This window comes from Bacillus sp. FJAT-27986 (assembly GCF_001685035.1).
Classification (GTDB): Bacteria; Bacillota; Bacilli; order Bacillales; family Pradoshiaceae; genus Pradoshia.
The window spans coordinates 173,015-288,357 of the sequence record NZ_MAYV01000014.1; the positions used below are offsets into that span (position 1 = coordinate 173,015).

113 protein-coding genes and 2 riboswitches (2 of these 115 running past the window's edge) are annotated in these 115,343 nt (G+C 38.4%); of the genes, 20 read left to right on the forward strand and 93 right to left on the reverse strand.

What is annotated here, in order from left to right; all coding sequences use genetic code 11:
• Together A8L44_RS09505 and A8L44_RS09510 are read left to right on the forward strand one after the other, a co-directional pair.
• Positions 1-84, forward strand: the 3' portion of a protein-coding gene (locus tag A8L44_RS09505) for a hypothetical protein (protein WP_066104803.1). 1,140 nt of this gene lie to the left of the window's left edge; 84 of the gene's 1,224 nt are visible here — the last part of the coding sequence; the start codon falls outside the window, past its left edge; the stop codon is at positions 82-84.
• Positions 85-153: 69 nt separating this feature from the next.
• A complete protein-coding gene (locus A8L44_RS09510; protein ID WP_066104806.1) occupies positions 154-357 on the forward strand; it encodes a hypothetical protein in 204 nt (67 codons plus the stop codon).
• A 65-nt stretch (positions 358-422) separates the two neighbouring features.
• Here A8L44_RS09510 and lepB read toward each other — a convergent pair whose 3' ends face one another.
• Positions 423-995, reverse strand: coding sequence for a signal peptidase I (gene lepB, locus A8L44_RS09515; protein ID WP_066104808.1), 573 nt, complete (start codon positions 993-995; stop codon positions 423-425).
• A 162-nt stretch (positions 996-1,157) separates the two neighbouring features.
• On the opposite strand from lepB, the gene A8L44_RS09520 reads away from it, so the two are divergent.
• Positions 1,158-2,807 (forward strand): glycosyl hydrolase family 28-related protein, encoded by a 1,650-nt coding sequence (locus tag A8L44_RS09520; RefSeq protein WP_066104811.1) that lies wholly within the window; start codon positions 1,158-1,160, stop codon positions 2,805-2,807.
• Between the two features lie 84 nt (positions 2,808-2,891).
• Complete coding sequence (locus tag A8L44_RS09525) at positions 2,892-3,761, forward strand: hypothetical protein (protein ID WP_066104814.1); 870 nt, start codon at positions 2,892-2,894, stop codon at positions 3,759-3,761.
• Between the two features lie 72 nt (positions 3,762-3,833).
• Here the strand turns inward: A8L44_RS09525 and A8L44_RS09530 are convergent, their stop codons facing one another.
• The gene (locus tag A8L44_RS09530; RefSeq protein WP_066104817.1) at positions 3,834-4,022 is read right to left on the reverse strand and encodes a hypothetical protein; all 189 of its coding nucleotides are present in this window, start codon (positions 4,020-4,022) and stop codon (positions 3,834-3,836) included.
• A gap of 317 nt (positions 4,023-4,339) precedes the next feature.
• On the opposite strand from A8L44_RS09530, the gene A8L44_RS09535 reads away from it, so the two are divergent.
• From A8L44_RS09535 to A8L44_RS09545, 3 genes are read left to right on the forward strand one after another with little or no spacing between them, the layout of a single operon-like run.
• Positions 4,340-5,653, forward strand: a complete 1,314-nt coding sequence (locus A8L44_RS09535; protein ID WP_066104823.1) for a TrkH family potassium uptake protein — start codon at positions 4,340-4,342, stop codon at positions 5,651-5,653.
• 16 nt (positions 5,654-5,669) lie between these two features.
• Positions 5,670-6,323 (forward strand): potassium channel family protein, encoded by a 654-nt coding sequence (locus tag A8L44_RS09540; protein ID WP_066104829.1) that lies wholly within the window; start codon positions 5,670-5,672, stop codon positions 6,321-6,323.
• Positions 6,324-6,335: 12 nt separating this feature from the next.
• Complete coding sequence (locus A8L44_RS09545) at positions 6,336-7,058, forward strand: MOSC domain-containing protein (RefSeq protein ID WP_066104834.1); 723 nt, start codon at positions 6,336-6,338, stop codon at positions 7,056-7,058.
• Between the two features lie 360 nt (positions 7,059-7,418).
• On the opposite strand, the gene A8L44_RS09550 is transcribed toward A8L44_RS09545, so the two are convergent.
• From A8L44_RS09550 to mce, 7 genes are all read right to left on the reverse strand, one after another.
• On the reverse strand, positions 7,419-8,180 hold the full coding sequence (locus A8L44_RS09550; protein ID WP_066104838.1) for a glucose 1-dehydrogenase: 762 nt from the start codon (positions 8,178-8,180) through the stop codon (positions 7,419-7,421).
• Between the two features lie 1,624 nt (positions 8,181-9,804).
• On the reverse strand, positions 9,805-11,532 hold the full coding sequence (gene abc-f / locus A8L44_RS09560; protein ID WP_066104846.1) for a ribosomal protection-like ABC-F family protein: 1,728 nt from the start codon (positions 11,530-11,532) through the stop codon (positions 9,805-9,807).
• 421 nt (positions 11,533-11,953) lie between these two features.
• Complete coding sequence (gene gndA / locus A8L44_RS09565; protein WP_066104849.1) at positions 11,954-13,369, reverse strand: NADP-dependent phosphogluconate dehydrogenase; 1,416 nt, start codon at positions 13,367-13,369, stop codon at positions 11,954-11,956.
• Positions 13,370-13,456: 87 nt separating this feature from the next.
• A complete protein-coding gene (locus A8L44_RS09570) occupies positions 13,457-14,728 on the reverse strand; it encodes a DNA polymerase IV (RefSeq protein ID WP_066104852.1) in 1,272 nt (423 codons plus the stop codon).
• A 106-nt stretch (positions 14,729-14,834) separates the two neighbouring features.
• A complete protein-coding gene (locus A8L44_RS09575) occupies positions 14,835-15,962 on the reverse strand; it encodes a M20/M25/M40 family metallo-hydrolase (RefSeq protein ID WP_066104855.1) in 1,128 nt (375 codons plus the stop codon).
• Between the two features lie 272 nt (positions 15,963-16,234).
• Positions 16,235-17,776, reverse strand: a complete 1,542-nt coding sequence (locus tag A8L44_RS09580; RefSeq protein WP_373925498.1) for an acyl-CoA carboxylase subunit beta — start codon at positions 17,774-17,776, stop codon at positions 16,235-16,237.
• A gap of 10 nt (positions 17,777-17,786) precedes the next feature.
• Positions 17,787-18,200, reverse strand: coding sequence for a methylmalonyl-CoA epimerase (gene mce / locus A8L44_RS09585; RefSeq protein WP_066104864.1), 414 nt, complete (start codon positions 18,198-18,200; stop codon positions 17,787-17,789).
• A 157-nt stretch (positions 18,201-18,357) separates the two neighbouring features.
• On the opposite strand from mce, the gene prli42 reads away from it, so the two are divergent.
• Positions 18,358-18,453: a stressosome-associated protein Prli42 gene (gene prli42, locus A8L44_RS18725; protein ID WP_139063836.1), complete on the forward strand. Its 96-nt coding sequence runs from the start codon at positions 18,358-18,360 to the stop codon at positions 18,451-18,453.
• 24 nt (positions 18,454-18,477) lie between these two features.
• Here the strand turns inward: prli42 and A8L44_RS09590 are convergent, their stop codons facing one another.
• The 16 genes from A8L44_RS09590 to A8L44_RS09665 form a co-directional block, all read right to left on the reverse strand.
• A complete protein-coding gene (locus A8L44_RS09590) occupies positions 18,478-19,011 on the reverse strand; it encodes a L,D-transpeptidase (protein ID WP_066105640.1) in 534 nt (177 codons plus the stop codon).
• A gap of 51 nt (positions 19,012-19,062) precedes the next feature.
• Entirely contained in the window at positions 19,063-20,034 is a 972-nt protein-coding gene (locus A8L44_RS09595; RefSeq protein WP_066104868.1) for an aromatic acid exporter family protein, read from the reverse strand.
• Between the two features lie 84 nt (positions 20,035-20,118).
• Positions 20,119-20,841, reverse strand: coding sequence for an amino acid ABC transporter ATP-binding protein (locus tag A8L44_RS09600; RefSeq protein WP_066104869.1), 723 nt, complete (start codon positions 20,839-20,841; stop codon positions 20,119-20,121).
• Positions 20,841-21,494, reverse strand: coding sequence for an amino acid ABC transporter permease (locus tag A8L44_RS09605; protein ID WP_066104872.1), 654 nt, complete (start codon positions 21,492-21,494; stop codon positions 20,841-20,843). The genes A8L44_RS09600 and A8L44_RS09605 overlap by 1 nt, the downstream gene beginning before the upstream one ends.
• Before the next feature lie 66 nt (positions 21,495-21,560).
• The gene (locus A8L44_RS09610; RefSeq protein WP_066104877.1) at positions 21,561-22,346 is read right to left on the reverse strand and encodes a transporter substrate-binding domain-containing protein; all 786 of its coding nucleotides are present in this window, start codon (positions 22,344-22,346) and stop codon (positions 21,561-21,563) included.
• A 342-nt stretch (positions 22,347-22,688) separates the two neighbouring features.
• Positions 22,689-23,126, reverse strand: a complete 438-nt coding sequence (locus tag A8L44_RS09615) for a BrxA/BrxB family bacilliredoxin (protein WP_066104881.1) — start codon at positions 23,124-23,126, stop codon at positions 22,689-22,691.
• A 191-nt stretch (positions 23,127-23,317) separates the two neighbouring features.
• Positions 23,318-24,361: a methylmalonyl Co-A mutase-associated GTPase MeaB gene (gene meaB / locus A8L44_RS09620; RefSeq protein ID WP_066104884.1), complete on the reverse strand. Its 1,044-nt coding sequence runs from the start codon at positions 24,359-24,361 to the stop codon at positions 23,318-23,320.
• Entirely contained in the window at positions 24,348-26,528 is a 2,181-nt protein-coding gene (gene scpA, locus A8L44_RS09625) for a methylmalonyl-CoA mutase (protein WP_066104887.1), read from the reverse strand. The genes meaB and scpA overlap by 14 nt, the downstream gene beginning before the upstream one ends.
• Complete coding sequence (locus tag A8L44_RS09630) at positions 26,525-28,354, reverse strand: methylmalonyl-CoA mutase family protein (RefSeq protein WP_066104890.1); 1,830 nt, start codon at positions 28,352-28,354, stop codon at positions 26,525-26,527. Before A8L44_RS09630 ends, scpA begins: the two co-directional genes overlap by 4 nt.
• A 142-nt stretch (positions 28,355-28,496) precedes the next feature.
• Positions 28,497-28,952 carry an SAM-dependent methyltransferase gene (locus A8L44_RS09635; protein WP_066104892.1) on the reverse strand — a complete coding sequence of 152 codons (456 nt, stop codon included), beginning with the start codon at positions 28,950-28,952 and terminating at the stop codon, positions 28,497-28,499.
• Between the two features lie 233 nt (positions 28,953-29,185).
• A complete protein-coding gene (locus A8L44_RS09640; protein WP_066104895.1) occupies positions 29,186-30,469 on the reverse strand; it encodes a dihydrolipoamide acetyltransferase family protein in 1,284 nt (427 codons plus the stop codon).
• A 28-nt stretch (positions 30,470-30,497) separates the two neighbouring features.
• Positions 30,498-31,481, reverse strand: coding sequence for an alpha-ketoacid dehydrogenase subunit beta (locus tag A8L44_RS09645; protein ID WP_066104899.1), 984 nt, complete (start codon positions 31,479-31,481; stop codon positions 30,498-30,500).
• Positions 31,482-31,484: 3 nt separating this feature from the next.
• Complete coding sequence (locus A8L44_RS09650) at positions 31,485-32,489, reverse strand: thiamine pyrophosphate-dependent dehydrogenase E1 component subunit alpha (protein WP_066104902.1); 1,005 nt, start codon at positions 32,487-32,489, stop codon at positions 31,485-31,487.
• A 34-nt stretch (positions 32,490-32,523) separates the two neighbouring features.
• Positions 32,524-33,945, reverse strand: coding sequence for a dihydrolipoyl dehydrogenase (lpdA, locus tag A8L44_RS09655; RefSeq protein WP_066104904.1), 1,422 nt, complete (start codon positions 33,943-33,945; stop codon positions 32,524-32,526).
• Between the two features lie 208 nt (positions 33,946-34,153).
• The gene (bcd, locus tag A8L44_RS09660; RefSeq protein WP_066104907.1) at positions 34,154-35,251 is read right to left on the reverse strand and encodes a branched-chain amino acid dehydrogenase; all 1,098 of its coding nucleotides are present in this window, start codon (positions 35,249-35,251) and stop codon (positions 34,154-34,156) included.
• A gap of 330 nt (positions 35,252-35,581) precedes the next feature.
• The gene (locus A8L44_RS09665) at positions 35,582-37,645 is read right to left on the reverse strand and encodes a sigma-54 interaction domain-containing protein (protein ID WP_066104908.1); all 2,064 of its coding nucleotides are present in this window, start codon (positions 37,643-37,645) and stop codon (positions 35,582-35,584) included.
• Positions 37,646-37,793: 148 nt separating this feature from the next.
• Here A8L44_RS09665 and A8L44_RS09670 point away from each other — a divergent pair, with 148 nt between their 5' ends.
• A complete protein-coding gene (locus tag A8L44_RS09670; protein WP_066104911.1) occupies positions 37,794-38,042 on the forward strand; it encodes a DUF2627 domain-containing protein in 249 nt (82 codons plus the stop codon).
• Positions 38,043-38,374: 332 nt separating this feature from the next.
• On the opposite strand, the gene A8L44_RS09675 is transcribed toward A8L44_RS09670, so the two are convergent.
• The 30 genes from A8L44_RS09675 to A8L44_RS09825 all read right to left on the reverse strand — a co-directional run bounded on the left by A8L44_RS09675 (position 38,375) and on the right by A8L44_RS09825 (position 65,071).
• Complete coding sequence (locus tag A8L44_RS09675; protein ID WP_066104914.1) at positions 38,375-38,677, reverse strand: hypothetical protein; 303 nt, start codon at positions 38,675-38,677, stop codon at positions 38,375-38,377.
• Positions 38,677-38,907 (reverse strand): helix-turn-helix transcriptional regulator, encoded by a 231-nt coding sequence (locus tag A8L44_RS09680; RefSeq protein ID WP_139063837.1) that lies wholly within the window; start codon positions 38,905-38,907, stop codon positions 38,677-38,679. The genes A8L44_RS09675 and A8L44_RS09680 overlap by 1 nt, the downstream gene beginning before the upstream one ends.
• A gap of 655 nt (positions 38,908-39,562) precedes the next feature.
• Positions 39,563-40,288 carry a glycerophosphodiester phosphodiesterase gene (locus tag A8L44_RS09690; protein ID WP_066104917.1) on the reverse strand — a complete coding sequence of 242 codons (726 nt, stop codon included), beginning with the start codon at positions 40,286-40,288 and terminating at the stop codon, positions 39,563-39,565.
• Between the two features lie 453 nt (positions 40,289-40,741).
• Entirely contained in the window at positions 40,742-41,533 is a 792-nt protein-coding gene (gene spo0A / locus A8L44_RS09695) for a sporulation transcription factor Spo0A (protein WP_066104919.1), read from the reverse strand.
• Positions 41,534-41,792: 259 nt separating this feature from the next.
• Positions 41,793-43,079 (reverse strand): SpoIVB peptidase, encoded by a 1,287-nt coding sequence (gene spoIVB / locus A8L44_RS09700; RefSeq protein ID WP_066104920.1) that lies wholly within the window; start codon positions 43,077-43,079, stop codon positions 41,793-41,795.
• 182 nt (positions 43,080-43,261) lie between these two features.
• Complete coding sequence (gene recN / locus A8L44_RS09705; protein WP_066104921.1) at positions 43,262-44,974, reverse strand: DNA repair protein RecN; 1,713 nt, start codon at positions 44,972-44,974, stop codon at positions 43,262-43,264.
• A gap of 17 nt (positions 44,975-44,991) precedes the next feature.
• A complete protein-coding gene (gene ahrC / locus A8L44_RS09710) occupies positions 44,992-45,441 on the reverse strand; it encodes a transcriptional regulator AhrC/ArgR (protein WP_066104923.1) in 450 nt (149 codons plus the stop codon).
• 144 nt (positions 45,442-45,585) lie between these two features.
• Entirely contained in the window at positions 45,586-46,422 is an 837-nt protein-coding gene (locus A8L44_RS09715; protein ID WP_066104926.1) for a TlyA family RNA methyltransferase, read from the reverse strand.
• A gap of 2 nt (positions 46,423-46,424) precedes the next feature.
• Positions 46,425-48,320, reverse strand: coding sequence for a 1-deoxy-D-xylulose-5-phosphate synthase (dxs, locus tag A8L44_RS09720; protein WP_066104929.1), 1,896 nt, complete (start codon positions 48,318-48,320; stop codon positions 46,425-46,427).
• A 5-nt stretch (positions 48,321-48,325) separates the two neighbouring features.
• On the reverse strand, positions 48,326-48,940 hold the full coding sequence (locus A8L44_RS09725) for a hypothetical protein (protein ID WP_066104932.1): 615 nt from the start codon (positions 48,938-48,940) through the stop codon (positions 48,326-48,328).
• Positions 48,941-49,659: 719 nt separating this feature from the next.
• Entirely contained in the window at positions 49,660-50,547 is an 888-nt protein-coding gene (locus tag A8L44_RS09730) for a polyprenyl synthetase family protein (protein WP_066104933.1), read from the reverse strand.
• A 1-nt stretch (position 50,548) separates the two neighbouring features.
• Positions 50,549-50,785 carry an exodeoxyribonuclease VII small subunit gene (xseB, locus tag A8L44_RS09735; protein WP_066104937.1) on the reverse strand — a complete coding sequence of 79 codons (237 nt, stop codon included), beginning with the start codon at positions 50,783-50,785 and terminating at the stop codon, positions 50,549-50,551.
• A gap of 1 nt (position 50,786) precedes the next feature.
• Entirely contained in the window at positions 50,787-52,130 is a 1,344-nt protein-coding gene (gene xseA / locus A8L44_RS09740; RefSeq protein WP_066104940.1) for an exodeoxyribonuclease VII large subunit, read from the reverse strand.
• A 109-nt stretch (positions 52,131-52,239) separates the two neighbouring features.
• Complete coding sequence (gene folD, locus A8L44_RS09745; RefSeq protein WP_066104942.1) at positions 52,240-53,088, reverse strand: bifunctional methylenetetrahydrofolate dehydrogenase/methenyltetrahydrofolate cyclohydrolase FolD; 849 nt, start codon at positions 53,086-53,088, stop codon at positions 52,240-52,242.
• Positions 53,089-53,127: 39 nt separating this feature from the next.
• Positions 53,128-53,514, reverse strand: coding sequence for a transcription antitermination factor NusB (nusB, locus tag A8L44_RS09750; protein ID WP_066104944.1), 387 nt, complete (start codon positions 53,512-53,514; stop codon positions 53,128-53,130).
• A 372-nt stretch (positions 53,515-53,886) separates the two neighbouring features.
• A complete protein-coding gene (locus A8L44_RS09755; protein WP_066104947.1) occupies positions 53,887-54,294 on the reverse strand; it encodes an Asp23/Gls24 family envelope stress response protein in 408 nt (135 codons plus the stop codon).
• A gap of 29 nt (positions 54,295-54,323) precedes the next feature.
• Positions 54,324-55,676, reverse strand: coding sequence for an acetyl-CoA carboxylase biotin carboxylase subunit (gene accC / locus A8L44_RS09760; RefSeq protein WP_066104950.1), 1,353 nt, complete (start codon positions 55,674-55,676; stop codon positions 54,324-54,326).
• A gap of 13 nt (positions 55,677-55,689) precedes the next feature.
• Entirely contained in the window at positions 55,690-56,181 is a 492-nt protein-coding gene (gene accB, locus A8L44_RS09765) for an acetyl-CoA carboxylase biotin carboxyl carrier protein (protein ID WP_066104953.1), read from the reverse strand.
• A 754-nt stretch (positions 56,182-56,935) separates the two neighbouring features.
• On the reverse strand, positions 56,936-57,493 hold the full coding sequence (locus A8L44_RS09770) for a SpoIIIAH-like family protein (RefSeq protein WP_066104956.1): 558 nt from the start codon (positions 57,491-57,493) through the stop codon (positions 56,936-56,938).
• Positions 57,494-57,513: 20 nt separating this feature from the next.
• Complete coding sequence (spoIIIAG, locus tag A8L44_RS09775; protein ID WP_066104959.1) at positions 57,514-58,173, reverse strand: stage III sporulation protein AG; 660 nt, start codon at positions 58,171-58,173, stop codon at positions 57,514-57,516.
• Entirely contained in the window at positions 58,170-58,796 is a 627-nt protein-coding gene (gene spoIIIAF, locus A8L44_RS09780; RefSeq protein WP_066104961.1) for a stage III sporulation protein AF, read from the reverse strand. Before spoIIIAF ends, spoIIIAG begins: the two co-directional genes overlap by 4 nt.
• Before the next feature lie 12 nt (positions 58,797-58,808).
• Positions 58,809-60,005 (reverse strand): stage III sporulation protein AE, encoded by a 1,197-nt coding sequence (gene spoIIIAE / locus A8L44_RS09785; protein ID WP_066104964.1) that lies wholly within the window; start codon positions 60,003-60,005, stop codon positions 58,809-58,811.
• 37 nt (positions 60,006-60,042) lie between these two features.
• Complete coding sequence (gene spoIIIAD, locus A8L44_RS09790) at positions 60,043-60,426, reverse strand: stage III sporulation protein AD (RefSeq protein ID WP_066104967.1); 384 nt, start codon at positions 60,424-60,426, stop codon at positions 60,043-60,045.
• Positions 60,427-60,452: 26 nt separating this feature from the next.
• On the reverse strand, positions 60,453-60,656 hold the full coding sequence (gene spoIIIAC, locus A8L44_RS09795; protein ID WP_049670184.1) for a stage III sporulation protein AC: 204 nt from the start codon (positions 60,654-60,656) through the stop codon (positions 60,453-60,455).
• Positions 60,657-60,677: 21 nt separating this feature from the next.
• A complete protein-coding gene (spoIIIAB, locus tag A8L44_RS09800) occupies positions 60,678-61,193 on the reverse strand; it encodes a stage III sporulation protein SpoIIIAB (RefSeq protein WP_066104970.1) in 516 nt (171 codons plus the stop codon).
• On the reverse strand, positions 61,190-62,113 hold the full coding sequence (gene spoIIIAA / locus A8L44_RS09805; RefSeq protein ID WP_066104973.1) for a stage III sporulation protein AA: 924 nt from the start codon (positions 62,111-62,113) through the stop codon (positions 61,190-61,192). The genes spoIIIAB and spoIIIAA overlap by 4 nt, the downstream gene beginning before the upstream one ends.
• Before the next feature lie 279 nt (positions 62,114-62,392).
• Complete coding sequence (efp, locus tag A8L44_RS09810; RefSeq protein WP_066104976.1) at positions 62,393-62,950, reverse strand: elongation factor P; 558 nt, start codon at positions 62,948-62,950, stop codon at positions 62,393-62,395.
• A gap of 21 nt (positions 62,951-62,971) precedes the next feature.
• Positions 62,972-64,033: a M24 family metallopeptidase gene (locus A8L44_RS09815; protein WP_066104978.1), complete on the reverse strand. Its 1,062-nt coding sequence runs from the start codon at positions 64,031-64,033 to the stop codon at positions 62,972-62,974.
• 22 nt (positions 64,034-64,055) lie between these two features.
• The gene (aroQ, locus tag A8L44_RS09820; RefSeq protein ID WP_066104979.1) at positions 64,056-64,490 is read right to left on the reverse strand and encodes a type II 3-dehydroquinate dehydratase; all 435 of its coding nucleotides are present in this window, start codon (positions 64,488-64,490) and stop codon (positions 64,056-64,058) included.
• A gap of 68 nt (positions 64,491-64,558) precedes the next feature.
• Positions 64,559-65,071 (reverse strand): YqhR family membrane protein, encoded by a 513-nt coding sequence (locus A8L44_RS09825; RefSeq protein WP_066104981.1) that lies wholly within the window; start codon positions 65,069-65,071, stop codon positions 64,559-64,561.
• Between the two features lie 132 nt (positions 65,072-65,203).
• Between A8L44_RS09825 and A8L44_RS09830 the strand changes: the two genes are divergently transcribed.
• Together A8L44_RS09830 and A8L44_RS09835 are read left to right on the forward strand one after the other, a co-directional pair.
• Positions 65,204-66,151 carry a DUF1385 domain-containing protein gene (locus tag A8L44_RS09830; RefSeq protein ID WP_066104984.1) on the forward strand — a complete coding sequence of 316 codons (948 nt, stop codon included), beginning with the start codon at positions 65,204-65,206 and terminating at the stop codon, positions 66,149-66,151.
• 86 nt (positions 66,152-66,237) lie between these two features.
• Entirely contained in the window at positions 66,238-66,630 is a 393-nt protein-coding gene (locus A8L44_RS09835) for an SA1362 family protein (RefSeq protein WP_077248061.1), read from the forward strand.
• A 159-nt stretch (positions 66,631-66,789) separates the two neighbouring features.
• Here A8L44_RS09835 and A8L44_RS09840 read toward each other — a convergent pair whose 3' ends face one another.
• From A8L44_RS09840 to A8L44_RS09885, 9 genes are all read right to left on the reverse strand, one after another.
• Complete coding sequence (locus A8L44_RS09840) at positions 66,790-67,398, reverse strand: hypothetical protein (RefSeq protein WP_066104987.1); 609 nt, start codon at positions 67,396-67,398, stop codon at positions 66,790-66,792.
• Complete coding sequence (locus tag A8L44_RS09845) at positions 67,398-68,015, reverse strand: phosphate starvation-inducible protein PhoH (protein WP_066104990.1); 618 nt, start codon at positions 68,013-68,015, stop codon at positions 67,398-67,400. Before A8L44_RS09845 ends, A8L44_RS09840 begins: the two co-directional genes overlap by 1 nt.
• 790 nt (positions 68,016-68,805) lie before the next feature.
• Entirely contained in the window at positions 68,806-69,594 is a 789-nt protein-coding gene (locus A8L44_RS09855; RefSeq protein ID WP_066104997.1) for an ABC transporter ATP-binding protein, read from the reverse strand.
• Complete coding sequence (locus tag A8L44_RS09860) at positions 69,595-71,088, reverse strand: ATP-binding cassette domain-containing protein (protein ID WP_066105000.1); 1,494 nt, start codon at positions 71,086-71,088, stop codon at positions 69,595-69,597.
• The gene (locus A8L44_RS09865) at positions 71,069-72,055 is read right to left on the reverse strand and encodes an ABC transporter permease (protein ID WP_066105646.1); all 987 of its coding nucleotides are present in this window, start codon (positions 72,053-72,055) and stop codon (positions 71,069-71,071) included. Before A8L44_RS09865 ends, A8L44_RS09860 begins: the two co-directional genes overlap by 20 nt.
• Positions 72,048-73,631, reverse strand: a complete 1,584-nt coding sequence (locus tag A8L44_RS09870) for an ABC transporter substrate-binding protein (protein WP_066105003.1) — start codon at positions 73,629-73,631, stop codon at positions 72,048-72,050. The genes A8L44_RS09865 and A8L44_RS09870 overlap by 8 nt, the downstream gene beginning before the upstream one ends.
• Positions 73,632-73,932: 301 nt before the next feature.
• Complete coding sequence (locus A8L44_RS09875) at positions 73,933-74,829, reverse strand: patatin-like phospholipase family protein (protein ID WP_066105006.1); 897 nt, start codon at positions 74,827-74,829, stop codon at positions 73,933-73,935.
• A 61-nt stretch (positions 74,830-74,890) separates the two neighbouring features.
• Positions 74,891-75,919, reverse strand: coding sequence for a spore photoproduct lyase (gene splB, locus A8L44_RS09880; protein WP_066105011.1), 1,029 nt, complete (start codon positions 75,917-75,919; stop codon positions 74,891-74,893).
• A 96-nt stretch (positions 75,920-76,015) separates the two neighbouring features.
• Positions 76,016-78,568, reverse strand: a complete 2,553-nt coding sequence (locus A8L44_RS09885) for a vitamin B12-dependent ribonucleotide reductase (RefSeq protein WP_066105649.1) — start codon at positions 78,566-78,568, stop codon at positions 76,016-76,018.
• A 579-nt stretch (positions 78,569-79,147) separates the two neighbouring features.
• On the opposite strand from A8L44_RS09885, the gene A8L44_RS09890 reads away from it, so the two are divergent.
• Entirely contained in the window at positions 79,148-79,531 is a 384-nt protein-coding gene (locus A8L44_RS09890) for a rhodanese-like domain-containing protein (protein ID WP_225983605.1), read from the forward strand.
• 57 nt (positions 79,532-79,588) lie between these two features.
• On the opposite strand, the gene A8L44_RS09895 is transcribed toward A8L44_RS09890, so the two are convergent.
• A complete protein-coding gene (locus A8L44_RS09895; protein ID WP_066105014.1) occupies positions 79,589-80,191 on the reverse strand; it encodes a DUF1836 domain-containing protein in 603 nt (200 codons plus the stop codon).
• A gap of 82 nt (positions 80,192-80,273) precedes the next feature.
• Entirely contained in the window at positions 80,274-80,951 is a 678-nt protein-coding gene (locus A8L44_RS09900) for an NAD(P)H-binding protein (protein WP_066105017.1), read from the reverse strand.
• Positions 80,952-81,071: 120 nt separating this feature from the next.
• Between A8L44_RS09900 and A8L44_RS18540 the strand changes: the two genes are divergently transcribed.
• Positions 81,072-81,197, forward strand: a complete 126-nt coding sequence (locus A8L44_RS18540; RefSeq protein WP_077248062.1) for a DUF4023 domain-containing protein — start codon at positions 81,072-81,074, stop codon at positions 81,195-81,197.
• 646 nt (positions 81,198-81,843) lie between these two features.
• On the opposite strand, the gene A8L44_RS09910 is transcribed toward A8L44_RS18540, so the two are convergent.
• The 3 genes from A8L44_RS09910 to A8L44_RS09920 all read right to left on the reverse strand — a co-directional run bounded on the left by A8L44_RS09910 (position 81,844) and on the right by A8L44_RS09920 (position 87,288).
• Complete coding sequence (locus A8L44_RS09910) at positions 81,844-83,034, reverse strand: DNA/RNA non-specific endonuclease (protein WP_077248087.1); 1,191 nt, start codon at positions 83,032-83,034, stop codon at positions 81,844-81,846.
• 1,051 nt (positions 83,035-84,085) lie between these two features.
• Complete coding sequence (locus A8L44_RS09915; RefSeq protein ID WP_066105022.1) at positions 84,086-85,096, reverse strand: NAD-dependent epimerase/dehydratase family protein; 1,011 nt, start codon at positions 85,094-85,096, stop codon at positions 84,086-84,088.
• Between the two features lie 155 nt (positions 85,097-85,251).
• Positions 85,252-87,288: a Na+/H+ antiporter gene (locus A8L44_RS09920; RefSeq protein ID WP_066105025.1), complete on the reverse strand. Its 2,037-nt coding sequence runs from the start codon at positions 87,286-87,288 to the stop codon at positions 85,252-85,254.
• Between the two features lie 315 nt (positions 87,289-87,603).
• Between A8L44_RS09920 and A8L44_RS09925 the strand changes: the two genes are divergently transcribed.
• Positions 87,604-88,203: a kinase gene (locus A8L44_RS09925; RefSeq protein ID WP_066105028.1), complete on the forward strand. Its 600-nt coding sequence runs from the start codon at positions 87,604-87,606 to the stop codon at positions 88,201-88,203.
• A gap of 78 nt (positions 88,204-88,281) precedes the next feature.
• Here A8L44_RS09925 and A8L44_RS09930 read toward each other — a convergent pair whose 3' ends face one another.
• The 5 genes from A8L44_RS09930 to gcvT form a co-directional block, all read right to left on the reverse strand.
• Positions 88,282-89,724 (reverse strand): DEAD/DEAH box helicase, encoded by a 1,443-nt coding sequence (locus A8L44_RS09930; protein ID WP_066105031.1) that lies wholly within the window; start codon positions 89,722-89,724, stop codon positions 88,282-88,284.
• Between the two features lie 113 nt (positions 89,725-89,837).
• Positions 89,838-90,332, reverse strand: a complete 495-nt coding sequence (locus A8L44_RS09935) for a GNAT family N-acetyltransferase (RefSeq protein ID WP_066105660.1) — start codon at positions 90,330-90,332, stop codon at positions 89,838-89,840.
• A gap of 121 nt (positions 90,333-90,453) precedes the next feature.
• Positions 90,454-91,911, reverse strand: coding sequence for an aminomethyl-transferring glycine dehydrogenase subunit GcvPB (gcvPB, locus tag A8L44_RS09940; RefSeq protein WP_066105034.1), 1,458 nt, complete (start codon positions 91,909-91,911; stop codon positions 90,454-90,456).
• Entirely contained in the window at positions 91,904-93,250 is a 1,347-nt protein-coding gene (gene gcvPA / locus A8L44_RS09945; RefSeq protein WP_066105037.1) for an aminomethyl-transferring glycine dehydrogenase subunit GcvPA, read from the reverse strand. Before gcvPA ends, gcvPB begins: the two co-directional genes overlap by 8 nt.
• A complete protein-coding gene (gcvT, locus tag A8L44_RS09950) occupies positions 93,247-94,365 on the reverse strand; it encodes a glycine cleavage system aminomethyltransferase GcvT (protein WP_066105042.1) in 1,119 nt (372 codons plus the stop codon). The genes gcvPA and gcvT overlap by 4 nt, the downstream gene beginning before the upstream one ends.
• Before the next feature lie 171 nt (positions 94,366-94,536).
• Positions 94,537-94,628: riboswitch (glycine riboswitch) on the reverse strand.
• A gap of 3 nt (positions 94,629-94,631) precedes the next feature.
• Positions 94,632-94,722: riboswitch (glycine riboswitch) on the reverse strand.
• A 463-nt stretch (positions 94,723-95,185) separates the two neighbouring features.
• On the opposite strand from gcvT, the gene A8L44_RS09955 reads away from it, so the two are divergent.
• Both A8L44_RS09955 and A8L44_RS09960 read left to right on the forward strand, forming a co-directional pair.
• Positions 95,186-96,817 carry a DEAD/DEAH box helicase gene (locus A8L44_RS09955; RefSeq protein ID WP_066105663.1) on the forward strand — a complete coding sequence of 544 codons (1,632 nt, stop codon included), beginning with the start codon at positions 95,186-95,188 and terminating at the stop codon, positions 96,815-96,817.
• Positions 96,795-97,589, forward strand: coding sequence for a YqhG family protein (locus A8L44_RS09960; protein WP_066105044.1), 795 nt, complete (start codon positions 96,795-96,797; stop codon positions 97,587-97,589). Before A8L44_RS09955 ends, A8L44_RS09960 begins: the two co-directional genes overlap by 23 nt.
• Positions 97,590-97,734: 145 nt before the next feature.
• Here A8L44_RS09960 and A8L44_RS09965 read toward each other — a convergent pair whose 3' ends face one another.
• The 9 genes from A8L44_RS09965 to comGA all read right to left on the reverse strand — a co-directional run bounded on the left by A8L44_RS09965 (position 97,735) and on the right by comGA (position 102,470).
• The gene (locus A8L44_RS09965) at positions 97,735-97,914 is read right to left on the reverse strand and encodes a YqzE family protein (protein WP_066105047.1); all 180 of its coding nucleotides are present in this window, start codon (positions 97,912-97,914) and stop codon (positions 97,735-97,737) included.
• Between the two features lie 68 nt (positions 97,915-97,982).
• Entirely contained in the window at positions 97,983-98,486 is a 504-nt protein-coding gene (locus tag A8L44_RS09970) for a shikimate kinase (RefSeq protein WP_066105050.1), read from the reverse strand.
• A gap of 17 nt (positions 98,487-98,503) precedes the next feature.
• Positions 98,504-98,917 (reverse strand): competence type IV pilus minor pilin ComGG, encoded by a 414-nt coding sequence (comGG, locus tag A8L44_RS09975; protein WP_066105051.1) that lies wholly within the window; start codon positions 98,915-98,917, stop codon positions 98,504-98,506.
• Positions 98,874-99,362 carry a competence type IV pilus minor pilin ComGF gene (comGF, locus tag A8L44_RS09980; protein WP_077248063.1) on the reverse strand — a complete coding sequence of 163 codons (489 nt, stop codon included), beginning with the start codon at positions 99,360-99,362 and terminating at the stop codon, positions 98,874-98,876. The genes comGG and comGF overlap by 44 nt, the downstream gene beginning before the upstream one ends.
• Positions 99,298-99,591 carry a hypothetical protein gene (locus tag A8L44_RS18950; RefSeq protein WP_066105056.1) on the reverse strand — a complete coding sequence of 98 codons (294 nt, stop codon included), beginning with the start codon at positions 99,589-99,591 and terminating at the stop codon, positions 99,298-99,300. The genes comGF and A8L44_RS18950 overlap by 65 nt, the downstream gene beginning before the upstream one ends.
• A 19-nt stretch (positions 99,592-99,610) precedes the next feature.
• Positions 99,611-100,054, reverse strand: coding sequence for a competence type IV pilus minor pilin ComGD (gene comGD / locus A8L44_RS09990; protein WP_066105059.1), 444 nt, complete (start codon positions 100,052-100,054; stop codon positions 99,611-99,613).
• Positions 100,055-100,056: 2 nt separating this feature from the next.
• Positions 100,057-100,365 (reverse strand): competence type IV pilus major pilin ComGC, encoded by a 309-nt coding sequence (comGC, locus tag A8L44_RS09995; protein WP_066105062.1) that lies wholly within the window; start codon positions 100,363-100,365, stop codon positions 100,057-100,059.
• Between the two features lie 13 nt (positions 100,366-100,378).
• Entirely contained in the window at positions 100,379-101,419 is a 1,041-nt protein-coding gene (gene comGB, locus A8L44_RS10000) for a competence type IV pilus assembly protein ComGB (RefSeq protein ID WP_066105064.1), read from the reverse strand.
• Positions 101,409-102,470 carry a competence type IV pilus ATPase ComGA gene (comGA, locus tag A8L44_RS10005; protein ID WP_066105067.1) on the reverse strand — a complete coding sequence of 354 codons (1,062 nt, stop codon included), beginning with the start codon at positions 102,468-102,470 and terminating at the stop codon, positions 101,409-101,411. Before comGA ends, comGB begins: the two co-directional genes overlap by 11 nt.
• A gap of 341 nt (positions 102,471-102,811) precedes the next feature.
• Between comGA and A8L44_RS10010 the strand changes: the two genes are divergently transcribed.
• Both A8L44_RS10010 and A8L44_RS10015 read left to right on the forward strand, forming a co-directional pair.
• Positions 102,812-103,519, forward strand: a complete 708-nt coding sequence (locus tag A8L44_RS10010) for a helix-turn-helix transcriptional regulator (protein WP_066105070.1) — start codon at positions 102,812-102,814, stop codon at positions 103,517-103,519.
• Positions 103,520-103,620: 101 nt separating this feature from the next.
• Complete coding sequence (locus A8L44_RS10015) at positions 103,621-103,863, forward strand: DUF2626 domain-containing protein (protein ID WP_066105073.1); 243 nt, start codon at positions 103,621-103,623, stop codon at positions 103,861-103,863.
• A 32-nt stretch (positions 103,864-103,895) separates the two neighbouring features.
• On the opposite strand, the gene A8L44_RS10020 is transcribed toward A8L44_RS10015, so the two are convergent.
• The gene (locus A8L44_RS10020; protein WP_066105076.1) at positions 103,896-105,017 is read right to left on the reverse strand and encodes a class I SAM-dependent methyltransferase; all 1,122 of its coding nucleotides are present in this window, start codon (positions 105,015-105,017) and stop codon (positions 103,896-103,898) included.
• Between the two features lie 119 nt (positions 105,018-105,136).
• Entirely contained in the window at positions 105,137-105,769 is a 633-nt protein-coding gene (locus A8L44_RS10025; RefSeq protein WP_066105078.1) for an MBL fold metallo-hydrolase, read from the reverse strand.
• Positions 105,770-105,989: 220 nt separating this feature from the next.
• Between A8L44_RS10025 and A8L44_RS10030 the strand changes: the two genes are divergently transcribed.
• The gene (locus tag A8L44_RS10030) at positions 105,990-106,163 is read left to right on the forward strand and encodes a DUF2759 domain-containing protein (protein WP_066105081.1); all 174 of its coding nucleotides are present in this window, start codon (positions 105,990-105,992) and stop codon (positions 106,161-106,163) included.
• A 79-nt stretch (positions 106,164-106,242) separates the two neighbouring features.
• Here the strand turns inward: A8L44_RS10030 and A8L44_RS10035 are convergent, their stop codons facing one another.
• From A8L44_RS10035 to A8L44_RS10050, 4 genes are all read right to left on the reverse strand, one after another.
• Positions 106,243-107,409 (reverse strand): M14 family metallopeptidase, encoded by a 1,167-nt coding sequence (locus A8L44_RS10035; protein WP_066105084.1) that lies wholly within the window; start codon positions 107,407-107,409, stop codon positions 106,243-106,245.
• Between the two features lie 631 nt (positions 107,410-108,040).
• Positions 108,041-109,087, reverse strand: coding sequence for a DUF2332 domain-containing protein (locus A8L44_RS10040; protein WP_066105087.1), 1,047 nt, complete (start codon positions 109,085-109,087; stop codon positions 108,041-108,043).
• Between the two features lie 454 nt (positions 109,088-109,541).
• Positions 109,542-110,516, reverse strand: a complete 975-nt coding sequence (locus A8L44_RS10045) for an ROK family glucokinase (RefSeq protein ID WP_066105090.1) — start codon at positions 110,514-110,516, stop codon at positions 109,542-109,544.
• Positions 110,517-110,522: 6 nt separating this feature from the next.
• Entirely contained in the window at positions 110,523-110,750 is a 228-nt protein-coding gene (locus A8L44_RS10050) for a YqgQ family protein (RefSeq protein WP_066105666.1), read from the reverse strand.
• A gap of 223 nt (positions 110,751-110,973) precedes the next feature.
• On the opposite strand from A8L44_RS10050, the gene A8L44_RS10055 reads away from it, so the two are divergent.
• Positions 110,974-111,849 carry a hypothetical protein gene (locus A8L44_RS10055; protein WP_066105093.1) on the forward strand — a complete coding sequence of 292 codons (876 nt, stop codon included), beginning with the start codon at positions 110,974-110,976 and terminating at the stop codon, positions 111,847-111,849.
• A 10-nt stretch (positions 111,850-111,859) separates the two neighbouring features.
• Here the strand turns inward: A8L44_RS10055 and A8L44_RS10060 are convergent, their stop codons facing one another.
• From A8L44_RS10060 to A8L44_RS10070, 4 genes are all read right to left on the reverse strand, one after another.
• Complete coding sequence (locus A8L44_RS10060) at positions 111,860-113,395, reverse strand: rhomboid family intramembrane serine protease (RefSeq protein ID WP_066105098.1); 1,536 nt, start codon at positions 113,393-113,395, stop codon at positions 111,860-111,862.
• A gap of 84 nt (positions 113,396-113,479) precedes the next feature.
• Positions 113,480-113,635 (reverse strand): hypothetical protein, encoded by a 156-nt coding sequence (locus A8L44_RS18955; protein ID WP_175354273.1) that lies wholly within the window; start codon positions 113,633-113,635, stop codon positions 113,480-113,482.
• Positions 113,636-113,694: 59 nt separating this feature from the next.
• The gene (locus tag A8L44_RS10065; RefSeq protein WP_066105102.1) at positions 113,695-114,651 is read right to left on the reverse strand and encodes an L-lactate dehydrogenase; all 957 of its coding nucleotides are present in this window, start codon (positions 114,649-114,651) and stop codon (positions 113,695-113,697) included.
• 50 nt (positions 114,652-114,701) lie between these two features.
• Positions 114,702-115,343 carry the 3' portion of a DUF92 domain-containing protein gene (locus A8L44_RS10070; RefSeq protein ID WP_077248066.1) on the reverse strand. It continues 147 nt past the right edge of the window, so only the last 642 of its 789 coding nucleotides appear in the window; its start codon lies beyond the right edge, outside the window — the gene reads right to left on this strand; the stop codon is at positions 114,702-114,704.

The window sequence follows — 115,343 nt, forward strand, 5'->3', positions numbered from 1 at the left end:
TTCGAAGGAACGATTGAGACAAAAAGCAACGATCAAAAGATAGACTATATGGATCTATATTTATATCAGATTATTGGTCTATAATGTAAAAATTGTTTTGTTAACTTCAAAAAGGGAATACAATAACCAAATGATGATTTGGAGGAATTCCCCATGTACTATGTTTATTTTGAAACGGAGCCAAGGCTTTTGCATGAAGGTACTAAATACAACGTGGAGGTTCCGACCAGAGAGTTGCAGGATCAAATAGCCAATGAACTTGAGAAATATGGAGAGGTTTTCAATATACAAAAACTCGATGCTCCTGTGGATCAATTCCCGGTGCTGACAAAAGAAACCTATAAACGCAATATTTAAAAACGGAAAGGTGAATGGCTCGAGAGCCATTCACCTTTTCCACACCATGTGGAGATGCAATTTTATCAATCTGTTTTACGTGCGTGTTCAAATGGGAGAATGACATATTCACATGTACCGACTATATCATCTTCATCTATGTAGCCCAATCCATTACGGCTATCCCTGCTGTTCAACCGATTATCTCCCATCACAAAATAATGATCATTAGGAACTTTCAATGGATCAAAGTCACCTGTTTTATTCATTTTCAGTAAATCAACTTCTCCTTGTTCATCAGGCAGATATGGCTCATCTTTTTGCTTGCCGTTTATATAAAGCGAGTCATTCTTATATTCAACCTTTTCTCCAGGTAACCCTATAATCCGCTTTATATAGTATTTATCTTTTCCATCATCTCGAATGACTACTATATCCTGACGATCAACTGAACCGCTATACGCCGCTAACTTATTGACCAAGACTTTTTCATTATTATAAAGTGTTGGTTCCATTGAGGCTCCTTCAACTATAAAAAAGGAAATGATAAATGTTTTTACAAGATAAGCTAAGACGATTGCAAATGCGATAGAGATAATCCAACTTCCTACTTCAGTTTTAAATAACTTCCTCAATCGCAGTCTCCTTCTTTCAAGCATGATTCCTCTAGTTGTTTCTACATATGATTCTTATATTTTATACCCATATAATATGCTAAGATACCTACAAACGATATTACATTTTCATTACGATTAATTTACATCTAGTAAGGGAATACAATAACATCCATTTTTCATTCACGTGAGGAGTGAAACTCCAGTATGTTGTACTTATCGAAAAATCATGATCCAAATAAAAATGAAATTCTCTTATCTAGATGGCTTCCCTCAAACCAAACTCCAGCAAGTCTGGTAAAAGAGACGTTTTCATTGCTTAATGAAAAATTAAATAAGTTTTCCCCTCTTTCCATGCCTAATCGGAAGCCACTAAGGGATTTAAAATATGCATTTCCCCGTCTCTTATTGACAACAAACAGACAGCCTGAGCTAAAAAATCCAGCTGATTTCACAATCTTGAACGGTCACCCTTTTCCAGCATGGAAAAAGAAATTAGATGAAGAGTATCAGCATTTAAATCAAAAGATCCAGGAACAGATCAATGTAACCGACTATGGTGCTGTTGGTGATGGGATAACAGACAATACTAAAGCGTTTGAGGCTGCTCTTGGTAAAGGTAAGCGAATGGTTTATATTCCGGAAGGTGTTTTTATTGTTAAGGGACTAAAGCTCCCCTCCTACACATGTCTGATAGGAGAAGGTAAAGATAAAACGGTTCTTAAATTAGCCAATGAAACACCAAAGAAAGCTATTCTTATTACAAACTCTAGTCCAATCCGTGGTAATCATCATATTCTCGTACAGGGGATGACACTTGACTGGAATGTAGAAAGGCTTCCACAGAGCGATCGAACTAGTTCCGGTAATAACCGTTCGAGCTGTTTAACATATGCTCATGTTACTTATGGATGGGTGAAGGATGTTGTAGCCCGTAATGCAGGTTTACACTGTTTTGATGTTTCAGCTGCCTACTATACATATTTGGGCGATGGCACACGTTCGAGATGGCCGAGCCAATATATATGGTTAGATCATCTTTCTGGCTATGGATTTGGAGATGATGGAATAACAACACATCATAGCAGCCATATTCTGATTACAAACAGCCATATGTGTGATCCAAGCGGCAGAGCTCACATGAAGGGATTCTCCAATTCAAATGGGTTTGAGGTAGATGACGGATCTGACGATGTTTGGCTGATTAATAATTCTTCAACCAGGTGCTTTGGAGGGGTTGAAATAAAGGCGCATGGTACTGCATCAGCTGCTTCCAATGTTCATATTATCGGACATATATCTATCCATGATAATCGTTCCTATAACTTTCGGCACATAGGCCACCATCTCGAATCAGAGCCACAGTCTAAATCTGCCTTTAATATAACAGCGACGAATATCGTTGCAATTGCACCCATTTTCACAGATCTTTATGAAGGCTCGACTCCAAGGTGTCTAGTCGTATCAGCCTATCAAAATGTGGTTATTAACCATTTCACTCTGCTCGGAGATTCGAATTATGATTATCAAAGGAATCCAATGGTTTCCATTCAATATAAATCTCGTCATATCACACTGGCAAATATAACAATAGAAAATTTCCAAACTGCGGGTACGGATATAAAAATAGTTGGCGGCAGGCAGCATACCGATGACATTCGTTTAAGTACTATTTCCATAAAAAACTCAGCTCCAACTGCCATCGATATTGGTAAAGGTGTAGCAAAAGCAACTATATCAAATGTACAGGCTGAATCAAAGATTGGAGATATCGCAATTAAAAATGCCAACCATAAAGTCAAGCTGAATAATATTCATACGGTTGGATATAAGACACCCATTTTAAAAATGGATTAAAACTTAATTACCTATTCTATTTCTCCACCTCTTCGCATATACATTTATGGTCTTTCCTGTAAAATGTGAAGAGGTGACTATTTCGTGAGTCGGATTGCAGAAGTCCTCAAACAGTTCCTTTCATCAATCAAAGACCTAATAAACGATATACTGACTTTTATTTATTATAGCGGGCTGCTCTTCATCATCGGCTGGACACTATATCAATTGTTATGGGGTGATGTGAAACCGCTTCCTATTTCAACTGCTGTTCCTCCTACATGGTGGACGGAATATGTAATTAAACCACTGATTTCCTCCACCTTTCTGCTTACCATATTGAAGGGAATCTTCTTATTATCAGTCTGGATCATTTTATTTTTAATTATTCCTAGTACAACGAGGCAGCTCAAACGTTTCAAGCTATTTCAAATGGAATTTGAGGTGGAGGATAAAGAAACGGCTGCAGTTGCCTTTATAGAATTGCAAAGCTCAAAAGCAACCCTTCTGTCAGCCATGTATTCAGATGCAAGCATCGGAAAGTTGTTCACATTCCTTGATGAAGAAACGATGGAGGTGAATTATTTTTCCGCACTTGATTACTTTTTGGAGGACTTTAAAATCAGTTATAAACAACGATATAATATTGCCTTTGAATGCGAAACCAAGGATTTACATCAGCTTATCGGAGTCGAACGGGAATATGCCATACTTTCAAAAGAAACCGGCGATCCAGAAGTGTTAAACTGGGAGGCTCCCCTTGTGAAAATAAAGAAAAACAGACTTGTTTTCCATTTCAACTATCGCGGAACTGATAAGGTGACCATATTGTCCAGCTACTCTTCTCAATTTGATGTTATTGATAAACAAAATATCTTATTTTTACATTATGCCCTAATGTATCAAGCTGAAAATATTGAGTATGCACTTATGGTTGAAAAAGAAGAATGGCCCTTTGCCAAAACCCCTAATTAAAGGGGTTTTATTTGTTTACAAAAAAAATGCCCTTATTCATATAGTAATAAGGTCAAAGTTTAATACAGATGCTCATATAAAATGTCTATTATTTTGGAACTGTTGTGAATACTTCTTTAGCATATCCTGAACCACTTTGTTATTGGATGCCAGTTCTGTTGGATCTTTTGCACTTAGCTTCCCCACTTGCTTTTGGCTAAAGGGCTTAGCAAATTTCTCGCCTTTTTTATAACGCTCATATAAATTTTGGATATTGTCCATAATGGTTCCCCTCCCATTAAGTCCTCACTTATTTATATTCAGTTCTTTAGAAAAATCGCCATCTATTTGTCTAGTTAACTAGTATTTTTTTTTTACGGGTTGATTTTCTGTCATAAACGTAATCCTATAAGTTTATTTTACTGTTTTAAATTCGTATAAATTGTGATAGGATAAAAAACTGTTTAGTGAACACGAAAAAATGTTATTTGGTGTTTTATTATGAGATATAGTACGATGATATTGGCTTTTACAGCAAACGGGTTATATTATGAATCAATACACTAACTTTACAAAGAAGAAATGGAGATTAAATAAATATGCAGCAGAGCAAATCTTCAATCCACTCATTCCGGCAAATATTCTTCCTATACATAGGTTTTATCATTTTATTTGCCTTTTTGTTATGGATACCCCAGTCCAATTCCATCGGGTTTTCTATAATGGATTCTCTATTTCTGTCCACAAGCGCCTTAAGCGTAACAGGACTTACTACAATAGACGTAGGAACAGAATTAACCAGGGTGGGACAATCCATCTTAATGGTGGAAATGCAGCTTGGCGGAATCGGGATTGTTGTATTAATCAGTTACCTGTTTGTCGTGATGGACAAGAAGATTACGGTATCAAGTATGCTTCTTTTATCTAAGGACCAAAACCAGTCAAAACTAAGTTCCATTACATCTCTTGGAATTTCGGTTTTAGTCATTGCCTTATTAGTAGAAACGATTTGTTTCTTTATATTATTAGGGGAGATACGACCCCGATATGATGATTTTTGGGATGCGGCATTCGTGTCTGCCTTTCATGCAGTAGCAAGCTTCACTAATTCCGGATTTGATTTATTCGGTGATAGCCTGATTTCATTTAAACATAATCATCTTTTCCTAATAACAACGGCTATAACAATCTTCTTAGGAAGTCTTGGCTATCCGACATTGGTAGAGTACTTCTTATCTTTTAGAAGGAAGAAAAGTTTGTTTACAAAGATTAATATAAGACTTCATTTTCTCCTACTATTTATCGGTATGGCTATATTTTTCTTTTTGGAAACAAATAATACGTTTAGCGGACTTTCCATTTGGGAAAAACTATCGAATTCATTGTTTTTTTCGGCGACAGCAAGAAATGGTGGGCTTTCAACGATTGATGTCTCACAAGTAACAATCACTACCTTTTTATGTTTGACCCTATTTATGTTTATAGGGGGAGCTTCCTCCAGTACAGGAGGCGGTATACGATTGACCACCTTTGCAGTACTATTATCAAAGGTATTATCTGTAGCGAAATCACAAAAAGAGGTTGTTATCTATAAAAAAACCATTGCTCAGGAAGCAGTTGATAAATCCTTTATGGTTTTCTTTACTTTTATGGCATTGTTTTTTGGTTCTACGATTTTATTAACCATGTTACAAACGCAGCCATTGGAGCCATTGATGTTTGAGGTGTTATCTGCCCTGACAAATACAGGCTTATCATTTGGAATTACATCTGAATTAACACCTGTTTCAAAATCCATTTTAATCATGCTGATGATTATCGGCCGAATAGGTGTATTCAGTTTCATTTATACTATTTTTAAAGTAGAAAAAGTTAAAACAAGATATTTAAAAGAAGACTTAGCAGTAGGCTAAAAAGGGGACATTTTTCATGAAATCATATCTAGTCATTGGAGCAGGAAGATTTGGTACTGGCATCGTAAAAGAATTATACAAACAACATTGTGAAGTAATCGTTACAGATCGCAGTGAAAAAAATCTCGAGTCCTTAGATGAATATTCGACTCATGCGATTGTCGGTGACTTTCGTGATCCGCTTGTACTCGATGAACTGAAAATCGATCAATTCAATGCGGTCTTTGTTGCAATTGGCTCTGATGCCTTTTCGGCCATTTTAATTACAAAAAAACTGAAAGAAAGAAAAGCAAAAAAAATCATCGCCAAGGCTAACAATCGAGAAATCGGGGAAATTTTAAAAAGCCTTGGTGCCGATCGTATTATCCTTCCAGAGGAAGAAGCTGGTCGGAAAGTGGCACGTCAGGAATTATTAACAGGTGTCATTGAATATATTGAAATCACGAAGGATATTTCTGCAATTGAAATGCAAGTACCTGAAACGATGCATGGAAAGTCATTGAACGAATTGAATTTTTCAAGAAAATTCGATATTACGGTGTCCTTAGTCCTTCGTAATGGACAGCCAATATTATCGCATTTTGCGGATCTCAAATTACAAGAAGGAGACGACTTTTTACTGATTGGTTCAAATACCAGTATCGAGAAGTTCAAAAAGAAATATAAATAAAGGCGGGTTGCTATGTTAATCGGGCACGTGAAAGCAATTATGCGCCACCCTGTTAAATCCTTTACAGGTGAACATGTTCAGGAATCTAATGTAATGCCCTATGGTCTTTATGGGGATCGCAGTCATGCTTATATAGACAATAGCCGTACAAATAAATTTCTGACCATCACTCAGGCTCCAATCATGGCAAGTTACCAAGCATCCTTTATGGGTCCTGACAGCTTGGATACCTATCCACCCATCGAAGTAGTCACGCCATCAGGAAAAAGAGTAACGTGGAATCACCCTGGATTGATTAAGGACCTAGAAACGGCAGCAAACAGGAGTATTACTCCTGTACAATTCACCCCGAATGATGTGCCACTAGGCGCAATTGAGGTGGAACATTTATTGCTCGTAACAGATGCTTCTCTTCTAGAATTAAAAAAGCAGTATGGAAGTCTGATAGACTATAAACGGTTTCGCCCTAACTTGGTCCTCGATCTAACTGAAAAGCAACCATATATAGAAGATACCTGGTTCGGAAGACGTCTTTTGATTGGTGAATCGGTTGAAATACAAGTTAACCGACATTGTGAAAGATGCATGATTATTACCATTAATCCCGAAAACAGCGAAAAGGATCCTTCTCTATTAAAATTTATTAATAGAACTCGTCAGAATTGTTTCGGTGTATATGCCTCCGTTCTTAAAACCGGAAAAATCCGGATAGGTGATGAGGTACAATTAGTTTAAGATTTCTTATTTTATGCTAGTTGTTAGTTCAAGACTCATAGTAATAAGCAAAACAAGGGAACCCATTTGGTTCCCTATTTTACTAATTTTAATGATTTCTTATTGGTAGATTCGTGTTTAGAATATCCGCAATTAATCACCAGTATCAGGAATAAAAATTCCTTAACTTTCAGGACAATTGCACTGTTTTGACTTTGCCATGAACTACTTATTAAATACACTTTTCTCCCTGTATCCCTTTCTCCCCCACTATGATCCATGTTGAATTTTAATAGAAAACCCATATAGAAATGCTAGATAGTAATAAAAAAAGAATCCAAATGGATTCCTTTTTTCAAACCTATTCATTTTTTAATCTGATTAGTAAGCAGACCATCCTGCATCCGCTGCCAATACTACACCATTAATATAGGAAGATTCATTGCTTGCCAAGAAAAGGGCAATGTCTGCAATTTCTTGTGGCTTAGCAGCACGAGGCATTAAACTAACACCACGCGTTGCATATTGTAATCCTTCCATATCCATACCATCCACTGAACTGGTTAACCCAGTCTCAACTTGGGCCGGTGCGATTCCATTGCAACGAATCCCTTGCGGGCCATAATGAGATGCAATATTTTTAGTCATGCCTGTAACTGCATGTTTAGCCGCAGTATACGTAAATCCGCCACGTCCACCAGTTAAACCGGTAATGGAGGAAAGGTTCACGATTACGCCGCTGCCCTGAGCCTGGAAGTATGGCAATACTTTACGTGTACCGCGCATTACACCGCCAACATTAATATCCATTACGCGGCTCCAAACTGCATCTTCTACATTATGAGCAGCCTGCATTTTGTCTAATACACCTGCACAGTTAACTAAAATATCTACGCGACCAAATGTGGCCACAGTTTCTTCCACCATTTTTTGAACATCTTCTTCAACTGCCACATTGACTTTTACACCCATTATCTCAACATCTTGCGCTTTAAATTCATTGACAGTAGCTTGCAATGCTTCTTCATTGAAATCGGCAATTACCAGCTTTGCCCCTTCTTCCGCATAGCGTGTCGCAATTGATTTACCAATACCATTCGCTCCACCTGTAATAATGGCTACTTGGTCTTGCAATCTTCCCATTGTTCATCCTCCTAATCGTCATTAAATTAATTGGCAGATTAATGTGTGGATCATAAATCAGGGCGATGAATTCTATAACTTGTAAGATTCCAGATTTATTAACAGTTAGAAACACAGTATTTGATATTCCTATATATTAAACCCGAAAAGTAATTTTTAAGAGATTCATCGTTCTAAAGAACAAATCAATAAGCTTACTAAAACCCTTACATTTCCTCTGCCCTATCAACTTTTTATAGCATCATGTATATCTCTACTACATTTAAACTATACATGAAACTTTTTTTAATTTCAAAAGATTCTTGATATATTATAATAATTTATACTGAATAATATTCTTTGAGTCACAAAATCCAAAATATAGCCATCTCTACATAAAAGGAAGTGGATTTTATTTCATTTTATTCTCTCTTTTTAGATGAAAATACCCAGCTGAAATTATCTAAAAAACAAGCCTCTATTTATAGATAATTATCATTCTAATAAAATAATATATTTTTCTAAAATAATGAAAGCGGATTATTCTAAGCGACAATAGGGTATTAGATAGTTGTAGTATTTTTAGTATAATCATAGGAAAGATGAGGTGTCAGGTGTCATGTATAAAGAGTTAGCGGATATTTTTTCTCTCCTTGTGGATGATATGCCAATAACGCGATGAGTACAGAAGTCTCACCGGACAAACTGGCGGACTGTGTTCTTACAATCTTAGAATACGAAGGATATACATTCCCTGCATTAGAAAAAATCTTGAGATGACACTGCATATTTCCTCTTAGGATGAATATAATTTTGAACTAGATCATCCGGTTTATGTAGCATTCTAAGGTGTACATATGTAGTTATAGAGTTTCTGAATATTAGTGTGTGGAAAATTAATTAAAAAATTGAGCCACTTAAATTTTCATGTAAAGGAGACTGCCTTATGGGTTTCTGGTCAACTGTTTTCGCAATCATAGTCGCATTGGTTCTCTTCTCAATATGCGGTTAAATAAGAGACAAAAAAAGGATCTGTTATTTTTCATTGTGCCGCTGATCCTTTTTCAAGTAAATGAATTAATTAAAGCGGACGTACAAATTCCTGTCCTCGGATATCTGCTGCGATGTCATTTCAATGACTACCTAGGAGGCATCTCCTTTGCAGCATACCTGAACTTTATTCTATCTCTAAGTAACTGGACTTCGTTTCAGCTAACAAAGATCCATCACTTCCTGGTTGCCGGTTTATTTTGTGGAATCTGTTGGGAGGTCATAACTCCTCTATTTATAAAAACGAGTACCGGTGATGCATGGGATATTATTGCGTATATCTTGGGGATGCTGACATACTGGTATTACGGCAGAAAATTGGCATCTTAAACAAATAAATAAGTACGCTGATAAATGTAAAAGAGACGACCAAGTCGTAATGACCCCAAAAAGTTAGAGTAAAAAACTAACTTTTGGGGTCGATACAAATGATCGTCTCTTTGTAGTTTCTTTTATTTTTTATGAATATCAAATTATAGCCTCATGATTAGGCACGTCTCGCAAACGATACTAAAAAAATGATGGCTTTCCAAAAAAAGACCATATTACAAGTAGTATGCAATATGGTCCGATTAACTTTAATCAAAATTTATACCTAATTTCCGGTTCTATTCAGCATAGTCTTCTGCTCAATTAATTGTTTAAACTCTTCATCCAATGCACTGTACTTAGAATCGCCGGGTGTTAATAAACTCAATTGACTTAAGACTGCAGCTAGTTTTGTCTCTACGACCATAAGTTCTTCTTCGATATTCTTATTCATTGCTTTTATTTGTCTGACTGGCTTTCGATTGTTGCTTTCAACGCGGTTAATAATCTTTTCATCAATAACCAACAGCTTGTTACACAAACGTTCAATTAAATATTGATCATGCGATATAATTAACAAGGTCCCGGCAAAGGTAGAGAGAGTCTCCTCCAATTGTTCTCTGCTCGGCAAATCAAGATGATTAGTCGGTTCATCCAGTATCAACAAATCATAGCCTTCCATCAGCATTTGAACTAGCTTGATTTTTGTACGCTGCCCCATCGATAAAGAGGAAATCGGTTCGTCTACTTGTATTGCTGTAATTCCGAGATTAGCCAAATACGTTTTCGCCCTAAATATCGAATACCTGTCATAAAGTTCAAGAGCTTCAATTGGTTTCTTATGAACCGGCAGATCACCAACATCCTGACTTAAATAGCCGATTTTCAGAGTCGGACTTTTCCATAATTCTCCCCCGCTGATTGGCTCTTGATCTAGAATCATCCGAATTAGCGTTGTTTTCCCCGCGCCATTAGGACCAACGACGCCAATTGACTCCCCATGTTTTATATAAAAATAACTGCTCTGGAAAACTGTATGATCTCTATATTGCTTTTTTAAATCTTTTGCCTCCACTATCCGTTTACCACGCTTGTCCGCTGCCTGAAAATCAAATTCAATCTTTACTTCATCAGCAGGCTTTTCTATTCTTTTTTTTGTAAGTTCTGCTTCCAGCCTTTTTTGCTTAGACTTAACCTGTATATCCATCTTCTTGGCCTTAACTCGGTAATATTCTTTTTTACCCATTAACTTTCTTTCAGAGGCTGTTCCATGTTTCGTTGAATCACGGTGTGCCTTTTCTGACCAATTTTTCAATTGATCCATTTGCGCTTCTACCCGTTTGATTTCTTTCTGTTGTTGATCATATTGATGTTTATGAATTCTTCTGTTTTCTTCTTTTTGTTTCTTATAAGCACTGTAGTTACCAGTAAACTCAAGCGCCATGCCATCCTCGATTTCGTATATACGTCTGACAGCCTGGTCCAGAAAGTATCGATCATGGGAGATGATAATTGCCGCACCTTTATAGGATGCAAGCTCCTCTACCAGCCAAAGAATCCCATCCAAGTCTAAATGATTGGTTGGTTCATCCAGAATTAATAAATCAGGTTTGGTTGACCAAATATGCGCGAGTGCAAGTTTTAGCCGTTCTCCCCCGCTTAAATGGTCCAAACGTTCTTGATTCCATAGCTGTGATCCTTCCAATCCAAGCTGACTCGTCAGCTCAAACATTCCTGCCTCAGCCCCAGACTCCATCATGGATTGAAAGATACTGGCTGAATAGTCAATTGACTGCCGCAGATATCCTATACTGACATGATCTTTCCCAAAACTAATACTCCCTTTATCCGCTTGAATTGCTCCTGTCATAATATTGGCTAATGTTGTTTTCCCTGTCCCGTTATAGCCAATCAGCCCAATTCTATCCCCAGATTCTATAATCATATTTATATTCTTTAAAATCGTTCTTTCACCATAGCTTTTTTGTATTTCCTTCAGACTTAGCATATTCATTCTCACCTCTTAAAATTGACAACTAAAAACCCCAACAGAAGCCTATTGGGGTGTGAACATCGTTTATCAACAGAGGTATACAAATATGAATACAGCTATGGCAGCTGAATCCTTTATTTATACTCTATTCAATGAAAGAACGTGTTATGGGCACACTAATCCAATTTTCAGGCTTCTGTTTTATTTAAAAACATCGCATAAAACAAGATTAGATTCTCATCGTCCCAATATCAGTCCTTTACCTTTTATTGTTTACAGTATATGCCGGCAACTTAAGTGGTGTCAAATCATTCTAAAACTATTATGACTTTTCTGTCACTTAGATATACTAAAATCTATTAACTAGTATGGATTTCATTCCCATGATTATACATAAAAAAAGCAGCTTAAAGTACAAGGTCTTTAAGCTGCTTTATTGATATTATTTAGATTCCATCCATTCAGTATGGAAAATACCTTCTTTATCTACACGCTCGTATGTGTGAGCTCCAAAGTAGTCACGTTGTGCCTGTAATAGATTTGCAGGCAATGTTTCTGCACGGTAGCTGTCATAGTAGGACAATGCTGCTGTAAAGCATGGTACCGGAATACCAGCTTGAACAGCTGCAACAATTACTTCACGCAACGCTTCCTGATAGCTTAATGCAATTTCCTTGAAATAATCGTCCAAAAGAAGATTCTTAAGGTTAGGATTGCGATCATAAGCATCTTTAATCTTTTGAAGGAATTGTGCACGAATGATGCATCCGCCCCGGAAGATCATCGCAATATCACCATACTGAAGATCCCAATTGTATTCGTCAGATGCAGCTTTCATTTGAGCAAAGCCTTGAGCATATGAACAAATTTTGCTCAAATATAAAGCTTTTCGAATTGATTCGATAAACGCTGCTTTATCTCCGGCAAATGGTTTAACCTCAGGACCTGTTAAAACTTTAGAGGCTTCCACCCGTTCTTCTTTCAATGCGGATAAGAAACGCGCAAATACAGACTCAGTAATGATTGGCAGTGGAACACCAAGATCCAGTGCACTTTGACTTGTCCACTTTCCAGTTCCTTTTTGTCCTGCTTTATCAAGGATTACATCTACCATCGGCTTACCGGTCTCATCATCTTTTTTCGTAAAGATGTCAGCAGTAATTTCGATTAGATAGCTATCAAGTTCACCTTTATTCCATTCTGAGAATACACCATGAAGTTCATCAGCATTAAGCCCTAAAATATGGCGTAATAAAGCATAGGATTCGGAAATCAATTGCATATCTCCGTATTCAATTCCATTGTGAACCATTTTCACATAATGACCAGCCCCATCCGGCCCAATATATGTACAACATGCATCATCGCCAACTTTAGCGGAAATAGCTTTTAAAATTGGAGCTACAAGCTCGTATGCTTCCTTTTGTCCTCCAGGCATAATAGAAGGGCCTTTCAGTGCTCCCTCTTCACCGCCAGATACACCAGTCCCAATAAAATGGAAGCCTTGCTTGCTTAATTCTTCATTACGGCGCTGCGTATCTTTAAAGAACGTGTTACCGCCATCAATCAGGATATCCCCTTTGTCAAGGTAAGGAGTTAATTGGGCAATAGTTGCATCTGTTGCTGCACCCGCTTTAACCATGATTAAGATTTTACGCGGCGTTTCCAATGAGTTTACAAATTCTTCGATTGAATAGGTAGGATGAACATTTCTGCCTTCTGCCTCTTTCATCATAGCATCTGTTTTTTCGGATGAACGATTATATACTGAAACGGAATATCCACGGCTTTCAATATTAAATGCTAAATTCTTACCCATAACGGCAAGACCGATTACACCGATTTGTTGTTTTTCCATCTGTAAACATTCCTTTCATTGATTTATTCGCTATATTAAATCGTATTAACTTTAGCAATTTTACACTATTTTCGCAAGTGCTACGAATTAGTTTCCCTTGTCATTCCTAGGTTTGGGCTGTTTTAAGAAGTCCTTGCTAAAACTGGTATTAGCATCCACTTTGTTGTTATCTATTTCTATCCCTTTACGGATAATTTTATCCCCAAACTTTTTGGTTAGCTTTTCCACAGCAGTATCCAATTTCACTTCTTTTTCATCCTGATCAAAAGAAAAAATGTCCAATTGCTTAATTGCTTCCTGCTGCTCAACTACTTCATTTGCTGTTACCCCCAATAGCCTGACTGGATTTCCATTCCAATGCTTTGAAAAAAGATCTCGTGCATGGCTATATAGATCTTCAGCTTTATAAATAGGATTTTGAAGGGTTTTACCTCGAGTTACTGTTTTTCGATCCTTATAACGAATCGTTATTTGAACTTTTATGGTCAGCAGTTCCTTCTTCTTTAACCGAGCAGATACTTTTTCACTCAAGCGATGAAGGACTTCAAACAATTCATGCTGGTTTGTTACATCTCTTGGTAATGTAGTTGAATTCCCGACACTTTTAAAATCATATATCGACTCCGGATCTACCACACGTCTGTCAATGCCATTGGCTCTTTCTCTTAATCGCACCCCATTAATTCCAAGCAGCTTTTTAAGCGAAACCTCATGTGCATTGGCCAAATCACCAATAGTTTCAATTTTTATTGATGATAGTTTTTCAGCTGTTTTCTGGCCCACTCCATGCATCTCTCCAACCGGCAGGTGCCAAAGTTTAGCCTGAACTTCACGCTTTCTAAGAATCGTAATTCCCATTGGTTTTTTCATATCTGAAGCCGTTTTCGCTAAAAACTTATTTGGAGCTATACCTATACTGCAAGGCAAATCCATCGTTTCCATAATCCTTTTTTGAATCGTCTGGGCTATTTCAACTGGTGATCTATCTCCGCAATAATCGGTAATATCCAAATACCCCTCATCTATCGAAACTGGTTCTACAAGCGGTGTATACATCCGCAACAAATCAAAAATACCTTGCGAGGCAGCACGGTACCGGTCAAAATTAGGTTCCATCAGGATAAGGCCGGGACAAAGCTTCTGCGCCTGCCAAATAGGCATGGTGGTTTTCACCCCGTGTTTACGCGCTGCATAGCTGCATGTCACGATAATCCCTCTTCTTTCTTTTGCATTCCCGGCAATCGCCAATGGCTTGCCTTTCAATTCAGGATTATGTGCCATTTCAACTGAGGCGTAGAAGCTATTCATATCCACATGTAAAATGACTCTTCCGCCTTTTTTTACTTGACGTTGTTCCATCTCTTTAAACCCTCTTATTCCCTTATATTCACTGTTTATCCGGCACTAAACAATTTTATGTAAAATGGCCACCGGAATAATCCAGTGGCACCTTGAACAAACACTATTATTTAGATGGACTTGCTATTTCTTCAATAATCGCAAGTACCATTTCACCAAGCTTATTAAGCTCAGCAATTGGCATTTTTTCACTTGTAGTATGGATATCCTCATATCCTACCGCAAGATTAACTGTAGGAATGCCGTGTCCAGCAATGACATTCGCATCACTGCCTCCACCGCTGTGCTGAAGTTTTGGTTCACGGCCGATTTTAACGGCTGCTTTTTTAGCAACTTCCACCACATGATCACCATGATCATATTTAAAACCAGGATACATAACCGTTACCTCTACTTCAGCAGTACCGCCCATTTCTGCAGCTGTTGATTCAAAGGCATCTTTCATTTTCGCAACCTGAGCTTCCATTTTCTCAGGGATTAGGGAGCGCGCCTCCGCTAGAATTTCTACGTGATCACAAACGATGTTTGTTTGAGTACCGCCCTCAAAGCGGCCAATATTAGCAGTAGTTTCTTCGTCAATTCGTCCAAGCGGCATTTTGGCGATGGCTTTAGCCGCAATCGTAATCGCAGAAACACCTTTTTCCGGCGCAACGCCTGCATGCGCTGTTTTACCTTTAATAACAGCCTGAACTTTAGCTTGTGTCGGTGCTGCAACAATTATGTTGCCAACAGCTTCATCACTATCCAACGCAAAACCATATGTAGCTTTAATAAGAGAACGATCTAATACCTTCGCACCGACTAAGCCGGATTCTTCACCAACTGTAATGATGAACTGGATTGTGCCGTGCTCAATATTGTTTTCTTTTAATACACGGATAACTTCCAGCATAACGGAAAGACCAGTTTTATCATCTGCCCCAAGAATAGTTGTACCATCAGTTACTACATAACCATCTTTAATGGAAGGTTTGACACCGTTACCAGGAACAACCGTATCCATATGGGATGTAAAATAAATCGTATCAACACCTTCTTTAGTGCCAGGCAGCGTACAAATTAAGTTGCCTGCTCCAAAGCCAGTAAGTTCTTTTGCATTGTCCTCGTAAACGTCTAGTCCAAGAAGACTGAATTTATCTTTTAAGATTTTTGCTATTTGTCCTTCATTTTTTGTTTCAGAATCAATTTGTACTAATTCTAAGAATTCTTGTAATAATCTCTCTTCATTAATCAATTGTCTTCCTCCTATCAGGAATAAGTTACTTTATAAGTATACCGATGTTTTTCTCATAAGAAAAGAGCAGGCGCTTGACATATGGCAGACAGTTTTTCCCTTTGCAAATAATAATTTTGGGCATTCCCTTTTTCAGGGAATGAGGTGTACGGTTAGTATCATTTAGAAATTACAAGTCTTTTAGTCAGCTGTTTAATAATCAGATAAAATTAATCTTTATTAAAAAAAATAGTTTACAAGAAAAGAGCCCTTAATAGGACTCTTCAATTTAATTAAAGCGGAATATTTCCATGTTTTTTTGACGGCCTTGATTCTTTTTTTGTTCGAAGCATCTCTAAAGCCTGTGCCAATTTAATTCGGGTTTCTCTTGGATCGATAACATCATCGACCATCCCTTGACTTGCCGCTACATATGGATTAGCAAATTTTACACGGTATTCTTCAATTTTTTGTTGGCGTACGGCTTCAGGATCAGGGCTATTGTTAATTTCTTTAGCAAAAATGATATTGGCTGCACCTTGTGGCCCCATCACAGCGATTTCAGCATTCGGCCAAGCATAGACAAGATCAGCCCCAATCGATTTACTGTTTAAGGCTACATATGCTCCCCCATATGCTTTTCTTAAAATCACCGTTAATTTTGGAACGGTTGCTTCCGAATAAGCATACAAAATTTTCGCACCATGCCGAATAATTCCTCCATGCTCCTGTTTAATTCCCGGAAAGAATCCCGTTACATCCTCAAATGTAATAATCGGGATATTAAATGAATCACAGAAACGGATAAATCTTGCCGCCTTATCAGAAGAATTGATATCGAGTCCTCCCGCCATATATTTCGGTTGATTACATACCAAACCGACTGTCTCACCTTTAATTTTCGCTAAACCAATCACTAGGTTTCGAGCAAAACTCTCTTGGATTTCAAAGAAGGAATCCTGATCGACTACTGCTTTTACAACCTTCCTAACATCATAAGGACGGATACCGTCATAAGGTACCAATTCAGCAATATCAGGGCAATAATCATTTTGCTCAGTCCATTCACTTACTGGTGGTTTTTCTTCATTATTTAAAGGCAGATAGGAAAGCAATTTCCTTACCAAACGTAATGTTTCTTCCTCAGTTTTTCCTTCAAAATGTGCATTTCCACTAATAGAATTATGCACTTTCGCTCCGCCTAAATCTTCTGAACTAATTTTTTCCCCAGTCACGGTTTCTATCACTTTTGGACCGGTGATGAACATTTGGCTTGTTTGATCCACCATAAAAACGAAATCCGTAATGGCTGGAGAATATACGGCACCACCTGCACATGGACCCATGATAACTGATATTTGCGGTACAACGCCCGAGTAGATAACATTGCGGTAAAAAACCTGGCCATATCCATCCAGCGAGGTGACACCCTCCTGAATTCTCGCTCCGCCGGAATCATTTAATCCTATTATTGGAGCTCCGTTTTTAGCAGCCAAATCCATAATGGATGATATTTTCTTGGCATGCATCTCACCCAATGCTCCGCCAAATACGGTAAAATCCTGAGAAAAAATATAAACTGGCCTTCCATCAATTTTGCCATAGCCGGTTACAACCCCATCGCCAGGCCCTTTTATTTGATCCAAACCAAAGTCTCTGTTGCGATGTTCAACAAAAGCATTCAGTTCAACAAAGCTATTATCATCCATCAAAATATCGATTCTCTCTCTAGCTGTCAATTTTCCTTTTTCGTGTTGTTTTTCAATCTTATCCCATCCGCCACCAAGCTCGATATCATTTTTTCTATCATACAGTTCGGTTATTCTTTCATACATATCCACTATTTTATTCCTCCCGTTCCGGTTTCTCTAGAACCTCTACTAAAACTCCCTGTACCGACTTAGGATGTATAAAAGCTACTTGTGTATGATGTGCTCCGGGTCTGGGTTCTTCATCAATCAATTGAATGCCATTATCCTTTATTTCTTTAATTCTTTCTTTAATATCACTCACTTCAAGCGCAATATGGTGTATGCCTTCCCCTCTTTTTGCAATAAATTTTGCAACAGCACTTGATTCATTCAAGGGCTCCAATAACTCTATTCGTGTATTACCAGTGGATAAAAAAGCTACCCTAACTCCCTGGCTCTCGACTATTTCTTCCCCTTCATTTACCATACCAAAAATCCCCTCATATAAAGGAAGCGCTTTCGAAATGGAACGAACAGCAATGCCGATATGATCAATTCCCTTTTGCATACAAATCCCCCTTTATTTTCCTATCTTAAATAATAGAGCATTCTTAAAATTCTATAAAGATATTTTGCTCAAATAGTGAATGAATTTTTTTTAGACTTGAGGAGTTTTGCTAAACATAGTAGTATCAAATAGAAGAATGTAAAAGGAGTGTAGCTCTATGTCTAAAAAGCGTACACAGAAGATAATCGTTTATATTATGATTTTTACGATGGTCGCGGTGACCTTATTATCCGGTTTGTCAGCTTTCCTATAAAAAATAAACCTCATCTTTTTCTCTTCACGGAGAGTCAGATGAGGTTTTTTCGTTTATGGCATGAAATAGTCTCGCATAAAAAGAAGCAGGCTCTGAATTATCATAGATGTACACCTTTGTACCAAGCGGAACTAATTCAAACAGTACCTGGACTTCTTGATTTTTCATCCGGATACATCCAGCAGACACCTTTTTTCCAATCGAATCCTCCTGATTCGTTCCATGAATCCCGTAATTTCTACCATTCGTTTTACGTGCATCAAACCCCATCCATCTAGAGCCGAGTGGGTTTCTTTCATCATTACCGGGAATCGACTTTCTGGAGTATTCAGGATCCTCGAATTTTGTAATAATCGTAAACAGACCCTCTGGTGTATCTTCATCATTCTTTCCAGTAGCAATCGAAAATTGATATCTTTCCTGATTATCAACATAAAATACTAGCTGATTGGTTTGTTTATTAATCACGATAAACGGATCCCCGGGAATTGGGTTGGGTCCTAAAGGCCATATTGGAGACATTACTTGCAGTAATAACCAGAGTGACATCCATTTCATAAAAAACACCCATCCTTTTTGTTTAGGATGGGCTCTGAACTGTGTTTTCATTCATTTCTTTTCTTTAGAATTTGGCAGTGGTTTCACTGTACTTTTGATTATTAGATAGTCTTTCAATTCTTTGATCAGCTGGAAAAGTGCGGCCCGTTTCTCAAAATCATCGAAGGATGTTGGAATTTCTTTCTTTTTTACTTCCTTCACTAACTTCTCAAGCATCTCGATGTATTCATTAGCGGTATTATGATGATGAACATTATCACTTAAAAATCCAATGTATTCACCAAGTTCATGACTGACCTCATCACCCGACAAATCCATCTTAGCAGCTAAAGGCAGTATTCTCTTTAAGATACTCAACTGTTTTTCACGGAGTTTAAAATAGTGATAGTACGAGGCATCATCGACTATTTTATGATTTTCTTCCTCCAAAGCTGCATAGTAAACCGCTTTTCGAATTAAATTTTCTGCATCTATAATCTCTTTACCGCTCCAGGCACTGTTCCCTGTCACCAAATAATTACTTAATTCCTTAAAAATAATACTATAGAGCTTTTCAATATCCATTCGGTATTTTTTTAGCTCCCGCTCCATGTTCGGCATATAAAAGTTAACCAGAAAGGCAACTGTAATCCCAATGACAACTAGTAAAAATTCATTAAGTAAGCTTGACAATGTAATCGAATTAGAAGCGTATAAGTGCAAAATAATTACACTGCTTGTCACAATACCGCCAGAAATATTTAATGCAACAGTTGTCGGAATAAAAAACAACAGCATTAATCCAATGACAGGAGGTGTATATCCGAGAAGTTCAAAAAATGCAAAGGAATAAACCATGGCCAATGAACAGGCAAAGAAACGCTCACCGGCAGCCCTGAACGATCGCTTTTTTGTTCTTTGAATACACAATATAGTAATGATTCCAGCAGAGGCAAAACTCTGAAGCCCAATTATTTGGGCTATGTATATAGCAATTGGAGTCCCTATAGCCGTTTTAACGGTTCGATATCCGATTTTAAACATAGTTTATGTAGTCCCTCTCATGCAATTTAATGCAAAAAAGACGCTCTGAAATCAGACCATCTTTTTACTAATAGCATAAACTTTTTAGAGTACCTTTTGCAAGAAGTCTTTAGCACGTTCAGATTTAGGATTCGAGAAAAACTCTGCCGGAGGGGCATCCTCCACAATCACTCCTCCATCTAAAAATAAAACACGATCGGCTACTTCCTTGGCAAATCCCATTTCATGCGTCACAATCGCCATTGTCATCCCTGAAGTTGCCAGTGATTTCATAACTTCGAGTACTTCTTTCACCATCTCAGGATCAAGCGCTGAAGTAGGTTCATCAAACAGCATAATTTCAGGTTTCATGGCTAACGCTCGCGCTATGGCTACCCTTTGTTTTTGACCGCCGGAGAGGCGTTCAGGATACACATTCGCTTTATCTTCCATTCCTACTTTTGCCAATAGTTCCATTGCTTCCTTTTTGGCTTGCTCTTTCTTGACTTTGCGGACTTTCATTGGTGCGTACATGATGTTTTCCAAAACCGTCTTATGAGGGAACAGATAAAAGTGCTGGAATACCATTCCTACATTCTGACGCATCGCTAACACATCTGTTTTCGGTGCAGTAATCTCCTCACCCTTTATCCAAATCTGTCCGCCAGTTGGTTTTTCCATTAGGTTCATACAACGAAGAAATGTTGATTTACCGGAACCGGATGGTCCAATTACAGCAATCACTTCTCCTTCTTTTATCTCTGTGGAAATCCCCTTTAGAACTTCCAGCTTTCCATAGCTTTTATATAGCTCTTTTACTTTAATCATCAGTGCTGCAACCTCTTTTCAAGCATTTTTCCGATTAGCGTTAAAATCATAACCAGTACGTAATAGATTAAACCTGCAAACAGAAGCGGCTCTAAATATTGGAAGGTTTGTCCCCCAACTTGGTATGCGCGTCTCATGATATCCATTACGCCAATAGTTGTAACGATCGCAGATTCCTTTGTAAGCGTGATGAATTCATTCATTAAGGCAGGTAAAATATTTTTATATGCCTGCGGAAGGATGATATTGGCCATCATGCTGCTGTATGGAACACCAAGTGCCATGGCCGCTTCCCTTTGACCCTTATCTACCGCAAGAACCCCCCCACGGATAATTTCGGAAATATATGCAGCCGAGTTTAAAGAAAATGCTAAAACTGCTGCCCAATACCCTTCAATCTGAAAACCAAATAATTGCGGTGAAGCAAAATAAATAATCATTAATTGAAGAACTAATGGAGTACCCCTAAATATAGATGTATAAAAATCTGATAACCAAATGAGCGGCTTAATTGTAGTGATTTTGCATAAGGCTATAATGGTTCCAAGAAAGAAACCAAACAATGCAGCCAATGCTGCTATTTGCAATGTCGTATATACACCTTCCATTATATAGGGCATGGAAGGGATAATATCTGTAAAATCAAGATTCATGTACTTTCTCCTATCACTGTTAATAAAAAGAAAATTTCAGAAAGGGGTTCTCCCTTTCTGAAATTATTATTCAGCGTCTCCGCCAAACCATTTTAGAACTAACTCTTCAAGTTCACCATTTTCTTTCATCTTTTTCAACTCTTCATTAAATTGATCGCGCAATTCACTGCCTTTTTTGAAAGCAATGGCAGATCCAACTTCTTCTGCATCTCCTTCAAGAAGGAATCCTGTTAAATCTTCATTCTTATCAAGATACCCTTGTGCCACTAAATCTTCAATAATAGCCGCATCAAAACGTTCAGATTTTATTTCCTGTACCAATTCAGGAATTTTGTCACGGTTTTCAACTGTCATTTTTGTTGTTTTAGCTAATTCCTGAGCTTTTTCTTCTTGAATAGAACCCATTTGTACCCCGACAGTTTTATTTTCCAGATCTTTAACTGATTCGATTTTGTTATCTTTTGAAGTGACAATCATATGGTTTGCTGTGTAATAAATATCAGAGAAATCCACATTCTTTTCACGCTCCTCAGTTGGAGTCATCCCAGCCATAACAAAATCAGCTTGTCCATTTTTCACAGCCGTTACTAAACCGCCAAAATCCATATCGACAACTTCTACTTTATAACCAAGTTTCCCAGCAATCGCTTTTGCCAAATCTACATCAAATCCGATAATTTCATCACTTTTCGCTGTATCAATGTATTCGAATGGTTTATAATCAGCCGATGTAGCCATTTTTAAAACTTTTTCATCTTCAGAACCATTTCCTGACTCGTCAGAACTTCCACAAGCCGTTAATACCGAAACTGCTAATACTGCTGTCAATAAACTAAGCAACCATTTTTTCATTGTCCTTTACCCCCACTATAATGTGTTTTTCATGATGATAGTTTTCATTTCCTTACACAATTAAACTATCAAACTATATTTTAAGATTTAATAAATATTATATATATGCAACAAAATGTATTTTAACACATAAAATCTGTTTTGCAAAATATTTAATTATTATGTATATATAATTAATTTTTCTTGAGTTTTCACGCGTTAAACTAAAAAAGAAGTATCAAAAAATGATACTTCTCCCATAACATTATAATAAAATTATATACAGAATTTTATTATATTTAGACATTTTCATTCTTATCTTTTTTGAGCTTATTTTCCTCTTTTCACCTGAGGTAAGATCGATTAGACTTCTTCACAATATTCATCAAACATTTTTTGCAGATTTTCAATTACTTCTAAAGGTTCATGCCCTTCAATCTCATGACGCTCAACCATTTTAATGATTTTTCCATCTTTTAAAAGAGCGAATGATGGAGAGGAAGGCGGATAGCCCGTAAAGTATTCTCTTGCTCTGGCAGTAGCTTCTTTATCCTGACCGGCAAAGACCGTTACCAATTGGTCTGGTCTTTTATCATAATTCACTGCATGATAAGCAGCAGGACGAGCAATACCACCTGCACATCCACAAACAGAGTTAACCATAACAAGCGTTGTTCCCTTTTTGCTTAGAGTCTCATCTACTTCTTCTGCAGTTGTTAATTCTTTGTAACCTGCATTTTGTATTTCCTGACGAGCCTGGCGAACCACGTCGTTCATAAATAAATTAAAATTCATGCTCACTTAAACATCTTCCTTTCTATCGGAGCTACCCTTATAGTATCAGAGCAGCCGTTTTTTATAAAATATTCCAGATGACAGGTTTAGTTTACTTACACATGGGAATAGTACCTTTAATTAAGATGACCCCCTATACTCCTAAACTTTTGGATAGCCATAAGGCTATCCATCTTTTTTATGTACTACTCTACATTTTACTTATCCTTCGAAAAAAAATACAGATGAAATAATTCAGCAGCTGCTTTTGAAACTATTTTCTCTCCATCTCTGACACTTGCTTCGATAATCGGTAATAGTTTCTTAACAGCTTTATCGGTATAAAAATGATCAATGATTTGCTGTTCTACTTCACTCTCAAACCATTTTGTGACCTGCCGTTTTCGCCTATTCGAAAATTCACCTGTTTCCTTTGTGAAAACGGAAAATTCTATAATGGCCTCCCAAATTTCATTCAGACCCTGTTTATGCAAGGCTGAACAAGCAAACGTCCTGACAGTCCAATCCTTTGTAGCCGGTATATGATCACGGAGGATTTGACGGTATTCCTCTTTCGCTCGCATTGCTAGCTTTTCATTTTCCCCATCAGCTTTATTAACAGCTATTCCATCGACAAGCTCAAGGATGCCTTTTTTCATTCCTTGCAGTTCGTCTCCTGCACCCGTAAGAGTCAGCAGCAGAAAAAAATCTACCATATCCCTGACTTCAGCTTCACTTTGTCCCACTCCAACCGTTTCTACTAAGATCACTGAATATCCGGCAGCCTCACAAATCATCATGCTTTCTCTTGTTTTACGGTGCACACCGCCTAATTTACCTCCTGATGGGGTCGGGCGGATAAAGGCATTTGGATGTTTCGAAAGTTCTTCCATCCTAGTCTTATCTCCAAGTATACTGCCTCCGCTGATGGAAGAGCTGGGGTCAATGGCAAGTACGGCCACTTTATACCCAAGCTCACATAAAAATAGCCCCATATTCTCAATAAATGTACTCTTTCCTGCCCCTGGAACCCCACTAATACCGATGCGAATTGAATTCCCTGTAAAGGGGAGGATAGATTGCAAAATCTCTTCAGCCTGCGGACGATAAACGTCCCCTTTGCTTTCAACGAAAGTAATGGCTTTTGATAATGCTTGTAATTGCCCGGCTTTTAAGTTCCGGACAATTTCCTCTGTATCAACGGGCTTCGTATGGACTCTCTTATATCTTTTTCTTTCGTATTGCTGATTATGGTCTGTCATGACTGGACACTTCCTCATACCCTAGCCTTTTATAAATTTCATTTACTATTTTGATAGCCGCTTCCGGTATGACGGTTCCAGGACCAAATATAGCTGAAGCTCCATGCTCGTATAAATAATCATAGTCCTGCTCCGGTATGACGCCTCCTGCAATAATGACGATATCCTCCCGGCCAAGTTTTTTTAGTTCACTGGCCAATTGAGGCAACAATGTTTTATGCCCTCCGGCTAAAGAACTCATCCCAATGACATGCACATCATTTTCAACTGCCTGTTTAGCAGATTCCTCCGGTGTTTGAAATAAAGGACCCATATCGACATCAAATCCAAGATCTGCATAAGCTGATGCAACAATTTTGGCCCCACGGTCATGACCGTCCTGACCCATTTTAGCAATTAATATTCGAGGACGGCGACCCTCATTAAGCAAAAATTCCTCTGTTAATTCTCTAACTTCATTGATTTTATCTAACTCCCGATAATGGGAACCATAGACTCCGCTGATTGTTCGGATAACAGCGCGGTGGCGACCCGATACCGCTTCTATCGCATCCGAGATTTCACCAAGAGTTGCTCTCGCAATGGCTGCCTCAACAGCCAATTCCAACAAATTGCCTTCTCCAGACTGTGCAGCTTTGGTCAATGCATTCAGTGTTTTTGTAACTTGTTCCTGATTACGCGTACCCTTAATCGTTTCGAGTCGTTTAATCTGCTGTTCGCGGACCTTTGAATTATCAATTTCAAGGATATCAAATTCTTCTTTTTCTTCTGTCCGGTATTGATTGATTCCAATCATGATTTCTTCACCGGAATCAATTTTGGCTTGCCGGCGTGCAGCAGCTTCCTCAATCCTCATCTTTGGAATACCGGATTCAATTGCCTTGGCCATCCCTCCAAGCTGTTCAATTTCCTCCAAATGTGCCCATGCTTTCTCAATTAAACGATTCGTTAAGGACTCGACATAATAGGAACCACCCCATGGATCAATAACATTTGTAATTCCGGTTTCCTCCTGCAGGAATAACTGCGTATTCCTGGCGATACTAGCTGAAAACTCTGTCGGCAGCGCAATCGCTTCATCAAAAGCATTTGTATGTAAGGATTGAGTATGCCCAAGTGCCGCTGCGTGTGCCTCTATTAAAGTTCTGGCGATATTATTGAAGGGATCTTGTTCAGCAAGGCTCCAACCGGATGTTTGCGAATGTGTTCTAAGTGCCAGCGATTTTTCATTTTTCGGATCAAATTGCTTCATAAGTTTTGACCATAAAAAGCGAGCCGCTCTTAGCTTAGCAACTTCCATAAAATAGTTCATACCGATACCCCAAAAAAACGATAAACGTGGGGCAAATGTATCAATAGCTATGCCCGCTTTCAATCCTGTTCTCACATACTCAATTCCATCAGCCAGTGTATAGGCAAGCTCCAAATCCGCAGGTGCTCCTGCCTCCTGCATATGATAGCCAGAGATTGATATACTATTAAATTTCGGCATATGAGCGGAGGTATACTCAAAGATATCGGCAATAATTTTCATAGACATAGCTGGTGGGTAAATATATGTATTACGTACCATATATTCTTTTAAAATATCATTCTGTATCGTACCGGTAAGCCGTGATGAATCTACGCCCTGTTCTTTTGCTGTAGCAATATAAAATGCCATTATCGGCAATACGGCACCATTCATTGTCATCGACACAGACATTTTCTCTAGTGGTATACCGGAAAATAGTATTTTCATGTCTTCTATCGAATCAATCGCAACTCCCGCTTTCCCAACATCCCCAACCACACGCGGATGATCAGAATCATAGCCTCGATGAGTCGCTAAATCAAATGCAACCGATAACCCTTTTTGTCCCATCTCCAAATTCCGTCTGTAAAAAGCATTCGATTCTTCAGCAGTAGAAAAGCCTGCATATTGGCGAACTGTCCATGGGCGGTTTACATACATCGCTGCATATGGCCCCCGCGTAAAGGGAGCAATCCCCGGGAAGGACGGTACATGCTCCACCAGTTCTAAATCATCCCGATTATATAGAGGCTTTAACGGTATTTGCTCATTTGTTTCAAAGTCAGGAATATCCGAACGTATATCTGCTGAATCTGAAACGAAATCCTCATGGACAGACTGCCAATCTATTTGTGAAAAATCCGGTTTTTTCATGCCTTTACCCCCTGCCTTGATGACAATATGGTTAATAGGTCAATCATATTTGTATGTCGGTCAATTTTCTTCCAATTAAATTCCTTGATAGCCAAATCAAAATTCCCCACTGCATAAATATGCATATTGCTGTCTACTTTTAAATTGGATAATGGCGTATTCAGGTGATTCTCATCACCGCATATCAGGAAATAGCTTCCCTGGCAACCTCTTATTATCTCTTCCAGCATTTCTTGATTTACTATTCCGGTTCGCTCTGTATAACTCAGACCCCCTGCCGCCAATACTTCTTTTGAAAGATCAATATATGGCTTAGATTGAGAGACGCTGCCCAGTCCAATCACTATGATTCTTTGCCGTTGCTCCATCTCATTGCCCCAGGTCAAATTCATCGATCTAATAGCTTCAAATTCTGATGCTAAACGGATTGGTTTAAGCGGGAATATTTCTTTTTCACTCTTTTGAATGCTTTGCGTTTCTATTAAATTCTGTGCCAGATCCGGTCGTTCTTCCTTTGGATTTGCATACACATTTGTACCCACCATCTTTTCCTTCCTAATAGCTACCGCTGATAATCTGTTTTTAGCTAGCTCCGTTAACTCTCCTTGTATTTGCCCCTTCTTTAACTCTGAAAGAATACCGCCTTTTTTCTCCAGTTTAATAAACTGATCCCATGCCTGTTGACACAGTTCATCTGTTAAAGCCTCCAAATAGTAAGAACCCCCGCCTGGATCAGCTGTTTTCATTAACATGCTCTCTTCCCTAAGAATATGTGGAATGTTTCTTGCCAGGCGTTTTCCAAGAGAACTCTTTTCTCTTTGCAATTGATCGAATGGGATGACCGTGAGATACTGACAGTTCCCAATTACTGCTGCCAATGCTTCATTTGTTGAACGGAGGAGATTTACATAATGATCAAACCCCGTTTTATTTCTTAATGAGGTCTGTGCATGGATGTCCATTTTAAAGTTGTTTTCCTGACCATATGATTTACCAACCGCAAACCAAAGCTTTCGCGCAGCTCGAAGTTTGGCAATTTGCATGAAAAAGGAGGAATCAATCGAGAATGAAAAAATTATTTTTTCTGCCGTTTCTTGTGCTGATAACCCTGCCTGCATGCCTTCAAATACATAATGTGCACCAAGTGATAATGAATACGCAATCTCTTTGACGGCATCTGCACCTGCTTCATGATAAGGCCTACTATTGACCAGAATTGTTTTTATTGTTGGGGAAGATAGATTCCAGTTCTTTATATAGTGAAACCAATCAGATAAGGCATTGTTTTCTTTAGTAGGTATAGACCCTCTTTCAGCCCATTCAGTAATTAAATCTCGTACCACTGCTCCTTGTTGATCAGATAGCCCGTTAACCTCAGCTAACTTTTCCATAATGATTTCCTGCCGGTTACCAGAACCAGCCTGTAGAAATAAAGGATAGTCCTCAATCGGCAAATCATTCAATAGTTTGATAAGTTCTTCACTGCCCATTTTGTTTACATCAAAGGAAATCGTATTTTGCCCATTCTCCAATGCCTCGAGTATAGTTCCCTTAATATTGCTTCCTGTTGCCACTTGGCAAATTTTTAGCGGGTGATGCTGATAGCCATTTTCATAGATTCCTCTTGTATAAGGAGGTTTACCGGGTACGGGTACTTCATCTTTTTCTGAATCCAAATTGTAAAGCGGTTTCAAAATGATTTTTTCAAACGTTTGAGTGTGTAATGTGTCCAGTTCTTTTCCCTTTAAAGATTTTAGAACTGCTTTTTCCCACTCCTCCACTGTTGTCTGTTGAAACCTATCATTCTTCGCATCCTTTATCTTCATAGCTTGCTTTCTACTAAAAGAAAGCTCCCTCCCCTCGCCAATTAACGAAATAGTATGTTAATTAATCTTATCATGCAAACGACCTTTTTCTCCAATAAAAGGAAAAATAGTCCAAATCTTCTTAAATCATTATTCAATCAATTCACCAATACTTCTCCATTAAAGTATTTGACCAGGTGGGTTGAAGAACTCTTTCTTTTGGCAAAAATTCTTTCATTACAGGCTTAATATCTATGATAGGGGTACCATCCAGAGCATCTAGCCCTTTAACAGTTAATACTCTCTGTTCAACTCCCACCAATTCAACGATTGTAACCCCAAGCTTATTCGGCCGATTCTTCCCTCTTTGTGCAAAGATGCCTACCTCGGGAAATTCTTTATTTCTGGGATGTCTTGCTTCATACTGAATATTTCTATCATCTACTTTGTCAAAATAAAAAATAATTTCTAAATGAGAGAATTCGTGTATACCTTTTAAAGACGATTGACTTATATTCTCAGCCAGTTCAATGGACGATACAATAGCACCCCAATCATCATCCATTATTTCTTTCCTGCTATTCTTCACAAATGCTATTGGTTCTATCAAATAGTGCATAGCTACATCCATCCCCTTAATCAGACGGCAGTCACTCTATCATTTCTTCAACTCCGAGAAAAATTCCTTTAAAATAAAATGAAAAGAAAAACGTCGATGAATTCACAGGTGTATACAATGTCCATTCTTCAGAGGAACTTCATTGTTTTCATTTAATCCAGTAAATTATTTCTTGGGAAATGATTCAAGTAGATAAAAGAAGACACACATACTGTGTGCCCTCATGTTTTCTATTAATATAGCGGTGTATTTTCGCTTGTGATATGTTCCAGGATATCTTTCACTCGAGCCAAAAACCTTCCGCATACCAATCCATCAAGAATACGGTGATCTAGTGATAGACATAAATTGACCCGATCCCGGATAGCAATCATATTGCCGTGCATGACAACTGGTTTCTTGACAATTGACTCCACTTGCAAGATAGCTGCCTGTGGATGGTTTATAATTCCCATCGATTGGATGGATCCAAATGAACCAGTATTATTTACCGTAAAGGTACCGCCCTGCATATCCTCGGACTTTAATTTACCGGAACGGACCTTTTCAGCCAATTCATTAATTTCACGTGCAATCCCTTTAATTGTTTTTTCATCTGCAAATTTAATAACCGGAACATACAACGCTTCATCCGTCGACACAGCAATCGAGATGTTAATATCTTTTTTCCTGACAATTTTATCTCCAGCCCACATTGAATTCATTTCTGGAAACTCTTTTAATGCTTGAGCAACCGCTTTAACAAAAAAGGCAAAATAAGTTAGATTATAGCCTTCCTTTTGCCTAAATTCCTTCTTAAGTGAATCACGGTATTGAACGAGATTGGTTACATCCGCTTCCACCATTGTCCATGCATGCGGAATCTCATGTTTAGAACGCACCATATTTTGTGCAATAGCTTTCCTTATACCAGTTACAGGTATTTCTCGATCTCCACTTTCTATCTTCATATCACTGCCTGATGATTTTTGCTTTACACCCAAATTAGGCTCATACATCTGAGTATCCGCTTTCGGTTCAGCATTTTCAATGTTAACTTGGGCCTTAGCAGCAGTGCCGCTCTCCACAGCTTTCAAAATGTCTTTACGAGTAATTCGACCGCCGGCTCCGCTTCCAGCCACGTTTTCGAGGTTAATCCCATGTTCCTGGGATAATTTTAATACGGCCGGAGAATAACGTGCCTTATTAGATTGGTCGGTCTGAATTAGCGATTCACTTTTTTCCTCAGAATGATTCTTTTCTTCCTTTGGTGCCTCTTCAGAACTATCAGGCTCTCCTGCTAGTTGGATACTGCACATGACTTCCCCGACAGGAAGTGTCTCTCCCTCTGCTGCAATCAAATCTTTAATTACTCCAGTAAAGGAAGATGGAACTTCGGCATTCACTTTATCCGTCATTACTTCAGCTATCGGGTCATATTTATTCACTCGGTCACCGGGCTTTACAAGCCAGCTCGAGATCGTCCCTTCTGTTACACTCTCCCCAAGCTGCGGCATTTTCATCTGTTCTATTGGCATTCGCTATTTATCTCCTTTCGCAATCAGTTTAAAATTCTGCTAATTCTCTCATGGCTTTTTCCACTTTTTCCGGGTTGACCATAAAATATTTTTCCATAGTTGGAGCATATGGCATCGCCGGAAGATCAGGACCTGCTAAACGTTTAATTGGTGCATCCAGCTCAAACAAGCAGTTCTCGGCAATGATCGCCGCCACCTCGCTTATTATGCTGCCTTCCTTCGTATCTTCCGTTATCAATAGCACTTTACCAGTTTTGGAGGAAGCCTCGATAATTGCTTCCTTATCGAGGGGATACACTGTCCTTAAATCTAAAACATGCACTGAGATTCCATCCTGAGCTAATTTTTCAGCAGCCTGAAGCGCAAAGTGAACACAAAGTCCATAAGTGATAACCGTAATATCATCTCCATCCCTTTTTACATCCGCTTTGCCTATCGGCAATACATAATCATCATTGGAGACTTCCCCTTTGATCAGACGGTACGCACGTTTATGCTCAAAGAAAAGTACAGGGTCTTCATCACGTATTGCTGCTTTTAAAAGCCCTTTTGCGTCGTATGGTGTAGATGGCATAACAATTTTTAAACCAGGCTGATTGGCAAAAATGGCCTCTACTGATTGTGAATGATATAAGGCACCGTGTACCCCACCACCGTAAGGAGCACGTATGACCATCGGACAATGCCAATCATTATTGGACCGATAGCGGATTTTGGCAGCCTCAGAAATGATTTGGTTTATTGCCGGCATAATAAAATCCGCAAATTGTATTTCTGCAATCGGTCGCATTCCATACATTGCAGCTCCGATTCCTACCCCCGCAATAGCAGATTCAGCCAAAGGCGTATCAATTACTCGATCTTCACCAAATTGCTCGTACAGCCCGTTTGTAGCCTTAAACACTCCTCCTTTTCTGCCAACATCTTCACCAAGGATAAAAACTTTTTCATCTCGTTCCATTTCTTCTTTCATCGCCATGGTTATTGCATCGATATATGAAATGACAGGCATGGTTTACTCTCCTTCCGTCTCAGCATATACAAACTTCAAAGCATCTTCTGCTTTTGCATACGGAGCATTTTCAGCGTAATCTGTTGCTTCATTTACGATTTTCATGACCCTTTTATTGATTTCTGTTTCTTTCTCTTCATCCAGAAGGTCAATTTCCTTTAAATACGCCCCAAATGTGAGAATCGGATCCTCCGTTTTTGCCTTTTCCACTTCATCTCGAGCACGGTAGCTTCGATCATCATCATCACTTGAGTGCGGAGTAAGCCGGTAGGATACAGTTTCAACCAAAGAAGGGCCTTCCCCGCGTCGGGCACGGTCAGCAGCCTCTTTAACAGCTTTATACACTTCGAGCGGATCATTGCCATCTACTGTGACACCAGGCATCCCATATCCAATAGCTCGGTCTGACACTTTTTCACAGGCTAATTGTTTTTCAATTGGTACCGAAATCGCATATTTATTATTTTCAACCATAAAAATAACAGGGAGTTTATGTACACCAGCAAAATTGGCACCTTCATGAAAATCTCCCTGATTTGATGAACCTTCACCAAAAGTTACAAATGTAACCAAATCTTTCATTTCCATTTTTCCAGCCAATGCGATTCCGACTGCATGGGGAACTTGAGTGGTAACCGGCGATGATCCTGTTACAATTCGATTTTTCTTCTGACCAAAATGACCTGGCATCTGCCTGCCGCCGGAGTTTGGATCTTCCTGCTTGGCAAATCCTGAGAGCATCAACTCAGTTGGTGTCATACCAAATGTTAGAACTACCCCCATATCGCGATAGTAAGGCAGTACATAATCCTTTTCCCTATCAAGGGCAAAAGCTGCTCCAACCTGAGCTGCCTCCTGACCCTGACAGGAAATCACAAACGGAATTTTCCCAGAGCGATTTAACAGCCACATTCTTTCATCTATACGCCTTGCCATCAGCATTGTTTCATACATTTCCAATACCATTTCGTCCGTTAATCCCAGGACTTCATGCCTGTTTTTTGTCATTTAGTAAACCTCCTCTAAAGCCTTGCTCAAATTTTTACGAATGAATCGCTTTTCCATCAACAGCCAGAGCTGCTTCTCCAATCACTTCAGACAATGAAGGATGCGGATGAATAGTATGAGCAACCTCCCAAGCTGAAGCATTTAATACAAGGGCCAAGCCTGCCTCAGAAATCATATCTGTTACATGCGGGCCAATCATATGTACACCTAATAAATCATCCGTTTCTTCATCAGAAATCATTTTCACAAAACCGTCTGACTCTCCGAAGACCAATGCCTTTCCAATTGCTTTGAACGGGAATTTTCCGACCTTGACCTTATGACCGCGCTGAATAGCTTCATCTTCTGTGATTCCTACACTTGCTGCCTCAGGACTACTATATATGCATCTGGAAATAAAATCGTATTGGATAGGATGTGGACTTTGGTTAGCTATATGCTCCACTGCAGTGATTCCTTCATGGCTTGCGACATGAGCCAGTTGCATGCCTCCAATCACATCACCAATGGCATAGATATGCGATTCCTTTGTTTGATAAAACTCATTAACAGCTATTACGCCGTTATCAATTTGTATATCGGTGTTTTGAAGACCAATCCCTTCAACATTAGCCTGGCGACCAACCGATACAAGAATTTTTTCAGCCTTATATTCCTTCTTTTCTCCGTTTAATTCTGCGGATATGGATACGCCCTGTCCAGTTTGCAGCGTTTCTGGCATTACTTTTGCTCTAGTAACGATCCTAATACCTTTTTTCTTTAAGATCCTTTGCATCTCTTTCGAAATATCTCGGTCTTCTGTTGGTATAAGACGATCTGCGTATTCCAGTATAGTTACCTCTACTCCAAAATCAGCCATCATGGATGCCCATTCTACTCCAATAACTCCTCCTCCGATAACAAGCAAAGAAGATGGTAATTCGGATAGCTGTAAAGCTTCATCTGATGTCATTACGAATTCACCGTCAATTTTTAAACCCGGCAAGGATTTTGGTCTTGAACCTGTTGCAATAATGACATTTTTCGGAATTAACATTTCATTTTCCATTCCATTATTCATCTCAACTGAAATGGTCCCTGGCATTGGCGAAAATATGGATGGTCCAAGAATGCGTCCATACCCTTCATATAAATCGATTTTTCCTTGTTTGATTAGATGTTGCACACCTTTATGGAGCTGTTCAACGATTCTTTCTTTTCTTTCCTGTGCCTTTAGAAAATTTAGACGAGGTTCGGATACTTCCACACCAAACTCTTCTGCATGTTTGATAGTTTGGTAGACCTCAGCACTGCGTAAAAGTGCTTTTGACGGTATGCATCCAGCATGGAGACAGGTTCCGCCTAGCTTGCCCTTTTCAACAATAGCTGTTCTCAAACCTAACTGGGAGCCTCTTATGGCTGCTACATAGCCGCCTGTGCCACCGCCCAAAATGACCAAATCATAATCAGTTGCCATTTAAAATCCACATCCTAACATCTATATTCAGTACTTAATATTTAAGGGATACACACTTTCTCATATAACTCCATCCTAATTCTACTGGTCTTACCACATGGTCAGAGGTTATTAAGTTAACCCTCATTCACAAACCAAAAATGAGCCTTATTAGAGAACAAGAATCCGCAAGTTTACACGTATACGGACTCTTGATTCTCAGGTGACTCTAACGGCGACGATTTAGTATATGGCGGCCGTTTAATAAAAACTGGCTTCTGGATTGTTTTAATTTTTCAATTCTCTCCTCAGCCATTCGGTCCGCTGCAACATAGGTCGGAATTCCGTCTCTTTTAGCAATCTCTATGACTCTTTCAATATTGCTATATATACCCTCTACTTTTTTCAACGCCCGATCCTTGTTATAGCCATATAATTCATCCGCGACATTAATTACCCCACCGGCATTAATTACATAATCAGGTGCGTAAACGATACCCATTTCATGAATGGCATCTCCATGACGAGTTTCCTTTAATTGATTATTAGCTGCACCCGCAATTACTCTTGCTTTGATTCGCGTAATAGTTTCATCATTTATAGTTGCACCAAGCGCACAAGGTGCATAGATATCACAATCGACACTATATATATCTTCAGGATCCACTGCTTTTGCTCCAAAATCCTCCACAGCACGATTCACTGATTCTTTATTAATATCTGTAACTATTAATTGTGCACCCTCTTCATGTAGATGCTTACAAAGATTATAGGCTACGTTTCCTACTCCCTGGATAGCGATTACTTTTCCTTCCAGCGAATCTGTGCCAAATGCTTCTTTTGCTGCTGCTTTCATTCCTCTGTACACGCCATAAGCAGTGACAGGGGATGGATTTCCTGATGAACCAAAAGCAGGTGAAATACCCGTTACATAGTCCGTTTCCTCATGGATAATATCCATATCAGCCACTGTTGTTCCTACATCCTCAGCCGTAATATATCTTCCATTCAACCCTTGAATATAACGACCAAAGGCACGGAACATTTCTTCATTTTTATCTTTACGCGGATCACCGATAATAACGGTTTTACCTCCGCCGAGATTCAGGCCGGCAGCTGCATTTTTATACGTCATTCCCTTCGCTAATCGAAGAGCGTCCTCTATTGCAGCATCCTCTGTATCATATGTCCACATTCTTGTGCCGCCAAGCGCAGGTCCGAGGGTTGTATCATGTATGGCAATAATAGCTTTTAAACCAGATTGTTTATCCTGTACAAACAGCAATTGTTCATAATCATATTGCTCCATATATTTAAAAATTTCCATTTTTCATTTCCCCTCTCTATCTTCGGTCTAACCTTTACTTTTTACTGACCTTTTCACACTTTAAGATTTAAAATGAAGTTATTTGGCATTTTAGGTCCTTTTAGGGTGTTGACCGTACTTGAACTTGCCTCCTCTGCAGACTTGTTATGAACAGCACAGCTGCTGTAAAACTCAAGCCACCATCTTGGCCCCTTGTTTTGGTCCACCCACAGTCTTTAGATGCAAGAATCGTGCCAACATGAATTTTGTTGAGTAATCTACCTTTTTAGAAGAATCTTTTTTCATAGAACCTGCAAAAATTTGCACATACGAAAAATTCTGCATGCAAATTTATTCAAGACTAAACTTTTGCAATTTATAATAAAAATTACGAATAGACAAACCTAGATCACGGCTGGCAGCAGTTTTATTCCCATTATGCTTTTCTAAAGAACGCATAATAATGCTTTTCTCCACTTCATCCAATTGATCCGCTAAACTTTGTTTATCATTTATTGTTGATCTTTTTTCGATTGTATGGTTAGGAGAACCTTCTGCAGCCTTCAATAATTTTTCAGGTAAATGCCTCTTTTGTATAATTTTTTCATGCTGATCCATAAAAATTATGGCTCTCCCTAATATATTCTCTATTTCCCTTACATTTCCAGTCCAATCATATTCCTGAAGCATGATGAGTGCCTCACCGCTTATATCCTCAATACTTCGGCCATACTCCAAATTCAACTTTTTGATTAAGTGGACGCATAATGGGGGAATATCTTCCTTACGTTCCCTTAAAGGCTCAATATATATAGGCATTCTGTTAATTCGGTAATATAAATCTTCTCTGAAGTTTCCTTTTGCAATCGCTTTCTCAAGATTGACATTGGTCGCTGTTATCACACGCACATCAATGGAAATAGGCTTGGTTCCTCCTACACGAACTATTTCATTCTCCTGCAAAACGCGAAGAAGCTTCGCCTGCATATTTTGAGAAAGCTCACCAATTTCATCAAGAAATATGCTGCCATTATTGGCTTCTTCAAACAGTCCTCGTTTACCGCCACGCTTTGCACCTGAAAAAGCTCCATCTTCGTAGCCAAATAACTCACTCTCTAAAAGCGACTCCGATATCGCTGCGCAATTCACGCGGATGAATTTATTATATTTTCGATCACTGGCATTATGGATTGCATGGGCGAATAGTTCCTTGCCTGTACCCGATTCACCCCTCAATAATACGGTAACTGGCGTACGGGCGCATAAACGGGCCTGCTCCAATGCCAATTTCATCTCTTTAGATTGGCCAATAATATCGTCAAATGTATATTTAGCTTCTAGATTACGAATGATTTGTCTCGCCCTTTTCAATTCCTGTGTCAGGCTTTGTATTTCAGAAAGGTCATGAATGACGCCAACGCTTCCCTTCAAATAACCATTCACCATAATCGGTGCTACATTAACCACCACATCCCGGTTCGATGCCCCCACCTTCATTCGTACGCCTCGGACAGGTTTTTTTGTTTTCAAAACCTGCATATGCATACTTTTACCTTCTGTAATATCTGCCGTAGCAGGTTTGCCCAGGACATCCTCTTCGGTCAACCCGGTAATTCTGGTATACGCAGGATTAATTAAGATTCCATTCCCATCCTCATCCACTACAGTTATGGCATCTTCACTCGAATGAATAATAGCTTCGAGCATGTTTTGAATATGCTTTAAATTTGTAATTTCCTCTGCTAAGCTTGTAAATTCCGTGATTCCTTTGAAAACGGCCAAAGCTCCCAGTAAACCGCCTTCTTCATTCTTGATAGGCATTCTGGTTGTTACCACATCTAAATTTTTATCCAAATGAGCCCGTTGATTGCTCTCCGTTTTTCTTGTTTTGAGGATTTCAGGAAGACGGGACGCAGGAATAACTCTATGTATGTGCTGACCGATTGCTTGTTTTCTGGGGACACCCGTAATCGTTGCTGCAGCCTGATTAAAAAAGATTATTTTCTCTTCTGTATTTATAAGTACCATCCCGTTATCGGTCGCATTCAAAACTAATTCATGTAAATAAGCCTCTTCTTTCGACTTCCTGATTAAACTTTCTTTCTCTTGAATCAGATTGGCTAACAGAAAGGCAATCTGCCCGTGAACTAAAAGAGTGTGATTACTTTTATGGCGGGCTATATCCTGGTAAACTTGCTCATCCCCTGTCACTTCAAAAATGATATCCGAGCCATCAGTGATAAAATCTACCCAATCACTACCTGTTTTTATATGATTTTGTTCAGCTAATTGAAGTCCCACTGCACTCGAATGACGATCCACCACTCCTATAACCTGATAATCCTTTGCCTCAAGTAAGATTTTTAAAATGGATAGCCCTCCAGTGCCCGCCCCAATAATCAAAACTGTTTGCAAGGCAATCTCCTCCTTTTGAAGTGAGGGTACATAATAGTGCAAATTTTTTCATTGTTTCCTCTATCATAAGTTATTTGAATAAACTTGACAAATTTTCTATATTTTATAAAGTTGAAGATAGAAATACACTTAATCAGGACGTGATGAATTGCAACGGATAATCGCCTTTGCGCTTTTATTGATTCCGGGCCTTCTAACCGCACTCGGAATTAAATGGATGAGAGACATGATTTTTGGCAGACTCAGCCCAATGCTACCTGCCCTTTGGGTACAATTTTTATTAGGTTTACTATTATTTATTGGCGGACTTTCTTTTATTGCCGGATTCGTGTTTTATCGCGATCGAAAACGTAATAAAGTTCAAAATCGATTTAGTGAGAAACCTGTCCGTAAATGAATTTCAGGTGATCCTTACAGGCATACAACCATTAAGTTTTGCAAGGGTGCCAATAGAAGTACCAATTTTGAAGACCAGATCCTACATGATTTGGTCTTTTTTTATGACACATATTTAAAAGAGTTGGTAATTGAAATGTTATTTAAATTAATCGCTATATGAGGATAAGGCAGGAGGTGAGGGAATTATAAAAGGATTTGTTCGTAACCTTGGTACTTATGACTAAAGAAGGAGACAGCTTTTATTGGCTGTCTCCTTAATTGACCTAATTTCGCAATTAGTTCTAAAAGATGTAAAACTATTTTATTTAATGGCTGAACTTCCAGTAAACTTTATGAAATCCTTTTCAAATTATATAAACTAACAGCGTGAATAATATAGGTTCCAGTTAATAAGAACCATATAGCCATTTTGTAACCATCAAAAGAAAATGGTGTTATAAATTCATCAATTAAAAAAATAAAGAACCATCCTAATATGAATATCGGGAAAGCAATTGAGTAAGATGTGTTTAATATACCCTTCCCTCTCTCATCCTTACTCTCGTCTCCAAATTGGAATTTCACACTAAAGAACACAGAACCAAAAAAGATCAATATATACGCGATTATAGCGATAAGCAGAAACACTGCCATTATAACCCCTCCCCTTTTTTTCTATACTGGAATACTTCATTAATCCCAACATTAAAAGCTTCTGCAATATCAAAGGCTAGCACTAATGACGGGGTATAGTTACCTTTTTCTATCGAAATAATTGTCTGTCTGCTAACCCCTGCGCTTTTAGCTAAATCCTGTTGAGTCATTTTTCGTTCGGCTCTTAGAATACGAATTCTATTTGATAATAAATATCCCTCTCCTCCCACACAAGCCCTCCTTTGTAAATATTTGTTAAGTTAATTGTAAAACTAATTTTACCAAAAGTAAAGTTTGTTTTACAAATTAGTTTAAAATTGGTAACCTCATTCCACTCTTCTAACCGTTAGCTGAAAAAGTATATATTCGTTTTCCATTTCCGAAATACCTTTTTTCATACTAAAAAACGAACGTATACAATACGTTCGTCTGTTATAATGCTATTCACGAAACACGATTCCACGCTTCGACTATATCACGATTAGAAAGGCTCCAACCAAAAGATATCCTATTGCTATATCCTACTTTAGTTGATCTATTTATGTACGCATATATCTAATTTTAAACCAAAGGCTGCCCATTTTAGTCTACTTATATGATCTGCCTTCTTGCAAATACTTTTGGTAGGCCTCTTTTACTTTATCTTTTCTTGGCTCATCTTTTAAAAGATAATTATGTACCTTAGTTATAAGGTATAAGCTTCTGACAAGACATCCTAATACTATTCCCAAAACAATTATACCGCCATATAAGTAGCCAAATATCGCAAAGGTAAAATACCCTATAACTATGCAGCCGACGATACAGAGTAACACTAACAATTCATCATCCCCTATTTATCTATATGGATAAATATACCACGAAAATGGATAAGTTCAGATGAAATTATTGATATTGATTCCTGAGCTGAATCGCTTTATCTGGGTCATCCGTAATAAATGCAGTGCATCCCACATTAAATAATCGCTTCATATCTGCTTTGCGGTTCACCGTATAAGGCCTGACTGCAATCCCAGCTTTCATAGATTCCTCAATGATTTCATTAGGTGCTGCTTTGTATTTTGGATGAATCCCTTTCGCTTTTATCGAGCTTGCATAAATCCAGGGCATATATAGCCCATCTGAGTATAATGGCGCTGTTTCAATCTCAGGAGCCAATCGATGACAATAGACCATACTATAGTGATTAAACGAGGACAAAACCGTCCTCTCTTCCATGTCATACTCACGAATCATTTCAATCACTTTTTCTTCCATGCCTGGATAGGGAAATACCCCATTTTTTAATTCAATGTTCAATAGTAAATCATTTGTAGCCAACCACTCCATAACTTCCCGAAGAGTAGGTATACTAGCAAATTCTACAGTTTTGGAGTTATTGGCAGCATTGAGCTTTTTAATCTCTGCAAGAGTAAAATCACGAACATTACCTTCTGAGTCTGTCGTACGGTCAACCGTTAGATCATGGATGACAACAAGCTCACCATCTTCCGTTAATTGTACATCCAATTCAATCCCATCTGCACCTGCATTAAAGGCTTCGATAAAAGAAATCATCGTGTTTTCCGGATACACAGCAGCATATCCTCTATGTCCAAATATTAATGTCAATATTCATACCTCCGTTCAAAACATATAAATTCCTATTCCCTATATCAGTTTATTTCATGCATCTATTTTATAGGACAGGATTTAGAATACAAACTAACAAAACCGGAGGAAGTAGGATATTTTCTCTGGAGGTAATTATTAAACAGTATTCCCGTAAAGGTAGCTGTTCTTTCATTTTCGAGTCTCACAAGATTAGGAAAATCTGCAAGGCATAAAGCTAGGGGAGTACATGAAGAAGGGGTTAAAACAAAACGGGTAAACTTTTGTAGCTAATATGTGGTATTTAATCCAGATTAAAGGTCAGATGATTAGAAAGAAAAGAAGTATCCATGCAAATTTCATTTCACAGATACCTCTTTATGATAATAAACCAGACAGTTGGTACATAAGGTTTATTAATTAATCGCGTCGCACCACTAAGGGTTAGATCACAAGTACGTCAATTACATATGATTAAGATGCTTTATGTTCGAGTCGAAGCTTATCAGCGACCATTGCAATAAACTCACTGTTTGTCGGTTTCGCTTTCGTCATACTGACTGTGTATCCAAATAATGAGGAGATGGATTCAATGTTTCCTCTGCTCCATGCGACCTCAATTGCATGTCGAATAGCACGTTCTACACGGCTCGCAGTAGTGTTGAATTTTTTCGCAATATCCGGATAAAGGACTTTAGTAATCGAACCAAGCAGTTCAATGTCGTTATAAACCATAGAAATTGCTTCACGTAAATACATATAGCCTTTAATATGCGCAGGTACCCCAATCTCGTGGATAATGCTAGTGATACTTGCATCAAGGTTTAGAGGCTTAGATTCCGATGGCTGACGCGGTGTATATGTGCTCGTTCTCGCTATGCCAGCACCCTTTTCACCTGTCTGTCTAATATGATTGACAAGGTTATCCATATCAAATGGTTTAAGTATAAAATATGACGCTCCTAGTTCAACCGCTTTTTTCGTAACATCTTCCTGGCCAAAAGCAGTTAACATGATGACATTCGGAACACTCGTTCCTTTTTGAGAATCTTTAATTCGCTCCAAAACGGCCAGACCATCCAAATGCGGCATGATAATATCAAGTACTAAAACATCCGGCGTTTGCTGTTCAAGCATGCTTAAACAATCCTGTCCATTATGGGCAACCCCTGTAATCTCCATATCCGGCTGTTCTGATATATACTCTTCCAATAAAGCAACAAGTTCACGATTGTCATCAACGACACATACTTTTATTTTTTTCAACCAGATATCCTCCTCAGACATTTCCTTTATTTTCTATCATTTCTAATCTTTATTCTAACCGAGAAATTCGACATTGCAATATAAAAAGCATTGAAAAAATGAAAAATACTTAAAATTATATATTAATACAAGTTTTGCTCCTGAATCCTCTTTATTTCGACTGTTTTCGTCTTAACATGCAAATAATATTATTCAATTGTCGAAAAATCTCCACTCTACTCCCCATTATACTACCAATAAAAGGAAAAAGCAGGCTGAATTACCCTGCTTTTTGATCCTTTTGATAGATATTAATACCTGCTTCATTGAGCATCCATTCAATATGAACCCCGTATCCGCTTGTTGGGTCGTTGACAAAAACATGCGTGACTGCGCCAATAACCTTCCCTTTTTGTATAATTGGACTCCCACTCATTCCTTGCACAATCCCGCCAGTTTTGCTTAATAAATCTTTATCGGTAACCTTCAAAACCATTCCTTTAGTTGCCGGAAATTTTTGCGGAATAGTACTGATTATCTCAATATCGAATTTCTCTACCTTATTTCCGTTCACAACTGTATAAATCTCAGCTGGTCCTTCTTCGACTTCATTTGATAAAGCAATTGGCATTGGTGTATCATTTACTCCATTGTCCACTTGCCGATTCAACCGTCCAAAAATACCGAATGGAGAATTACGGTTTATATTCCCGATTACTTCCCGATCAGCTGCAAAACGAGCCAGCTTTTCTCCAGGATTTCCATTGCTTCCTTTTTCTATCGAGGTAACGGTTGACTTAACAATTTGACCATCCTTCACTACAATTGGCTTTTTTGTATCCATATCAGAAATAACATGACCTAAAGCCCCATATTTTCTCGTCTGTGGATGGTAAAAGGTCATTGTACCTATACCCGCAGCTGAATCACGAATATATAACCCCAATTTAAATACTTTCTCATTCTTATCCTTTAAAGGAGATAATTGTTTGGTCAATTTTACATTATCCCGAAATATATCTACAATCAGCGGTTTATTATTCTTCTCAAATTCCTGAACGAAAGGAGCGACATCCTGCATTTTGGTAATTGGTTTCCCGTTTATAGCAGTAATAATATCTCCAACTTGCACTCCTGAAATCTCACCTGGCGAAAGGTTGCCTTTCTCGGTTGCTATTTGATGATGGCCTACCACAAGGACACCCAATGTATTCAATTTCACTCCAATGGATTGCCCTCCCGGAATTACCTTAAAATCCTTTAAAACCTCTATGTCAACCGTTTTAACAGGAATACCTGCAATATTAAAAACGACTTGGTTATACCCATTTTTAGAGCCCTTAATATTCAGAGCCTTGGAACGATTATCAATTAAAACTCCAGAGTTTGCAGAGACCACTTCTGCGTTAAGGAACTGGCTTTTTTTAAATGATTTATTTTGTCCTTCAAATAAAGTAAGTTTGGTGGGAATTTCAAAATATTTTTGCATTGGGTGGCTAAAAATAACGGCTAACAGCGAAACAAGGAGAAATACACCGAAACATTTTCTTATTGATATCGATTTCATCCATTCACTCTCCTCGTTTCTATGGCTACCCTTATAATTTTGCCGAGAGGGATTGACTTTATAACAAAAGTACAAAATAAAAAGCTACCCATTATGGATAGGAATAACAATGGTAAAATATTTACATAAGATAATTTTAATGAGGAGACAATAGTATTGAAAAAAACTGAGGAGAACGCTCCTCAGTTTGTCTTTATATTGTATTTAATTTGATCAGCCTGATTCAGCATTTCTTTTACATGCTCTTCTGTTAAAGCTGTTAATTCTTTACCGGAAATCATTCGGCCAATCTCTATTACTCGTTCCTCTTTTTCAAGCGGTTTGACATTCGTTTTTGTACGGCCTTCTGTAATTTCCTTAGAGATAAATAAATGAATGTCTGCCATAGCTGCTACCTGCGGCAAGTGACTGATACATAATACCTGCGAGCCTTCCGACACACGGTATATCTTTTCGGCTATTGCCTGTGCAACCCGTCCGCTGACTCCTGTATCTACTTCGTCGAAGATAATCGATGTGATTCCCTGGTGTTGAGAGAAGATATTTTTGATAGCCAGCATAATACGTGAAAGTTCTCCACCGGAGGCTGTTTTGGATAGCGGCTTTACAGGCTCGCCAGGGTTAGCAGAAATATAAAATTCCACCTGATCTATCCCGTTCTCACCAATAAGATTGGATTGATCTTGTCCAGAATGATGAAAATACACTTCAAATACGGCTTTATCCATGTACAGCTCTTTAAGTTCACGGTGGATTGCGTCCGTTAGAAGATGTGCATATTTTTGTCTCAGCTCTGACAGATTTGTGCCCTCTAGGATTACTTCTTTCTCTAAAGCTGATAGCTGGGTTTTTAATTTTTCAAGATGTGTTTCGCGATTCAATATCGTATCAATCTCTTCCTCAATGGTTGCAGCATACTCCAGAATTTCCTTGATCGTCTTACCATATTTCCGCTTCAAATGATTAATTTCATTAAGTCTTGCATCAATATCATGAAGTCTTTCAGGATCAAACTCCAATAAATCCAATTGGGAACGAATCGAGCTTGTTACATCCTCAAGAATATAAAACGCATTTTTCACTGATTCAGATAACTCTTTATATTGTTCATCAATGTGTTCAATTCCTTGTAGGTCTGTCATCGCATTACCGACCCAATCAAGTCCGCCATTCTCATTATTTAAGGACATATAGGAATTATGTAGACTTTGGTGAACCTTTTCAAAGTTACTCAGTTTATGCTTTTCCTCCATTAATTGCTCTTCTTCATCAATCTCCAATTCAGCCTTTTGGATCTCATCAAATTGAAATTGTATCAAATCAAGCCTGTGTGCCATTTTCTGCTCATTTTCACTTAATTTTTTCATTTGCTGACGGGTTTCATTATATTGCTTATAAAGCTTCCGATATTCAGTCAGAGATTGTTTAATATCCTGCTCGCCAAATTGATCCAATAAAGGGAGATGAAAATCGGGATCCATTAACTCCTGGTGTTCATGCTGTCCATGAATATCAATTAATTTTCTCCCTACCTCTCTTAAGGTTGAGATTGTAACCATCTTCCCATTGATTCGGCACACACTTTTCCCTGAGGTATACATATCTCTTCTGATAATAATTATATTGTCTTCAGATTCAATCCCAAATTCTTTTGCTTTCTCTATGGCTGGGTGTAATGAATCCGGCAACTGAAACAAACCTTCCAGTTCAGCTTTTTCTTCACCATGTCTTATGAATTCAGACGATCCTCGTCCACCGGCCAATAGCTGTACTGCATCAATGATTATAGATTTACCGGCACCTGTTTCACCAGTAAGTACAGTCAAACCTTTATCGAGGGAGAGCGTTTGTGATTCAATGATGGCGAAATTACGAATGGAGAGTTCCAATAACATCTTTCATCCCAACTTTCTTAAAGCATATCAAGAAAACGTTTTGATATGATTTCAGCATCTTTTTCATCTCTGCAAATAATTAAACATGTATCATCTCCGCAAATCGTTCCGAGAATCTCTTCCCAATCCAAATTGTCCATTAACACACCAATTGCCTGAGCATTACCTGGTAATGTTTTCATGACCAATAGATTGTTGGCTGAATCAATTCGCACGAACGCATCTACCAATGCCCGTTTAAGTTTTTGAAAAGGGTTAAAGCGCTGATCTGCTGGCAGGCTGTATTTATAGCGTCCATCCTGCATTGGTACTTTTGCAAGATGCAGTTCTTTTATGTCTCTTGATACAGTCGCTTGCGTAACATTTACCCCTTCCGCTCTTAAAATATCCACTAAATCATCTTGTGTTTCAATATTATTATTTGTAATGATTTCACGTATTTTTATATGTCTTTGACCTTTATTCATCTAGTTTGACACCTCTCAATATAATGCCTTTCATACCTAATGTTAGCGGATTTTGTCACAAAAGTACATGTATTTTATGTATTTTTATGCAAGGATTGCATAAGAAATAACCCCCATGGCAAAGCCACCGGGGGATTAAACATTTCACTTATCTTCACCTTTATTCGTTTTTAACGCTTCGTGTGCCGCTTCAACTACCTGCTCAAGATTCACGACTACATCTTGTGTACAATCGGAACCTTCCCCTGGCCAGTATAAATGGAATAAAAATTCAATATTTCCATCCCCGCCTGTAATGGGGCTAAAAGTAGCTTCTTTTAGTATATAGCCTTCCTGGATAGCAAAGTCTCGAATTTGCTCCACAACTTGAAGATGTACTTTTTTATCACGAATGATTCCTTTTTTTCCAACCTGCTCACGACCAGCTTCAAATTGCGGTTTTACAAGACTTACAACATCGCTTCCAGGTACTAGAATTCGTTTTAAAGCCGGTAAGATAAGCTTTAATGATATAAAAGAAACATCAATTGTAGCAAATTCTGGCAGCCCTTCAGTGAAATCCTCAGGTACTGAATGACGGAAGTTCGTTCTTTCCATTACGACTACCCGCGGATCCTGTCTCAGCTTCCAGGCCAGTTGGTTATAACCGACATCAACTGCATATGATTTTTTTGCACCGTTCTGCAGGGCACAGTCTGTGAACCCTCCTGTCGATGACCCAATATCAATCATTAACTTATCCTTAACGGAAATAGTAAATGTCTCCATAGCTTTTTCCAGCTTGTAGCCGCCTCTTGATACATAAGGCATTACTTGCCCTTTTATGGATAGCGGTGCATCGGTAGCTATTTTTTCACCAGCCTTGTCCATTCGCAGGTCATTTGAATAAACAATACCAGCCATCACTGCTCTTTTTGCCTTTTCTCTTGTTTCCGCTAATCCTCGTTCAACCAATAATACATCTACACGTTCTTTTTTCATATTTAATACGCCTTTTTCGTCACTTTATAGGTCATCTTAGATAATTTTTCTACCACTTGTTCAGCAGTTAGGTTGATATCATGAAGCAATTTACCAACGCTGCCATGTTCTACAAATTCATCCGGTATTCCAATTCTTTCGATATAGGCTTTATGGAATCCATTTTCCTCTGCAAATTCAAGTACTGCGCTTCCGAAACCTCCCTGAAGAACAGCTTCTTCTATTGTTAGGATTGGCAAATTGGCAGACATTAATTCTGAAAGCATTTCATGATCCAATGGTTTTATAAAACGAGCGTTTACTACCTTCACATGAATATTATCCTTCTGGAGTCTATCAGCTGCTTCCATCGCCATTGGAATGGTTGTGCCGAATGTTAATATGACAGCATCATTTCCTTCACGCAGGACCTCCCAAGTACCAATCGGGATTGTTTTTAGCTCTTCATCCATCGGAACACCCATACCATTTCCTCTCGGGAATCGCATGGCAATCGGACCATCATTATATTGAATAGCTGTATTCACCATATGCTGTCCTTCATTTTCATCTTTAGGCATCATAATGACCATATTAGGCATAGGGCGCAGGAAGGAAATATCAAATACACCCTGATGGGTTTCTCCATCTGCTCCAACAAGTCCTGCCCGATCAATTCCAATGAAGACATTTAATTTTTGTCGGCATATATCATGAAGAACCTGGTCATAAGCACGTTGCAGGAATGTAGAATAAATCGCCAGGAATGGCTTCATTCCCTGCGTGGCAAGTCCTGCAGCAACAGTAGTCGCATGCTGTTCCGCTATTCCGACATCAAACATTCGATCAGGGAATTCAGAAGCAAATCCGAGCAGCTTCGAACCTACCGGCATTGCCGGAGTAATCGCTACAATTCGCTCATCTTCTCTCGCCAATCTTCTGACTGTTTCGCTGACAAGTGCACTCCATGCAGGAGGTGCATTCAATTCCTTGATTATATCGCCTGTCTCGATTTTATATGGCCCCGTACCATGCCACGTACCAATTGCATCTGTTTCCGCAGGTTTATAACCTTTTCCTTTTTTCGTAATCACATGCAAAAGAACAGGACCTTTTGTTTTTTTAGCATATTTAAGGTTTTCAGACAAATCTTCAAAATCGTGTCCATCAACCGGACCTAAATAAGTAAAGCCCAGTTCCTCAAAAAACATTCCGGAAACAACCAGATACTTCAAACTGTCTTTTATACGTTCAGCTGTATTAGCAAGCTTGCCACCCACAGCCGGTATTTTTTTAAGCAGTTGTTCCAGCTCATCTTTAACATAGTTATATTTGCCTCCTGTCCGCATTCTTCCGAGAATAGAATGCAGGGCACCTACGTTTGGAGCAATGGACATCTCGTTATCATTTAAGATAACAATCATATCTTTTTTTTCATGTCCTATATGGTTTAATGCTTCAAGGGCCATACCACCTGTTAAAGCACCATCACCAATAATAGGAATGATAAAGCTTTTTTCTTTTTTCAAGTCACGAGCAATCGCCATACCCATTGCAGCTGACAAAGAAGTTGAGCTATGACCTGTCTCCCAAACATCATGCTCACTTTCATTCATCTTTGGAAATCCACACAGCCCTTTGTATTGACGGAGAGTTTCAAACTGACATGCCCGCCCTGTCAATATTTTATGAACATAAGACTGATGGCCGACATCCCACAAAAATTTATCCTTTGGGCTATTAAACTCCTTATGTAAGGCGAGCGTTAACTCTACTACACCCAAGTTTGGTCCAATATGCCCGCCGGTAACAGATAGTTGTTTAATTAAAAAATCCCTAATATCCTGTGCCAAAGACTCCAATTCCGCATTGGACATCTTTTTAAGAAAAGATGGGTCTTTTATGGATAGCATATCCATCAGGATCACTCACTTTCATTTCTTTTTCTTTTGAGTCTCTTTCCCTTATTTTCCTTTATAATAACAATTTGGAAATGTTCTTCGAGAATGTACAATACTTTGCCCACTGCAAATATAATATCCTTTGAATATCGAATAGCAAGGGTTTTGCCCATTGCTTTACCGCCCACTGTCAATGCTGCGATTAAACTCGTTAAAATAATCGAACCAACACTTTCAGCTACTGACGCTTCATTCCAGTCAAAGCTGATTGATAATTGCACAATCACAATTGCAGTTGCTGTTCCACTAACAATACCCGAAATATCCCCGATTACATCATTGCAGAAGCTTGCAAACCTATCGGCATTTCGAACGATCCGAATAGAATGCTTCGCTCCGTGTACCCGATTGGAGGCCATTGCATGAAAAGGAATTTCATCAGCAGCAGTAGCTGCAATACCAATCATATCAAAGAAGATACCAATAAGTACAATGCTAAGAACAATCGCCAAACCACTTATCCAACCAACGCCATTTAAAGCTACGGTAGATACGACTGTAAATATAGCTGCAAGAAGAAACGTAATAACGGTAATCGTAACTGTCCATCTGGCTGATTCTTTCAATATTTTTTTCATAATATATATACTCTAACCATCCTATATGCAAAATAAAGCCTGCTATCAGCAAGCTTTTAAAGTAATTTTTATAGGAGAGTGGTCATATAGGAAGTTAATTTTACGGCTTAGGTCCAGTAGGATTTCCCAGTCAGTTACCGAATGTCGCCATATCGGCGGTTCCCCTTTAAATCTGACTCAACTGCGTTTCCGTCAATTGGACTGGATTGCCACTTAGTCCGTACCTTAATCCTTCATATATGTCATTGAACAGTCTAGGAGATTTCCCCGACAGCCCTTAACCAATTCTTTAGCCTCTTTTGCAAAGCCGATTTCATGCGATGGCAGTAGATATATCAATGGCCAACTGATGTATATACGCTCCTTTCGCAATCCCCTCAAACTTCACTCAAGGCAGGCTACGCTGCACACAGTTTCCTGTTTATGCAGGTTTTCCAATATTCCAATTTATTTTCAAATCAGAATAAAGCCTCCGCGAAACCAGGGTCAACGCCCACATGCCATTGTGGATCGCCCTAATTCCTTACTTCCTGAATCGACCCAAAGCTGGGCGCCCCGAGCCAATCCAAGAACCATCATCGATGTGCCCTTTAGTGAATTTTTAGGCTCACTCTCCAGAACGGTAGACCGACTAGAATACTGCACCACTCTTAGATACCAAAAAGTATAGCATACATCATAATTCTAGGTAAGTGGATTTGGATGGAAAACCTTCCAAATCAATGGTCACGGTTTGCTACCAATTCAACAAACTTCAGTAATAAGGTCTCATTAAAATCAATTTCGGAAAGTAATATTCTTGCTGAATGAATATGCTGATCCAGCATTATTTTAGCTTTATCCATTGTTAAAAGGGATGGATATGTACTTTTATGATTAGTAACATCGCTTCCTACAGGTTTACCTATTACACTTTCGGAACCCTCAACATCAAGAATATCATCGCGGATTTGGAAAGCAAGGCCAAGATGGCGGGAAAACTCCCTTAGCTTCTCCTTCTGTTCCAAGCTTGCTCCCGCAAGTATGGCTCCGGCCATAATGCTGTACCCAAGTAGTTTACCAGTCTTATTTTCATGGATATACTCAAGACCCTGTAAATCAACACCATTTTCCTCTGCTTCTATATCGGCCACTTGACCCCCAACCATGCCCTCAGCTCCGGCTGCTCTCGCCAATTCAAGAACTAACTCAAGTTTGACTGACGGGTTTATTTCATATTTAGACTGATTAGCAACGACTTCAAATGCTAATGTAAGGAGTGCATCGCCCGCCAGGACTGCCATTCCCTCTCCAAATACCTTATGGTTCGTTGGCTTGCCTCTTCTTAGGTCATCATTATCCATACACGGGAGATCGTCGTGAATCAATGAATACGTATGTATCATTTCAATAGCACATGCTGTATCAAGGCCAATCTCTCCCTCTTTGCCAAAGGCATGTAAAACAGCCAGCACTAATAAAGGCCTTAGTCTTTTTCCGCCGGCTTCCAAAGAATAACCCATTGCCTTTTGGAGAGTTGACGGGGTATTTAAATTAGAGACGATTTCTTCCATCCTTGACTCAATTTGATGTTTATTACTATTTAAGAAGGAAGCAAACTCTTCCATGTTACTCCTCCTCATCAATGGAAAATGGCTTAAACGCATCTTCTTTCATAATTAACGTTAATTGCTCTTCAGCTGTTTTAAGCTTATCATGACACCATTTGGATAACTCCATTCCTTCTTTGTAAAGATTAATCGACTCTTCCAATGGTACTTCTCCATCCTCGAGTCGCGCCACGATTCCTTCAAGCTTAGACATTGCCTCTTCAAATGTGATAGCAACCTCTTCCTTTTTACTCATATCAATCACTCTCCCTAATATCATTAACCGTACAGTCGATTTCACCGTCTTGTACAACAACTGTTATTTGATCGCCTATTTTTACAGACTCAGTTGATTTTATCAAGTTATCTTCATCTTTATAAACCAGTCCAAACCCCTTTTCCATAATCTTAAGAGGGCTGACTGCCTCAAGAAGCGTTACCGTATTCAAATAATCCCGCTGTTTACTTTTAACTGTATGGACAGCCGCACGGGTCATGCGAGACTCTATTTGTTCAATTTCACGTATTTTTCTCGATATCGAATTCAATGGAATATTACGCTCCACCGCTTTCGTGAGTGCCAACAATTGGTCTTGTTTACGTTCGAAATAAAGCTTGCTGTTCCGTGAAATACGCTCCGCCACTCTATCCAGCTGCTCTAATTTTTGTTGATATAACAGGTGGGGATATTTGAAAGCATATGATTTATGAATAGCAGACAAGCGATTTTTCTCTGTTTCAATCCGCTGATTAGAGTAACGAATCAGCTTCGTTTCCATTATAGTAATCCGTTCTGCAATATCACTTACCCTTGGCGCTGCCATTTCTGCTGCCCCAGTAGGAGTAGGAGCTCTTAAATCAGCTACAAAATCACTGATCGTTGTATCTGTTTCATGGCCAACAGCTGAAATAATCGGTATTTTAGAAGCATAGATAGCTCTTGCGACTATTTCTTCATTAAATGCCCATAATTCTTCAATAGATCCACCGCCCCGACCGACAATTAAGACATCAATCGGATACTCATTTGCTTGTTCAATCGCTTTTACGATAGAGGGTGCTGCCTGTTTCCCTTGAACTAAAGCCGGAAAGATCAAAATTTCCCCAATTGGATAACGCCTTTTTAAGGTCGTAATAATATCGCGAATCGCAGCTCCAGTTGGAGACGTAATCACTCCAATTTTAGCCGGAAACAGGGGGATTGGCTTTTTATACATCCTTTGAAAGAGTCCTTCTTGCTCGAGCTTTTTCTTCAACTGCTCAAATGCAATAAAGAGCTCTCCAATCCCATCAGGCATCATTTCTTTTATGTACATTTGATATCCGCCGGTAGGTTCATAAACACGTATTTCTCCTCGCAACAGAACCTTCATCCCGTTTTCAGGAGTAAACGCGAGCGATTGTGCAGATTTAGCAAACATCACCGCATTAATTCTTGATTTATCATCCTTTAATGTCAAGTACATATGACCGCTGGAATGCTTTTTGAAATTTGATATTTCTCCCTTTACATAAATATCCGCAAGATGAGGATCTGCATCAAATTTTCGTTTAATATACTTGGTTAAGGCGGCCACAGTTAAATATTGATTTTTCTCCATTTTATATATGGCCTCCTTCTTCGAATTATTATTTTACACATAAAAAAGCTGCCGTAAATGTTATTATAGCAATTTTCGGCAGCTTTTTATAATCATACTCTTTATTATTTTACAAAGATTTTTTAGCAACTTGAACCGTATTATACATGAGCATCGTAATTGTCATCGGACCAACACCACCGGGAACAGGCGTGATATAAGATGCTTTGTGTATGACATCATCAAAATCGACATCACCGCATAATTTATTCGATTCATCCCTGTTCATACCCACATCAATTACTATAGCGCCTTCTTTTATATCATCCGCTTTAATCATTTTAGCAATTCCCACCGCTGCAATCAGGATATCGGCCTGCTTAGTGAAGTGTCTCAGATCGACTGTTTTTGAATGACAATAGGTTACTGTCGCATTCTCATTTAAAAATAGCTGTCCGACAGGTTTGCCGACAATATTACTTCGACCCACAACCACAACATGTTTACCGGCAATCTCAATTCCTGTTTTTTGTACCATTTTTAATATCCCAAATGGTGTACAAGGCAACAATGCCTCCTGCTTGGTCATCATTCGGCCAATATTAATTGGGTGAAAACCATCTACATCCTTAGCAGGATCAATCGTTTCAATTACCCGTTTTTCATCAATATGCCCCGGTAAAGGTAACTGAACTAAAATCCCATGGATATCCGGACGATGATTCAGCTCTACAAGCTTATCAAGAAGCCTGTCTTCGGAAATAGATGCAGGGTAGGTGATCAACTCGGATTTCATCGCCAATTGTTCACATGCTTTTTCTTTATTTCGCACATATGTTTGCGATGCCTGATCGTCACCGACCAGGATAACCGCAAGACCTGGTATAATGCCGTTTTCTTTTAATAATTCAACTTCACTTGCAATCTCTTCGCGGATTGTTGCTGATATCGATTTCCCGTTAAGTATCTGTGCCGGCATGACAGCAGCTCCCCCTTAAAATCTTATCATCTTTTCTATTTATAAAGATTCTTTTATCTTGGATAATACTGCATTAATAAACTTCGGAGACTGATCATCCCCAAATAGTTTAGCTAATTCGATTGCTTCGTTAATGGCAGCGTTCTGCGGAACTTCTTCGTTGAATAACAGTTCGTATGTAGTTATTCTTAAAATATTACGATCTATATTAGAAAGACGGTCCAATTTCCAATTCTCTAAATTGGATATAATAAGACTATCTATCTTTTCCAACTGATCTGTCGTTCCATTTACCAATTGAACCAAATAGGGATCTGCCTCTGATTCTTCCACCACATGTTCTATAGCTAGTTCTCTTTCTACTTTCCCAACGTCTATTTGAAAAAGAGCTTGAAGAGCTTTTTCTCTTGCCTCTCTGCGTTTCATGAATAATTCTTACTCCTTTACTTTCGAAAAGTACACTAAACTTTGTGCACCTCGTATCATATATGAAATCATACCACATCATGACAAGTAAAGGTAGTATAGTAACATCATTTAAAGATTGTCATTAAGTGATTTACTATTAACTTACCTGCAGATGCGAACGACATCTTAGATCTCCCATTATTTCCCTTATGGTGAACTATATACAAAATTTGTTTCCAAAAAATAAAAGCACTCAGTATGGCTGATCTACCCCAAGAAAGTTAGATGAATACCTAACTTAATATAGGGAAGTTCAGTTCTGAGTGCTTTTTAGTCGGTGCGTCAGTGCCACAATGAGGGCAGCCTATACACCATTAGTTATACAATTATTTAGATTGTATCCTGGTAATCTGATTCAGCTTTAGCTGTTTCAAATTGAATGCCAACAATATGAATATTCACTTCAGTTGCTTCAAGAGCAGTCATATTTAATAATGTTTGGCGGATATTCTCCTGTGCTTCCTGAGCTACTTTCGGGATAGATACACCGAATTTCACAAGGCAATAAACATCAATTTTAATGCTGTCCTCATTAAGTTCAACTTTTACACCTTTGCCATGATTCTTTTTACCAAGCTTTTCTACAACACCTGAAGCAAAATTACCTCGCATTTGGGCAATTCCTTCTACTTCACTTGCTGCTATACCAGTGATCACCTCAATAACTTCAGGGGCAATTTCAACCTTGCCCAATCCATCATCATAGCTCTCTAAATCTACTGTTTGATTTTGTTCCATGTCATACACCTCCAAATCTTCTACCTCTATTATGGATTCATAACGTCATAAGTTTCAAGAAATTTTGTGTTAAAATCTCCAGAAACAAAAACATCATGGTTCATTAACCTTAAATGAAAGGGTATGGTTGTTTCAATACCTTCGACTACAAATTCTGATAATGCACGTTTCATTTTTTGAACAGCTTCGTCTCTCGTTGGAGCATGGACTATCAATTTTGCTACCATAGAATCGTAATATGGAGGAATAAAATAGCCTGTATATGCTGCCGAATCAACCCTTACGCCAAATCCACCTGGGGGTAAATACATTTCCACTTGACCCGCTGACGGCATAAAATTTTTATTCGGATTTTCCGCATTGATTCTGCATTCAATTGCCCAACCGTTAAATTGAACATCATTTTGCTCAACCGATAATTTTTCACCGGAGGCTACTCTGATTTGCTCCTTAATTAAATCAATTCCAGTCACCATCTCTGTAACAGGATGTTCAACTTGAATCCTTGTATTCATTTCCATGAAATAAAATTTTCGCTTGTGATGATCGAAAATAAACTCAACTGTTCCCGCTCCGGTATAATCGACAGCTTTTGCTGCAGTCACTGCCGCTTCGCCCATTTCGGCTCTCATTTCACTATCAATTGCAGGCGAAGGTGTTTCTTCTACGAGCTTTTGCATTCTTCTTTGAATTGAACAATCTCTTTCACCCAGATGGATGACATTCCCAAACGTGTCCCCTAAAACCTGAATTTCAACATGGCGGAAATCTTCAATAAATTTTTCAATATAAACACCGGGATTGCCAAAAGCAGTTAATGCCTCTTGGCGGGTAATGCGAAAACCTTTTAGCAGATCGGCTTCATCTCTTGCTATTCGAATCCCTTTACCGCCGCCCCCGGCAGTCGCTTTAATAATGACCGGATATCCGATGTCAGAAGCAACCTGAATGGCAGCATCTTCATCATCCACAATTCCTCTCGAACCTGGCACTACCGGTACACCGGCCGCGCGCATGGTCTCTCTAGCTACATCCTTTGTACCCATTTTTGAAATGGCATCCGCTGACGGGCCAATAAAAATCAGATGACATTCTTTACACATTTCGGCGAAATCAGCATTTTCGGCTAAAAAGCCGTAGCCAGGATGAATAGCATCACATCCTGTTAATTTTGCCAGACTGATTATATTTACCTTATTTAAATAACTGTCCTTAGAGGCAGTGGGCCCAATACAGTAGGCTTCATCCGCAATTTGTACATGCAGGGCAGTTTTATCAGCTTCAGAATAAACAGCTACCGTTTCAATATCTAATTCCTTGCAGGCGCGGATAATTCGAACGGCAATTTCACCACGGTTTGCAATTAGTACTTTCTTTATCATGAGTCGGTTCCTCCTATTCGGCTTTTACTAAAAACAGAGGTTGACCGTATTCAATCAATTGGCCATCTTCCACCAATACTTCCACAATCTCACCGGAAACTTCAGCCTCAATTTCATTAAACAATTTCATCGCTTCCACAATGCAAACAATTGTATCCTTCTTAACTTTTTCACCAATTTTTATGTATGGGTCTTCATCAGGCGATGATGCTCCATAAAATGTGCCAACCATTGGCGAAGTAATCTTGTGAAGGTTGGATGGTTGTTCTGTTTTTTCTCCCACAACAGGCGGTTTCTCTTCTATACTCTCAGATTGAACCTCTTGTTTAGATACAGATTGTACTGCCGGTGCAGGCACTGGTGCATCTGTTGGTTGTATACTGTTTTCTAATCCAGTACTTTTAATAATTTTTATTTTTGTACCCTCTTGTTCAAACTCAAACTCATTAATAGTTGTTTGGTTAATTAATTTTATAATTTCTCTTATTTCCTGTACTTTCATCAGGAACCACCCCTCCTATTTATGACCAGATACTAATATAATACTATAATAGCTGGTAGAAATTCAATTTTGATAAATAGATACCCCTTTTGCAATTTTCTAATTTTTGTTAAAAAGATTATTAAAAAAATCCAGTTATTCAGTCTGTATGCGCATACAAAACTTACTCTAGCTGCTTGATTCGGCAATGAAGTGAGTAGTTTATTTCCTCAAAAAAAGCATTTAAATTTCACTAGTAAAATCTCTATAGATCAATTTAGAAGCTTTCCTAATTTAACTCCCTCCTCTGCTTTCTCTTATGGCAGGTTATTTACAAGTTCGATAAAAACACCTCACAATCCTTTTTATTTACATATAAAATTATTGGATTGTTTACTAAAACTAATAATCCCACCCTGAGATGAGCTACGTTAAATATCTGTAAAACTATATAAACAGAATTTTGCCGGCCTGCTTTTAAAGAGTTTCCTAATCTCTCTGGACGTATTCCAGATAATCACAGATTACCTAAAATCCTTTTTCAGATACGCCAACTTGTCCGATTCCATTTTTATTTACTGATGGCTACACAGAGTATAGCTTCCTGCCAATACTAACATTTTGAGAACACTGTTCACCTGATTACGCTCCATCATTTGCTGGTAGTTGTGATTTGAATTATATAAACTAGCAATTATGGAGGGGAATTGGCTTTTAACTCTTTCCTTACACCAAAAACGATATCGGCAGCTCACCGATATCGTTTCATAGATTGGTATTATTTTTCCGGTTGAAATTCAACAGCAACTGCATTTGTTTTGCCAATTTCTTTTGTGACCATTTGGATAATTTCATTTGCAGCCCCTGCATCCTGTTTATCAGCTTTTACAGTAATTTGAATTTGATCACCATCAGCCCTTACCAATGCGTCTTTATAACCAAGCGCAATAATCATCGTCTCTAGCATATCCTCTTTTGTGGACATTTCGGCCAATGCCTCAATCTGTGCGTGTGCTTCCACTCTCTCTTCTTCCGATAAATCGCTTGAAGCAACTTTATTTGTCAGTTCCTCTTTCTGCCTGCTTCTTTCATCATTCAGATCAATACGCATCGCTTCAAAAATAGAATCACTTGATTCATTTGTTATAACTGTGGAAGACTCTTCATTTTCAGTTGAATCTTTAGACGAATTTGTATTTGTTTTTTCTTTCGTAGTCTGAGTATCCTGTTCCTGATTTACCGCTGTATCCTGTGGTGTTGTTATATAATATACACTTAGCACCGCCACCAAACTTAACATCGTCAATAACCAAACTGTTTGCTTTCTTAACAACATATTTTTCCTCCTTAAAATCCTTATTTTTTAGCTGATACGGCTACACGGTGACTTGGTACATCCAGCACCCTGGTTACCGCATCAATGATTTCCTTTTTTACACGAACATCATCTGCTCCCTTTGCCACAATTAATACTCCACGAATAGCCGGTTTCTTCGTTTCTCTAACCAGAGGAACCTCTTTATCCCCTTCGCGTATAATCACAATCTTTTCATCTGTTGAAAAATCCTCAACCTTTCTCTGCCCGCCATCACGGTCTGTTTCTTCTGTTGTTTGGCGCTGCGCGACTGAATTCTTTTCGTAAACCTTTGTTTCTGTTGCGTCAATATTGACGATAACGGATACATTTGATACCCCTTGCATCGTTTCCAATGTACCCTTCAATTCACTTTCATACATTTTTTCAATATCTCCGATTGATCCAGACTTTTTTGATGAAGTTGATTTCCAGGTCGTGACCGCTTCCTCTTCTTTCTGATTTTGCGTAGAACTCGCTTGAAAAACTTTATTTGTTTGTCCATTTTCAGAGGTGGGTTTATTCGTAAACATGCTTGCCACCATCAGTAATATACCGGCAATTAAAATAATGGCAAGATACCGATATGTTTTCTTTTGTTTGCCTCCCTCATCTCCTTTGGACAATAAGTCCTTAATCTTTTGAATCCAATCATTCTTCAAAGCCCATCACCCCCTTCATTTAATCCGATTACAATTTTATTTGAATCGATCCCCCATATATTAGATAGTATTGTGGATAGTTCGGATGACGGTATATCATTCATATTGGTTTGTTTCTGATCAATGTTAATATCAATTTTTTCTACGGGCTGCACAACCTCTGAGCTGGACTCTTGGCTTTCTGCCACAAATACGTGTATGGTTTCAATATTTTCTACATTCATTTCTCCATTCTTATCCAAAAGTGTAATTGTAATATCTTGAATGGCATAATTACTTTGGTCCATCAGCTCCTTTTCTGCTTCATTCTTTAATTGGACAGCCATATGTTCCAATATATATGCCTGCTGTGTCTCTTCTATTTCTCTTTTCTTACTTTCCATTGAATTTTCTAATTTTGGATTTTTCCATGTACTGCTCTGCATGATTTTTTCCTGAATGTTACTTGTAAAATTTTTATTAAAAATAGATAGAATGGGAGCGATGAAAACAGCGATCAAAAGTAACCCGATAACTAGCTTTGTATATTTCTGCATGGTTGAGTTTGGGAGGAGCATGTCCAAAATGATCGCAAATAAGATAAAAACGATTATATTAGTTACCCAATCAGTTAAAATACTCATTCATTCAGCCTCCTATCGAACCATCATCGTGATATTTCCTGCAGCCACGATTACAGTAACGGTCAGGAAGAACATAAGGCTGACAATGGCCAATGCAGCGAAAACGAAAATGATATTTTTACTGATAATCTCAAGACACTTAATCATCTGCCCAGCTCCAAGCGGTTGTAAAATCGCTGCAGCCACCTTATATACCATGGCGATTAACAATATCTTTAAAGCTGGAAAAGCTGTCATAATCAATAGAATGACCACACCCGCTATCCCAACTGTATTTTTTAAGAGGAGAGATGCTCCAATTACGGTATCAGCTGCATCGGTAAACATCCTTCCAACTACCGGAATAAAATTCCCAGTCACAAATTTTGCTGTTCTAATCCCAATTCCATCCGCCACTGCAGTTGATACTCCTTGCACGGAGATCACTCCTAGAAATACGGTCATGAAGATACCTAGCAATCCCACACTCCAGGTTCGTAATAAACCAGCTAATTGAGTGACCTTGTAGTGCTCAGAAAGCATGCTGACTATGCTTAGCAGAGTCGATAGAAATAACATCGGCAAAACAATATATTCAATTAACGCTCCGCTCGTATTCATTAAAAACAGGAGCATCGGATGAAAGAATGCTGATGACAGAACACCTCCAGAGCTTGCGATTAGCGCAAGCAATAAAGGGATTAAGGCAACCAGAAAATCCGTGATGGCGGCAATCGTATCTATCACATAATCAACTGCTACATAGAAGCTATTCAGTGCAATAATCATCAAAACCATAAAGACAATTGCATTTGCCACTTTACTGACAGATGTTTTTTCAAATGTGCTTTGCAATGTTTGCAGAAAGACACTGAATACAGTCAACAGAATGAGCGTTCCGAGTAATTTTCCATTAGCAATAATTTCATGGAAGATGAATTTGAGAATACCACTGAGCCATTCTTTTAAAGAGAATTTTTTCTCTCCACTTATAAAATCTACAAAGCTTCCTTTTTGGGACTCAGGCAAAAAACCTCCATATTCCTCGTAAACCGAATCCCAAAATTGTTTTAAATCATCAAGAGGAATATCGCCCACATTAAATGTTTCAACAGCCTGCGTTTCTTCTGGCAAATCAGTAGAGGTGGGAGAGGCTTGAGTTGTTTGGCCATTGCTTAAGCTAAGAATTAGAAATAGAATGATGATACTTGTCCACTTTAATTGCTTCATTTATTCTTCAGCCCCTTTAAACCTTTCACCACAATGATTAGTTAGGAATCATCTGAATGACACTTTCAATAATGACCGTTAAAATTGGAATGGCCATCGTGAGGATAATAATCTTTCCAGCCAATTCAATTTTTGAAGCAATTGCACCCTGCCCGGCATCTTTTGTTATTTGTGATGTAAATTCAGCAATATAGGCAATTCCAATGATTTTCAAAACTGTTTGTAAGTAAACCATATTCACATTTGCATTAACGGCCAATTGCTGAATCATTTGAATGATTTCGTAGATTTTATCTATCAGAAAAAGAAATATAGCGCTTCCGACAAATACAACAAGTAAGAAAGCTAAATTTGGCTTTTGTTCCTTGATGATCATTGCCAGAAATGCCCCAACCAGTGCAACACCCGTTATCTGCAACATTTCAATGGCTCATCACCCCAATATTCCTATTGAAATAAAAACACGGATTTAATTCGATCAATCAACTGACCTACCACCTGTGCCACATTAAATAAGATATAAATAAAACTCACCAATATGACCCATTGTGAATATTCCTTCTTGCCCACCTGATCAAGAATCGTATGAATGAACGCAACAATCAGCCCGACCCCTGCAATTTTAAAAATAATATCGATATCAATCCCCATAACCCACTATCCTCCCTCTCGCTACATCATTAAAATGGCAATGAGCAGACCTGCAAAAAACCCTAGACTTCTGGCCATTTTGTCGTATTTCACCTGCTTATCAACGGCATCTGCTTCCTCCCTCTCGAGATGAACCAATGCCAACTGAATTTGTTTTTGCTGGCTCTCCCGATCATGTCTACCTAATGTTTCTCCGAATTGGAGAAGGATATCTATTTCTTTTTGCTGTAGTTCTGATTGTTTTCTTACCACTTCAAGACTTTCACCCCATGCTGCCGACACAGATTGATTGGCTGAGCCGAGCCTGCCTGCAAAGTCCGAAAAAAGAATTGAAACTGGAGCAGGAATTTGTTTCGCCAGTGTTAATACCGCTTCTTTTAAGGGAGAATGCCCATACATAATTTCAGCTTCCAAAATTTGAAGTGCCGCTCGTAAATCACGGATATGTTTAGGTCTGGTGATTAATTTTTTAGAAACTTCAAAGCCGATAAGGGATGTAGCTATAACAATTAAAACTGCACCTAAAATTTTAATCATATTCTCACTCTTTCCCCATCAAATAGCACCTTGCCTGTACGATCTTTTATTTTTGATATACATCCTGGCCGATCTATTCTCTTGAGTTCCACAATTCTCTCAAAATTAGCTTCCTGTACGATGTTTTTCATGATGGGTCTGGCTAATATATCATCAAGCGAATGTCCATGCGCCGTTATAAAGAGCGTTATACCAGCGTTTACGGCTTCCATCATCGCCTCAGCATCTTCTATTCTTCCGATTTCATCGGCCACAATGATTTCCGGGCTCATAGATCTAATCATCATCATCATTCCTTCAGCCTTTGGGCAGCCATCAAGCACATCTACTCTGATACCGAAATCCATTTGTGGAACTCCTTGAACACATCCGGCAATTTCAGATCGCTCATCTACAATTCCCACTTTCATCGCACGGATCGGATAGGAGCGATCTCCACTGGAAGCATAGCGGGCTAGATCTCTTAAAAATGTCGTTTTCCCCGTTTGCGGCGGTCCGATAATCAGAGTCGATAGCCATCGATTATGATATAAATAACGAACCCATTCATTTACCAACCCCTTCTTTTGTCTGGCAATCCGGATATTAAAAAAAGTGATATCTCTAAGTCCCTTCACTCTTCCATTTTCTAGAATGACTCTCCCTGCTAAACCAATCCGATGTCCTCCCTGAACGGTTATATAACCGCGTTTTAACTCTTCCTCGAGCATATAAAAGGAAAACTGGCTGACTTTATTAAGAAATAAATCTGCATCCTCCCGTAATACAGGCTTATGCCCATACGTGATTCCATTTCCGAACATGACTTCAAGCGGTCTTCCAACTCTAATTCTTATTTCTTCAATTTCCCCTGGATTTTTGGCTATTTCTTTTAACTCAGCGCCAATAGCCGGAGGTAATAATTCAATGATTGAATCCATATCTCTCCCTCGCCTGGTCTGTCATTATTTAAAATGTATTCATGGACAGGCCGTTTATGACTTTTTTAGAAACAAACGCGCGGTTAAATGACTATAACCGTAAAATAAAAATCTCTTTAGATTCGGAAAAAAGGTATAGAGATAGAAGAATCCAGTAAATTAATTGGAATGGCGGAACTAAGGAAAGGTGGAATTGGATGACGGGGTTGTTCACTATATATTTTGGCTTAAACAAAAAACTCCCGGGAATTTACTCCCGGGAGTCTTTACACCTATTTATTAACCTCTTGATACATAAGATGCATCAGAAGTATTGATGATCAGTTTGTCACCTTCATTTACAAAGAAAGGAACTTGAACAGTAAGACCAGTTTCAACAGTAGCTGGTTTCGTACCGCCTGATGCTGTATCACCTTTGATACCTGGTTCTGTTTCAGTTACTACCAATGTAACAGTTGTTGGAAGCTGAACGCCAAGTGTTTCCGTTTGGAACATCATGATAGACACTTCCATGTTTTCTTTCAAGAATTTCAATTCATATTCGATTTGCTTAGATGACAATTCGATTTGATCATATGTTTCGTTATCCATAAACACATGATTATCTCCACTTGCATATAAGTATTGCATTTTACGGTTTTCGATATGTGCTTTAGCAACTTTTTCACCAGCACGGAAAGTTTTCTCCTGGATAGCACCTGTACGAAGATTACGTAATTTAGAACGTACAAACGCAGCTCCTTTACCAGGTTTTACGTGTTGGAATTCAATTACTTGCCAGATACCGCCATCCACTTCAATTGTTAAACCAGTTTTAAAATCATTAACAGAAATCATACAATATAGCCTCCTACAGCCTTATAAAATAAGTAAATCTTTCGTTGAATGAGTAAAGGTTTCGTTAGAATCCTCCGTAATAAGGAGATCATCTTCAATTCTTACTCCTCCAACTCCAGGTAAATAAATACCAGGTTCACAAGTGACAGTCATGCCTTTTTCCAAAATAATATCAGATTTAGCAGAAAGTCCAGGACCTTCGTGCACTTCAAGCCCAATCCCATGTCCAAGGGAATGACCGAAGTATTCCCCATATCCTTTGGCAGCTATGATATCTCTTGCAAGAGCATCTGCTTCGCGACCTGTCATACCCGGTTTAATATGCTCCATTGCATACAACTGAGCTTCCAGGGTAACATCATAGATTTTCTTTAATTCATCAGTTGGGTTACCGACCGCCACTGTACGTGTAATATCAGATATATACCCATTATAAAGGGCACCGTAATCCATTGTGACAAAATCGCCTTTTTCTATTACTTTTTCTGTTGCAACACCGTGCGGCAATGCAGAACGTGCACCAGAAGCGACAATGATATCAAATGATGATGAAGTAGCCCCTGCTTTACGCATAAAGAATTCTAATTCATTTGATACTTCTATTTCAGTTAAACCTGGACGAATATACTCAATAATATGTTTAAATGCAGCATCTGCTATGTCTGCTGCTTCCTTTAATATCTTAATCTCTTGCGGTGTCTTAATCAAGCGCAATTTTTCAACAACATTGGAAACAGGAACAAGTTCACCTTCCACAACTTTTTCATATAACTTATAGGTCGCATAAGTAAGGTCATCCTGTTCAAACCCGATTTTTTTTGCATTCATTTCCTTCAATTGAGCTGCTATCTCATCTTGAATTGGTCCGCTATGTTTGACAATCTCAAATCCAACTGCCTGTTTACCCGCTTGCTCCACGTATCTAAAATCTGTAATAAATTTTGCATCCTTCTGGGAAATTACGACTACTCCCGCTGTTCCAGTAAAGTTAGAAATATATCTGCGGTTATATGGGTTTGTAATAATGATAGCATCAATATGTTCCTGACTTAATCTTTCACGCAATCTCTGAATTTTTTCCATTGAATAGACCTCTCCCTCATGATTAACTAGTCAATAAAGCACGTAACGCCAATTCATAGCCATTCAACCCAAGCCCTACAATTTGACCCTTCGTGACAGGGGCAGTGACAGATTGATGACGAAAAGGTTCTCTGGCATGGACATTTGAAATATGTACTTCTATTACCGGAACTGAAATAGAGGCGATCGCATCCCGTATCGCATAGCTGTAGTGCGTAAATGCCCCTGGGTTTAAGATAATCCCTGAAGCCGAGTTTGTTTCCGCCTCATATAGCCTATCTATTATCGCTCCTTCGTAATTGGATTGAAAACACACCAATTGCGCCCCGAGTTTTATAGACTGAGTCGCTAACGACTCTTCAAGATCTGCAAGAGTCGTTCTTCCATAAATCTCGGGCTCTCGAAACCCCAGATAATTTAGATTTGGTCCGTTGATTAAATAAATTTTTTTATCCATAACCAGGCTCCCGTGTTTTAAAGTGATACTTTCAATTTTAACACAAGAGTGAAAAATTCGACTACCTATTACTGGACGGAATCCACTTTTACTTTCTTTCCTTCCTCTGCCTCTAGTTTCCGTTCATGATATTCAAAACTAATGGAGTACCCGACAAATAGTCCGTACAAGACAAAGATACATAGTGTCGTTACAATGGTATCCGCTGATAGTTCCCCAACCGTTTTCATTCCTGGAAATAATGGCCTTAATACAAGGAATGAAAGACCCCACAGAGCAATCCCATAAACAATACCAATCCAATAAGATTGCATCTTACGAAAAATAAAGGAGTAAACATAAGCAAAGAGCATAGAAATAAGACACAGGCATAAAATTGACAGTACCACGCCCATCCACCCTTTAACAAAATCGGCTTTCACCCATGTGCGAAGAAGAAATGTTGGACCTATTTCCGTAAAATGAAAATAGTGACAGATTTGAAAAATCGCACCCCAAAGCAATCCTCCATAAAATCCAACTGAATTAATTACACCATAATAGCCCATCGGCTTTTTCAGCTTTTCTTTTGCTGTTTCCATATCCAATCACCTCACAACTGCTAGTATGTGCGAAATAGACAAAGTTCATAAGAGAAATGGAAACAATCACTAGTGAAATAGAGAAAAATTCTGTAGAATAGATAATATAGACAACTTAACCATTATGGAGTGATGAATAAATTGGATAATAAGCCAATCTACGGCGGACAGGCTGTATTAGAAGGTGTAATGTTTGGAGGCAAACATTGTACCGTTACAACCATTAAACGAAAAGATGGATCATTCGATTCCTATGCATTGCCAAAAACAAGCCATCCCCTGCTGATAAAATTAAAAAAGATTCCGTTTCTGCGTGGTATTGTGGCTTTATTAGAATCCAGTGCAATCGGCTCCAAGCATTTATCTTTCTCTACAGATCGATATGACGTTGACCCAGCAGATGACCATAAGATTGAAGAAGAAGAAACGTCTAAACTGGGTATGATTTTGGGCGTAGCAGGCATTGGGATTTTATCCTTTATACTCAGTAAATTACTTTTTACCGTAGTACCAATATTTTTGGCTGTTATTTTTAAGAGCATAGCACCCGGAGAAACAGTACAAGTATTATTAGAAGGTTTTTTCAAACTCACATTATTATTACTATATATCTATATCGTATCGTTAACACCGCTCGTAAAAAGAGTCTTTCAATACCATGGGGCAGAACATAAGGTTATCAACGCATTTGAAAGCAATAAGGAATTAACGGTGGAAAATGTTCGTAACGCATCTAGATTGCATTATCGATGCGGAAGCAGCTTTATTTTATTCACCGTATTTGTTGGAGTTTTTCTATATATGTTCGTTCCTTCTGATGTCCTTTATATTCGTATTTTAAACCGAATTGCCTTAATACCAATTGTCCTAGGTGTATCATTCGAAGTACTGCAGTTAACCAATAAAGTACGTAACGTTCCTGTATTGCGCTTTTTAGGTTATCCGGGACTATGGTTGCAGCTTTTAACGACAAAGGAACCAAGCGATGAACAAATTGAGGTAGCCATCGTATCATTTAACAAAATGCTCGAAACTGAAAATAACTACAAACAAGGTTTACTCGAAGAAAAAATAGTGTAAAGAATAATAAAAGAAAAATAATTTCCTTGCTTATTGTTTATTTTTTCCTAAATATGCCAATGATGCTCTTAAAGGAGGTGCTTTCTGTGAATCGTAAGAATTCGATGATTATTATTTATATCCTTCTTGGTTTCGCAGCTTTGGGGTTAATTTCCACTTTGATAAATAACCCGTTCGAACTAATTAAAAACGTACTCATTGGAGCCGCTGTTGTTGGGTTGATTTATTTTGTTATTACACGATTCAGGAATGGTAACTCGGGTGGAGAGTATCAGGCATACAGGAAAGCAGCCCGAAAAACAATCAAGAAGAAACGTAAACATGAAATGATTAAAACAAAAAGAAGCAAACATAATACACATGGATTAACTGTCATTTCTAAAGAACAGCTGATTAACAGACCTAAGAAAAAGTCAGATGTCAAACTGACTGTCATAGAAGGAAAGAAAGCACGTAAAAAAAACCGGGCCCTTTTTTAAAGAGTTCGGTTTTTTACGTGCTTTCGTTAAAGAACAATATATGATTGATACTTTAATCCTTATTTCACCTAACGGGTAAAATTAGAATAATAAGCTAGGGTGATTATAATAAAGGATAATCCATAAGTTATAGATTAAAAGTTTAACTGATAAATTGACTTATTTAAATTCTCCACGATACAACCATGGAAAAAGGCCATCTAAAAATCGTTCAGTTGCCGGCATAAAATAGGAACCATAATGATAGTCAGGATCAAGAGTCGTAATAATCCAAGTGCCCTTAGTTGATTGTTCATCTATATACAGTACAGATCCGCCATCATCCGTAGCTATAAGTGTGGTAGCATGCTCTGGTGGCCAAAATACTCCGTGTTGATGCCATGTTGAATCCTCAAGCGTAATATACTTAAAAAATTCATGGTCATCATTTTTAGTTACTAACCCACTATTTGCATTTTCTTCAAGCCACCACCAAAAATTCGTCTCGCGTTCTTCCCATTTTTGATTAGGGAGCCATTCCCATGGCTGTGGACCCATAGCCACAATAATACCGCCCTGATCAGCAAACTCATAGAACTTCTCTTTATTATCAAGCAGTATTTGACCATTTAATTGAGAAGGAACAATCAACACATCAAATCCTGTTAAATCAAAATCTTTCAATTCAAGCTGATAAATAAGAGAGTCTATGAATTGCGCATACTTTGGCTCATGAAAAGTTCTATAATGCGGCGCATGCCCGCCATAAATCACAGCTATTTTTCTCATTATGCCTCAACTCCTTTGGTGCGTACTATTTCCTTCTTAAGAACCTCTATAAATTGAGGAGTTATTTGATTTGTTGTGTTTTTCCGCTGACCATATCCTAATAAACTCCTGCCAGCATGAACAATAACTGTCCCATTCGTTGTTTCACGATCAATGTACGTAATGGCCTTACCATCTGTAAATGTTAGGCAAATCTCCGCATGTTTCGGTGGCAAATAAAAACCTCTTGCAAAGAAACCTGCAACACCCTTCGTATATACCATATCCTCTACTTTTACACCTTTAAAAATCGGTGAATCCTCAGGAACCTCTACTAGGTAATCCTGATGGCCGCGAATCTTCTTCGGCATCATTGGCGTACAGCCTGGCAGCCATTCTCTGAATAAGTGGCCACAAAAGACAACAATCTTTCCTTCGTTTAAGAATTGCTCTATTTTTTCTTTATGTTTATACAAATACTCCTGATCTGCAAAATCCGTAATAACCAAAACATTGTATGGAGCCAATTCAATGTTTGCAAACTCATATTCCATTAATTTAGTATGTTGACCGGATGATAATTCTGTTTTATAACCAAATGCATGATTCGGACATAGTTCCAGTATTTTAAGTTCCATTGTATCTCCTCCTTGTGTTGAGTAATCTAGCTTCAACTCCTAACTCCTCGAGTCATAAGTGTAGCCACTACAGGAGGAAAGATCACCTCCCTACGTGCCTCCTCTTATGCTTGTCGGAGCTGGGCAGTCGTTTCAGCTTTTTGCGCAATCTAGCTTCAACGGCTAGAAGCTCAGGACATAAGCATAGTCTCTGCGGAGGGCTACAGGACGTAGGTCACGAAGGCGTTGCCACACGATGTGGCGCTCTTAGCCTTTGTTCCTTAAAGCCTTCCCCTACGAGCCTCTGTCTTATGCTCTTCGCGGGCCTACAGGTCTCAGCTTTTTATTTAATCCACCTTCAGGGCCTAGCCGCTCGAGGTCGTAAGAATAGCCACTACGGAGGCCAACACGATGTTGGTCACAAAGACGTTACCACAGGATGTGGTGTCTTTAGTCTTTGTTCCATCAAACACTCTCCCTGCGCACCTCCTCTTATGCTCTTCGCGGGCCTACAGGATGTAGGTCATGAAGACGTTGCCACACGACGTGGCGCATTTAGTCTTCGTTCCTTAAATCAGCCGTTTCAGCTTTTTATGTAATCTAGCTTCAACGGCTAGAAGCTCAGGACATAAGCATAGTTCCTGCGGAGGGCTACAGGACGTAGGTCACGAAGGCGTTGCCACACGATGTGGCGCTCTTAGCCTTTGTTCCTAAAAGCCTTCCCCTGCGAGCCTCTGTCTTATGCTCTTCGCTTCTGGGCAAGCCGTTTCAGCTTTTTATTCAATCTAGCTTCGACTCCTAGGAGCTCGAGTCATAAGCAAATACTCTGCGGGGAAGAACTTTCCCTTCGAGTATTCGTCTTATGCTCTTCGCTCCTGTTCAGTCGTCTCAGCTTTTTATTTTCAAAGTAGTAGCATGCCTCTACTAATTTTTTTGTGTAGGGATGTGTTGAGTGGTTTAGAACTTGAGAAGGAGGTCCGCTTTCGACAATGGTCCCTGTCTCAAGTACCATCATTCGATCTGCTACATTACCGACAGACTGAATTCGGTGCGTAATGTATAAAACAGACATATGAAATTCAACCTGAAATTTCTTTAATAGGTTGATGATTAACTTTTCTGTTTGCGGATCCAGAGCAGATGTAATTTCATCGGCTATTAAAAGCTTAGGATTCATTAATAAAGCTCTAATAATAGCTAATCTCTGTTTTTGTCCTCCGGAACATTGGCTTGGTTTTTTTGCTAATAATTCCGTCGGTAAGTCCGCCTTAGCCATTAATTCTTTTATTTTCTTTTTTATTGATTCCGGCTTTTCCTTTTTAAGTACAAGCGGTTCCATTAAACTTTTCTCCATTGTCCAAAACGGGTTAAAGGAACGCTCCGGATTTTGGTAAATATATTGAATCGTACAACATGGCTCTTTTTCAACAAGTCCGCTTGTCGGTGATTGAATTCCCATAATAATTTCAGCCGTTGTAGATTTACCTGACCCTGATTCTCCTATCAAACAAATAAATTCATTGCACAAAATCTCAAAATTGATTCCCCGAAGCACATCCTGATTTTGGTAGCTTTTATTTACATCTTGAACTCTTAACATTCATTGCACTTCCTTCATCAGTTGTTTATCACTTAAACTAAAAATCCGATCCGAGATTGCATACGCTACATCTAAATCATGCGTGATAAATAATAGACTGATCCCATGTGAACGGACTTTTTCCTCCAAGAGTTCCACTACTTCTTTTTTCAATATAGGATCCAGCGCACTTGTGCATTCATCTGCAATCACAAAAGCTGGTTTATTTACCAGAGAGAGTGCGATTAGAGCCCGGCTCAACATGCCGCCGGAGCACTCATGCGGATACTTGTCCAAAATGTTTTTATTTAACGCGACTTCCACAACACTCTTCTCAGCTTCCACAAGACTTATACCGGTTTCTAAAAACTGTTCTTTTATTTTTAATACTGGATTAAATGCCGCCCGTGCATCCTGATAGATAAATGAGCATGTTTTCCAGTAGTGCTTTTCTCTAAAGGATTTCTCGCGAACAGACTCACCGTCATATGTAACATCGCCAACCCAGTTCTCAGCCGGCAATAATCCGTACAAAGCTCTGGCTATCGTTGTTTTTCCACTGCCTGAAGGCCCAATCAAACTCACAATCTCTCCTCTTTTGATCGTAAACTCGATATTTTCAACAATAGTAGTCTCGTCATATGTAACCTGCTCCAAGTGACAATATAAATCGCGAGACTTGCCGGTCACTGGTGTTGTACCCTTTTGTTTCTTTGTTTTTGAAGACTTCTTCTGTTTATCTTCCAATAAGAAAGCAAGCGAAACCGATGTGATGAGCAGCATAATCACTGGCGGCAATACAATCCATGTCCATTGGCCAGTTAAGAAAATAGATGTTTGTGTGAAAGCCATATTTAACATGCTTCCCCAAGATATCACATTCGGGTCACCCAAACCTAGGAATGCTAAACCTGCTTCTGTCAAAACAGCAGATTGAAATGTCATCACGAATTTAGTCTTTATGATGGGCTGCAATTGCGGAAGAATATGAGATTTCAATACATAAAAAGAACTGCCACCAAACAGCGCCGATGCTTTTACAAATTCTCTTTCTTTTAATGTTAAAACAGAGGATCGAATAATTCTCATATAACCCGGCCACGATAAAAGACTTAAAATGATTACAAGCTGAATTACACCGGAACCCGTAAAAGCAACAACCAATAATATCAAAAGCAAATTTGGAAGCACTAATAAAATATTGGCCAGCCCGTTAATGAATTTATCGAATTTCGGCAAATATCCCGCTGCCAGTCCCAGCAATACACTTAAAACTGTCGAACACAGAGCAATACAAAGTCCAATTAAGACACTTGTACGGGTTCCATATAATAATTGGCTAAATATATCCTGACCTAAACGATTTGTACCCAGCCAATGCTCAGATGAAGGAGGTTCAAACAATCCTCCGCTATAATCCATTACTGAATAAGGAGAAAGTAATGGACCAAAGAATGCCAACAGCATGACCACGGCTAAACAAAGTAAAGGGAACTTATAGAACTTTTTCAACATGTTTGCCCCCTCTAACACGTGGATCTAGTTTAGGATAAATAAAATCTGCCAGTGCATTGCAAATCAAAATCATAACAGCAAATAATAAAAACAGACCATGCATCAATGGGTAATCCCGTGAAAGAATGGACTCTTTTAATAACTGCCCAATTCCCGGGTAAGAAAATAACGTCTCTACAAAGATTGCTCCTGTAAAGGTGTAGCCAATTCTTATCATAATCAGAGTAAATATAGGTATTAAAACATTTTTAAACGCATGTCTGAAAACTAACCGGATTTCCCTGACGCCCTTCATCTTCGCAAATTCAATGTAAGGTGAGGAAGCTACCTGAATCGTTTCATTACGCACGAGTAAATAGATCCTTGTCAGGTTTACCATGGTTAATGTCACTATTGGTAAAATAGCATACTTAGCCGCATCATTAACTTTTACCCATATTGATTCGCTATCCATAAACGGTGTATGGGCTCCGCTCATTGGAAGCATATCCAGCATAACTCCAAACACAATAAGCAATAGCATACCGAATAAAAATTCGGGTAAAGCGCCAATTGCCAGCATTGTTGACATGAATGTTTTATCACCTTTTTTATGATGAACCCAACCCGATAACAGTCCTAAAAAAATACCAATTACAATAGATAGAACAGAAGAAATTCCGACAATCCATAGCGTGTAAGAAATATGGTCCATTATGATATCATTAACAGGCAATTTATAAGTATATGAAAATCCAAAATCAAACTGTACGATGCCAACTATATAATCAATAAATTGTTCAGCCATTGAATCATTCAGCCCATAATATTCAATCATTGAATTCTTTTGTTGCTCTGTTAAAGTTGCACCGCTTTCCTGCCCCTCTAAATATTCAAGAGGTCCCCCCGGCATTAGTCGAGGAAGAAAAAAATTTAAGAGAATCAAGATAAGAAGAAGAGAACCGTACAGCTTAAAAATTTTAATCATATTCAATAAACGCTGCCTTGTTATCTGTTAATGGAATTCCGTCTGAAATACCACCATATGTGTTAAACCATCCATCAAATACATTAGCATCATAAACAAAGTAGAACGGGCGATGGTAAATCACTAATGTAGGCAGCTCTTCAGCTAAAATATCCTGCATAGAATCAACTGTTTCGTTACGCTCTTCCCCTTCTTGAGACAGTTGTTTACTAGCCAACTCGTTAAATTCTTGATGATTGAATACAGCATTCCCAGCATATGCATTGCTTGCCTGACCAGAGAACCATAAGCGGAGGAAATCAGGATCCCCACTTAATCCAATGTGCCCTGTTAAAGCCATATCATATTTCCCTTCACTCATAGCAGTTGTAAAAGTAGCTGTATCTACTGTTTGAATTTGCAATTTCACCCCTACATCAGCAAGCATTGATCTCATTAATTCGGCTTCCTGAGGAGTAGAAGAAACCAGAAGTTTTAAGCTAAGCTCTTCTCGAACACCATTTTTATTTTTTTCATATCCGAGTGAATCTAACATTTCATTTGCTTGATCCACATCATAATCATATTTTTTTACATCTTCATTAAACCAATCCGAATCAGGTGGAATTACCCCTCCGCTACCAACAATGGTTTTGGAATTCCCCAATACTTTTTCTGCTATTTCACCTCGATTAAGTGCATAGGCAATTGCTTGACGTAGCCTTTTATCACTTAACTGTTCATTTTCCAAATTAAAAACAATACGAACTGCGCTTCCTGTTGGATTACTTTGAAGCGCTTTAAACCCTTGTTCTTCCATTTGCTTCACTTCTGTATAGTTATACGTCATGCCGCCGGTTATTTCCCCTTTTTGCAGGGAGAGCATTTTATTCTCTACATTCAAATATTGAACTTCCTTAACCGTAACATCACCTTTGAAATAAGCCTCATTTGCTAGGTAACGATAATTACCAGTCGAGCTGTTATAGCTATCAAGAACATATGGACCTGTACCTATTAATGCATTTTCTTCCGTATATTCCATTGGATTTTCGATTTCTGACCAGATATGCTCTGGTAGAATTGGAAGAATTCCGGCAATTTCAGTGATAAATGGGGAATATTCCTCGGTCAACGTAATTGCAACTTTGTGATTTGATATTTTCTTTAGTGAAGCTATTTTAGACATATCTGCATTCCACTGGAACGCATGTTTCTTAAAATAGTTATATGAAAAGACAACATCATCGGCGGTTAATGATTCTCCATCATGAAACTGCACATCTTTTTCTAAATTAAACGTGTATGTTAGCTTGTCCTCAGATACTTCCCAGGAAGATGCCAGCCAAGGAATTACCCCAGTCTCATCTTTCCAAGTAAGCGAGTCAAAAATGAAACTGCTGCGTAAATATCCTCCGGGACCATTTGAGGTAAATGTAAATGGAGATGGGAACCCACTATCTGCCCATGCAATCTTCACGGTCTTATTTTTTTCAGATGCCTTTGAATCTGTATTTGTATTTGGTGAAGTGCCACCACCTGAACATCCTGCGAGCAGGATGAATAATGATAGTAGTAAAAATGAAATCCTTTTCATCCATACAACTCCCTTTCAACATATGATGGTTCTTATCATATAACAGTTGATAATGATTATCAATATCATTATTTTAAAAAATTATAATCGTTTAATAAATGAGAAAAACGTCCTATACAAAATACACTATATAATGGAAAATATTACTAATATATAAAGAAAATGTTTTTATTTTCTCATTCAATTTATTATATCAACATATTCTTAACGTTTATAACTATTAAGAGCCACTCTTTTTGAGACAAAAAAAGCACCCTACTATTAGTAGATGCTACAAAGTGTACTTGTTTATTGTTTTATATCATCTGATTCGGTAAACCCAATCCTTAAGAAAATGCTTCGCCGCTTCTTTACCTTGATCAATTAATACTAGCCGCTGATTGTCAGAAATAGAAAACTCTATAAATCCCGCCTCTTTAATTGGTATAAACACAATGTTTTTAACGAATTTTCTTGAAATATATCTGGCATCATGAGCATTCCTCATCGTTTCAAATAAAGATGTAAAAAGTTCGATTGCATTATTGATATCACGCTCATGGACCACTGCTTGTTGTTTTTCTGGTACCAGCCTTAATCCCAGCACCGGTCTCTCAGCGATAACATTATCTTGATCAAACAGCCACATAGGAAAATTACTTAAAACCCCGCCATCTACGATAACCCTTTTCTCCCCTACCGTTCGAAGCGTAATCGGCTGAAAGAAAAAGGGGACAGAGCAGCTCATACGAATCGCTCTCGCCACTAAGAACTGATTGGGGTTTATATTATATTTTGGCAGATCATCCGGCAAAACCATCAATCTTCCATTTGTTAGATCAGATGCAATAACTCTCAATTGTTTATCAGCTAAATCTGCAAATGTCCTAATATTTTTCCTGGCCAATACCTCTTTAATCCATAGCTCCAAGGCATCCCCTTTGTAAAGTCCCATACTCCAATATAATTTGAGCCATTTGGCTAGTGGAAAATGTTTATTTTTTTTTGTTTCCAATAGCTTCGTTAATTTAACGCTTTTCATAATTTCATTAATTTCGCTCCCTGAGTACCCCGCTGCTATAAACCCGGCAATGATTGCGCCTGCACTTGTTCCGGCTACTCTTTTAAACCGATATCCCTGCTTCTCTAATTCAATTACTGCCCCAATAAGAGCAAACCCTTTTATACCTCCTCCGGAAAACACTCCGTCAATAAACAAATAAAACCCCTCCCCCCTTACTTACTCATTTTTAATCTGGGAGAGAGAGGTTTAGAACACATTAGGTAAAGTATTGTATTTCTGCATTCGGAAAGAACTCTTTGATGGAGTTTTCTATATGAGTTTTCAAAGCATTCGCTTCTTCATCAGGATAGACATATTTCCCTATACCGTATTTCCCCCATTTATACTTACGCTTCGTTTCATCCATCTCAAGCTTTGTCTTAGGATATCGTGCTTGAATAACTTTTTTTGCCGGCTTTGTAAAGCGATGCTGGATGAGTTCAAAGCTAATTTTCATCATGGACAGCTCTTCACCTAACGCATGCCTCAAACGATCAAATAATTCGTAATATCCTTCTTCCCAGCCTTCATGCATATATATCGGAGCGACTATAAACCCAAGATGATATCCCGCTGCTGCCACTTTTCGAGCAGCCTCCAACCGCTCATCAAACGAAGAGGTTCCTGGCTCAAAATTTTTTATAACATAACGGGAGTTTATGGAGAAGCGGAAACTGGTTTTTCCATTATGTCTAGCATCAAGCAAATGATCGACATGATGAAATTTAGTTACAAATCGTAATCTTCCATATTCAGTACTGCCGATAAAATTAATCGTTTCCTTTAAGGAATGCGTGAGGTGATCAATACCTACTATATCGGAGGTACAAGCCGCCTCAAATCTTGTGATTTCCGGCGCTCTCTGTTCCATATATTTACTTGCCTGTTCAAAAATCTCTTCTAGATTCACGTACACTCTAATATAGGGCTTACTGCCAAGCGTTGTTTGTAAATAACAATAATGACAATGCCCCATACATCCTGTAGCCAGCGGGATCGCATACTCTGCTGAAGGCTTTGATGTATCAAATTTTAATGTCTTCCGTATTCCAATCACCATCGTGGATTTGGCGATTCGATATTTTTGCAGTTCATTATCACCGGGCAAATCGCGAATCTGATTATGGGATGTGGTTTGCCTAATTTCCACTGGCAGGCTCTGAAATTTTTCATATAAAGCCTTTCCTAACGGATATTCCAATGCTTTAGGTTCAAAATAAACTAATTGAGGAATAAATGGTTTCATGTTTTTCACCTACTTAACAGATAGTGTGTTCAGAAATAAAAAAAAGGATGGCGTTAATCTTTACCATCCTTTTTATCACTTATATCAATTTTTTATTTACAATCCACATTTAAGCTGAGCACCGCAGTTCGTACATGTATTGCACCCACCAAGTTCCTCCACTTTTCCTTGGCGGCAGACCGGACAAGTATTTCCAACTTCGCTTCCGATTGTTACGCTTGTTGATTCAAGTGCATCAATTGTGTCGATAAGAACAACATGCTGCTTCGTATGTTGTGGCTGAGTGGATTGATCCGTATCGTTTTCAGCCTTTAACGTTAATACCTGTGTATCACGGCTTCCATCTACGTATACAGTTCCACCCTTAGCTCCGCCTTTATATAGACGCTCATACACTCGTTCTACTTGTTCAACGGAATATCCTTTCGGTGCATTTACCGTTTTACTGATCGAGCTATCAATCCAACGTTGGATAATGCATTGTACATCAGCGTGTTTCTCAGGAGTTAAATCCATTGCAGAAATAAACCATGAAGGTAGATTATTGCTGTCTGCATTAGGATTGCGACGTAAATACTCTTCTACTATATCAGCTTTCACTTCAATAAATTTACCCAAACGTCCGCTTCTGAAATATGTGAATGAGAAGTATGGTTCAAGACCTGTAGAAACACCTACCATTGTACCAGTGCTTCCAGTAGGAGCAACTGTTAACAAATGTGAGTTACGAATACCATATTTCATGATTCCTTCACGAATATGTTCAGGCATTTTTTTCATATACCCTGTATTAATAAAACGTGTGCGCAATTCTTTCGTTTCTTCCTCTGATTCACCAACTAAGAATGGGAAGCTGCCTTTTTCTTTCGCGATTTCAATAGATTCCTCATATGCTGCAGTTGCAATTGTTTCAAATACAATATCAACCAGCTTATTTCCTTCTTCGGAACCATATTCTTTTTCACAATAAATAAGCATATCATGCAGACCCATTACACCTAGGCCAACGCGTCTTTCCCCTAGAGCCTGTTTTTTATTGGCTTCAAGGAAGTATGGAGTCGCGTTAATAACATTATCCTGCATGCGCACGCCCACTTTTACCGTTTGTTTCAGTTTCTCCAAGTCCACTTGTTTGCGATCTTTATCTGTCATTTCAGCCAGATTGACAGCAGCCAAGTTACATACAGAATAAGGAGCCAATGGCTGTTCCCCACAAGGATTCGTCGCAACTACTTTTTGACCGTACGCTTTAGCGTTTGTCATATCGTTTGCATTATCGATAAAGAAAATGCCCGGCTCCGCAGAATAAGTCGCACAGATATTGATTAAATTCCATAATTCGCGAGCTTTAATTTTACGATATACACGCACAGCATAACCTAGTTTCTCCCATTCGCGTACATCACCGCAATCAGCCCATTTTTCATTATAGGCTTTCATATCTTCTTCATTATAGGACTCAACATCCGGGAATCGAAGTTCATATTCTCCGTCATTTTCTACAGCTTCCATAAATTCTTTTGTTAAGCACACTGAAATATTGGCACCTGTTAAAAAGTCTGGATTATGAACAGTATCATTTCCACCAGCGGAAAGTTTTTCTTCTGCTTCCTTAATGATTGCCTCATTAAATCCGCCAAACCCCGAGATGTTTTTATAATTGACTATGCCTTGATACATGGCTTCCTCTTGCATTGTGAGCGGAGTGAATTTCAATTTTTCAGATGCATGTCTACGAATTACTTCATCCTTGCTGACTTCCATTAAGAAGCGCAAAATTTTAGGATTTTGCATTTTTGAGATGATAAATTCTACGATATCCGGATGCCAGTCAGAGAGCATAATCATTTGAGCTCCGCGACGGGAACCACCCTGTTCAACTAAGTGAGTTAATTTTGCAATATCATCCAACCAGGATACTGCACCTGAGGATTTTCCGTTTACACCGCGAGCAAGCGTGTTTCTTGGACGTAAAGTGGAACCATTCGTACCGACACCGCCTCCGCGACTCATAATTTCCATCACATGTTTGCGATGTTCAGAAATCCCTTCACGGCTGTCATTAATAAATGGCATTACATAGCAGTTAAAGTAGGTTACTTCTGTTTCAGAACCGGCTCCATAGAGCACACGTCCTGCCGGGATAAAATTCGTTTGAACTAATTCATTATAAAATTTATCAAACCATTCCTTGCGTTTCTCTTCCGTTTTTTCAACTTCAGCCAAACCGCGTGCATTCCGTTTCGCAATCTGTTCATAATAAATTTCAAGTGGTTTTTCAATGACGTCGAGTGATTTACAAATCAGACCGGTTTTAATTTCATCATGCTTGTCCAAGGATGAGCGGAATTCTTCTTCAACCAATACATGTGCTTTCTTGGCTTCCCAATCAATATGTTGGATGTACCCAAGTCCACGGGCAGGAAATTTTGGGTCTTCTTTAATGGTAAGTACAACAAAATCTCCATTACTAAGAGTCATTTTTTCCGTATCTTTGAAGGAATAGCGATCTATCATCACAAGCCTTGAAACACCCTTATACGTCTTATTCATGTCTGGAGTAATCGGAAAAACTTGCGGAAATAGGGCTATATCTTTATTTAACCTTTCGACATTTATAGACAACTTGCGATTTGTTACAGTAGGCAATTTGATCTCTCCTTCAACCAATAATATTATCTCTTTTTTATTTATCTTTGTTAAGTTCTTAAATGAATATCTCTACGTTATCATAGGCTACATTTTAATTCAACATATAGTATTTGTATTTTTATAATTCATACCACATATAGTGTCTGGAGCATCTTCTGCTAAAATTGTCAATTATTAAAATTTTACAAAAAGTAAAGAAAATCAAAGATATAATCTTCTTTTTAACTATTTTCGAACCAAAATAAACAAAATCTCAGCTTGCATATTATGAAGCTTAACTATGCTTCATATAACAGCATTTTTGCATTTTCGACCCAAAAATTTTTTTCTAAAAAATAAATTTTTGTCCATAATGCACGATACTTGATTTATAGTGATTTGTAAACTTATTGTCCTTTCTAATAACGCTATATCGATATAACCATTATTTTGAATCCAAAGACAATATGTCTACCTTCCTAAATGCAATAATTTTTTATCACAAATTCGTAAACTATTACCAGAAAATTTTTTTGCCAGACAAATATACGAACTGTATAATAGTAAAGTGAACAGAAAGAGAAAGTGGGGATTGAATTGCCAACATCATTAATCGTATTAATTGTTCTGGCTGTATTGATCATTGGATATTCCATCTACAGTTGGTTCTCCAGCAAAAAAATGGTTACGACATTGTCCCAAGAGGACTTTAAAGCTGGCTATCGAAAAGCTCAGTTAATAGATGTTCGTGAGCAAAAAGAGTTTGATGGCGGACATATTTTAGGAGCCCGCAACATACCTTCAACACAATTGAAAATGCGTATGAAGGAACTCCGCAAAGATAAACCTGTTTATCTTTATTGTCAAAGCGGAATGAGAAGCACACGAGCTGCTCAGATGCTATATAAAAAAGGCTATCGTGAACTTTATCAACTCGAGGGCGGCTTCAAACAATGGAAGGGTAAAATTAAAACTAAATAAAATCAAAGAGCCAATGCAGGGTATGCACTTGGCTCTTTATAATTAAACGGATATTTTTTATGATTTCGTTTTATTACCACTGTTAAATTCATCTACCAGATTCTCTGCTGCTTTTTTATACAGCTGGCTCATATGAGAAAGAGAAGCGATCATTAATAATTTCTCAAAATATTCAACATCGCCATTGAACTCATCCAGAGTGCCGCCTAAATGTACCCCTTCTTCTTTTGCCTCAGAGATACTCTCTAGTATGTCTTCTTTAAATTTATGAGCATTGTGATCAGTCAAGCGCAGAAAGCTGGAATACAGCTCATCAAGCTGTAAGTCTTCCTCTACTATCTTAGTGTTCAAGGGTCCCAGAATCGTTTTAATGTCACTTATAGAGAGTGTCCCTTTCAACTGATAAATCAGGCTGATTACTATTAAATGCCGCTTAGAATATTTTTTATTTTTAATAGGAAAAAATACTTTACCCTTGGCATAATTGTTAATCATCGTTTTAGTTAAAACTTTTTCATCATCATTCCGCTTAGACATTTTGAATTTACTCTCGAATAATTGAATGACTTGATCCATATATAAATCAATATCTGGTATATCCTCTAATGTGATTTTATCTTGCAATCCCAGTTGATTGATAAGTTCTTCATTGTTTTTCATTTTGTAACCTCTGTTTACTAATAGTAATTTCTATTATACATTAACCATTCAGATTCTGTAAGGATGGTGAACTTTTAGCATTTTATAATTTATCGGAATACTTGGCAATTTGCTCTATCTCATAGGAAGCAACTTCATTTATACCCTTTTTATCCTGCAGCGCACATATATACATAGCCTCTGCCACCATTTTTCCTTGTACCGGCTTATATTTCTTAAGAGGACCTTTAAATACAAACGGGCAAGATTTACTGACTAAAGCTGCCAATCCCTCTCCCAATCTAAATTCTTGCCTATTCCCCAATAAAAGTGATGGTCTAAAAATGGTTAGACTGTTTAATTGAAGCTGTTTCAATGCAGTCTCCAGTTGCCCTTTTGTTTTGCAGTAAAACACATGGGATTTTTCATCAGCACCCATTGCAGAAATAATTAAGAATTGACGAACCTGGTGCTGTTTAGCATTCTCTGCAAGCATCAACGGGTATGTATAATCGACTTTCCTAAACGCTTCCTTTGTCTTCGCTTTCTTAATGGTTGTACCCAAACAGCAAAAAATACAATCAACATCACTTGGTAGAGGTTCCTGATCCAATTGTTCAAAATCCGGAAAACTTTCCCTAAGCTTTGAATGTTGAATACCCGTGCTGGTCCTTACCCATACAATCACTTTCTCAAATTCACGTGAATCCAAAAGCGTTGTCACCAACTCCTTTCCAACTAATCCGGTTGCCCCAATTACTAACCCTACTTTACCGGTCATCTATTTTCCTCCATCTACCCTTTATTTTCGTTTCCTCTATTATAATCTATTTTCGTCATGCATGAATTCCATTAAAATTGAGAAAATAACTATAAATCCATAAGAGGGAGGATGAAATATATGAAAGAAGAAAGCACTCATGAATTTGTAGAAAATTTGCATGAAAAGCAACAAAAGGCTGAAAAGAACCAAGCTAAACAAGGATATGGACGTCCAAGCAAAAAACTTCCAAATAAACAGCATTAATACCTTGTAATCGAATGCCATGAGTTATGTTTCTCATGGCTTTTTGCTTACTTGCCAGCCTTTCTTACGATTAATTAATCCCATAAATAGAGTAACACCTATTAGTACCACTAAAACCCATTACTTCCATTAACATAAAATTCCCTGTTAGATAGCATTATTTTATAAAGCCCTCAAAAATTCATAATATTGCTCCTTCTTATATTGCAGGTTAGTGGAATCAAACAACCTTATATATTCATATCTTAGGAAAAATGATTTGGGTGTGATTAAAGAATATGAAAACACATAATCAAGTTGTTTTCTATACGATTAGGTGGTCTACCATTAAAAAAATTTTAGTACTAGATTTTATAACAGGTACAGGTATTTATTATGCATTTAAAATTATTTCATCCAGCGTTTTAGTTGGTGTTTTAGGAAGTATTATTTGTACCGAAGGGATTAAACGGTTACCTGGCAAACTAATGCGTTGATTGGAAAGGGTAAGGATTCTAGCTAGTTATTATGTTTGTTAATATGAAAATAGCCCCACCAAAAAGGAAGTAGCTTATTGGACTAACGCTCTTTCAGTTTAAGTAATTTTTATCACAACAGAACCCTCCTATTGACTAGGAGGGTTTTAATATTTCTATAGTCTAGATGCCTACTCACCTACCATCCCATCACCATCGTTATCCCGCATATAAGGGTACAACCAGTGGTCACTCGTTATAGGCATACTGAAACCTGCATCTTTTGCTTCTTTAATCGTCACCTCACCATTACCGTTCGTATCGACACTAGAAATATTACCGCCTGTATTTGAACTGGTTGAGTTTTCACTTGAACTAGTTGAGTTTTTACTTGAACTGGTTGAGTTTTTACTTGAACTGGTTGAGTTTTTACTTGAACTGGTTGAGTTAGAAGACTTGCTTTCTGTTAAACCAAGTGATTGGTTTACTTCATCCGGGTTAACATTGTCAAATTTATCTACAACTTTGTTGCCCTTGATGGTATACGTATACTTATAGCTTGAAGGAACCTGTGTTTTTGTATTCGGATAGGTGATAATTGCTTCAAAATTTGTCGCACCACCTGCATCACGAATCACTTTTTCCATATATGCTTGGTCGCCATACCTGTTCAATGTACTTTCTTGTGGGGTAATATTATAAGCATTCGATACCCCTCCTAGAGAGTCAGCTATGATATGTCCTTCATCAAAATTATCACTTTCAACACCCGGAACTTTTGCCTCATCAGAGTAATATCTACCAGATGATGTTACAGGCTCGCTACTGTCATCTTGTAGAATAATCTCGTCCGCAATGACACGTACTAGTTGCCCGTATTCATTAGTAAACGCCCAATATTTGCGATCCCCATAGCCGATATCCACGACAACATTGGGTTCACGATAACCAGATAAATCGCCACCATCCACTTTGATAAGTTTGTATCCTGAGAACTGTGTCTCCTCTTTTTTCTTAGCTTCCGCCTTTGTCTTAGCTTCTGCTTCTGCCTTTGCCTTAGCCTCCGCTTCCGCCTTTGCCTTAGCCTCCGCTTCTGCCTTTGCCTCCGCTTCTGCCTTTGCCTTAGCCTCCGCTTCCGCCTTTGCCTTAGCCTCCGCTTCCGCCTTTGCCTTAGCCTCCGCTTCTTCCTTCGCCTCAGCCTCCGCTTCCGCCTTTGCCTTAGCCTCTGCTTCTTCCTTCGCTTTAGTTTTTTCTTCCTCTGCTTTAACCGTACCTACTTCTTGCTGTTGCTCTACCTGTGCGCTACTATCAGCAGACTCTTCTACTGGAGGAATTATTGAACTTAAAGTAATACATAATATCGCAGCAGCACCAAAAATCATTACTACATGCAACCTTTTGGCTTCAGGAGCTCTCTTCAAAACAAAGCTCGGTTTAATTAAGCCCACAAATAAAGCTGCGATAGATACTAGAAATAGGATAAGAAGCAAATTATCAATTACTGAAGGTGACAGTATCCAAATAAAAGATACTGCTATTGCGCCCCCAAAAACCCGCCACACAAATGGCTTATTTCTTTTAGTTTCTGGAAGCCATGAAAGAACAACGTTCGGATCATTCAAACCTACGATTAGACCTAGAAAAGATATTAAAAGCAGTCCAACCAACAAAGCCATCTTTCTTCCTCCTTCTATTTTTGTAATTAATATGGATAACAAATAGGCTTTTCATAATAGCTCATATTCTTATTTACCACTCGGCAATCCGAACTCAATCTAGATATTATTTCCATATAGTAATAGAACGGGAAAATTATGAAGAGACCTCCAGAATCAATCCAAAGGTTTACGTTTTGAGATGCTTTTCTAAAAATACTCTGAAGTAATAACCTTTTTGATATCATAAATGGCATAAAGATAAAGAAAACACGCCCCAAAAAACGGCGTGTTTTCTTTATTGTAAATATTACTTCTTCTTTAACTAATCCTCCATTAATTTATTAAAATGCTATCTACGCCCACAATTGGGTTCGTTCTTTATACTCCTCTGATAGATTCACCAGTCCCCCCTATTTCCTCCAAGTAGTATTATAGCTTCGTTTGTTATACAAGATCTCAGTCCACCTAGCCTTATATATATTTATACAAGTAGGGGGTGAACAGTTTAGCGGAGGAAATCCATATCAGTCCCACATCCCCGTAAATTCTACCCTGGCTACTGATAGAATAAATCCATATAAAAAGTTCAACCAGAAAGTTCTGGCTGAACTATATAATACGAACCATACCAACTTCCCCTTCCATACGAAAGCCACAATCTTTACGAAACAGCCTTTTGTTAAGGTTCTTTATAATGACCCATTACCTTTTTCATAACAAAAAGGAAGGAAACAAAGCTTCCCTTCCTTTATATATATTTTTCTCTCATGTAGATTTATTCAGCTTTCATATCAACTACGGCTTTTTTTCCTTCCAATATATCCAGACTTAACTGAACTGATTCTCCGATGGCTTTTTCTATATCATCTGGCTGTACACCAAAGTGGTCAACAATTGTCTTTTTATCAATGAAAAGATTTTTAGTAAAGATTTTTGCGAATTCAGCCGTATCCAATCCCAGTTCTATTCCAGCACTCTTTTGTTTTTCTGCTTTCGCCTTCATCGCTTCAATATAATTAGAGGCAGGAATTGTTATGATTTCTTTGTCCGGTGTTCCCATGTATTTATGGAAGATGGTCAGCATTTCTTTCCACTCCATATTATAATAGCCAACCGGGTAATTACCTGTCTTCCCATTTATTAAGGCACCAGCAATGCACTTCCCGATCTGCTTCGCTGTCACCATGGTTGTTCCTCCTTCAGGATACATGACAGCTTCTTTCATATTTTGAATCTGTTCAACAAGGAATACCCAAACAGGCTTACGTCCCTGCTGGCTTCCAAAGACATATGGAACCTCCAAAACGGCTACACTCATATCATCATCCCCGAAGGATAAAGCCATATTAGCCTGATCTACACGGCTCCTTATATATGGATGGTGCTTCGTCAGTTCATACTCGGGTAGTTCTCTATTAAAATAAGCAAAATACGACCCCAGTACAACTGAATGTTTGACACCGCATTCCTTTGCTATTCTTAATAGCCGTTCTAATGGTGTAATATTATATTTTTCAAAAAATGAATAGATTGGTGATGGTGCCTCTACTCTTTCATCTACACCTGCCGCAAAAACAAATCCGTCACAGCCTGTTAAATATTTACGAATATCATCATCTGTCAATGTTAAATAATTTCCCAGAGTTATCTCCATTTCTTCAGGAAGGTTACTGCCTTCAGGGATAGGTGGCAGTGACAATGTTGCCACTTCATGCCCTTGTTCAATTAATACCCTTGCGCCTTCAGCACCTAATAAGCCCGTACCGCCAATCATAAATACTTTCATGTTGGTTGCCTCCTCCGTTTCATTCTCCTAAATTTTATCATCTAAGATAGTGGTATATTTGACCAAAAATGTATTTTATGTGAAATCTTATACTCACATTTCCCTTTACCTTTAAACGGTAAACAAAAAAGCTCACAGGTAGAACACCTGCAAGCCTATTCCTCAATTTCCTGAAGCATAACACTCTCCACATAATTCACAAATCGACGTAAATCCTGAGCCAGTTCGCGATTTATTTGGCCTTCTTCATACATTCGCTGAATGTCAGCTCGTTCAGCTTCAATAGCTTTGAAACGTAATTCTTCTTTTTGCTGATCCTTCATACTATTATTTGAACGGGCTTTATTTGGTTGCTTCAGTTTATCAATAATTCTTCGATACTCATAAATGATGGATGAAACATGTGAATTGTTCGTTTCCTCTACATATTTTTCTAGACTTTCAATGGCAGCTTTTGTCGCCTGAATCTGAATATCCCGCATATCATTTAACAGGACTGCCGTCTTTTCGTTTTCCTTGGTTATCACACGCTTATATTGCTTATACTTCCTATATAATTGGCCAAAAAGAGTCGTTATTTTGGACATGAAATTCTCTGTGAGTAAATTTTCTCTTATATCCAAGGACTTCTCGAGTCTTTTCACAATCTCTTCACTTACAGAACCATCAGCAGCAGCCTCCTGGATATAATGTCTTTCTGCTCTTAAACCAACTAAGCGAGCCTCAATTCTCTCTTTTTGCGATACCTTAATAAATTCTAAATCCTTATTTTCATAGCGAATTTGCTCAATCATCTTTTTATATTCACCAATTAACTCGTAACCAGCGGATTGATTCTCCGGCTCTAGTTCTTCTTCAATCCGCTTTATGGCAGTCCTCAATATTTTTAATTTCATCTGAGCATCTAAAAACTCTTTCTCTTCATCATTCTCTGGTTCAATGGCTTTTTTACTGATCAGAGGCAATAGAATAGTCGCAGCTAAAAGAGTAAATAAAATAACACCGCCTGCTATAAATACAATTAGAGAACGTTCAGGAAATAAATCTCCAGTTGCTACAAAGTATGGCATTGACAATACACCTGCCATCGTAATTGCACCGCGTACGCCGGTCAAGCCGGTTAGAAGGGCCACTTTCCAGCTGGGCTTCGATTGTTCTTTTCGGTTAGTTATGTAATAACCCATGCTTAAGAAGCAGTAGGACCAAACAATTCGGATAATCATGATAGCCAAACCAATCGCCAGGACATAACCGAGCACAAGCCAATTGCTGATTAGAGGATTCTCTACCGTTGCTCTCATAGAAGAAGGCAAACTCAAGCCCAATAATAAAAACACCACTCCATTGAGTACAAACAAGATGATCGACCACATATTCTCAGTGACCACCTGTTCCTCAGCACTTTTCATTCCAGTCTTTTCACTTAAACTGGAATGAACAATACCTGCAGCTACTACAGCAATTACACCAGAGGCGTGCAGGACTTCTTCTGAAACAATATAAACAATAAATGGCGTTACAAATTGCAGCAAAGAATAAAAGGTGACATCCTGTATCCCTTGTCTTCTTAGTGAATAACGGATTAGGATAGCTAATAATCCGAGGATAATACCAGCAATCGCACCAACAATTACCACATAAACAAAATCGGCTGCTGCCTCCTGTAATGAAAAATAACCTGTTACAACCGCAGCAACTGCATAATTAAAGGCAATTAAACCAGACGCATCATTAATCAACGATTCGCCTCGAACAAGACGTAAAATAATCGTCGGTAAGTAAATCCTTTCGGCAATTCCGTTCACCGCTACTGGATCCGTTGGAGAAAGGATAGCTGCTAAAGCAAAAGCAGCGGCCAACGGAATACTGGGAATCAGCCAGTTAATAAAATATCCGCCAATTATAGTCGTTAAAAAAACAAGAATAAATGCATTGGCCAATATTGGCCAGCGCATTTTCCATAAATCATCGCGTGGAAATCGACGTCCATCATTAAATAATAGTGGTGCAATAAATAAAAGCAAAAACCATTCCGCTTTTAACTCAAATGATAGATCCTGTATGAATAAAGCAAATAAAATCCCCAAAGCTATTTGAGTTAAAGCGGTGGGGATGGATGGAATATAGTGGCTAATAATATTCGATATTAAAAGCATGACTAAAAGCAATATAATTGATAAAAGTAAATCCATTATTCTCCCTCTAACTCGATATTAATAATTTTTATATTCTGCCACAAAAGGAGGCTACTTATTAATATACCCATTCAGATATGTGGAAAACTTTTCTCTTTAATCGGATTCATTACTGTGTTGTAATCGATCCGCGTTTGAAAAGTGGGTGGCATCTGTTTATAATGTCTAACAATATCCACGTAACCGCCTCCTTTGTTTTGCCTTTTCTATAATTATAAAGGAAAATATTTCTAAAGGAGATTAAATAACGGAAAAATCAAATTCTTTTATTTAAGTGAGGACAATCTCAAAGTACAGGAGGCAAGGAAATACTTGGGGAATTATATACAAAATCTAATTAATCAATTACCCGAACTTAAAGTAGGACAAAGATTTATTCTTGGTATTGATGGCCTCAGTCGTTCTGGGAAGACGACTTTTACCAAAAGAATGAAACAGTCACTTGAGAAACAGAGTCTATCATTTCACCTTGTTCATATTGATGATTTTATTGTAGATAAAGATAAACGTTATCACACTGGTCACGATGAATGGATTGAATATTACCGACTCCAATGGGACGCGGAGTGGCTAAGAGCTAATTTTTTCAATCAATTAAAGAAATCAACTGAGTTACTCCTCCCTGCATATGACCCCACCACTGATAAGCAAAAATGGCAAGTAATCCAGATTCCAGCAACTTCCCTCATTATCGTTGAAGGTATATTTCTGCAAAGAAAAGAATGGAGAGCATTCTTTGATTTTATGATTTACCTAGATTGTTCCAGAGTAACTAGATTCAGCCGGGAAAGTAAGACCACACAGGAGAATATCGATAAATTTCAAAATCGATACTGGAAAGCAGAAGAGTATTATATAAAGAAAGTTACCCCGCTAGAACGAGCTGATTTGGTTATCAAGAATGATGATTAGATCTTTAGGATGGATCTAATTAAAACAGCCCTTCCGAACGATTCGGAAGGGCTGTTTAGATCGGTGAGCATCCTATTATTATTCAAATGCCTCATATACCTTTAATTTCTTTCCTTTAACAGTTTTATTCTTCATAGCCTGTAAGACGATTGGACCTTTATTGTTCAATATTTCAACAAATGTAGCCTGGTCTTGAATTGTGATAATTCCAATGTCTTCAGCAGATATGCCTTCAATTTTTGCAATTGTCCCCACAAAATCGACAGCTCTCAATTTCTTTTTCTTGCCGCCATTGAAAAACAGCTTCATAATTTCACTGTTTAATTCGGTCGTTTTATCTTCCTTTATCTCATTTTCGAACATTTTTGATTCGAAATTCGGCCTGCATTTTTCTACTTCTGCTTCAGTTGGCTCCTCTTTTACCTGAATAGCAAAGCCTATATATTCTTCTGTCTCTCTCAATAATTCTTCATCAAAAGGAGTTACAAAAGAAATGGCTACTCCCGTATGTCCCGCACGGCCCGTTCTTCCCGTCCTATGTACATAGGATTCCTTTTCCACTGGAAAATCGTAATTCAAGACATGTGTAATATTTTCAATATCAATTCCGCGCGCAGCGACATCCGTGGCAATTAAATATCGAAACTCACCCCGTTTAAATTGATTCATAACATCGAAGCGGTCCTCTTGATACATTCCACCATGAATTTTACCGCATGAATACTCCCATTTAACCAATGTATCAAACAGATTGTTTACCTGTTCCTGTGTGCGGCAAAAAACGATGCAGCTATCCGCATTCTCTATCGTCGTAACTTTCCTTAGCAGCTCCGCTTTCTTTTCATGCTTGACCCTATAATAAGAGTGTTCGATCAACTGAGTCGTCATCTCTTTTTTGTTAATTTCAATAAAGATTGGTTCTTTTAAATATTGATTGGATAGGTTTTGAATATCATCCGGCAATGTTGCTGAAAACAGCATGCTGATTCGTTCCTTAGGTAATTCATTTATAATGGCTTCAACCTGATCAATAAAGCCCATATTCAACATTTCATCTGCTTCATCAATTACCAAATAGCGAAGTTCATCAACATTTAATGTACCTTTTTGAATGTGATCCAACACTCTTCCAGGTGTTCCAACAACAATATGATTTTTTTGCTTAAGCTCCAGCTGCTGCTTAGCAAATGATTGCTTTCCATAAACAGCAGCTGCTTTAATCCGCTTAAATCGGCCAATATTCGTTAAATCTTCCTTCACCTGCGCAGCCAATTCTCTGGTCGGGGTTAGGATAAGTGCCTGAGGCTTATTTTCAATCCACTCTATATGATGGCAAATCGGGATTCCATACGCAGCTGTTTTCCCACTGCCAGTTTGTGCTTTTACGATAAGATCCTGATTACCAATCGCAATTGGAATCACCTTTTGCTGGACCTCTGTCGGTTGAAAATAATTCATTTTACTTAATGCCCGAATAATTTCGGGACTTATGTTAAAATCATTGAAGCTATGTTCAGTCATGTATGTTCCTCTTTTTCGGTTACTTAGCTGATTCTCCACTTGAGAGATGCTTTTATCCATTATACCTGATTGGCACTGAATAATCGAAATTAGAACGATACTCTAATCTCAGGCTACCGTTCTAAAACACTGTATAATAATGAATCACGCCAGCCTTCTCTCATGATCAAATGGTCGCGAATGATTCCTTCCCTAACCATTCCAACTTTCACCAACACCTTTGCTGAACCTATATTTCTTGGGTCACAGGTTGCAAATATACGATGCAGGTTCAGTTCCTTAAATCCAAATTCAATTAACAAAGACGCGACTTCTGTCGCCACTCCTTTTCCCCAATAATCCGGATTAACAATATAGCCAATTTCTCCAGCTTTATTAGTGAAACTTCGTATAGTAAGCTCTCCAGCCCCAATCATATTTCCATTATAAATAATTGCGAAGACAAACCTTGCTCTTGGTTTTTTTGTTGAATCTTCGATTACTTGGCTCACAAATTTTTTCGATTCTTCTTCCGTATTCGGTCCCCAGGGCTGGTACTGACAAACGATATCTTGTGATGCGTATTTATGTAGATCAACCCAATCACTACTAATCATTTCTCTCAGCATGATTCTTTCATTTGAAAGGCAGAATATATTTTCTATCGTATTTCCCTCCCTATCCTGAACCACTTCATTCTTCTAAAAAAGCAGCTATCTGGTCATGATAGCTGCTTAAAATTTATTCTTATTAATTTTGATATCTCAATACAGGCTTACGAGCAGCCAGTGCCTCATCCAAACGGCTGATTACCGTTGTATGTGGTGCTTCCTGTACAATTTCCGGATTCTCCTCTGCTTCCCTGGCAATTTGAATCATAGCATCAATAAAGCCATCCAGTGTTTCTTTTGATTCTGTTTCTGTTGGCTCAATCATCATGCATTCTTCCACATTCAAAGGGAAATAAATGGTTGGTGGATGATAGCCAAAGTCTAACAATCTCTTGGCAATATCAAGAGCCCGAACACCAAGTTTCTTCTGACGTTTTCCGCTGATAACAAACTCATGCTTACAGTGCTTATCATATGGGAGATCATAGTACTCTGCCAATCTTCTCATCATATAGTTTGCATTTAAGACAGCATACTCCGTTACTGCCTTCAATCCGTCTGGTCCCATAGACCGAATATACGTATAGGCACGGACATTGATTCCAAAATTTCCATAGTACGGCTTTACTCTGCCAATTGATTGCGGACGATTGTAATCAAGCTGATAGCCATTCTCTTCTTTTACAATAAGCGGTTTTGGTAAGAACGGAATTAACTCCTTCTTAACCCCAACCGGCCCTGAACCTGGCCCACCGCCGCCATGTGGTCCAGTAAATGTCTTATGCAAGTTAAGATGAACAACGTCAAATCCCATATCACCCGGGCGAGCCTTGGATAGTACAGCATTCAGATTGGCACCGTCATAGTATAGTTTTCCACCGGCATCATGAATAATTTCGGCCATCTCGATGATCTGTTCTTCAAAAAGCCCCAGTGTATTCGGATTTGTAAGCATTAAGGCTGCTGTATCTTTCCCTACAACACTCTTCAAATCTTCCAGATCTACTAAACCATCCGGACCTGACTTCACGGTAACAGTTTGCAATCCCGCAACTGTGGCTGAGGCAGGATTCGTACCATGCGCAGAATCAGGAACAATTACTTTTACGCGGTCAAAATCACCATTCGCCTCATGATAGGCACGAATCATCATTAATCCCGTCCACTCTCCATGCGCTCCCGCAGCCGGTTGCAAAGTGACTTCGTCCATACCTGTGATTTCCTTTAGACTTTGCTGCAAATCATACATTAACTCTAAAGAACCCTGTACAGCTTCTGCATCCTGCAGAGGATGAACATGTGCAAATCCATTTAGACGGGCAACATTCTCATTAATTTTCGGATTATATTTCATGGTACAGGAACCGAGCGGATAGAAACCGGAATCGACGCCATGATTTCTTCTCGAAAGTGCCGTGTAATGACGCATGATATCCAACTCGGATACTTCAGGCAGCTTTGGTTCCTCTGTGCGAATGAACTCCTCAGGCAAAAGCTCAGTTAATGCTGACTCCGGAACATCCATTTCCGGCAACGAATAGCCGATACGGCCCGGCTTGGTTTGTTCAAATATTAATGGCTGATCCTGTTTATTCATGGAAATCCCCCAATTCCTGTGCAAATCTATCAATCTCTTCTTTTGTACGCAGCTCCGTCACTGCCACAAGCATATGATTGGTTAAGGCAGGATAATCACAAGCTAAATCATAACCACCAATTATGCCTTTTTGTAGGAGCATTTTATTAGCTGCAGCTACAGAACCATTTAACTTAACAACAAACTCATTGAAAGAAGGTCCTTCAAAGGCAATTTCAAGTCCATTTGCTTTTAATTGCTCCTTTGCATAATGCGCTTTTTGGAGATTTTGAAGCGCCATCTCCTGCACGCCTTTCTTACCTAACGCAGTCATTGCCACAGAGGCTGCGAGAGCATTTAATGCTTGGTTAGAGCAAATATTCGAGGTCGCTTTATCGCGACGAATATGCTGTTCCCTCGCCTGCAAGGTTAATACAAACCCACGCTTCCCATCCTCATCAACCGTTTGGCCAACCAAACGTCCAGGTACTTTTCTTATCAGCTTAGAAGTAACTGCAAAATATCCGCAATGAGGTCCGCCAAATGCAGCCGGGATTCCGAACGGCTGTGCATCCCCTATGACAATATCTGCACCAAAATCACCCGGCGGTTTCAAGACACCAAGTGAAAGTGGGTTACTTGAAACAATTAACATTCCTTTATGTTCATGAACAATTTGTTCAATTTCAGCTAAGTTTTCGATTCGGCCAAAGAAGTTTGGATATTGAGTAATAAAACCAGCTACCTCATCAGTCATCATACCCGCCAATTGTTCTGTATCGGTCACTCCATTTTTACAGGGGACAACTTCAAGCTCAAGATATTGGCCTTTTGCATAAGTGGATAAAACAGCCCGTGATTCCGGGTGCACTGTCTCTGAAACAAGCAGTTTCTTACGACGTGTATGTCCTGCTGAGAGCATGGCTGCCTCGGCCAGAGCAGTTCCCCCATCATACATGGAGGAGTTCGCCACATCCATTCCGGTCAGTTCACAAATCATCGTTTGAAATTCAAAAATAGCCTGCAATTCTCCCTGGGAAATCTCCGGTTGATACGGTGTATAAGCGGTATAAAACTCTGATCTTGAGATAACGTGATCAACGATGACTGGCATGTAATGGTCATATACTCCCGCTCCAAGAAAAGAACTATGGGTCCTGAGATTGGCATTTTTCTCGGCCAGCTCAGTTAATTCTTTCAGAAGTGCTGATTCAGACTTTGCTTTTTTTAGCTTGTATTCACCCTTAAACCTTACTTTTTCAGGTATATCAGAAAATAAGTCATCGATTGATTCTACACCAATCGCTGTTAACATCTGTTCAGTATCCTGCTCTGTCATTGGTAAATAACGATGCTTCATTTTTTTACTCCTCCTGCCTGAGTGCGTTTATAAAATGGAGTACTAACAATTTTCGCCTTTAATCTTTTTCCCCGTATCTCAACCTCGACTACCTCATCAAGGTTAGCGAATTCTACATTAATCAGGACAAGGCCTACGTTTTTCTTTAAGGTTGGGGATTGTGTTCCAGTGGTCACTTCCCCGATGTTTTCATCCTTAACGAAAACCGGGTATCCATGTCTCGGAATACCGCGGTCAATCATTTCGATTCCGACAAGCTTTCTAGGGGCGCTATTTTCCTTCTGTTCCTTTAAAACTTCCTTACCAATAAAATGTTCTTTATCGGTTTTTACAGCGAACCCAATCCCCGCTTCGATAGGTGTAATCTCTGGAGATAACTCTTGGCCATATAAAGGAAGTTTTGCTTCAAACCGAAGCGTATCTCTTGCCCCAAGTCCACATGGAACCAATCCCTTATCCTTACCGAATTCTAAAAGATCTTTCCAAAGCTTCACTGTATCTTCGCTCTTACAGTACAATTCAAATCCATCTTCACCGGTGTAGCCAGTTCTTGAAACAAGTACACTAATGCCATTTATCATGACATCTTCACGAAAAGCAAAGAAACCAATGGTATTGAGATCTACTTCCTCTGCAAGGTTCTGTAATATATCAGCTGCAAGCGGTCCCTGTAATGCCAATTGCCCTATTTGTTCCGATATATTTTTTAGTTCTACATCTTCGCTCGCATGCTTTTTTAACCACTCAAAATCTTTATCAATATTAGATGCGTTCACAACTAACAAATAATCATCTTCACCTTTTTTATAAATAATCAGGTCATCAACCGTTCCGCCATTCTCATAGCACATAGCAGTATACTGTGCCCGGCCCGTTTTCAGCTTACTGACATCGTTGGTCATCATCAGCTGCAAAAATGGTAAAGACCCAGCACCCTTAATCATGAATTCGCCCATATGTGATACATCAAAGAGGCCTGCTTTTGTACGCACTGATTCATGCTCCTGTTTAATGCCCGAAAATTGGACAGGCAATTCCCAGCCGCCAAAATCAATTGTTTTTCCTCCGTACTCCCTGTACACACTGATCAGCGGAGTCTGCTTTAATTCTCCCATCCTTACCCTCCTAAAATATTCGTTTTATACGGATTCTCTTGCTTGTTATGCCATTTAAATGATTGCTTGTTAACTTATTAAGTAAAACGCCGCTTTTCCACATTTGACCGAAGCGATATATCCTTCAGCGATCCACGAAAAAAAGGACAGAAACCTCCCTTATTAGGGGGGCTCTGTCCTGATACCTGAAAGTTTACCGCCGGGTAACGTACTTCGGCGTTTCCTCTTGGGTGGCTTCACAATAAAGGAAGCGCTCTCCAGAGATGCGTCCAGCAAGAGTCTCTGTACCTGAGAGATTCATGGATTCACCATTTGCTCCTTCGGTGCCGCAAATACGGTCTCTCCCCTTGCCTTCATTCGCTCATATAATTATGTAAATTGGTCATACTAAACAAAAAGCAAGAGATAAGCCGTTTTCTAAATAGTCTTACATTTATATCCTACCATCAACAATTATCAGGTGGCAACATTTACGTTATCTCGATGAATGATTGGAAACTAAAAAAATATCAGTAACACCTCAGCTTTATTGGGGCAAAAAAATTGTTTAGGCGTCACTTAATAAATTCCTTATAATTTTCTGCCATCCGCATAAAGCATTTAATCAGATTTTAGCCGTAGATTAAACTCCTACTATTGTTTAGAAATTAATGACACCACCTATACCTATATAAGGTAAGAGAATTCTATTGAATTTAGTTAAATTACAATCAAGCATTTATCTAACTAGCTTAAATAAAGAAAGTTGGGATTCACATTGAGTTTAACACCAAAGGTCTATTTTGATGAAGATTGGGAAAAGGAGCTTGAGGAAAAGATTATGGAGGATGGCCCCTGGTGCAGCTACTCCCTTTTTAAACTCGGATTGGAGGCCGAAAAGCATAATCTGATTCCAGATTTCAACGGCCTCCTTGCACCAAAGCATTTATCAGGATTTACACCTTTAACCCATCAGCTCGAAGCTGCTACCGAAGTCATCGAAAGAATGAATGGTAAAGCCATATTAGCTGATGAAGTAGGTCTTGGTAAAACAATAGAGGCCGGTCTGATCTTAAAGGAATATATGATTCGGGGCCTGGCAAGCAAAATACTAATACTAGTCCCAGCCTCTCTCGTATCTCAATGGGCACAGGAGCTTAATCAGAAGTTTCACATACCAGCTGTCATATACAGAAAGGGGTATGGGTGGGATTCTGAATGTATAATCACTTCCATAGATACTGCTAAACGAGAGCCTCATCGTTCTGCCATACTCGAACAAACCTATGACATTGTCATCATAGATGAAGCTCACAAGTTAAAAAACAATAAAACCAAAAACTATGAGTTTGTACAAAAAGTCCAGAGAAAGTTCTGTCTACTGTTAACGGCAACCCCTATTCAAAACAAGCTAGAAGAAATTTTTTATCTTGTATCATTGCTTAAGCCAGGGCATTTGGGAAGTTATGCCAAATTTAATGAACGCTTTTCTGCTAAGAAACGTTCATTAAAGGATGATGCTTATTTGAAAGAATTGGTTAATATGGTGATGATTCGAAATAAACGTCAGGATACCGGCATTGAATGGACTAAGAGAAAGGTTGAAACCATTTTTATAGATTTCACCGAAAAGGAACAGGCTCTATATGATGGGGTTTCTTCATTTAGGAAAGAATTACCGGAGGGTATCGGGAGTACATTTTCTTCGTTAATCCTTCAGCGTGAAGCATGCAGCAGCAGGGAAGCCGTCTACTTTACGCTAAAAAATATGCTCGATCGAAACCCGGATGCCGGACTAAGCTTTAAGGAAGCCATACATAACCTTATCAACCTGGTCGAACTGGTTGATTGCAATTCAAAAGCGAAAAAAGCACTTGAATTGATTCATTCTATAAAAGATAAGGTTATCATTTTTACCGAGTATCGAGCCACGCAATTATATTTGCAGTGGTTTCTTAAGCAAAATGGAATCACTTCTGTTCCATTCCGCGGCGGATTTAAACGTAGTAAGAAGGACTGGATGAAAGAACTTTTCGAAAAACAAGCACAAGTCTTAATTGCTACAGAAGCAGGTGGAGAAGGAATTAACCTGCAGTTTTGCCATCATATTATAAACTTTGATTTACCTTGGAATCCGATGCGACTGGAACAAAGAATCGGCCGAATTCACAGACTTGGACAAACAGAAGATGTCCGAATCTATAATTTTGCGACCAGGAATACCATTGAGGATCATATTATGAAAATTCTCTACGAAAAAATTCAATTATTTGAACGTGTCGTTGGGGAACTTGATGATATTCTAACGAGGCTGGAGGTTAAGAATCTTGAAGAGCATTTAACTGACATCCTCAATAAATCAAAAACAGAGGGTGAGATGAAGGTTAAAATGGATAATCTCACGTCTTTAATACAGCTTGCTCAAGATCTAAAAAAGGAGATGCCTTCACATGCAGCAACAGGAAATTCTTGAGTTTCTCGTTCAATTTTTCACAGCCAATCAATGCGAAATCATCAATCAAGGGCCAGGTCATCTAACTGTGCAGTTGACAATTGATATGGATAAAGAACTGATGAACCGACCTTTTTATTGGCATTATCTCGAGAAAGTTGGCGGAGTGCCTAATCCGATGAGCTTAACGTTTATCCTCGACAAAGAGGCAGCTCCTCCTGATTTAAAAGGGGAATTCATACATTTCGGATCCCCTCGCCTGCACCAAATATTCGCATCTGCCCAAAGACTATCGAAGCATATCCGCTTATTTGAGGAGATTAAAGTGACTAGTGGTCAGATGCCTTTATTTCCTTGGTTAGGTGTAAATGTTAATATCTCCTATGAATGCGACCGAAAAAAGGATTTATTCTTTTCAATAGGATTGAACCTGATTAACGGTCTTTTCGTTGAAAATTTCATTGATTCAGCTGATAAACTGTCGCTTACACCTAAAATATCTGATTATACATTTACCCTTACACCAATTATTCGGTATCAAAGCGGATTGCATCGTATCAAAACTTATATCCAAAATAAAATTAATCAGGATGACCATGGGTGGGCTGATGAGGCTCTCGTGCGCTGGAATAAAGATTTGAGTTTACTGAACCATTTTTATGAGGATAAAAAAGAAGAGGAAACTCACATGTATGACCTTGAAAAAGAAGCATTACGAATGCAATATGAACCCAGAATCCGTGTCAGCTTCATAAATGGCGGCCTTTTTTATCTTAGCGGTCAGGCTATCTAAAAGAGGTATTTAAAGTTAAGGCTGAATTCTCGCATCAACTAAACAATAGTTTAGAATAAAGCTTAATCTTTGATGAAGATATAAAAATGAATACAAAAAAGCAGTGGGTTGCAAAAAAATCCACTGCTTTTTTAAAGAAACTTTATTACGCCTTACGTTTAAAGAGCATTTCAATTGATAACGGAATGATTCCGAACCAATGGTTCATTAATGGCGGCCGATCATCTCTATGATGACGGCGTTGCTCTTTACGTACTTCCTTTGGCTGCTTCATATACACTAACCACTGAATTGTTAAAAATTTTATATAATCATTTGTTTTCATCGACATTCACCCATCAGAAGTATCTCCATTTATCATGGATGTTATTCATTAATTTCTAAAAAAGATGGCTAGTTTATGGTGATTTTCATTAATATCTCTTCTGTAATCTCCATTTTTGTTTTTCTGTCCGTATGAACCTGTAAATCAGCAGCTAACTTATATAGGTTAACCCTCTTTTGATAAAGCTGCACTATTTGTTCCTCTTTATTTCCGGACAATAAAGGGCGTGATGAGTCAGTCTCGAGCCTTTTTATGATTTCTGTCGGATTGGCATGGAGCCAAATAACGGTTCCCTTTTCCTTCATATATTTCCGGTTGTCTTCCCTAAGAATGATACCCCCGCCTGTCGCAATGATACAATTTTCGATAGGTAATGATTGCAACGCCTGCTGTTCTAGGTCCCTGAATCCATCTTCACCTACTTCATCAAAGAGCTGCGGAATCGACCTTCCTGTACGTTCAACCACCGTCTGATCACTATCATAAAAGGGACAACGCATTTTTTCAGCGAGAGCCCTACCCACAGTCGTTTTCCCAGCTCCCATAAATCCAATTAAATAAATGGCTTTCATCTCTCTCCCCCTAACTCCTAACTATCTATCCATTTCACTACTTTCTTTGCTTCAATTGAGTACGTAATCGTCTCCCGTCTCACCGTATGATCAGTCTGAATATCCAATGAGATCTCATAGAACCCTCTCTCAAGCGGTTTTATATGATAGCCTATTCTTCCATTATAATAAATCCATTCCCCTTTTGTCTCAGGAACACTATCATCATCAAGCATTAAGATTGCAGCATGTGTACCCGTATCACCCAGATAGGTGGTAATTAACCATTCGGTTTGATACTTATGATAATTCACTTCCTGAGCCATATTTCCTATCGAATACATACAAATGATAAAAATAACCGAAAAAAACAATAAAGCAACAGGCATAAATATTCCACGTTCATTTTTAAGAAGGTTCAAATTTGTATCGTTTGAACAGCCGTTTTTCATACATATCACCATTTATAAGAGTCACAGATATGATCAGTGACTCTCCTTCTTTTTTAACATGAAAGCTCTTAATATCTTGAAGGACCATTTCATGCCCAGCGCCATCCACTCGCCTTCTTACCATATTATTATAGACTTCATATGTTATTTCTTCTCCACTTTTATCAAGTAAAAGGACATTGCTTTTAGGTACTCCAAAGTCTTTTGTCTTTTGAAATTCTCGTTCCAATTGACGTATAAAGATATTCCATTCCATCCTTGTATTTGTGTTCGTATCCCTGACATGCCAGTCTGTTATACTGGCAAGTGCACTCGTCATAAAGACACTTAATAACGAAAATAAACCAAGAGCAAATAATATCTCTACCAAAGTAAAGCCATCATCTTTCAGGCAGCTTTTCATACACTTTCTGTAATTTATCCTTTGAGTTGCTATACTCTGCATAATAAACGTTCCCTTCAAGATAAAAAGTATAGGCTTTCCCCTCAATCTCTGCTTGTCCAGTAAACAGTGGACGGCCGTTTATCTGATATTCATTTAAATTTTCAAACAATCTATTAAGAGCGGCTTCCTCCATTCTTAAGTCATTCTTTAGCGTAATGCTTTCCATATATGCCGGAAGCAATAAACAGCAGCATAAGATAAGTATTCCAAACGAAATCAGCAGGTCCAAGATAGCATATCCATGCTCTTTATACTTTTGATATATAAAATCTCCCCCTCCCTAATTGAAAGACAAGCTTGTATATCGTTTTACCATTTTTATCGGTTAAATAGATTGTTGTTGGATTTTGGATATTTCCTGCTGGAATATAGGTAATTGGCACATTGCCAACTTTTTTAAACTTGATTGATTCGGCCTTCTGAGTCGAAATAATATGACTGTTTGTTTTGTATGAGTAAGCTGAATATTCATTTTGGTCAGTTACAAATCTTAGTAAGACATACGTGTTATTTTCCATTGCATAGACCTGAGCATAGTAAATATCCTTCTCCAGTTGATTTAAAAATGCTTGCTGTTCATATGTTTCAAACATTTTACTTGTAACCGCACTTGCTATAGTCAGCATTAACGTCAGACATCCAAGTACAATCAACACCTCTACTAACGTAAACCCTTCTTCGTTCTTTTCCATTTTTATTGTCCCTGAAGAGTTACAGTCCCATCATCCGAAATCACCGCGGTTTTTCCTTCCGGACATTTAACATCCTCTTTTAAAAAACCAGAAGAGATAAGCTTCTCCATCGTCGGAAGCGTATCTTCCTTTAATTTATAGGCTTGTACCTGTCCCTCAACCATCTTTACGAATGCCTCGCATCCCTTACTATTAACTGCTTCCTGGTTTTTCATTACATTGGGTACTGTAATAATCAATAGAACTGATATAACCAGCATGACAATCAACATCTCAATCAAGGTAAAACCTTGTTCATTTTTGTATTTCATCAAAAACACCTTCCTATATCGTATTCATCAATGAAATCATTGGCATTAATATTGCCAAATACAGAAGGATCACTAAAATGGCAACAAGGCCAAACATTAATGGTTGAACCACCTTTATATATTTTTCAGTCTGCATCTCCATCTCATTTAACAGATATCTGCTGTAGTAAAGAAGTTCTTCTCCTAATAAACTATTTTTTTGCCCATGGCTGATTACTCGCTCAAAATCATTCATAAAAATTGTGAGATTCCCACTAATGCTTTCTAATGAATCTCCCTCCTGAAGACTTTTAATCATGTGATGGGTTATTTCCTTAACTAAACTTTTTGGATCCTGCTGACTCATAATCGTTAACGCATCAATAATCGAAATACCACCCTTTAATAATGAGCCCAGCTGCATAGAAAAATAATACGTTGTGGAAAGCTTTCTAAAAGAACGCAGGAACGGAATTTTATTCATCAGTAATTCCTGTTTTATTTTGGATAGTTTTTTTAAATAATAGTGGTATATAAACAAATGCATGGTTAGGAGCACAATGATAAAAAATGGAAGATAGTTAACGAGGGTTGCCAGTAAAACGGATAACTTTAAGAATATATTTGATTCCTGCCCTGCGCCCTGATACATACTTGAGAATTTTGGCAACAAATAATTTGTAAATACTTGCAGCAAGGTAAATGTAAAAACAAGTAGGAAGACTGGGTAATACAATAAATTTTTTAGTTTTGCGCGATCCTCACTTTTCTTAAGCCATATTTCGCCTCCATTCTGCAAGGATTTGGATAGCTGTCCGTGTTTTTCACCGTAGGATACTAAACCAACGAGCTCTTGTTCAAAATCGAGCCATTCTAAAAAGTCCCTAAAAGTATGGCCATCTTTCAATAGTTCCAATGCATCCTTAATTTCTTCTCGATACTTCTTTTTTCCATGAATAAGAGAAAATTCAATACCCTCATAAAGAGTAAAGCCATTCTCCAATAAATCGCCCAATTCCTGAAGAAATCTCGCCTGATCCCTGCAAGACCATCGGGACTTTAGATTACTCCTCATGCACCCACCTCTCATACTCTTTTTGATCCACAAATCCATAGGCAACAGCCTTGCTGATGAGAGAAGATAATTCCGGATAATGAAAGTTCACATCATCTCCCTCCATCTCTGCCCAAACCTTCGCCAATTCATTGCCATAAATCATTTCATGCACACTTACCCGCCCTCTGCTCTTTTCCATAAGGCAGTACGGTGAGCATTCACCCTTACAAAAAGGACAGTGCAATTCCAATAATCTTTGGGAGGTTACACCTAAAAGAGTTTGCTTTGCCTCCTCCTTGTCTATCCCAAATTCCAAAAGCCTTCTAACTGCACCCAATACATCACTGGCATGCATCGTAGTTAAGATTAAGTGGCCTGTTAAAGCGGCGCGCACCGCTATTCTGGCCGTTTCAGCATCCCTGATTTCTCCAATCATGATAATATCGGGATCGTGGCGCAGGGCAGCTTTCAAGCCTACTGAATAACTGATACCGGCTTTTTCATTAATCTGGACTTGAATGGCATCATCGGACTGATGTTCAACAGGATCTTCCAGTGTAATAATATTTCGGTTAACGGTATTTTTGGCATGATGGAGCATGGAATATAAAGTTGTAGTTTTACCACTTCCAGTCGGTCCACAGATGATCATTAATCCATGGGAATGTTTAAGCATGGAAATTAACGTAGTTGACATTTTTGGAAATAAGGAGATTTCTTCGATTGGGAGAGTTTGTAAACTTGGAATAATACGAATGACGAGAGATTCAGAGTATGGGGTAGGCAAGGTGGATAATCGGAGACCAATCCATTTATTTGAAACAAACATCGTTAAGGCCCCTGACTGAGGACGTCTTTTTTCTCCTATATCCATGCCGGCCATAAATTTAAAATGAGAGATGAGTCGTTGGGCCCTGTCTCTTTGGTAACTGCCTTCTGAAAATAAGCGATTGTGAATCCGATAGTAAAGATGGGTTTTCTTGCGTTGGGGAACAATGTGGATATCTGAGGCTTTGAATTTTACTGCTTCTGTTACAACTTTTTCAGCTAACTTATCGATGGTGAGCAATTCTCGTTTCACCTCCTTATATGTTACTCTCTTATGTTATTAGACATTAATTTTTCAATCCCTGCTGGCATAACGAAAGTTTCAAAATCTGTCACAATTCGTCGTTAATTTGGGTAATTTTTCATAATCATGAAATATTTCATCCCTTTTATTCTGTTAACATATTTACAGATTAATTTTAAAATTAAGATAGTAATATATACATGTTAAATATTGATTTATCAAAATGTGGCTAAATTACAACATATGTTTCCAAAGAGTCAGAATAGCCAAGAACAGCATATCAATGCTTGATTGACTGTATTATAATGGAACTATTAAGGAGCGCGAGGTGGACCACAATGGACCAAACATTAAAAATTACCAATGTATTATCAGATCCGACCAGATACTATATTTATCAGCATATAGCTAAAAGGCACAGCGAGGTGACGGTACAGGAAATTGCGGATATATTTGAGATTCACCCCAATGTTGCGCGTTTACATTTAACAAAGCTCGAAGATGTAAATATGCTTGTTTCTGAAACTAAGAAAACAGGAAAAGGTGGAAGACCAAGCAGATTATATAGATTATCAGATGATGTCATACAATTAAACTTCCCTTACCGCGATTACCAACTGCTTGCAAAAATAGCCCTTCAGACAATGTTCTCACTGGGAGAAGCAGGTAAGGAAGCGTTATTCAATACCGGAAGATTATTTGGGAAAGATTTGGCTGAACAGCATATGAAAGGAATTGGAGAAAGTCAGGACAGCCTGTCTTTCGACCACAAACTCTCTATCATAAAAGATGCATCGACTACTGCTGGATTCTATCCGGAATTCATAACAGCTGAGGATCATTCAACCATTTTCTTTAGAATACACAACTGTCCTTTTAAAGAAATTGCCTTTGAGCAAAAAGAAGCCGTATGCGGAATGCATTATGAGTTTTTACGCGGTATGTTCAGCGTCCTTTTTGATTCAATCGAATTAATAGAAGAGGAAAATATGTTTGATCATGCAGGTTGCCAAGCTTGCACATACAAGATGCTTGCCGGAAATTAATCACACAATTCAGTCATCCTATTTTAAGATAGTTTACATTCTTTAACAATATCCTTATAATAGTAGTGATGGAATTATAAGGGGATAAGGGAGGTTAAGGAATGGACAGAATGTTCAGAGTATGTGGTTTCTGGACTGGAATTATGGCAGTCATGTTCTTTGTTGGCGGTATGCATACTACATCACTCATCTTTTTCGGTCAAACTGGTTTCTTTGTTATTTTAAGCTATTTAAAATTGTCTGAAAGAATGTACTTATATGTTTTCGGTGCTTATTTAACAGTTTTCTTTGCAGGGTTCACCTATTGGACAACGTTCATGATGACTCCTGGAGCGGGACATTAATTTACAGTAAAACCTTGATTGAGCTGGAGCAATCAAGGTTTTTTTATATTCTTAGATTGAACTAAAACACTGAAACTATCACTAATCCAGTCTCCCAGAACTAACTGTTTGATTTGTCTGTTGCGCCTGGCGACAGGAGAAAAAGGATCTGCATCCGCATGTGGAACCAGCTCATCCAATATCCCTTCCTCTAATAAAAATGACTGTTGTCCTCCCCAGTACTCTAGATCAAGCCCTCTTCTCTTCCCTTCACATTTAAGCAATGAAAAATTGACGGTACTCGTTATATCTGTTTCTCCTGGATTTTCGAGAATTGAGCCAATTAATTGATGGTCCTTAAATCCTCTTAAGGTACCGTTTTTTCGAGCAGGTATATAGAAATCCTCCATATCCATTCCATAATCTATTGTCATAAGGTATCCGCTCTTTATTTTGTCGACAATTTGCTCATAGGCAAGCATCATTGGACATGGCACCTCTATTCGATTGATAAACTCCGGAATACCCAACTTCTCTATAACGGATAAAATCCTCTGATTATTGAGATTTCTGGCGGTTTCAAATAGCTCTCCATTCTTTACTGTGACGCCTGCTTCTTTCCACTGATTTTTATCTTTAATCAAAACACGGACCGGAAAAGCATCAAAAAATTCATTTGAAAAAATGAAACCTTCTATTAGTGGCATATCCTTGATAGAATCTAACAAACGAATTCTATGATCCTTTGCCGCCGTATCTAAAATCAATTCTCGATGATAGGCACTGGATTCAACAATATAATAAATTGCATTAGATGCCAGCTCTGGGTTGTACAGTTCCAATCCTCTCAAAAAATCACATGCCATCTTCCCGGTGCCACCGCCAAGCTCACATATAGCGGGAGGCAGGTCAGATTCAATTAGCTTCCTTCCTGCCCATTTACCTATAAATTCACCAAAGACAGGGGACATACTCACCGAAGTATAGAAATCACCGCTACTTCCAATTTTATCTTTTCTCCGTTGGTAATAGCCATATTCAGGATGATACAATGCCAACTCTATATATTTGTCATACGGTAAAAATAAATCTTCTGTTTCCTCAATGGACCGAATGATTATATCTTTCATAAATTCACCCAATTTTGTAAATATTTCCACAACGGGCATTGACATCACATTATCCCTATTGTAAATTTATGGTATAACTTAAAATGGCCCCTCCCATTTTATAGGAAATCCCCCCTGACCCTCCTTATCTAATTGTTAAGGAGGGTCTACAATTAGTACACCTATTACCTTAAAAATGGATTATGATTCATCTCATCTTCAATGATGGTTTCCGGCCCATGTCCAGATAAACAAAGCGTATCTTTTGGAAGAGTTAATAATTTTTTATGAAGACTATCCATTAGCTGTTGATGATTTCCACCAGGTAAATCGGTCCGGCCTATACTCATATGAAATAATGCATCCCCTGAAAATACAATCGCCTCGTCCTTATCATAATAAGAAACACTTCCTGGAGAATGTCCAGGTGTAAACAGTACATTAAATGTGAAATCCCCGATTTTTAGAATACCTTCCTCTGAAATCACATTTTCTGCGGGAGCAGCCTTAATCTCACCAAGTTGGAAAAATCGCGAACCGTTCAAAGCTGGATTTGTTAACCATTCTGTTTCTTTTTTGTGTACATAAACCGGAATACTAAATACTTCCCGTACCCTGTCCACTGCCCCTATATGGTCAAAATGAGCGTGAGTTAAAAGAACTGCAATTGGTTTCCATTTCTTTTCACGAATGATTTGAATCAGCTTTTCTGCTTCCTCGCCCGGGTCGATGATTAAACATTCACCATCCTGCTTGGCATATAAATAACAATTTGTTTGCAAAGGCCCTAAAGGAACTCTTTTCCATGTTTTCTTCATGTCTTTCCCCCTGAAGTATCAGTTTAGTTTCTTTTATTTTACACAAGTGATGGTTTTGTATAAAGAGTCTTATACTTTATTGTTCCTATTCCTTCCAAATCGCCTATAATATCTCGACAAATAATCTGAAAAGAATTAAAATACTATTGAATGCATTTATTTTACAATTTAATGATTTATTGGGTTTTATTACTTAATAATTCCAGGGGAGGTAAATGAAATGGGATTGGTAATTATTTTTGGTTTAGTTGCCATTTTGGCTATTTTCGCATTAATCAGCGCCTTTAAAAACAAAAATTTCCTTGGTCTAGTATTCGCTTTGGGTACTGCCGTTGTATTTGGCTGGTTCGCCATCATGACCTTCATTAGAGACGGCTATCCTGCTGTACATTAATTATTGTATACGCTTTACATCTGAAAAAGAGGAATCCTTTAAACAGGATTCCTCTTTTTCGTTCAACAGTTCCTGTCTTCTATAAATAAAGACAAGCATTTAAAATTGGTTTTGTATCCCGATAAATTTGTTCAAATTGTGATAAAGGAAGAGGATTGATTCCTTTACCCAGCTCTAATGTAAATCCAGGCTTCTTGAACTGATCAATAAACCAATCCTTAAAGCCTGCATGGCTATCAATATAGCGAACGGCCTTGTAGCCTGATCTTGCAGTAAATTCCATAGCCATAACAGAGGTGATTTCCGGCTCTTTTTTCTCATATCCCCAATAAAATTCTTCTCCCTGAGTGTGCAGAGAAACTACACGATCGAACCCTTCCTTCTGCACAAGTGCAACCAGTGATTTCACTTCACTTTCTGTTAATGGCTCGATTCCAGGAAAATCTCTTGCTGCTGGTTTTTTGGGCCGTTTTCTCTTTTTCTCAATCTCCCAGTTTGCCGGAAATTGATTATTTAAGTCAATTCCTCTAATATTCGCTTTCCAGCCTAAAAATTCTTCTCTTCCATCATTCATCCTAATTAAATCTTTTTTCATTTTTTCAGATGGACCATTTACTACTAAATCTACACCATCAGGATTCACCATCATAACAAGTGACAAATCACACTCCAGGAATAGCTCCAATGCTGAACATTCTCCTAAATTTGTCCCCGTTGTTAATGCCAGTAAATAATCATTCAGCCACTTCATTAAAACCAAGCTAGTAATCCATTCATTCGCATGCATCGAGGCATTCATATGGACTTTTTTTGGACCAATACCAATTCGCAGTTCCCAAATATCCTGGCCAAGTTCAGATTTCCCGATAGATTTCATCTGCAGGAAAGGATAGATGGTTGTAAGTATTTCCATGTCATTCATGCATTTACTTGATGAATATGGACAAGTCTGATCCACAATACTATGTTGAATTTTCACAGGCAATCTAACAGATTGCTTCGGATTCTCTTCCATACTCTCCATTGAATTAGCTACCTGAATTCTTTCACGTTCTACAGGGTGTGTGATATCCAAGGACGATAACCTTTCCTCCCTTGTCCAATATCCAGGTATATGAACCATATCGCCAACAGATAGCTCATTATTACTAATATGTAAATTACATTCCCGTAAAAGTGCGATCGGTATAGAATACAAAACGGCCAATCTCGATAATAAGTCAGGCTTCTTTATGATGACTTCCATAGAATCACATCCTTTTCTACTCATTTTATGAATACTCCGATCAAAAAATACAGAAGCTAACAGATATTATGTATAGATTCGTAAAAAACAGCTTGATTATAGTTGCCTTTAACTGTATAAGCCTTTTTAGTATGCCATTTAGCGGGGTATGGGCTGGGGAAAGGCAGGGTGTAGATGGGGCATAGGTGTTTCATAGGTGGGGCATAGCTGCTTTCCTACACACTTCACCCACCTTTCAGGCACTTTTACCCCGGTATAGCTGGAGCATAGGTACTTCATAGGTGGGGCATAGCTGCTTTCCTACACACTTCACCCACCTTTCAGGCACTTTTACCCCGGTATAGCTGGAGCATAGGTACTTCATAGGTGGGGCATAGCTGCTTTCCTACATACTTCACCCACCTTTCAGGCACCTTTACTACCCCGGCATATGGTTTGGTGCGGCTATCTCTGTCCTTTGACAAGTACCTCCTACATCCTCACTCAACTATCCAATTCAAACCGAATGAAAAACAGTTGGGTCAACGAAAAAAAAAAGGCATTAACCCGTATTGGATTAATACCTAATTAATTGATTTAGTTAAAAATATCCCGTCAAAGAAAACAAATTCAAAAGGGCGAATTTCATTTCCTACTGACTAATTGTCCGCTCACTCTCCCATAACCATTTAAACCATCTGCCGTGCCCGTCGGTTTCTGCAATCGTATTTTTGTTCAGAATGCCATCCAAATAATAATCCAGATGCAAATATCTATCTTGAATATTATTATAAATATGAAATACCTCTCTCATCTTCCCAATATCCTTGATTGTTTCCAACAGATGCTTTTTCACATCCATTGGCATTTGGTTAGCAACATGTGTATGAAAAATACAAACAGCATGATTCTCTGGGATATCCTGTATACAGTCAGGTAATAGATCAGCGCCATCACCATTTATCAATCTTAAGGAACTCCCCTTCACATAGGCTGCAGCTTTTTCAAACATAGACAGCCGCTCCGCATGCTCGGGCCATATTAAGGATTTAAGCCACAATTTTTCGTCCTCAACATTTAAATCAACCGTATGTAAATCCAAGCCAATCCTAATTGAAACTGGCGGGGGCATGAAGGGAAGGTTTGGTACATTTTCTCCTTTTATTTCTGCTGAAATTGTAAGTTTAGATTCTGAATTTCCATAGGTACTTTCTTGCCCATATGTATATGAATAGTGATCCCAAAGAAGCTGTAATCCTGCACTTGTTCCAATTTCAATAAGTGCCAAGGGTTTCTTTGCTATCTCATGAACAGTACAAAAGGCGGGGTACAGGTATGCACATCTTCGCACTTCATTGGTTTGAACCCGTCTCGATCTAAGAATAAATTCAATCTCTTCTCGATAAGTAAAGCAAAAATCCCTAAAAGGTCCATAAGATTCCATATATGCTTTCGGATACTCAACCAAACTAGGATAATACTCTTTCAGTGAATGTTCTTTACCCTTTAACAGAAGATAGTGGACAGCACCGAATAAGAGATTTGGTACTGGCTGACCCTCCCTCGCATTCATACATATCTCTAAAAGCGCTTCATCTCCAGAAATTTTTATAGATAAGTGCTCGTATAGCCTGCTGGAGCCTATACATTCTCTTTCAGCAAAATTTATAAAGGTTTGAGAAAGAACACTATTAAACAATTGGAACCCCCCTTTTAAAACTAAATAATGACACCCTACTTGATCTTGAAGCTTCATTCACCTAATAGCTCATGTATAGCTCCCTCACGATACTTACCATTAAATTCGACATAAAACGGCTGAATGCTTTCGTCCAGACAATACTCGATTCTTTGTCTAAAATTAAACCACCTCTAAACTTTCAGGGCCGGACCCCTAATCAACAAAATTTCCCCAGCATCGTTTAATACAACCGTTGCTGCAGATACAATATGCTTCGGCACCCTCATCCCCCAAACCCTCTATCATCGGATTTTCATGTTATACTCATCAAATTAATTTCGACATATGGTTTTTATTTTCCTTTATAAAAACTTTTGCAAATAAAAAAGCACTTCAACAAAATACATTGAAATGCTTCCAAAATTAATTAAATTCTACTAAGTAATTAACGTTTACCTCAGCACGTGGACTCTTAAATCTCTTGTCCTAGTTGCTGCATGATTAAGCCCGCTGCGCCTATAACACCCGCATCATTACCAAGAGATGCAACTTTGATTTCAGTTGATTCCGCAACCCGCGGAAAGGCAAATTGCTTAAAGTATTTCTCAATTGGTTTTAAAATAATGTCCCCAGCTTTTGAAACACCACCACCGATTACGATGATGTCGGGGTTAATCATATTGCCCACATTGGCAGCTGCAAGTCCAAGGTATTTAGCTACCTCATCAAGGACATCCTGACTTGCCTGGTCTCCGCCTATAGCACAATCAACTACGTCTTTAGAAGTGATCAACCCATTTTCGTTAAAAACAATCGAGAGGTCCGAATCTGGTTTCTCTTTAATCTTCTCTAACGCCAGCCTTACGATACCGGTAGCTGAGGCAATCGTTTCAACACAGCCTGTTTTCCCACAGTTACAAGGAGCTCCACCCTCTGGCTGAACCGTTATGTGACCGAGCTCACCAGCTGCCCCACTAATTCCATGCACCAAATGCTTATTAGTGATTACACCGCCACCCACACCAGTTCCGAGAGTGATACAGACTAAATCATTTGTACCTTTTCCTGCTCCCTTCCAAAACTCACCGAAGGATGCTACATTCGCATCGTTATCAACCACTGCAGGAATTCCTAATTCTTTTTCCAGCAACTCCTTTAAAGGAAAATCTCTCCAACCGATATTCACGGCCACATAGATTGAACCGTTCTCAAAATTAACTGGACCAGGAGCACCCATTCCGACACCTACTAAATTACCATCCTGCCATTCTTCCAATTTTGCCCTGACAGATTTGCCGATGTCAGAAACAATATGCAGACCATTTTCTTCCGTTCTCGTTATGATTTCCCATTTATGTACAATGGTCCCTTCTTTATCTATAAAAGCAAGCTTAATCGTTGTACCGCCAATATCAATTCCCAGTAACCAATCTTGTTTCCCCAGCATATTGATTCACCTTTTCGATTGTTTTTGTTTTAGCTGTTGCTTTTCCTTCTCATACTCTATTTCTTGTTTCAAGATTAAAATTGCCGTTTGATAATCTCTGATTTCAATCAATTGAGAGTGAAATAGCTCTCTTAATTCTCCTGCCATCATCTCTAGATCAGCTAATCGATCACCCATGTATATGATGGTTCCAAACCTCTTTAAATATTGTTGAATTTCATATACGGATTTCATTTTTGTCACATTCCTTCCTGCTTCTTTAGTATATCTGAATTTAGTTGTTCTCCTCAAGATACTTTCTTTCTGTATTCCGTCAATTGTGACATTTATAAACAAAGCATATGTATTTAGAGTTACACATATATTGCTTAGGACAAAGCATCCGTCTATTTATCATTTGACATCCATTTAAGAATATATACGTAAGGCAATAATCTAAAGTGAGGAGAGAATCCTTTTGAAAAAATATATTGGTTACCTAATAGTCGGTTTAGTACTCATATTTACCTTTATGTGGTGGAAACAGCTTTATATACAAAGGGATATAGCTGTTATTAAATATTTTCCACTTAATCAAAAGGCTGCGTTTATTAAAACAACCTCTTCCCTTGTCATGCCTAAGCAGGAAAAAGATACAGAACAGTACGATGTTGCGTTATCGACTGAATCTATTTTAAATCAAACAAGTTATCTCAGACAGGATTTCTCACTTCTTTTTCAAAACGGTCGTTTAAAAGAGTTTACAAAGAAATGGGAGCAGAATACAGATCGAATATCCCAAAAGACAACCGTAAAAGCTCATGAATCTTCTTTATTTCAAGTGGTTACCATTCATTATGCTGAGATTCATACGGAAAACGACAAGATTACCAGCTCATTTAAATTAACTGATAGTAATCTGTTTGTCATTGCTTCACGTTATGGACCAACCAAATCATTTCATTCTCCTGAAACCGAGGAACAAAAGGAATGGGCCTTTACCCTGTCTTCTGTAAGTAATTCCAGGCTGACTAAAGTGCTCAATCGCTATACAGATAACAAAAAGATTGATATTACAAGGTATCACGTAGTTCCCCTGACACAGTTTTCGACTGAAGAAAAAAGATTATTAGCCGGATATTCAGAGCAAAAGCGTCTGGAGATTACGGAAAAGCTATGGGAAGCTTTTTATTCCATTTATGTTTCAGGAATAAAAAAACAGGATGGTACAGTCATAAATCCGATAGACAGTACCATCCCCTTGATTTTGCGTAAACAAGACTCAAACAAACTAATTATTCTTATTCAGGATAAATCAGGCAATATACATGAATATTATCAGCAGCTGCCTTAAAGTAAGATAACTATTCGGAATCAAGCTCATTCAGCGTTGTTTTATAATCTTCATTATCCGGTTCCTGATAAACTGCTATTTGGATATAATCTTTAGCTTTATCGATTTGTCCCAGTTGCCAGTAGAGCAGTCCAATATCATAATATGCTTCTGGAAACACTTCTTGCTGTTCAATGGCTTTTAGAAAATACGTCTCAGCCGCTTTCAGATCATATTGATGATACTTTATATATCCTGCTAAAAAATATGCTTCTGGAGCGTCTTCTTCCTTTAGATAGCCTTCGATAAGCTCATAGGCTTTGGCATATTCCTTAGAATTCACATATTCATGAGCAAGAGTGACATCATTATGATATTTATGGTCAGATTCATTTGATGAATACCCATATACTAAAGCTCCTATTGTTAACAAAACGGTCAGGAGCAGCGCACCCATTTGCACGGCAAGCTTAGGATTTTTCGGCAATCTGACAATCGTTGCTGCGAGGAATCCACCTATTAAACCGCCGATATGGCCGGCACTATCTATAGCATCTGCAGAGAATGTAATAACCAGGTTGATGGCCAAAATTACAATCACATTCCATCCCATTGTTCTGAAAAAGAGATTGGGGTGGAGTATACCAAACAATAGCAAGGCACCGAGTAAGCCAAATATCGCACCACTGGCACCGGCTGATAGATTGGGCATCAAAATAAAACTTGCTACCGAACCAATAAAGCCTGCAAAAAAGTAAATAACCAGAAATCTTAAGCTTCCATAAATACGCTCAACAATAACTCCGACAAAATACAAACTTAAGGTGTTCAGAATCAAGTGTGTAAATCCAATATGAAGAAAGATGGGTGTGAAGAATCTCCACCATTCCCCTTCCATAATCAATGGGTTATACTTTGCACCAAATTGGATGAGGGTTTCAGTGTTTGTACTTCCGCCACGCATCTCGAGTAAAATAAACACAAGAACTTGGATGGCCATTAACAAGTATGTAAAGATTGGTTTGCCATGGCTAAAGATTTGTTCATCTTGTTTCTGCTTTTGGTAAGAAGCAGCCAAAGCATCTTCTTTAAGATGGTTAATTTCATTTTCTTCTATAAACTCATAATCCCTGTTGACCACTTCCAACGGAAACCCCAGAAAGCTTTCCAATTCCGTCAAAGATTCTTCCATAGCCTCTGTTTGAAAAATCATGGTATCAATCGTAATTTTTGCACGACTTTCGTTTGAGTATCTTCCAAGGACATCCGAATAATCATCAACCGGAGCATATTGACTAACATAAATGGTTTTAACAGTTAGTTCCTTCCTGGAAAGAAACCTACGAATCTTCTCTGCATTCTGCAGTACAAGATTTCGGTCACGCTTCATATTATTGGACCAATCCAAATCTTCTCTTTTTATACGGATTAGGGGATCTATCCGACTCGACTGATTTTCAAGCCATATTTCTTGCTGATCAGTGGATGCAGATATAAATCGATACCCTTTTTTCGTAATCAATTGATTGATAAAGGACCAATAGATATATTCTTCTTTAAAACTCACGGATTCCCCTACTTTCTCTCCCTAAAAAGTTTCTATATCTATTTTATCATTACGTAAGAGGAACAGAAATAATTCCTCTGGTCATTATGTTTGATCTTGCACAGTTTTAAAAATTGGCAATTCCATTAGAACGGCTATAAGGATGTTGCGCAGTACTTGATTCTTCATAATGGAAGACCTCTTTTGAAACACTATATACCCTATTATGCCAGATACGAAAATAATTAAGAATTTATTCATGTAAAAATCCCTCCTGTATTACCATATAGTTTGGTGAACAGGAGGGATTTTTATTCTACTTATAGTAACTGATCAAGAATTGGATTCATCGTTTCTTTTAATACTTTAACAGAATGTGAAAATTTCTCTTGCTCATCATCTGATAATTTCAGTTCGAGGATATCAGAAATTCCTTCACGGTTTACTATCGCAGGGACACCTACATACACATCTTCTTGTCCGTACTCCCCATCTAGGAAGGTTGACACTGTCAAAATGCTGTTTTCATTCTGAAGGATGGCTTTTGTAATACGAACCAGACCCATGGCAATTCCATAGAATGTTGCACCTTTTCGATTAATGATTTCATAAGCTGCATCACGTACATTAATAAAAATCTTATCCAAATCTTCCATGGAATGATTAGGTTTATCTTTAATCAGTTCGTTCATATTCTTTCCGCCTACATTGGCATGGCTCCATACAGGTAATTCTGTATCCCCATGTTCTCCAATGATATAGGCATGGACATTTCGAGGATCCACTTCAAAATAATCGCTTAACATAAATCGAAATCTGGCCGTATCAAGAATCGTACCAGAGCCAAGTACGCGATGTTTAGGAAGACCTGAAAATTTCCATGTTGCATATGTAAGGATATCAACTGGGTTCGCAGCCACAAGAAAGATCCCATTAAATCCATTAGCCATAATTTCTCCAACAATGGATTTAAAGATTTTCATATTTTTTTCAACTAAATCTAAGCGTGTTTCACCAGGCTTCTGATTCGCTCCTGCAGTTAGAACGATAATGTCTGCATCTTTACAGTCTGAATAATCTCCGAACCAAATTTTCGTTCTATTCGGTGCAAATGGAGTTCCATGATTCAAGTCCATTGCATCGCCTTCTGCTTTATCCTTATTTAAATCAATTAAAACAAATTCTTCAGCAATTCCCTGATTTAACATAGCGAATGCATAGCTGCTTCCAACAAAACCTGTACCAACAAGGACAACACGATTTACATTCTTTTTCATTAACAAAAACCACCTTTTCACACTGCATACAAGCTCTTTATACCCTAGTATTATGTGATACTATACCAAGTTATTATACAAAAAATAGTGCTTATCAGAATTGAGCTTAGATTTACAGTTTCGTTATTAATCCAGTTAATTCCTTTCCTTTTAACAGTCCGTGTATTGCAGTGCACTTTTTTCTCCGTATGAACCGAACAAACTGGGCATATATATTCGACTTGCAGGAAAGCCCCCAGTAAGGTATCCAGAATACTGCCCAGAAATCCGAATGCACTCAGTAGGAGAATTGTTGAAAATGACAGATTAAACAGTATACCTGCTATTACTGCAATGAATATGGAGCCAAACAGCCCGGCCAGAGTTCCATGGACTGAGACTGCCCCTGAAGTACCCCGTTCACATCTTTTCAAACTGATTATATGGATTGGGTCAGATTTACTCAATACTCCAAGTTCAGATGACCATGTATCAGAAGTAGCTGCTGAAATTGATACGATAAAGGAAATTAACCAAATATCAGAACCGTCAGATATAAAATAAAGTAAAGAACTTATACCAGCAGGACCGCCATTTACTGCTACCTGGGCCCAATTTCGTCTGCTTCCGTTTGCTAATTTTTTATCAATACTCTGCTTAATTCTTTTTTTATAACTGGAAAACAGACTAGATGAGGAAAAAAACAAACCAAT

What these genes read in the sequence shown, in the direction of transcription:
- A8L44_RS09510 (WP_066104806.1), top strand. Translation starts at nt 154, where the DNA reads ATGTACTATGTTTATTTTGAAACGGAGCCAAGGCTTTTGCATGAAGGT.
- A8L44_RS09920 (WP_066105025.1), bottom strand. Translation starts at nt 87,288, where the DNA reads ATGGATTTACTTTTATCAATTATATTGCTTTTAGTCATGCTTTTAATA.
- A8L44_RS09915 (WP_066105022.1), bottom strand. Translation starts at nt 85,096, where the DNA reads ATGAAAGTATTTATGATTGGCGGTACGGGCTTATTAGGTGCTGAAGGC.
- A8L44_RS09930 (WP_066105031.1), bottom strand. Translation starts at nt 89,724, where the DNA reads ATGACTGAACATAGCTTCAATGATTTTAACATAAGTCCCGAAATTATT.
- A8L44_RS09545 (WP_066104834.1), top strand. Translation starts at nt 6,336, where the DNA reads ATGTTAATCGGGCACGTGAAAGCAATTATGCGCCACCCTGTTAAATCC.
- A8L44_RS10010 (WP_066105070.1), top strand. Translation starts at nt 102,812, where the DNA reads ATGGACCAAACATTAAAAATTACCAATGTATTATCAGATCCGACCAGA.
- gcvPA (WP_066105037.1), bottom strand. Translation starts at nt 93,250, where the DNA reads ATGAAGCATCGTTATTTACCAATGACAGAGCAGGATACTGAACAGATG.
- gcvPB (WP_066105034.1), bottom strand. Translation starts at nt 91,911, where the DNA reads ATGAATAAACAGGATCAGCCATTAATATTTGAACAAACCAAGCCGGGC.
- A8L44_RS10020 (WP_066105076.1), bottom strand. Translation starts at nt 105,017, where the DNA reads ATGTCAATGCCCGTTGTGGAAATATTTACAAAATTGGGTGAATTTATG.
- A8L44_RS10030 (WP_066105081.1), top strand. Translation starts at nt 105,990, where the DNA reads ATGGGATTGGTAATTATTTTTGGTTTAGTTGCCATTTTGGCTATTTTC.
- A8L44_RS09895 (WP_066105014.1), bottom strand. Translation starts at nt 80,191, where the DNA reads ATGAAAAACAATGAAGAACTTATCAATCAACTGGGATTGCAAGATAAA.
- spoIIIAC (WP_049670184.1), bottom strand. Translation starts at nt 60,656, where the DNA reads ATGGGGATTGATATCGATATTATTTTTAAAATTGCAGGGGTCGGGCTG.
- efp (WP_066104976.1), bottom strand. Translation starts at nt 62,950, where the DNA reads ATGATTTCTGTTAATGATTTTAAAACTGGTTTAACAATTGAAGTGGAT.
- A8L44_RS09590 (WP_066105640.1), bottom strand. Translation starts at nt 19,011, where the DNA reads ATGAAATGGATGTCACTCTGGTTATTACTGCAAGTAATGTCTCCAATA.
- A8L44_RS10045 (WP_066105090.1), bottom strand. Translation starts at nt 110,516, where the DNA reads ATGCTGGGGAAACAAGATTGGTTACTGGGAATTGATATTGGCGGTACA.
- spoIIIAA (WP_066104973.1), bottom strand. Translation starts at nt 62,113, where the DNA reads ATGGATTCAATCATTGAATTATTACCTCCGGCTATTGGCGCTGAGTTA.
- accC (WP_066104950.1), bottom strand. Translation starts at nt 55,676, where the DNA reads ATGATAAAGAAAGTACTAATTGCAAACCGTGGTGAAATTGCCGTTCGA.
- spoIIIAB (WP_066104970.1), bottom strand. Translation starts at nt 61,193, where the DNA reads ATGATTAAAATTTTAGGTGCAGTTTTAATTGTTATAGCTACATCCCTT.
- abc-f (WP_066104846.1), bottom strand. Translation starts at nt 11,532, where the DNA reads ATGAATATGCTAAGTCTGAAGGAAATACAAAAAAGCTATGGTGAAAGA.
- A8L44_RS09755 (WP_066104947.1), bottom strand. Translation starts at nt 54,294, where the DNA reads ATGGAACAAAATCAAACAGTAGATTTAGAGAGCTATGATGATGGATTG.
- A8L44_RS09870 (WP_066105003.1), bottom strand. Translation starts at nt 73,631, where the DNA reads ATGAAAAGGATTTCATTTTTACTACTATCATTATTCATCCTGCTCGCA.
- aroQ (WP_066104979.1), bottom strand. Translation starts at nt 64,490, where the DNA reads ATGGATAAAAAAATTTATTTAATCAACGGACCAAATCTAAATTATCTG.
- lepB (WP_066104808.1), bottom strand. Translation starts at nt 995, where the DNA reads ATGCTTGAAAGAAGGAGACTGCGATTGAGGAAGTTATTTAAAACTGAA.
- A8L44_RS09860 (WP_066105000.1), bottom strand. Translation starts at nt 71,088, where the DNA reads ATGTTGAAAAAGTTCTATAAGTTCCCTTTACTTTGTTTAGCCGTGGTC.
- splB (WP_066105011.1), bottom strand. Translation starts at nt 75,919, where the DNA reads ATGAAACCATTTATTCCTCAATTAGTTTATTTTGAACCTAAAGCATTG.
- A8L44_RS09965 (WP_066105047.1), bottom strand. Translation starts at nt 97,914, where the DNA reads ATGAAAACAAATGATTATATAAAATTTTTAACAATTCAGTGGTTAGTG.
- spoIIIAD (WP_066104967.1), bottom strand. Translation starts at nt 60,426, where the DNA reads ATGTTGCAGATAACGGGTGTTGCACTGGTTGGGGCATTTCTGGCAATG.
- A8L44_RS18540 (WP_077248062.1), top strand. Translation starts at nt 81,072, where the DNA reads ATGAAAGAAGAAAGCACTCATGAATTTGTAGAAAATTTGCATGAAAAG.
- A8L44_RS09520 (WP_066104811.1), top strand. Translation starts at nt 1,158, where the DNA reads ATGTTGTACTTATCGAAAAATCATGATCCAAATAAAAATGAAATTCTC.
- A8L44_RS09910 (WP_077248087.1), bottom strand. Translation starts at nt 83,034, where the DNA reads ATGATTTTTGGTGCTGCTGCGATATTATGTATTACTTTAAGTTCAATA.
- gndA (WP_066104849.1), bottom strand. Translation starts at nt 13,369, where the DNA reads ATGGAAAAACAACAAATCGGTGTAATCGGTCTTGCCGTTATGGGTAAG.
- scpA (WP_066104887.1), bottom strand. Translation starts at nt 26,528, where the DNA reads ATGAAAAAACCGGATTTTTCACAAATAGATTGGCAGTCTGTCCATGAG.
- nusB (WP_066104944.1), bottom strand. Translation starts at nt 53,514, where the DNA reads ATGAAACGCAGAGAGGCAAGAGAAAAAGCTCTTCAAGCTCTTTTTCAA.
- spoIIIAE (WP_066104964.1), bottom strand. Translation starts at nt 60,005, where the DNA reads ATGAAGCAATTAAAGTGGACAAGTATCATCATTCTATTTCTAATTCTT.
- A8L44_RS09840 (WP_066104987.1), bottom strand. Translation starts at nt 67,398, where the DNA reads ATGAGAAAAATAGCTGTGATTTATGGCGGGCATGCGCCGCATTATAGA.
- comGD (WP_066105059.1), bottom strand. Translation starts at nt 100,054, where the DNA reads ATGGAAAAGAACGAAGAAGGGTTTACGTTAGTAGAGGTGTTGATTGTA.
- A8L44_RS09770 (WP_066104956.1), bottom strand. Translation starts at nt 57,493, where the DNA reads ATGTTGTTAAGAAAGCAAACAGTTTGGTTATTGACGATGTTAAGTTTG.
- comGG (WP_066105051.1), bottom strand. Translation starts at nt 98,917, where the DNA reads ATGAAAAACGGCTGTTCAAACGATACAAATTTGAACCTTCTTAAAAAT.
- gcvT (WP_066105042.1), bottom strand. Translation starts at nt 94,365, where the DNA reads ATGGGAGAATTAAAGCAGACTCCGCTGATCAGTGTGTACAGGGAGTAC.
- A8L44_RS09725 (WP_066104932.1), bottom strand. Translation starts at nt 48,940, where the DNA reads ATGAAAAAAATATTGAAAGAATCAGCCAGATGGACAGTTACGATTACC.
- A8L44_RS09530 (WP_066104817.1), bottom strand. Translation starts at nt 4,022, where the DNA reads ATGGACAATATCCAAAATTTATATGAGCGTTATAAAAAAGGCGAGAAA.
- A8L44_RS09845 (WP_066104990.1), bottom strand. Translation starts at nt 68,015, where the DNA reads ATGGAACTTAAAATACTGGAACTATGTCCGAATCATGCATTTGGTTAT.
- A8L44_RS09610 (WP_066104877.1), bottom strand. Translation starts at nt 22,346, where the DNA reads ATGAAAAAATGGTTGCTTAGTTTATTGACAGCAGTATTAGCAGTTTCG.
- A8L44_RS09960 (WP_066105044.1), top strand. Translation starts at nt 96,795, where the DNA reads ATGCAGCAACAGGAAATTCTTGAGTTTCTCGTTCAATTTTTCACAGCC.
- prli42 (WP_139063836.1), top strand. Translation starts at nt 18,358, where the DNA reads ATGTCTAAAAAGCGTACACAGAAGATAATCGTTTATATTATGATTTTT.
- comGB (WP_066105064.1), bottom strand. Translation starts at nt 101,419, where the DNA reads ATGAGGAGTAATCTAAAGTCCCGATGGTCTTGCAGGGATCAGGCGAGA.
- bcd (WP_066104907.1), bottom strand. Translation starts at nt 35,251, where the DNA reads ATGGAAATTTTTAAATATATGGAGCAATATGATTATGAACAATTGCTG.
- A8L44_RS09825 (WP_066104981.1), bottom strand. Translation starts at nt 65,071, where the DNA reads ATGGAAACAGCAAAAGAAAAGCTGAAAAAGCCGATGGGCTATTATGGT.
- A8L44_RS09640 (WP_066104895.1), bottom strand. Translation starts at nt 30,469, where the DNA reads ATGCCAATAGAACAGATGAAAATGCCGCAGCTTGGGGAGAGTGTAACA.
- A8L44_RS09830 (WP_066104984.1), top strand. Translation starts at nt 65,204, where the DNA reads ATGAATAAATTGGATAATAAGCCAATCTACGGCGGACAGGCTGTATTA.
- A8L44_RS09635 (WP_066104892.1), bottom strand. Translation starts at nt 28,952, where the DNA reads ATGCACTATTTGATAGAACCAATAGCATTTGTGAAGAATAGCAGGAAA.
- A8L44_RS09570 (WP_066104852.1), bottom strand. Translation starts at nt 14,728, where the DNA reads ATGGAACAACGTCAAGTAAAAAAAGGCGGAAGAGTCATTTTACATGTG.
- xseA (WP_066104940.1), bottom strand. Translation starts at nt 52,130, where the DNA reads ATGGAGAAAAATCAATATTTAACTGTGGCCGCCTTAACCAAGTATATT.
- A8L44_RS09580 (WP_373925498.1), bottom strand. Translation starts at nt 17,776, where the DNA reads ATGTATGAAAGAATAACCGAACTGTATGATAGAAAAAATGATATCGAG.
- folD (WP_066104942.1), bottom strand. Translation starts at nt 53,088, where the DNA reads ATGCCGGCACAGATACTTAACGGGAAATCGATATCAGCAACAATCCGC.
- A8L44_RS09865 (WP_066105646.1), bottom strand. Translation starts at nt 72,055, where the DNA reads ATGATTAAAATTTTTAAGCTGTACGGTTCTCTTCTTCTTATCTTGATT.
- mce (WP_066104864.1), bottom strand. Translation starts at nt 18,200, where the DNA reads ATGCAAAAGGGAATTGATCATATCGGCATTGCTGTTCGTTCCATTTCG.
- A8L44_RS09675 (WP_066104914.1), bottom strand. Translation starts at nt 38,677, where the DNA reads ATGGCAGTGTTTCTGCTTATCGCTATAATCGCGTATATATTGATCTTT.
- A8L44_RS09900 (WP_066105017.1), bottom strand. Translation starts at nt 80,951, where the DNA reads ATGACCGGTAAAGTAGGGTTAGTAATTGGGGCAACCGGATTAGTTGGA.
- A8L44_RS10035 (WP_066105084.1), bottom strand. Translation starts at nt 107,409, where the DNA reads ATGGAAGTCATCATAAAGAAGCCTGACTTATTATCGAGATTGGCCGTT.
- A8L44_RS10065 (WP_066105102.1), bottom strand. Translation starts at nt 114,651, where the DNA reads ATGAAAAAGAATGTAAATCGTGTTGTCCTTGTTGGTACAGGTTTTGTT.
- A8L44_RS09630 (WP_066104890.1), bottom strand. Translation starts at nt 28,354, where the DNA reads ATGAAGATAAAGGATGCGAAGAATGATAGGTTTCAACAGACAACAGTG.
- spoIIIAF (WP_066104961.1), bottom strand. Translation starts at nt 58,796, where the DNA reads ATGAGTATTTTAACTGATTGGGTAACTAATATAATCGTTTTTATCTTA.
- A8L44_RS09855 (WP_066104997.1), bottom strand. Translation starts at nt 69,594, where the DNA reads ATGTTAAGAGTTCAAGATGTAAATAAAAGCTACCAAAATCAGGATGTG.
- A8L44_RS09605 (WP_066104872.1), bottom strand. Translation starts at nt 21,494, where the DNA reads ATGAATCTTGATTTTACAGATATTATCCCTTCCATGCCCTATATAATG.
- A8L44_RS09935 (WP_066105660.1), bottom strand. Translation starts at nt 90,332, where the DNA reads ATGCTGAGAGAAATGATTAGTAGTGATTGGGTTGATCTACATAAATAC.
- A8L44_RS10015 (WP_066105073.1), top strand. Translation starts at nt 103,621, where the DNA reads ATGGACAGAATGTTCAGAGTATGTGGTTTCTGGACTGGAATTATGGCA.
- A8L44_RS09595 (WP_066104868.1), bottom strand. Translation starts at nt 20,034, where the DNA reads ATGTTTAAAATCGGATATCGAACCGTTAAAACGGCTATAGGGACTCCA.
- A8L44_RS09970 (WP_066105050.1), bottom strand. Translation starts at nt 98,486, where the DNA reads ATGAAAGCCATTTATTTAATTGGATTTATGGGAGCTGGGAAAACGACT.
- A8L44_RS18955 (WP_175354273.1), bottom strand. Translation starts at nt 113,635, where the DNA reads ATGAATAAATTCTTAATTATTTTCGTATCTGGCATAATAGGGTATATA.
- A8L44_RS09815 (WP_066104978.1), bottom strand. Translation starts at nt 64,033, where the DNA reads ATGGAAAAAATTCAGAGATTGCGTGAAAGATTAAGTCAGGAACATATT.
- xseB (WP_066104937.1), bottom strand. Translation starts at nt 50,785, where the DNA reads ATGAGTAAAAAGGAAGAGGTTGCTATCACATTTGAAGAGGCAATGTCT.
- comGF (WP_077248063.1), bottom strand. Translation starts at nt 99,362, where the DNA reads ATGCAGAGTATAGCAACTCAAAGGATAAATTACAGAAAGTGTATGAAA.
- A8L44_RS09730 (WP_066104933.1), bottom strand. Translation starts at nt 50,547, where the DNA reads ATGGAAGAGTTTGCTTCCTTCTTAAATAGTAATAAACATCAAATTGAG.
- dxs (WP_066104929.1), bottom strand. Translation starts at nt 48,320, where the DNA reads ATGGATATGCTATCCATAAAAGACCCATCTTTTCTTAAAAAGATGTCC.
- A8L44_RS09540 (WP_066104829.1), top strand. Translation starts at nt 5,670, where the DNA reads ATGAAATCATATCTAGTCATTGGAGCAGGAAGATTTGGTACTGGCATC.
- A8L44_RS09715 (WP_066104926.1), bottom strand. Translation starts at nt 46,422, where the DNA reads ATGAAAAAAGAACGTGTAGATGTATTATTGGTTGAACGAGGATTAGCG.
- recN (WP_066104921.1), bottom strand. Translation starts at nt 44,974, where the DNA reads ATGTTATTGGAACTCTCCATTCGTAATTTCGCCATCATTGAATCACAA.
- A8L44_RS09550 (WP_066104838.1), bottom strand. Translation starts at nt 8,180, where the DNA reads ATGGGAAGATTGCAAGACCAAGTAGCCATTATTACAGGTGGAGCGAAT.
- A8L44_RS09600 (WP_066104869.1), bottom strand. Translation starts at nt 20,841, where the DNA reads ATGATTAAAGTAAAAGAGCTATATAAAAGCTATGGAAAGCTGGAAGTT.
- A8L44_RS09535 (WP_066104823.1), top strand. Translation starts at nt 4,340, where the DNA reads ATGCAGCAGAGCAAATCTTCAATCCACTCATTCCGGCAAATATTCTTC.
- A8L44_RS10025 (WP_066105078.1), bottom strand. Translation starts at nt 105,769, where the DNA reads ATGAAGAAAACATGGAAAAGAGTTCCTTTAGGGCCTTTGCAAACAAAT.
- spoIVB (WP_066104920.1), bottom strand. Translation starts at nt 43,079, where the DNA reads ATGAAATCGATATCAATAAGAAAATGTTTCGGTGTATTTCTCCTTGTT.
- lpdA (WP_066104904.1), bottom strand. Translation starts at nt 33,945, where the DNA reads ATGGCAACTGATTATGATTTGGTCATTTTGGGCGGTGGCACAGGCGGC.
- A8L44_RS10050 (WP_066105666.1), bottom strand. Translation starts at nt 110,750, where the DNA reads ATGAAATCCGTATATGAAATTCAACAATATTTAAAGAGGTTTGGAACC.
- A8L44_RS09645 (WP_066104899.1), bottom strand. Translation starts at nt 31,481, where the DNA reads ATGCCTGTCATTTCATATATCGATGCAATAACCATGGCGATGAAAGAA.
- meaB (WP_066104884.1), bottom strand. Translation starts at nt 24,361, where the DNA reads ATGACAGACCATAATCAGCAATACGAAAGAAAAAGATATAAGAGAGTC.
- A8L44_RS09955 (WP_066105663.1), top strand. Translation starts at nt 95,186, where the DNA reads ATGGAGGATGGCCCCTGGTGCAGCTACTCCCTTTTTAAACTCGGATTG.
- ahrC (WP_066104923.1), bottom strand. Translation starts at nt 45,441, where the DNA reads ATGAATAAAGGTCAAAGACATATAAAAATACGTGAAATCATTACAAAT.
- A8L44_RS09650 (WP_066104902.1), bottom strand. Translation starts at nt 32,489, where the DNA reads ATGACAAAAAACAGGCATGAAGTCCTGGGATTAACGGACGAAATGGTA.
- comGC (WP_066105062.1), bottom strand. Translation starts at nt 100,365, where the DNA reads ATGAAATACAAAAATGAACAAGGTTTTACCTTGATTGAGATGTTGATT.